General features: G+C 67.2%; 70 protein-coding genes, 5 pseudogenes, 2 riboswitches and 1 other annotated feature (1 of these 78 cut by a window edge). Of the genes and pseudogenes, 27 read left to right on the forward strand and 48 right to left on the reverse strand.

Annotation, left to right across the window (positions count from 1 at the left end; translation table 11 throughout):
• The 7 genes from UCD39_RS27995 to UCD39_RS28025 all read right to left on the reverse strand — a co-directional run.
• Positions 1 to 254 carry the 5' end (the start) of an alpha/beta hydrolase family protein gene (locus UCD39_RS27995; RefSeq protein ID WP_330498882.1) on the reverse strand. It extends 901 nt beyond the left edge of the window, so 254 of the gene's 1,155 nt are visible here — the first part of the coding sequence; its start codon is at positions 252 to 254; the stop codon falls past the left edge of the window.
• A gap of 319 nt (positions 255 to 573) precedes the next feature.
• Positions 574 to 2,754: a methyl-accepting chemotaxis protein gene (locus tag UCD39_RS28000; RefSeq protein ID WP_330498883.1), complete on the reverse strand. Its 2,181-nt coding sequence runs from the start codon at positions 2,752 to 2,754 to the stop codon at positions 574 to 576.
• 234 nt (positions 2,755 to 2,988) lie between these two features.
• The gene (locus UCD39_RS28005; protein WP_330498884.1) at positions 2,989 to 3,942 is read right to left on the reverse strand and encodes an IS481 family transposase; all 954 of its coding nucleotides are present in this window, start codon (positions 3,940 to 3,942) and stop codon (positions 2,989 to 2,991) included.
• A 105-nt stretch (positions 3,943 to 4,047) separates the two neighbouring features.
• Positions 4,048 to 4,983, reverse strand: coding sequence for a DUF6624 domain-containing protein (locus tag UCD39_RS28010; RefSeq protein ID WP_330498885.1), 936 nt, complete (start codon positions 4,981 to 4,983; stop codon positions 4,048 to 4,050).
• A gap of 161 nt (positions 4,984 to 5,144) precedes the next feature.
• Positions 5,145 to 7,616: a TonB-dependent receptor plug domain-containing protein gene (locus UCD39_RS28015; protein WP_330498886.1), complete on the reverse strand. Its 2,472-nt coding sequence runs from the start codon at positions 7,614 to 7,616 to the stop codon at positions 5,145 to 5,147.
• Between the two features lie 176 nt (positions 7,617 to 7,792).
• On the reverse strand, positions 7,793 to 8,194 hold the full coding sequence (locus UCD39_RS28020; protein WP_330498887.1) for a Rieske (2Fe-2S) protein: 402 nt from the start codon (positions 8,192 to 8,194) through the stop codon (positions 7,793 to 7,795).
• A 1-nt stretch (position 8,195) separates the two neighbouring features.
• Positions 8,196 to 9,131: a VOC family protein gene (locus tag UCD39_RS28025; RefSeq protein WP_330498888.1), complete on the reverse strand. Its 936-nt coding sequence runs from the start codon at positions 9,129 to 9,131 to the stop codon at positions 8,196 to 8,198.
• A gap of 256 nt (positions 9,132 to 9,387) precedes the next feature.
• Between UCD39_RS28025 and UCD39_RS28030 the strand changes: the two genes are divergently transcribed.
• Together UCD39_RS28030 and UCD39_RS28035 are read left to right on the forward strand one after the other, a co-directional pair.
• Positions 9,388 to 10,746, forward strand: coding sequence for a metal-dependent hydrolase family protein (locus UCD39_RS28030; RefSeq protein ID WP_330498889.1), 1,359 nt, complete (start codon positions 9,388 to 9,390; stop codon positions 10,744 to 10,746).
• Between the two features lie 21 nt (positions 10,747 to 10,767).
• Entirely contained in the window at positions 10,768 to 11,217 is a 450-nt protein-coding gene (locus UCD39_RS28035; protein WP_330498890.1) for a GlcG/HbpS family heme-binding protein, read from the forward strand.
• A 15-nt stretch (positions 11,218 to 11,232) separates the two neighbouring features.
• On the opposite strand, the gene UCD39_RS28040 is transcribed toward UCD39_RS28035, so the two are convergent.
• The 4 genes from UCD39_RS28040 to UCD39_RS28055 form a co-directional block, all read right to left on the reverse strand.
• Positions 11,233 to 13,146: a CopD family protein gene (locus tag UCD39_RS28040; protein WP_330498891.1), complete on the reverse strand. Its 1,914-nt coding sequence runs from the start codon at positions 13,144 to 13,146 to the stop codon at positions 11,233 to 11,235.
• Positions 13,147 to 13,164: 18 nt separating this feature from the next.
• Entirely contained in the window at positions 13,165 to 13,539 is a 375-nt protein-coding gene (locus tag UCD39_RS28045) for a copper resistance protein CopC (RefSeq protein WP_330498892.1), read from the reverse strand.
• A gap of 47 nt (positions 13,540 to 13,586) precedes the next feature.
• Positions 13,587 to 15,881 (reverse strand): TonB-dependent receptor, encoded by a 2,295-nt coding sequence (locus UCD39_RS28050; protein WP_330498893.1) that lies wholly within the window; start codon positions 15,879 to 15,881, stop codon positions 13,587 to 13,589.
• A gap of 183 nt (positions 15,882 to 16,064) precedes the next feature.
• The gene (locus tag UCD39_RS28055; RefSeq protein ID WP_330498894.1) at positions 16,065 to 16,610 is read right to left on the reverse strand and encodes a hypothetical protein; all 546 of its coding nucleotides are present in this window, start codon (positions 16,608 to 16,610) and stop codon (positions 16,065 to 16,067) included.
• Between the two features lie 444 nt (positions 16,611 to 17,054).
• On the opposite strand from UCD39_RS28055, the gene UCD39_RS28060 reads away from it, so the two are divergent.
• From UCD39_RS28060 to UCD39_RS28070, 3 genes are all read left to right on the forward strand, one after another.
• Entirely contained in the window at positions 17,055 to 19,127 is a 2,073-nt protein-coding gene (locus UCD39_RS28060; RefSeq protein ID WP_330498895.1) for a TonB-dependent receptor, read from the forward strand.
• Between the two features lie 172 nt (positions 19,128 to 19,299).
• Complete coding sequence (locus UCD39_RS28065) at positions 19,300 to 20,655, forward strand: IS5 family transposase (protein WP_330497857.1); 1,356 nt, start codon at positions 19,300 to 19,302, stop codon at positions 20,653 to 20,655.
• A gap of 64 nt (positions 20,656 to 20,719) precedes the next feature.
• Positions 20,720 to 20,857 carry a hypothetical protein gene (locus UCD39_RS28070; protein ID WP_330498896.1) on the forward strand — a complete coding sequence of 46 codons (138 nt, stop codon included), beginning with the start codon at positions 20,720 to 20,722 and terminating at the stop codon, positions 20,855 to 20,857.
• A gap of 92 nt (positions 20,858 to 20,949) precedes the next feature.
• On the opposite strand, the gene UCD39_RS28075 is transcribed toward UCD39_RS28070, so the two are convergent.
• The 4 genes from UCD39_RS28075 to UCD39_RS28090 form a co-directional block, all read right to left on the reverse strand.
• A complete protein-coding gene (locus UCD39_RS28075; RefSeq protein ID WP_330498897.1) occupies positions 20,950 to 24,009 on the reverse strand; it encodes a TonB-dependent receptor domain-containing protein in 3,060 nt (1,019 codons plus the stop codon).
• 349 nt (positions 24,010 to 24,358) lie between these two features.
• Positions 24,359 to 25,291: an ROK family protein gene (locus UCD39_RS28080; protein ID WP_330498898.1), complete on the reverse strand. Its 933-nt coding sequence runs from the start codon at positions 25,289 to 25,291 to the stop codon at positions 24,359 to 24,361.
• Positions 25,288 to 27,063 carry an alpha-amylase family glycosyl hydrolase gene (locus tag UCD39_RS28085; protein ID WP_330498899.1) on the reverse strand — a complete coding sequence of 592 codons (1,776 nt, stop codon included), beginning with the start codon at positions 27,061 to 27,063 and terminating at the stop codon, positions 25,288 to 25,290. The genes UCD39_RS28080 and UCD39_RS28085 overlap by 4 nt, the downstream gene beginning before the upstream one ends.
• 258 nt (positions 27,064 to 27,321) lie before the next feature.
• On the reverse strand, positions 27,322 to 29,814 hold the full coding sequence (locus UCD39_RS28090) for a TonB-dependent receptor (protein ID WP_330498900.1): 2,493 nt from the start codon (positions 29,812 to 29,814) through the stop codon (positions 27,322 to 27,324).
• 355 nt (positions 29,815 to 30,169) lie between these two features.
• Here UCD39_RS28090 and UCD39_RS28095 point away from each other — a divergent pair.
• Positions 30,170 to 31,770, forward strand: a pseudogene (locus UCD39_RS28095) (sodium:solute symporter).
• Here UCD39_RS28095 and UCD39_RS28100 read toward each other — a convergent pair.
• The 3 genes from UCD39_RS28100 to UCD39_RS28110 all read right to left on the reverse strand — a co-directional run bounded on the left by UCD39_RS28100 (position 31,739) and on the right by UCD39_RS28110 (position 34,329).
• A complete protein-coding gene (locus UCD39_RS28100; protein WP_330498901.1) occupies positions 31,739 to 32,866 on the reverse strand; it encodes a LacI family DNA-binding transcriptional regulator in 1,128 nt (375 codons plus the stop codon). The pseudogene UCD39_RS28095 and the gene UCD39_RS28100 sit on opposite strands and share 32 nt — an antisense overlap.
• Positions 32,867 to 32,942: 76 nt before the next feature.
• The gene (locus tag UCD39_RS28105; protein WP_330498902.1) at positions 32,943 to 33,863 is read right to left on the reverse strand and encodes an ROK family protein; all 921 of its coding nucleotides are present in this window, start codon (positions 33,861 to 33,863) and stop codon (positions 32,943 to 32,945) included.
• 115 nt (positions 33,864 to 33,978) lie between these two features.
• Positions 33,979 to 34,329: a YciI family protein gene (locus UCD39_RS28110; protein ID WP_330498903.1), complete on the reverse strand. Its 351-nt coding sequence runs from the start codon at positions 34,327 to 34,329 to the stop codon at positions 33,979 to 33,981.
• A gap of 322 nt (positions 34,330 to 34,651) precedes the next feature.
• Here UCD39_RS28110 and UCD39_RS28115 point away from each other — a divergent pair, with 322 nt between their 5' ends.
• Together UCD39_RS28115 and UCD39_RS28120 are read left to right on the forward strand one after the other, a co-directional pair.
• Complete coding sequence (locus UCD39_RS28115) at positions 34,652 to 35,230, forward strand: chorismate mutase (protein WP_330498904.1); 579 nt, start codon at positions 34,652 to 34,654, stop codon at positions 35,228 to 35,230.
• Between the two features lie 39 nt (positions 35,231 to 35,269).
• Complete coding sequence (locus UCD39_RS28120; protein ID WP_330498905.1) at positions 35,270 to 35,848, forward strand: NUDIX domain-containing protein; 579 nt, start codon at positions 35,270 to 35,272, stop codon at positions 35,846 to 35,848.
• Between the two features lie 24 nt (positions 35,849 to 35,872).
• Here UCD39_RS28120 and UCD39_RS28125 read toward each other — a convergent pair whose 3' ends face one another.
• The 4 genes from UCD39_RS28125 to UCD39_RS28140 all read right to left on the reverse strand — a co-directional run bounded on the left by UCD39_RS28125 (position 35,873) and on the right by UCD39_RS28140 (position 39,683).
• The gene (locus UCD39_RS28125; RefSeq protein ID WP_330498906.1) at positions 35,873 to 36,259 is read right to left on the reverse strand and encodes a type II toxin-antitoxin system VapC family toxin; all 387 of its coding nucleotides are present in this window, start codon (positions 36,257 to 36,259) and stop codon (positions 35,873 to 35,875) included.
• Positions 36,256 to 36,495 (reverse strand): type II toxin-antitoxin system Phd/YefM family antitoxin, encoded by a 240-nt coding sequence (locus tag UCD39_RS28130; RefSeq protein ID WP_420872619.1) that lies wholly within the window; start codon positions 36,493 to 36,495, stop codon positions 36,256 to 36,258. The genes UCD39_RS28125 and UCD39_RS28130 overlap by 4 nt, the downstream gene beginning before the upstream one ends.
• Before the next feature lie 132 nt (positions 36,496 to 36,627).
• The gene (locus UCD39_RS28135) at positions 36,628 to 38,019 is read right to left on the reverse strand and encodes a serine hydrolase domain-containing protein (RefSeq protein ID WP_330498907.1); all 1,392 of its coding nucleotides are present in this window, start codon (positions 38,017 to 38,019) and stop codon (positions 36,628 to 36,630) included.
• A 197-nt stretch (positions 38,020 to 38,216) separates the two neighbouring features.
• Positions 38,217 to 39,683 (reverse strand): catalase, encoded by a 1,467-nt coding sequence (locus UCD39_RS28140; RefSeq protein WP_330498908.1) that lies wholly within the window; start codon positions 39,681 to 39,683, stop codon positions 38,217 to 38,219.
• Between the two features lie 388 nt (positions 39,684 to 40,071).
• Here UCD39_RS28140 and UCD39_RS28145 point away from each other — a divergent pair, with 388 nt between their 5' ends.
• Positions 40,072 to 41,040, forward strand: coding sequence for a LysR family transcriptional regulator (locus UCD39_RS28145; RefSeq protein ID WP_330498909.1), 969 nt, complete (start codon positions 40,072 to 40,074; stop codon positions 41,038 to 41,040).
• A gap of 30 nt (positions 41,041 to 41,070) precedes the next feature.
• Here UCD39_RS28145 and folB read toward each other — a convergent pair whose 3' ends face one another.
• Positions 41,071 to 41,442, reverse strand: a complete 372-nt coding sequence (gene folB, locus UCD39_RS28150) for a dihydroneopterin aldolase (RefSeq protein WP_145735385.1) — start codon at positions 41,440 to 41,442, stop codon at positions 41,071 to 41,073.
• Between the two features lie 192 nt (positions 41,443 to 41,634).
• Here folB and UCD39_RS28155 point away from each other — a divergent pair, with 192 nt between their 5' ends.
• Positions 41,635 to 42,741 carry a threonine aldolase family protein gene (locus UCD39_RS28155; RefSeq protein WP_330498910.1) on the forward strand — a complete coding sequence of 369 codons (1,107 nt, stop codon included), beginning with the start codon at positions 41,635 to 41,637 and terminating at the stop codon, positions 42,739 to 42,741.
• Here UCD39_RS28155 and UCD39_RS28160 read toward each other — a convergent pair.
• Positions 42,714 to 43,346: a histidine phosphatase family protein gene (locus tag UCD39_RS28160; protein WP_330498911.1), complete on the reverse strand. Its 633-nt coding sequence runs from the start codon at positions 43,344 to 43,346 to the stop codon at positions 42,714 to 42,716. The two genes, UCD39_RS28155 and UCD39_RS28160, sit on opposite strands and share 28 nt — an antisense overlap.
• Positions 43,347 to 43,351: 5 nt before the next feature.
• Positions 43,352 to 43,508, forward strand: a riboswitch (cobalamin riboswitch).
• 34 nt (positions 43,509 to 43,542) lie between these two features.
• On the opposite strand from UCD39_RS28160, the gene UCD39_RS28165 reads away from it, so the two are divergent.
• Together UCD39_RS28165 and UCD39_RS28170 are read left to right on the forward strand one after the other, a co-directional pair.
• Positions 43,543 to 43,761, forward strand: coding sequence for a CbtB domain-containing protein (locus UCD39_RS28165; protein WP_145735382.1), 219 nt, complete (start codon positions 43,543 to 43,545; stop codon positions 43,759 to 43,761).
• Positions 43,762 to 43,793: 32 nt separating this feature from the next.
• Entirely contained in the window at positions 43,794 to 44,606 is an 813-nt protein-coding gene (locus UCD39_RS28170) for a CbtA family protein (RefSeq protein ID WP_442943722.1), read from the forward strand.
• Here UCD39_RS28170 and UCD39_RS28175 read toward each other — a convergent pair whose 3' ends face one another.
• The gene (locus UCD39_RS28175; protein WP_330498913.1) at positions 44,607 to 45,611 is read right to left on the reverse strand and encodes an RDD family protein; all 1,005 of its coding nucleotides are present in this window, start codon (positions 45,609 to 45,611) and stop codon (positions 44,607 to 44,609) included.
• Positions 45,612 to 45,804: 193 nt separating this feature from the next.
• Between UCD39_RS28175 and UCD39_RS28180 the strand changes: the two genes are divergently transcribed.
• A complete protein-coding gene (locus UCD39_RS28180) occupies positions 45,805 to 46,659 on the forward strand; it encodes an EamA family transporter (protein ID WP_330498914.1) in 855 nt (284 codons plus the stop codon).
• A gap of 21 nt (positions 46,660 to 46,680) precedes the next feature.
• Here the strand turns inward: UCD39_RS28180 and UCD39_RS28185 are convergent, their stop codons facing one another.
• Both UCD39_RS28185 and UCD39_RS28190 read right to left on the reverse strand, forming a co-directional pair.
• Positions 46,681 to 49,059, reverse strand: coding sequence for a YbcC family protein (locus UCD39_RS28185; RefSeq protein ID WP_330498915.1), 2,379 nt, complete (start codon positions 49,057 to 49,059; stop codon positions 46,681 to 46,683).
• A 26-nt stretch (positions 49,060 to 49,085) separates the two neighbouring features.
• Positions 49,086 to 50,615, reverse strand: coding sequence for a proton-conducting transporter transmembrane domain-containing protein (locus tag UCD39_RS28190; RefSeq protein ID WP_330498916.1), 1,530 nt, complete (start codon positions 50,613 to 50,615; stop codon positions 49,086 to 49,088).
• 122 nt (positions 50,616 to 50,737) lie between these two features.
• Between UCD39_RS28190 and UCD39_RS28195 the strand changes: the two genes are divergently transcribed.
• Positions 50,738 to 51,679, forward strand: coding sequence for a LysR family transcriptional regulator (locus UCD39_RS28195; RefSeq protein WP_330498917.1), 942 nt, complete (start codon positions 50,738 to 50,740; stop codon positions 51,677 to 51,679).
• Positions 51,680 to 51,742: 63 nt separating this feature from the next.
• Here the strand turns inward: UCD39_RS28195 and UCD39_RS28200 are convergent, their stop codons facing one another.
• Both UCD39_RS28200 and UCD39_RS28205 read right to left on the reverse strand, forming a co-directional pair.
• A complete protein-coding gene (locus UCD39_RS28200; protein ID WP_330498918.1) occupies positions 51,743 to 52,765 on the reverse strand; it encodes a plasmid recombination protein in 1,023 nt (340 codons plus the stop codon).
• Between the two features lie 201 nt (positions 52,766 to 52,966).
• Positions 52,967 to 53,617 (reverse strand): annotated as a pseudogene (locus UCD39_RS28205) (IS5 family transposase); the annotation flags it as partial.
• 53 nt (positions 53,618 to 53,670) lie between these two features.
• On the opposite strand from UCD39_RS28205, the gene UCD39_RS28210 reads away from it, so the two are divergent.
• The 5 genes from UCD39_RS28210 to UCD39_RS28230 all read left to right on the forward strand — a co-directional run bounded on the left by UCD39_RS28210 (position 53,671) and on the right by UCD39_RS28230 (position 57,732).
• Positions 53,671 to 54,905, forward strand: a protein-coding gene (locus UCD39_RS28210) for an IS3 family transposase (protein ID WP_330498919.1) whose coding sequence is annotated in 2 segments (ribosomal slippage) — positions 53,671 to 53,965 and positions 53,965 to 54,905 — 1,236 coding nt in all. Because the reading frame shifts where the segments join, the coding sequence is not laid out codon by codon here.
• Positions 53,958 to 54,074, forward strand: a sequence feature (AL1L pseudoknot). (Overlaps the previous gene by 117 nt.)
• A 151-nt stretch (positions 54,906 to 55,056) precedes the next feature.
• Positions 55,057 to 55,425 (forward strand): IS66-like element accessory protein TnpA, encoded by a 369-nt coding sequence (gene tnpA, locus UCD39_RS28215; protein WP_330498920.1) that lies wholly within the window; start codon positions 55,057 to 55,059, stop codon positions 55,423 to 55,425.
• Positions 55,422 to 55,769: an IS66 family insertion sequence element accessory protein TnpB gene (gene tnpB, locus UCD39_RS28220; protein WP_330498921.1), complete on the forward strand. Its 348-nt coding sequence runs from the start codon at positions 55,422 to 55,424 to the stop codon at positions 55,767 to 55,769. The genes tnpA (UCD39_RS28215) and tnpB (UCD39_RS28220) overlap by 4 nt, the downstream gene beginning before the upstream one ends.
• Before the next feature lie 59 nt (positions 55,770 to 55,828).
• Positions 55,829 to 57,481, forward strand: a complete 1,653-nt coding sequence (tnpC, locus tag UCD39_RS28225; protein WP_330498922.1) for an IS66 family transposase — start codon at positions 55,829 to 55,831, stop codon at positions 57,479 to 57,481.
• A complete protein-coding gene (locus tag UCD39_RS28230; RefSeq protein ID WP_330498923.1) occupies positions 57,433 to 57,732 on the forward strand; it encodes a hypothetical protein in 300 nt (99 codons plus the stop codon). Before tnpC ends, UCD39_RS28230 begins: the two co-directional genes overlap by 49 nt.
• 292 nt (positions 57,733 to 58,024) lie before the next feature.
• On the opposite strand, the gene UCD39_RS28235 is transcribed toward UCD39_RS28230, so the two are convergent.
• Together UCD39_RS28235 and UCD39_RS28240 are read right to left on the reverse strand one after the other, a co-directional pair.
• Complete coding sequence (locus tag UCD39_RS28235) at positions 58,025 to 58,279, reverse strand: acyl carrier protein (RefSeq protein ID WP_330498924.1); 255 nt, start codon at positions 58,277 to 58,279, stop codon at positions 58,025 to 58,027.
• Positions 58,272 to 60,242, reverse strand: a complete 1,971-nt coding sequence (locus UCD39_RS28240) for an HAD-IIIC family phosphatase (protein WP_330498925.1) — start codon at positions 60,240 to 60,242, stop codon at positions 58,272 to 58,274. Before UCD39_RS28240 ends, UCD39_RS28235 begins: the two co-directional genes overlap by 8 nt.
• A 629-nt stretch (positions 60,243 to 60,871) precedes the next feature.
• Between UCD39_RS28240 and tnpA (UCD39_RS28245) the strand changes: the two genes are divergently transcribed.
• The 3 genes from tnpA (UCD39_RS28245) to UCD39_RS28700 all read left to right on the forward strand — a co-directional run bounded on the left by tnpA (UCD39_RS28245) (position 60,872) and on the right by UCD39_RS28700 (position 62,211).
• Positions 60,872 to 61,285 (forward strand): IS66-like element accessory protein TnpA, encoded by a 414-nt coding sequence (gene tnpA / locus UCD39_RS28245; protein WP_330498926.1) that lies wholly within the window; start codon positions 60,872 to 60,874, stop codon positions 61,283 to 61,285.
• Entirely contained in the window at positions 61,282 to 61,608 is a 327-nt protein-coding gene (gene tnpB, locus UCD39_RS28250; RefSeq protein WP_330498927.1) for an IS66 family insertion sequence element accessory protein TnpB, read from the forward strand. The genes tnpA (UCD39_RS28245) and tnpB (UCD39_RS28250) overlap by 4 nt, the downstream gene beginning before the upstream one ends.
• Positions 61,609 to 61,716: 108 nt before the next feature.
• Complete coding sequence (locus tag UCD39_RS28700; protein WP_442943723.1) at positions 61,717 to 62,211, forward strand: IS66 family transposase; 495 nt, start codon at positions 61,717 to 61,719, stop codon at positions 62,209 to 62,211.
• 232 nt (positions 62,212 to 62,443) lie between these two features.
• Here the strand turns inward: UCD39_RS28700 and UCD39_RS28260 are convergent, their stop codons facing one another.
• From UCD39_RS28260 to UCD39_RS28275, 4 genes are all read right to left on the reverse strand, one after another.
• On the reverse strand, positions 62,444 to 63,973 hold the full coding sequence (locus tag UCD39_RS28260) for an AAA family ATPase (protein ID WP_330498928.1): 1,530 nt from the start codon (positions 63,971 to 63,973) through the stop codon (positions 62,444 to 62,446).
• A gap of 3 nt (positions 63,974 to 63,976) precedes the next feature.
• Positions 63,977 to 64,783, reverse strand: a complete 807-nt coding sequence (locus UCD39_RS28265) for a metallophosphoesterase (protein WP_330498929.1) — start codon at positions 64,781 to 64,783, stop codon at positions 63,977 to 63,979.
• Positions 64,784 to 64,917: 134 nt separating this feature from the next.
• Positions 64,918 to 65,316 (reverse strand): hypothetical protein, encoded by a 399-nt coding sequence (locus UCD39_RS28270; RefSeq protein WP_330498930.1) that lies wholly within the window; start codon positions 65,314 to 65,316, stop codon positions 64,918 to 64,920.
• Between the two features lie 131 nt (positions 65,317 to 65,447).
• Positions 65,448 to 65,801 carry a hypothetical protein gene (locus UCD39_RS28275; protein ID WP_330498931.1) on the reverse strand — a complete coding sequence of 118 codons (354 nt, stop codon included), beginning with the start codon at positions 65,799 to 65,801 and terminating at the stop codon, positions 65,448 to 65,450.
• 126 nt (positions 65,802 to 65,927) lie between these two features.
• Here UCD39_RS28275 and UCD39_RS28280 point away from each other — a divergent pair, with 126 nt between their 5' ends.
• Positions 65,928 to 66,173, forward strand: coding sequence for a helix-turn-helix domain-containing protein (locus UCD39_RS28280; protein ID WP_330498932.1), 246 nt, complete (start codon positions 65,928 to 65,930; stop codon positions 66,171 to 66,173).
• Between the two features lie 175 nt (positions 66,174 to 66,348).
• Positions 66,349 to 66,603 (forward strand): helix-turn-helix domain-containing protein, encoded by a 255-nt coding sequence (locus UCD39_RS28285; protein WP_330498933.1) that lies wholly within the window; start codon positions 66,349 to 66,351, stop codon positions 66,601 to 66,603.
• Positions 66,604 to 66,771: 168 nt separating this feature from the next.
• Here UCD39_RS28285 and UCD39_RS28705 read toward each other — a convergent pair whose 3' ends face one another.
• The 3 genes and pseudogenes from UCD39_RS28705 to cobA all read right to left on the reverse strand — a co-directional run bounded on the left by UCD39_RS28705 (position 66,772) and on the right by cobA (position 68,883).
• Positions 66,772 to 67,218, reverse strand: coding sequence for a hypothetical protein (locus tag UCD39_RS28705; protein WP_442943724.1), 447 nt, complete (start codon positions 67,216 to 67,218; stop codon positions 66,772 to 66,774).
• Between the two features lie 86 nt (positions 67,219 to 67,304).
• A pseudogene (locus UCD39_RS28710) lies at positions 67,305 to 68,102 on the reverse strand (cobyrinic acid a,c-diamide synthase CobB); the annotation flags it as partial.
• A complete protein-coding gene (cobA, locus tag UCD39_RS28295) occupies positions 68,095 to 68,883 on the reverse strand; it encodes a uroporphyrinogen-III C-methyltransferase (protein ID WP_330498934.1) in 789 nt (262 codons plus the stop codon). The pseudogene UCD39_RS28710 and the gene cobA, both read right to left, overlap by 8 nt.
• Here cobA and UCD39_RS28300 point away from each other — a divergent pair.
• On the forward strand, positions 68,882 to 70,039 hold the full coding sequence (locus UCD39_RS28300) for a cobalt-precorrin-5B (C(1))-methyltransferase (protein WP_330498935.1): 1,158 nt from the start codon (positions 68,882 to 68,884) through the stop codon (positions 70,037 to 70,039). The two genes, cobA and UCD39_RS28300, sit on opposite strands and share 2 nt — an antisense overlap.
• Here the strand turns inward: UCD39_RS28300 and cobM are convergent.
• From cobM to cbiE, 3 genes and pseudogenes are all read right to left on the reverse strand, one after another.
• Positions 70,018 to 70,779 (reverse strand): precorrin-4 C(11)-methyltransferase, encoded by a 762-nt coding sequence (cobM, locus tag UCD39_RS28305; protein ID WP_330498936.1) that lies wholly within the window; start codon positions 70,777 to 70,779, stop codon positions 70,018 to 70,020. The two genes, UCD39_RS28300 and cobM, sit on opposite strands and share 22 nt — an antisense overlap.
• The gene (locus UCD39_RS28310) at positions 70,776 to 71,201 is read right to left on the reverse strand and encodes a cobalamin biosynthesis protein (RefSeq protein ID WP_330498937.1); all 426 of its coding nucleotides are present in this window, start codon (positions 71,199 to 71,201) and stop codon (positions 70,776 to 70,778) included. The genes cobM and UCD39_RS28310 overlap by 4 nt, the downstream gene beginning before the upstream one ends.
• A pseudogene (gene cbiE / locus UCD39_RS28315) lies at positions 71,198 to 72,420 on the reverse strand (precorrin-6y C5,15-methyltransferase (decarboxylating) subunit CbiE). The gene UCD39_RS28310 and the pseudogene cbiE overlap by 4 nt, the downstream one beginning before the upstream one ends.
• A gap of 29 nt (positions 72,421 to 72,449) precedes the next feature.
• Here cbiE and UCD39_RS28320 point away from each other — a divergent pair.
• Positions 72,450 to 73,193 (forward strand): cobalt-precorrin-6A reductase, encoded by a 744-nt coding sequence (locus UCD39_RS28320; protein ID WP_330498938.1) that lies wholly within the window; start codon positions 72,450 to 72,452, stop codon positions 73,191 to 73,193.
• Here the strand turns inward: UCD39_RS28320 and cobJ are convergent.
• The 6 genes from cobJ to cobW form a co-directional block, all read right to left on the reverse strand.
• On the reverse strand, positions 73,169 to 73,954 hold the full coding sequence (gene cobJ, locus UCD39_RS28325) for a precorrin-3B C(17)-methyltransferase (RefSeq protein ID WP_330498939.1): 786 nt from the start codon (positions 73,952 to 73,954) through the stop codon (positions 73,169 to 73,171). The genes UCD39_RS28320 and cobJ overlap by 25 nt on opposite strands.
• Complete coding sequence (locus tag UCD39_RS28330) at positions 73,951 to 74,757, reverse strand: precorrin-2 C(20)-methyltransferase (protein ID WP_330498940.1); 807 nt, start codon at positions 74,755 to 74,757, stop codon at positions 73,951 to 73,953. The genes cobJ and UCD39_RS28330 overlap by 4 nt, the downstream gene beginning before the upstream one ends.
• A gap of 6 nt (positions 74,758 to 74,763) precedes the next feature.
• On the reverse strand, positions 74,764 to 75,444 hold the full coding sequence (locus UCD39_RS28335; protein ID WP_330498941.1) for a precorrin-8X methylmutase: 681 nt from the start codon (positions 75,442 to 75,444) through the stop codon (positions 74,764 to 74,766).
• Positions 75,445 to 75,458: 14 nt separating this feature from the next.
• Positions 75,459 to 76,829, reverse strand: a complete 1,371-nt coding sequence (gene cobG / locus UCD39_RS28340; RefSeq protein ID WP_330498942.1) for a precorrin-3B synthase — start codon at positions 76,827 to 76,829, stop codon at positions 75,459 to 75,461.
• Positions 76,826 to 80,527, reverse strand: coding sequence for a cobaltochelatase subunit CobN (cobN, locus tag UCD39_RS28345; protein WP_330498943.1), 3,702 nt, complete (start codon positions 80,525 to 80,527; stop codon positions 76,826 to 76,828). Before cobN ends, cobG begins: the two co-directional genes overlap by 4 nt.
• Positions 80,528 to 80,692: 165 nt before the next feature.
• A complete protein-coding gene (cobW, locus tag UCD39_RS28350; protein ID WP_330498944.1) occupies positions 80,693 to 81,742 on the reverse strand; it encodes a cobalamin biosynthesis protein CobW in 1,050 nt (349 codons plus the stop codon).
• A gap of 133 nt (positions 81,743 to 81,875) precedes the next feature.
• A riboswitch (cobalamin riboswitch) is annotated at positions 81,876 to 82,094 on the reverse strand.
• Between the two features lies 1 nt (position 82,095).
• Between cobW and UCD39_RS28355 the strand changes: the two genes are divergently transcribed.
• Positions 82,096 to 82,287, forward strand: a complete 192-nt coding sequence (locus UCD39_RS28355; protein WP_330498955.1) for a hypothetical protein — start codon at positions 82,096 to 82,098, stop codon at positions 82,285 to 82,287.
• Here UCD39_RS28355 and UCD39_RS28360 read toward each other — a convergent pair.
• Positions 82,248 to 82,675, reverse strand: a pseudogene (locus tag UCD39_RS28360) (IS3 family transposase); the annotation flags it as partial. The gene UCD39_RS28355 and the pseudogene UCD39_RS28360 overlap by 40 nt on opposite strands.
• Positions 82,676 to 82,693: the final 18 nt, after the last annotated feature.

An 82,693-nucleotide genomic window follows, 5' to 3' on the forward strand; every position in this document is an offset into this window, starting at 1 on the left:
GAGGCGCGCTGCAGCTTGGTCCCGGCGGAGAAGTTGCGGCCCCGGGCCTCATCCTCGGCGGCCAGATCCACCAGCTTGTCGGCCATGGCCACCCAGTGCTTCAGGAACTCGCCCGTGCCCGCGTCCTCGCCCCGCGCGGCGGCGTCGCGCAGCGGCCGGCACATCTCGTCGATCTCGCCGATCTGGGCGCCGGACTCGATGGCGATGTCCACCGACAGGTTCCAGACGTAATTCTTGGGGAAGTATTCGAACATGGGTTCCGGCCTCTGGTCGCGAAAGGGACGCTGGGCCTGGGGTGTCCGGCTGGACCACGGGGGACGGTATGGGTGCCGTGGCACCCGGTCAGGGGACCATTCGGCCCCTATTCTCGATTTTCCTCCCGCCGTCCACCGCCGCCGCAGGCGTCAGCGATACGCACGGCAAGCACCCTGACGCGGGGGAAGCTATTTGGGAAATCGAACGATGCGATGGAACGCTAACGGTTTGGGTGATGATGCGGTGTCGTCCGCAAGAGGTGGCGCGTCCGGTCCAGGGGCTGCTCGCTGGCGGGCCGGGACCGGACGCGCGGCCCTGTTATGCGGCGCGGACCTTGGCTAAAAAGCCATCGACGGCCTGACCCAAGCGCCCGGTTTCGTGAGAGATTTCGCCAGAGACTTTCATGACCTGGCTTGCCGCCTCCCGCGTGTCGGCGGCGGCCTGGGTGACGCCCTGGATGGTGACGGTGACCTCCTGCGTCCCGCTGGCCGCTTGCTGGACGTTGCGGGCGATCTCGGCGGTGGCGGCGTTCTGTTCCTCCACCGCCGAGGCGATGCCCGTGGTGATGCTGCGCATTTCCTCGATCACGCGGCCCACGCCCTGGATGGTGGTCGCGGATTCCCGCGCCACCTGCTGCATGTTGGCGATTTGCTGGGCGATCTCATCGGTCGCCTTGGCCGTCTGGTTGGCCAGGCTTTTGACCTCCGACGCCACGACGGCGAAGCCCTTACCGGCGTCGCCGGCCCGCGCCGCCTCGATGGTGGCGTTCAGCGCCAGCAGGTTGGTCTGCCCGGCGATGGAGGAGATCAGCTCCACCACGTTGCCGATCTTCTCGGCCGCCGTGGTCAGGCCCATGATCTGGACGTTGGCCGCGTCCGCCGTGCGCACCGCGTCCGTGGCGATGGTCGTGGACTTGGCCACCTGGCTGGCGATCTCCTTGATCGAGACCGACAGTTCCTCCGTGGCGGCGGCGACCGTCTGCACGTTGGTGCTGGCCTCCTGCGAGCCTTCGGCCACCAGATTGGCCTGGCTGTTGGTCTGGTCCGCGGTGGCCGTCATGCTGGTGGCGGCACCGCCCATCTGATCGGCAGCGCCACTCAGGGTGGCCACCACCGCTTTCACGCTGGCCTCCAGCTCATTCGCCATGCGGCCCAGGGTCTCCCGCCGTTCCGCCTCGGCGGCGGCCTGCATGGCCCCGCGTTCCGCCTCGGCACGCTTCAGGTCGGCCGCCATCTTGTTCAGGGCCTGCGCCAGGGTTCCGGTCTCGTCCAATTGATCGACCACCAGGTCCTTGTCGGCCCGGCCGGCGGCCACATCCTCGGCGAAGTGGGCGCTGGCACGGATGGGGCGGGCGATGCCGCGGGCCACGAACCACATGCCGCCGACCGCGCCCGCCGCGATGGCCAGGGCCACGACCAGTTGCAGCGCTGTGTCGCGGTTGCCGCGCTGCTGCAGCGCGCCGTCCAGGGCTGTCGCCTCCGCCATCGCCACGGACCGGGGCACGTCCACCAGCACGGACCAGGGCGTCTTGGTCCGCCCCAGGGTGATGGGGGCGAACGCCTTGATGGAATCGGACGCCGTGTCCACCGTCACCTGCTGCTTGCCGGCCTGGATCACCGCCAAGTCGGCCTGCCAGTTGTGGTCGAAGCGCTCGAAAGAGCTGCCGATGGCGTCGGGATGTTCGCTGGACGCGACGATCAGGCCCTTGTGGCTGATGATGGTGATCGATGCCTTGCCGCCGAAGACCGACGCCTTCACCTGCTCGGCCAATTGCTGCACGAACGCCAGGTCGAAGTCGGCACCGGCGACGCCGCGGAACTTGCCGTCGATCGTGATCGGCACGGACATGGTGGCCAGATAGACGTTCTTGCCCTGCACGATGTAGGGCAGGGGGTCCAGGATGCTTTCACCGCCGCCGCCCTGCGGCCCGATATACCATCCGCCCTTCATGACGCCGTTGGGGTGCAGCGCATGGCTGTCATATTCCACCAATGGCTGGATGGCGATGTGGCCCGAGGCGTCGCGCGTCCAATAGGGCAGGAAGCGGCCGGTGGCATCGGAGCCCACTTCATGCTTGTCCTTGAAAGCGGCGTCCTGGCCATCCAGGGCGTCGGGCTCCCAGGCGCTGTAGGTTCCGTTGAACCGGGGGTTGGCCTTCAGCACGTTCAGCAGCACGGCGTTGAACTGCGCGCGGCGCAGTGCCGGCGCGGTGCTCACCTTGTCCTGGGCGTCGGCCAGCACCTCGAACGTGCGCGCCATATCGCGGGCGCTGTCGAACGCCCCATCCAGGGTGGACCGGACGATACCGGCCTGGGTGGAGGCCAGGGTCTGCAGGCTTTCCCGCGTCTTGTTGTCGGTCAGTTGCCCGACCTGATCGCCCACGAAGGTCTTGGTGTTGCTGGACGCGATCAGTCCATAGCCAACCAGGGCGCCCGTCGCCCCCAAGACGCACAGCGCGGAAAGCAAACTAATCTTGGTCTGTAAGGATTTAAAGCGCACGGCAGTCTCCCGGATAGTGTTGGACTTAGAGTCGCGTGTTATCCAGGGCAGCATACATAGGTAGCTCTGCAGCCAGGTGATCCACATCAATTGGGAATGGTTAATTGCTCTAATCACATACCAATGGATATGTTCTCGTCCTGCTCGTGTTTTATATTCAAATTCTATCTCAATGATGTTGTCTTGGTCTTATTTGGTTTCTACTTTATTAATATGGCCGTCGATCTTGATGGTCTAGCTGTGGAGTGTCATCAGGTTGTCCCGATCGAGGCCGATGCGGCTGATGGGCGGCAATGATTTTAGGCTGCTGTGTGGTCGATGCCAGTTGTATCGGTGCAGCCAGGCGGGCAATTCGGCGGCGCGCCCGTCTGAGGAGGGATACGCCTTTGCGTAGGCCCACTCCCGCAGGGCGGTTTGAATGAAGCGCTCGGCCTTGCCGTTGGTTTTCGGGGTGTAGGGTTTTGTCCTGATGTGTTTCAGGCCCAACTCGGCACAGGCGTCGCGGAAGGCGAAGGCCCTGTAGCAGGAACCGTTATCGGTCATGACGCGGGTGACCTTTATGCCCAGGCTGGCGTAGTAGGCGACCGCGGCCTTGAGGAACGGGACGGAGCTTTGGGTTGTCTCGTCTTTCATGATCTGGCTGAACGCCAAGCGTGAGGCGTCATCGATGCAGACGTGGACGAACTCCCAGCCGACGCCTCGGCTGTTGCTCTGGCCAGTACGGTCGCCGGTGATGCGATGGCCGACTTTCTCGAAGCGGCCCAGCTTCTTGATGTCCAGATGGATCAGTTCGCCTGGTGCCTTGCGCTCATAGCGGATGACCGGTTCCTGCGGTTGAAGGTCTTTGGCGCGGCTGAGTTTCGCAGCCCGGAGGACACGGCTGACCGTTGAGCAGGAGACCCCAGCTTCCTGGGCGATTTGCTTCCCGACCAAGCGCTGCCGGCGCGAAGCGATGATCTGTTCCACCACGGCCGGCGGTGTGGGCTTGCGCAGTCGGTGCGGCCTGGAGGACCGGTCCTCCAGGCCGGGCAGGCCCATGGCCTGGTACCGTTCAACCCATTTCCTGACGGTCTTCGCCGTCGTGCCGAAGGCTGTCGCCACGGCCTGAACGCCGTCGCCGGCGAGCACTCGCCGAACCAACTCGGCTCGACCCCTTGGCGTCAATCGGGCATTCTTGTGCACGTTCACTCGATCCTCCCGAGGATTGCTGAAGCTTCGCAACCTCAGCTTCCTCCGGCAGGATCGAGTGGACAACCTATTGGCAACTCACATCTAGCCCGCCGTCTGTCCGCATCACTGGCACAATACGGCCGTTTCTTTCTGATAGGCGGCCATCGGCTTCAGTCCAGCCGCGTGCCGACGGTCGTCCAGATGGCTGGGGTCCCGGGTCGGCAGCAGGACCCATCGCCTTTCGTCGCACCGGCCCTGGGTGCCGTAGACCTGTTCCCGCTGGAACGCGGTGGCCAGCCGGTCGATGAGGTAGGCGGCGTGGCGGCGCTCGTCGGGCGGCAGGGTCGCCTGGCTCAGCAATATCCCCAATTCCCGCTGTTGGTAGGCGGGGTCGGCGTCCGCATGTTGCACCAGCAGCCAGGCGCCATTGCTGGCGGCGGGGCCCCAGGTCGTGCTCAGGGGCCAAGGCATCAGGGTCAGGATGCGCCGTTTCGGTGCGTCCAGCCGCTGGTCGGTTTGGCGCATGAGGGTGAGGCGGGCCGCCTGGCAGTCAGCGCCTTCCTTGCAGGGTGGGCCGCTGCGGGCCGCTTGATCCGCTTGGGTCAGAAGCCAGAGTTGTCCCAGGACGCAAAGCCGCCGCCCCAGGCCGCAGTCGCCCTGGCCGGCGGAGATCCAGCTGTCCAGGGTGGCGCTGAAGCCGGCGGCATCCGTACCGCTGTCCGCCAGGGCATCGGCGGTGAGCGGCATCCGCGCGTCACGCGACCGGGCCTTCACGGCCGTATAAACAGCCGTGGCCTGGTCGCGCAGGCCGATTTCCGCAGGGCCGCAACTTCCCGCGTCGGTGCAGGGCAGGCCCATGAACACAGCCATGGCGGAATTGAGCAGGGAGAACCGGGCGCCCAGGCAAACGGGTCCGTCGCCGCAGTCCGTCGACGCCTCCTCCACCCAGGCGCTTGCCGCCGCGATGGTGGGGCCTGGACCGGCTGGTGGCATGGTTTGCGCGATGGCGGCCCAGGGTGTCAGAAGGCAGACGGCGGTCAGCCACGGGGCAAGGCGCATGATTTCTCCGGGAAGCGGGCTCCACTCTCCTCGATGATGCCGCCTCCATTTCAGGCCAAGCACTAAAAAAGGGCCGCCGGCGGGAAGTCCGGCGGCCCTCAGGAACCTTCCAGGGGGCCAACCCGAGGAAGGAGGCCTGTGGCGCCAGCGGCGCCGCAGGCTTAGAAGTCGTACTTCAGGCGCACATAATAATAGCCGCCGTCGTAGCCGTAGGGGCTGCTGAAGGAATATTGCTGGCCCACGCCATAGGTGCCGAACTCCGGCCGGATTTTGGCGGGGTACTTGTCGCCCACGTTCTGGCCGCCGATGCTGGCGGTCAGGTCTTCCAGCACCTTGTAGGAGACCTCGGCGTCGAAGATCCAGGCGGGATCGAAGTTCTGGCCCAGGCAGGTGGTGCCGCAGATGCTGACGTTGTCCTCCCAGGCGCCGAAATAGCTGGCACGGCCCAGGATGCTGAACTTGCCGATGTCCCACACGCCCGTCAGCGTGGCGCGGTAGTGGGGGCTTTCGTTCTGCAGATCCTGCACCTGGCCCAGGCCAATGACCGTGGGGTTGTACTTGGTGACGACCGTGTGGTTGATGTTCATGGCCGCCGTGGCGTGCAGTTCGCCCGCCGTGTCCAGGTCGAAGGTCTTGTTGGCGACGATGTCGACGCCCTGGGTACGGGTGTCGAAGCCGTTGGCGAAATAGTTCACCTGGCCGCCGACGCCCACCGCCGCCAAGGCCGGCTGGGCCAGGATGTCGGCCGCCGTCACCGAATAGGTGCTGGTGATGCCGATGCGGTCCTCGACCTTGATGTTGTAGTAGTCGACGGTCAGGTTGACCTTGTAGGGCAGGTCGAAGACCAGGCCGCCGGCGATGTTGAACGATGTCTCGGGCTTGAGCGGCTGTGAGCCGTAATAGCGGGCGATGGCGCTCCCCACCGGATAGGTGCCCTGCTCCACTGGGTTGCCATTCTGGAAGATGGTGGTGACCTTCGAGACGTTCTCCTGGCCTGGTGTGGGCGCGCGGAAGCCGGTGTTGACGGAAGAGCGCACGGCGACCCAGTCGGTCAGCTGGTAACGGCCGGTGACCTTCCAGTTGGTGGTGCTGCCGAAGTCGCTGAAATCCTCATAGCGCAGGGCGAAGCCCAGGCTCAGATCCTTGATCACGTCCGCTTCGGCGTCGGCGTAGAAGGCGTAGTTGCTGCGCGGGAACTGGCCGGCATCGGTGGGCGTGAAGCCCGGCATGCCGTTGGACCCCACTGGCACATAGGCGGCATAGGCGCCGGAGGTGTAGGAGGCGGCGTCGCCCGGGGTGATGGTGTAGGTCTCGCGCCTGTATTCGGCGCCGCCGGCCAGGGTCAGCGGGCTGGCCAGCCAATCGATATGGACCGGGTAGGTCAGGTCCAGATTGAGGTCCGTTTCCTCCTGCGTCTGAGTGCCCACGTAGAACTGCGTGGGGCTGCTTGGGCCCAGCGAGGGGTTGACGGTGTTGGTCATGTTGTACCGCACCTCATCCCGGCCATAGCTGGCGCTGGCGTCGATGATCAGGCCGGATTTGAGGGTGGTCTTGTAGCCGCCGGTGATGCTGCTATCCAGGATATCGCCGTAGAACCAGGGATGGTAGCCGCCGGGATAGACCTGGTTCCAGGCGAAGCTGGACCCATTGGCCAGGGTGAAGCTGGTGCTCAGCCAACTGCTCAGCGGATCGCGGTAATAGAAGCTTTCCTTCTCGTTGCTGTGGCCGAAGTTGCCGAACAGATAGATCTTGGAATTGTCGGTCAGGTCGATGCCGCTGTTGATGAACAGGCGTTCGGCCTCCACCGCGTTGTCGCCCCAGCGCTGGTTGGGCGTGGGGTAGCCATTGGGGCCCGGGTTGTAACCCGACGCCTTCAGGGCGGTGACGTCCGAGCGCTCCACCCCGCGGTCGGTGGGGTCGTTCTTCTGGTATTCGGCGCTGATGTTGACGAAGCCCTTGTCGCCCAGGGGCAGGCCGGAATTCACCTGGATATGGCCGGTGGCGCCATCGCCGGCATAATCCTGGCCCCATTGCACGATGACGCTGCCGCCGTGATCGGCATCCTTCAGGGTGAAGTTCATGACGCCGGCGATGGCGTCGGACCCGTATTGGGCGGAGGCGCCGTCGCGCAGCACCTCCAGCTGTTTGATGGCGATGGCGGGGATCTGGTTCAGGTCGGCGCCCTGCGAGCCCGAGGTCTGGGCGTCGCCGGCGATCTGCACCAGGGCCGAGCGGTGGAAGCGCTTGCCGTTGATCAGCACCAGGGTCTCGTCGGGCGGAAGACCGCGCAGCGTCGGCGGCCGCACGATGCCCGAGCCATCGTCACTCGAGAAATGGCCAACGTTGAAGGATGGGACCAGGGTGCGGATCAGGTCCTGGGTGTCGCTGCCCGCCTGCCGTTCAAGGTCTTCCGGCGTGAAGACGTCGACGGGCGAGGGGCTATCGGCGACCGACCGGTCGATGCGGCGGGTGCCCGTGACGACGATGTCGGTGATGTCCGTATTGTCCGCGGGCGCCGTCGCCGCCCAGGCGGTGGATACCAAGGAGGTCGAGGCCAGAAGCGTCAGGGCGGTAAAGGCGCGCAGACGACGCCGTTCATGCGCGGTGGCCCGCGCATTGCCGCAAAATCCCATATGAAGTCTCCCAGATTATCGTTGCGATACGTTTCTGGGTCGCTTCGTGGTGATTTTCCCCATGCCCGTCTTTTCTTTCCAGAAAGCCTACGGGACGCGACTTAGGGTTGGGGATGCGACATTTCGCCTTCGGCTGAATGTTCTATGACAGGGACGTGACGACGCCCGTGCCGAGGTCAGCGCAGCAGTGGACTGTCCGGCGGTACCGCCAATGTCAGCCAGCCGTCGTCCACGAACGCCGGCAGCGCCAGCAGGGACTCGCCCCGGCAGGGGCCCTCGATGCACAGGCCGGTGTCGGCGTCGAAATGGGCGCCATGGGCGTAGCACAGGATGCGCTGGCCGTCGCCGGACAGGAAGCGGTCCTTGCGGTATTCCAGGGGCACGCCCTGGTGGGGGCAGTGGTTGCGGTAGACCAGCACCTGGTCGCCCCGGCGCAAGGCGAAGACGGTGTCGCGGCCGGCCCCGGCGGGGTCGAAACCCCGCGCCTGCCCGGCGGGCGGCAGCGCGTCCACCGGGCACAGCACAACCTTGCCCCGGGGGGCGGAGGCGCCCCCGGGGTTTTCGGTGGCGGCGGTCACCTCAGTGCGCGCCGCCCTTGGGCGGCGGGCCGCTGGGGTACCACTTTTCCCGCGCCGTGAACAGGAACAGCTGCGAGGTGTCCGCGCCCGCGGGACGGTGACGCGCTTCCCAGTTATCGTCGTGCAGGTCCATGTCGGCGTCGTACTCCACGTGACAGCCTAAGGGGCTGTTGAAGTACCAGAACCAGTTCGATCCAAAGAAATGGCGGCCCGGACCCCAGAAGGTGGTGTAGCCCTTGGCCTCGAACCGGGTGCCGGCCAGCAGCACCTCCGTCCCGCTGCCCATATGGAAGGTGAAGTGCTCCACCCCCTTCATGAAGGGCGGCGTCTGGATCAGGAACAGGGTGTGATGATCGTCCGTCCCCGCCGGGCGCAGGAAGGGGCCCACGCCGGTGAACTTGTCCGTCACGCGGAAGCCCAGGCGGTTGACGTAGAAGGCCTCCGCCTGCTCCATGTTGGGCACGAACAGCACCACGTGCGACAGGGTGCGCGGCTCCGCCTTCATGTCGATGTCGATGCCCACCAGGTTGGGCCCGCGCTGCGGCGGGTGGCCGGGGGCGTTGGTCAAGTCGGCCGGCGCGGTGAACGGCCGGCGGATGGTCAGGGCGAAACTGAGGTGGAACCCGGAATCGTCGTCGGCATGCACGCTGCCGCCCTCGCCCCGGCGCACTTCACGGTCCTTGGATAGTTCGGCGGCGATGGCCTCCAGCGTCTCCGCGTCGCCCACACCGTAGACGATCTCGCGGATGGACGGGGCGGGACCGATGGCGGGTGGCAGGCGGGGATCGTCGGCGGCCCGAACGATGACGCAGGTGCCGTCCAGCGCCTCGAACCGGCCGTCGCCGGCGGGCGTCAGGCCATAGTCCGTCAGGTATTGGCTGCAGGCGTCGACATCGTCGACACCGAACACCAGGGCGTCCGGTCCGATGATATTCATGAGGCGTTCGTCTCCCGAGTTGGGGCCGCCCTCTCCTCCGGGGCGATCCAGGCTGAACCTTACGGGGGCAGTCGCCTTTGATAAAAACCGTTCCTTTCCATGCTCATGTATGGACGAAACCGATGGGTCGGGAACGCCCCGGCCCTCGCGCCTATGCGCCGCGGCGATAAATTCTCAACGGAAATATCCATTTCTCAACGGCTCGCCCGGCCGCCTAGCGTTCCGTCAACAAGAACCGAGGGGTGGAGTCCAAGCCATGCCGCGCACCTTTGTCCGCTGCCGCCGCCTGTTCACCGGGCTGGAGGATGGCACCCGCGCCGATCAGACCCTGGTGATCGAGGATGGCCTGTTCATTCATGTCGGCCCCACCGCAGACGCCCCCGCGTCGGCCACCACCGACACCGTGATCGACGCCGGCGACCGCTTCGTCATGCCTGGCCTGGTCGATGCCCACACGCACATCGTCTTCGGCAACGCCCGGGGCGAGGAGGACATTGATTTCTGGGGCACGCCGGAGTTCCGGGCCCTGCGCGGCCTGTTCTTCGCGCAGCGCGTGCTGGCGGCGGGCTACACCTCCATCGTCGTGCCGGGCGACGCCGGCAATTGCAGCATCTCCGTCCGTGACGCCATCAATGCCGGCCTGTTCACCGGCCCCCGCATCGCCGCCAGCAGCTGCGTCATCGCCAATCGCCACAGCCTGAACGACTGGTTTCCCGAGCATGTCGGAACCCCCGACTATGTGACGGGCCGCCTGTGCACCACACGCGACGCCCAGATCGAGGAGGTGCGGCGTCAGGCCAAGGCGGGGGTGGACGTCATCAAGATCGCCATGGATGGCACCCATTTCCGCGAGGATGGCACTCACATCGCCGCCTTCACGCAGGAGGAGATCGGCGCCATGGTGGCGGAGGCCCACCGCCTGGGCAAAAAGGTGGTGACGCATGCCTATGGTAAAGAGGCGGTGCTGTATGCCGCGCGGGCCGGGGTTGATGTCATCAACCATGCCTTCTTCGCCGATGATGAATGCATCGAGGCCATGCTGAAATCCGGCAGCCATGTCAGCCCCACCCTGACCTTCCTGCGCAACAACGTGGAATTCGGGCAACCGCATGAGCCCACCGCCGGCTCCGGCTACCAGGGGGCGCAGCGCCGCATCATCGAGGTGGCGAAGCGCACCTTGACCCGCATGCGCCAGGCCGGCGTGCCCTTCATGACCGGCAGCGACAGCGGCTTCGCCGTCACCCCCTATGGTGAATGGCACGCGCGCGAGATCGAGATCCTGGTGGACTGGCTGGGCTTCTCGCCCGCCCAGGCCCTGCGCGCCGCCACCAGCGTCTCTTCCCGGGCCATGCCGCGCGGGCACACCCTGGGCGCCATCGATCCCGGCCGGCGGGCGGACTTCATCTTCGTGGACGGTGATCCGCTGGCCGATGTCGCCGTGCTGCAGCGACCGGGCGTCGTCACGGCCGTCCATATCGGTGGCGTGCCGGTTGCCGTGGAGGCGCGGCGCTATGACCCGTACAAGGTCACCCATCTCAGCAGCCTGAAATGGACGGACGTCTACACCCGCGACCGTGCGGTGGAGCTGGGCCTGTGGCACAGTGCGGCCCAATAAGTCGCTCGAAGGGAGAACGCGATGACCGTCCTGACCTGCGCCGTGGCGCTGAAACTGGTGGAGGCCATCCTGGCCGAGGGCAAGGTGCGCGGTTTCGCGCCGCTGACCGCCGCCGTGCTGGACGCCGGCGGCCATGTGGTGGCGCTGGCCCGCGACGACGGCTCCAGCCTGCTGCGGCCGCAGATCGCCACCGGCAAGGCCTGGGGCGTGCTGGGCATGGGGTTCGGCGGGCGCGAGTTGGCGCAGCGCGCCGCCAAGATGCCGGCCTTCTTCACCGCCGCCATCGAACTGGCCGATGGCAAGATGGTGCCGGTGCCGGGCGGTGTGCTGATCCGCGATGCCGGGGGCCGCATCGTGGGATCGGTCGGCGTGTCCGGCGACACCTCCGACAATGACGAGATCTGCGCCGTGGCGGCGCTGCAGGCTGTGGGTGGCCCGCTGGGGCTCAAGGCCGACACCGGCGCCGCCTGACGTCCCTCTGCCCGCTCAGTGATGGTGGTGCCCGCCGCCGCCGGTGGCGAAGGGATGACGCTCGGCTTCTTCCGCCTTGGCGGTCAGCATGGCGACGGCGGCCGGCGTGGCCGGGAAGGGACCTTGCCAGACCGTTCGCAGGGCGCCCCGGCTGTCCACCAGCACCAGCAGCGGCCCCTCCGGCGCGCCGCCGATGGTGCGATAGGCCACGGCCGCCTCCGGGCTGGTGCTGCCACAGGCGGTTTCGGGTGGCGGCCGGTCGGGATCGGTGCTGACGATGACGGGCACCACCGGTGTCGCCTGCACCGCCGTCACCGCTTGCGGGGATACCTCGGCATAGCCGATGGCCAGCAGCAGGGGATGGCCGGCCAGGTCGGCCAAGCTGCCGGCCCTGGCCAGGGCGCCACCGGCCGGACAGCTCAGGTCCAGTTCCGGCGCCGGCATGCCCCAGGTCCACACGCCCTTGGCCTCCGCCACCGTCGTGCCGCTGTTCAGGGTGTGGATGTAATCGATCAGGGCCCAGCGCTCATCCTCCGACAATTGGTCGGCGAAGGCCGGCATGACCAGCTTGCCATCGGGGTCGGGCATGCCGTGGGTCAGCCACCAGAAGATGTCGCCCTCGCTATGGTCCAGCAGGTGGTGGGCGGTCAGGTCGGCCGGCGGGATGCTCAGCTTGGCCGCGTCCGGCCCATCGCCGGCGCCCCCGGTGCCATGGCAGCGGGCGCAGTGGCCGGGGAACAGGGCGGCACCCTGCGCCACCGAGGCGGCGGTGAACCCGGTGGGGGAGGACCAATAGCTGGTGGGGAAGGCCTCCACCGTCAGCAGGTCCAGGTCGGGGACGCCGAACCATAGAAAGCCGGCGGCGAGCACCGCCTCAACGGCCCTGCGCTTTAACGATGGCCGCCGCCAAGCTCCTTTGCCTGGCGGGAAGGCGACACCGATGAGGGAAATGACCCCTAGGGCTGTGAGGCCCAAGGCCTTCCAGGCCATGCCGCCGTAATCAGGATCGGACAGGATTTCGCCGCTCAGCTTGCGGGCGAAGGGCCACAGCGGCTGGTCATGCACACCCGGGACGACACTAGCCAGCCAGGCGGCCAGCGCCACCACGGCAGTGCCCAGGCCCAATTCCACCAGCACGCAGGCCCGCAGCGCCCCCAGGGAGACCGTGCCCCGCGCCAAGCCTGGGGCGATGCGCCAGCGGTTCAGCGCCGCGCAACCCAGCATCAGGGCGAACAGGCCGGCCTTGGCGATGGCGATGTGGCCGTAGGTGGTGCCGATCAGGCCGGCCAGAGTGCCGATCAGCGCCACGCCATTCAGCAGGGCGGTGGCCGCCAGCAGGGTGACGCAGGTGACGCCCAACGGCGAGAAGCGCACGGCCAGGTCGGCCGCCAATCTCCGGTTCGATAGGGCCATCAACAGGCCCGCCATGCCGCCCAGCCAGGCGCCGGCCGCCAGCAGGTGCAGCACCTCCGCCACCAGGCCGGGCAGGCTGGCGGCATCCAGGGTGACGGCGACATGGCCGACACCGGCATGCAGGGCCAACGACAGGCCCAGCAGGGTCGCCAGCGTCCGGGTGGACGCCTGGCGGCCCACGGCCAGCGCCGCGACCAGCAGCGCCAGCCGCAGCAACATGACATGGCCATAGCGGGTGCCCGCCGTGGGGGCGAGGGCGCCCATCACGGCGGCGGGGTCGGCGTTCCCCACGAACACGGCGGCCTGCGCCGCGAACCAGACCAGACCGGCCGCCAAGGCCGCCGCCGCCGCTCGCCCAGCCCAGCGGCGCAAGGTGGCGGTCAGCCCGTCGCGGGCAGGGCCGGGCGGGGCTTTGCCCACCACCAGTAGGGCGAAGGCGGGCAGGCCCCAGGCGGCCAGGGCCAGGGCGATGTGTAGCGCCCGGGCGATGGCCAGGCCGGTTTCCAACGTGCTCATGGGAACTGTTTAGGCGCCTTACTTCTGAACCTCAAACGTGAAGGTGCCCTGGGACTTGTGCGTGTCGACCGAAGTGACGGCCCAGTTCACGGTGTAGGTGCCGGGGGCGGCGCCGTCGATGCTGACGATCAGGTGCTTGGCGTCGGCCGGGTCGGTGTGGGTGTCGCCCTTGTCCACCTTGGCCCCGTTGGGGCCGGGGCCCGTAACGGTGATGGTGCTGAACTTCGGTTCCAGATCCTCGGTGAACCAGGCTTCCACCTGCGTCGGCGCGGCGGTGGTGCCGCTGGCGGTGGGGACGGAGCGCTTCAGGTGGGCATGGGCGGCGGCGGTGCCGGCCAGGCCCAGGGCGATGACGAAGGCGGCGGCGGAGGCCGCGACGGTGCGGTAGGTCATGGGCGTATCCTTGAGATGAAAGGGGAAACGGGTGACGTGACCGGGCGTCAGAGCGACACTTTCAGGCCGCCGAAGAAAGTCCGCCCCGGGAAGGGGTGGTACAGGAAGTACTTCTCATCATTGAGATTGTCGACGCCCAGGTCCAGCGTCAAATTGTCCAGCATCTTGTAGTTGATGTGGACATCGGCGACCAGGAAGCTGTCGAAGGCGCCGAATACCTTGGCGACGCTGTCGGTGTTGTCCAGCGTCGAATACTGCTTTCCACTATAGCGGCCGGCGATGGTGAAGGCCCATTGCTCATCCGGCCGGTATGTCGCCGCCAGCGTGACGCGCCAGTCGGGAACATAGGGCACATGCTTGCCCGTGGCCGTGGTGCCGGCGCTGCTGGCGAAGTTGGGATCGGACAGGATGGTGCTGTCGACATAGGTGACGCTGCCCGACAGCTCCAGCCCCTTGACCAGAACGTCGCGCTGGTTGGCCGCCAGTTCCACACCGCGGTTGCGCACCTCATCCACGTTCACGGTGTAGCTGACCGGCGTGGCGCCCGTCAGGAAGGTCGTTTGCGCGATCAGGGCGTCGTGCGTGTTCTCCTGGAACAGCGACAGCCGCACGCGCCCATCCGTGAACGTGCGTTCCACCGCCAGCTCGCCGCTCAACACCCGCTCCGGCCTCAGGTTCGCGTTGGGTGCCGTGTAGGTCGTGCCCGTCTGAACCAGCTGGTACAGTTCGCTGACCGTGGGGAAGCGGTAGGCTTCGCCGAATGAGGCGGTGACGTGCCAGTCGGCGGCGGGTGTCCAGGTCAGGGTGGCCTTGGGCGAGAAGGCGCCCGTCTCCGTGTCCGGCTGCTCCACCCCCTTGCCGCCGCTGTAGTTATAGCCGTCGAAGGCCTGCCAGCGCTCCAGCCGGCCCCCCAGCGTCGCGGTCCAATCGGGCAGGAAGGTCCATTCGTCCTGCGCCCACAGGGCCAGGGTCTGGGTCTTGCCCCGGCCGCTGCTGTACAGGCCCTGCCCCTGATCGCTGCCGCCCTGCCAGGTGGCGGTGCTGTAGGTGGGGTTGACCAGCTCGTACTGATCCGCGTGCAGACCGACGCTGACGGTGTTGGACGGCGTGGTGCGCCACAGGGCCTTGGCGTCCACGTTGGTCCAGTTGGTGCCGTCCATGCGGGCGATGCGGCCGGCGGTGCTGAAGCCGGTGCCGCTGGCGGTCACGCCGGTGGGGGTGCGCTGGATGTCGTCCAGCATCTCGTAATGGCTGGCCGTCACCTCCGCGTCCCAGGGGCCCTTGCTGTCGCTGCGCAGGGTGACGCTCTGCGCCAGATGGCTCTGCCACAGGCTGTACTTGCCGCTGGCGAAGCCGGACAGGCCGGCGAAGGTGGCGGCGCCCGTGCTGTCGCGCAGATAGGTCTGCACGTCGGACGTCGCGTCGTTCTGCCAGTATCCCAGCGTGTAGTTCAGGCGCCAGACCGGCGTCAGGTCATACCCCAGCTTCAGCTTGGCGTTGGTCATCTGTGTGTGCAGCAGGCCGCTGGCGCCCACGACGTCGGCCACGGCCCCGGTCTTGTTCTGCGCCAGGAAGGTGCCGCTGGTGCCCGTCGGCACCTTGCCGTTGGTGACGAAGCTCAGCGGCTGGCTGTCGCTGTCCTGGTAGTTGGCGCTCAGCGACCAGGTGAAGCGTCCCATCCGGTCGCCGACATGGGCGCTGGTCTGCGAGGTCACCAGGTCCTTGTGCGTGCCGTACAGGCCAAAGCTCTGCACCGCTTCCGACTGGCGGGCGTCGGCCTCCAGCCTCTCCGGCGTGCGGGTGGTGATCTGCACCACGCCGCCCATGGAGTTGCCGGCATAGGCGGCGGAATAGGGGCCGTACAGCACGTCTACCCGCTCGATCTCTTCCGGCGCTACCAAGCCCCACCGCGGGGCGCCGATGGTGTTGTTGTTGGCGATCAGGGCCGAGATCAGCACGTCATCGGCATAGACCAGGGTGCGCGCGCTGGAGTTCACACCCCACGTCCGGGTGGCCAGCACCGCCTGGGTGTCGCCGTTGTTGCGTTTGCGCAGGAACAGACTGGGCAGGTATTTCAGCGCGTCCTCGCTGTCCAGGACGTTCTGCGTTTCCATCACCGCGACGCCGGTGACACCCACCACCGTCTGCGGCGCCGCGTACCGCTCCATGGAGGGGCGGTCGGCGGTGATGATGATGGGGTTGGCGGCCAAGTCCAGGTCGATATCGGCCTCAGGCGCGGCGAGGGACGGACCCGCGGCCAGGCCGGCGCCCAGGGCGACGGCGGCGGTGAACAGGCGGCGCGACAGGCGCCGGGATGGGCGAACCCAGGATGGGCGAACCATGAAAGGCGATCCTTCGGGGAACGGCCGGCGGCGGCCCGGATGATCCGGGCGGCATGACCGTTCTGGACAGGGGGCCGTCGCCCATCCCGTGGAGGGGACGGAACGGCGGGCTATGGCTGGGATGCCCGGAGGCCGCGACGGGTCGCGGTATCGCACTGTGGATGGGTGAAGGACCCCGGGCGTTCAGGCGGCCAGGGGTGGGGCGCGGGCGCCCGGTGTGCCCGGCAGGCGTGACCGGGGGCGGCGTGACCGCGTGACGGGGCGCCAGCTTTGGCCAACGCGCCGGGTGGGTAGGGCCAGGACCAGCAACAGCAGCGGGATGGCCAGCGCCGCCAGGGTGGCGAAGGCGCAGGGGCCCATATGGTCCTGGTCGCTGCCCGTCCGATGATCGTGGGGAACGGCCTGGCCCGGTATCGGTAAACCGCCGGCTTCCGCATCGGGGTGATGGTGGTGGGCGTGCGCGGACGGGGTGACGGCCAAGCCGTTATCCGCGGGGGCAGCCCCCATCACACTGTCCATCAGGTCGTGCACACCGGGGCACAACATGAAGGGGGCCGGTCCGCCAGCGGTGTTGACCATGTAGCCGACAGGAATCAATCCGCGCAGCAGCACCGCCGCCAGAACCACCCAGGCCCATGCCCTCGGCGCCCGCCGGACGCGCCCGAGGTCCAGGGACCTCAGCACGGCGGCCAGCGCAGCCGACAGGGGAAGCAGGAGGAAAGGCGTCATGGTGCTACTTATATGGGTTATTCGACTGTTGGTTGGCAACCGAAACGATGTGCTGGCCAGCATCCTATTCCGACCGCCATTTGTCCACCCTGAGATGGATCAAGCCGGCCATCTCCCCCCGATGGTGTCTGCCGAGGGGTGAAGGGGTGCCGCGTGCCTCAAACGGCCGCACATATTAGAATAATAATTCTGCGGAACCTATCCCTGGCCCATTTGCTCGACAGGCCCCCCGCACGGGATTTCGGCTTGCGCCGCTAAAAGCGAGAATCCAGAAAAATGGCGGGCCGACGACGGCCTTCGGTGAGAGGAGGACAGTTAATCTCCGGCTGGGATGACGTTCAGTTCACTGATAGGTGGGTATCGGTGAAGCCGCATTGACAGTTCGGCAAGGGAGTGGTTATCCAAGAACTCGAACAATAATTCTAGTTCCGGGAGGGAACGCGCATGCGGAAGATGTGGGGGCCGTGCGCCCTGATGCTGGGCACGGCGATGGTGGCGTTGACGGCGTCATCGTCGAACGCGCAGGAGGCGGGCGCGGCAGAGGAAACCACCTTGCAGGATATCGTCGTGACCGCGACCAAGCGCGCGACCGACGTGCAGAAGACCCCCATCGCCATGGACGTGGTCACCGGGGACGCCCTGGCCAATCTGGGTGTGAACAGCGTGGACGCGCTCAGCAACGCGGCGCCTGATGTCAACTTCGCCGGGGGCGGGCTCAACAGCACGGTCATCACCATCCGGGGCATCTCCAGCCAGGACGTGACGGAACTGGGCGATCCGGCTGTGTCCCTGAACTTCGACGGTGAATACCTGACGCGGCCCCTGGGGCTGAACGGCGCCATGTTCGATATCGCCCGGGTCGAGGTGCTGCGCGGGCCGCAGGGGACGCTGTATGGCCGCAACGCCACCGCCGGCGCCATCAACATCATCACCAACCGCCCGTCCGATAAATATGAGGCTTCGGGTTCCCTGGACGTCGGCAACTACGGTTCCATCATCACCCAGGGCATGGTGAACGTCCCGGTCAGTGAGACGCTGGCGCTGCGCGCGTCCTTCATGACCAATGACCGTGACGGCTATCGCGACCATGGGGATAACGGCAAGTCGGACGACGCCCAGATGCGCGCCGTTCGCCTCCGGGCCCTATACACGCCTACGGACCGGTTCTCCGCCCTGATCACCGGGGAATACATGCGGGCCGGCGGCGTTGGCAGCCAGCCCAGCGGCTTCCTGCTGCCCAGCACCCCGGCGACGTTGGGCAAGGTACCCTCCACCTATGTGCCGGATCTGGGCAACACCTCCAACTGGCCGCTGGACATGAAGGGCTTCTTTCACCTGGCTCAGTCCGATCTGCGGTGGGAGCTGAACTATGACTTCGACTGGGCCCGGCTGACCTATGTCGGCGGTTATCGCCGCGTCACCAGCCATCAGTTGAACGACATCAGTGGCACGGCCACCCAGGTGGTCGACTATGACAGCCGTAGCGACTACACGACCCAGGGCCATGAATTCCGCCTGTCCAGCGTGGCGGGCAGCCCCTTCAATTGGCAGACCGGCGTCTATTACTCCAATGAGGACCAGCTGACCGACAGCGGCCTGTTCACGCCGGCGACCGTGTTCAACGGCGCGCGCGACGTCTACACGGTCAAGTTCAACTATCCCAACGTGAACGCCACCTCCACCGCCCTGTTCGCCCAGGTGTCGGAGCCGCTGACCGACAGCTTGACCTTCACCCAGGGCGTGCGGTGGACGCATGACGAAAAGTCCCGCGTCGGCACCCAGAACACGCTGAATTTCGGCCAGTACTTCGGTAGCGGCGGCCACACCATCGCCTACACGCCGCTGGACGTGGGCGGCCAGGGCTCCTGGTATCGCACCAACTGGCATGTGGGGCTGGATTGGCAGGTGGCGCCGGACAGCATGGTCTATGTGAAGGCCAGCAGCGGCTACAAGTCCGGCGGCTTCACCACGGTGAACACCTACGGGCCGGAAGATTTGCGGGCCTATGAGATCGGCACCAAGAACCGATTCTGGAACAACCGGCTGGAGGTGAACGGCGACCTGTTCCACTACGATTACACCGGCCAGCAGGTGGCCACCTTCGTCCCCACGAACGACGGCACGGGCCTCAGCGTCCTATCCACACAGAACGCCGGCGCCTCCACCATGGATGGGGTCGAGGCCGAGGTGACGGTGATGCCCACCAAGGCCGACAAGGTGCATTTCTCCGCAAACTATCTCTTCGCCGAGTTCACCAAGTTCACGGGCGCCCAGGCGGTCATCGTCAGCAGCGTCTCGGACCCCGGCAGCGTGTCGGTGAACCTGAAGGGCAACACCCCGCCGCAGTCGCCCAAGTGGACCCTGGGGATGAGCTGGGAGCACACCTTTAATTTCAGTTGGGGCGATCTGGTCGCCACGGCGCAGGGGCGCTATCTGTCCGCCTACTACCTGACGCCCTACAATTTGCTGGCGGACCGGCAGCCGGGCTATCACCAGACCGACCTCAGCCTGGCCTAGTCGTCCGTGCATGATCGCTAACGCTTTGGCACAGTGAGTGTTTCAGCGCCCGATCAGTAATCGGATTTGCAGGAAAGCGGGGGCTCGACCTCCGCTTTCTTGCGATTTGGGGATCCCCTTTTGGGCCGTTTCGTGATTCGATTCCCCCTGTGAACAGCGGTGGGAACAGGCCATGTCACGACCACGGGATACCCGACAGAAAGACCTTCTGCGTCCAGCCCTGGACCAGATCATCGACCTGAAGCATCCACTGGTGGTGCTGGCGGGGAAGATCGACTGGGGCTTCCTGGAACAGCGTCTGGGCGGTGTCTACAAGGGCGGCCCTGGCCAGCCGCCGCTGCCGGTCCGGCTGATGGCGGGCCTGCTGATCCTGAAGCACATGCACAATCTGTCCGACGAGGTGCTGACCGCCCGCTGGGCGGAGAACCCCTATTTCCAGTTCTTCTGCGGCGAGGAGGTCTTCCGCCACGACCTGCCTTTCGACCGGTCGTCGATGTCCCGCTGGCGCCAGCGTCTGGGCGAGGAACGGCTGGCGGCACTGATCCAGGAGAGCCTGCGGGTGGCCCAGGCCACCGGCGCCCTCAGCACCAAGGACTTGGCGCGGGTGGCGGTGGACACCACCGTCCAGCCCAAGGCCATCGCCCACCCCACCGACGCCCGCCTGACCCACAAGGCCATCGAGAAGTTGGTCGCCTTCGCCAAGGACAACGGCATCACGCTGCGCCAGAGCTATCTGCGCGTGGCCAAGAAGGCCGCCATCATGGTCGGCCGCTACACCCACGCCCACCAGCACAAGCGGGCCAATCGCCAACTGAAGTTCCTGCGTACCCGCCTGGGCCGCCTCATCCGCGACATCAACCGCAAGATCGCCGCCAAGGGGGACGCCGAGGCCCCGGAACTCCTGGCCCACTATGGCCCCTTACGTGACCTGGCCATCAAGATCAGCATGCAGACCCAGCGCCAGCGCGGGCAGAAGGTCTATTCCCTCCACGCCCCCGAGGTCGAATGCATCGGCAAGGGCAAGGCCCGCGCCCCCTACGAGTTCGGTTGCAAGGTCAGCGTCGCCGTCCCCATCACCAAGCCCAAGGGAGGGCTTTTTGTCCTCCATGCCCAGGCCATCCACGGCAACCCCTTCGACGGACACACCCTCGCCAAGGCCGTCGCCGACATCAAGGCCAACACCGGGCGCGATCCAGACCGGGTCCACGTCGACAGGGGCTATCGCGGGCACGACCATCCCAACAAGTTCAAGGTCTGGATCACTGGCCAGGTCCGCAGAACCACCGCCGCCATCAAGCGGGAGATGAAACGCAGGGCCGCCATCGAACCCATCATCGGACACCTCAAGGCCGAGCACCGCATGGGACGAAACTACCTCAAGGGACGCAGCGGCGACCGCATCAACGCCGTCCTCGCCGCCGCCGGCTTCAACTTCCACCTCCTCGTCAGGTGGCTCAAATACCTTTGGCGTGCCCTCTTCCTGGCTCTCCAAGTCCAAAGCAAAATGGCCCTGATCAGCTCCAATTGAGCCAATCAGCACCATTCTTCACAGGCGACTGGCCTATTACGCGCCCAGCGGGCACTGGGACCTCATGGCCTATGTCCGCAACCTGGAGGACAATCGGGTGCTTACCTATTCGTCCTTCACCTCTCAGGGCGGCAGCAACGTCTATTCCTTCACCTTCGCCCCGCCCTTGACTTACGGTGCGCGGCTGGCCGTGCACTGGTAGGCCTCTTCCTCCCTACCTGTGACGGATATTGGCCCGCCCCCGGGATGAACCGGAGGCGGGCCATTTTTTTATCCGCTCGACCTAACAGCAGATCAGAACTTGTAACCGGCCGTCAGGCGATAGTAGCGGCCCAGGATGGAACTGAAGTACCGGCTGGTGCTGTATCCCGCCTGCGGGAAGGGGACATGGGAGTTCAGCACGTTGTCCACGATGAAGCGGAGGCGATAGCCGCCCTCGAATTCATACCCCGCCGAGGCGTTGTACATCACATACGGGTCCATGACCGGGTACTGGTAGTTGGACAGCGGCGTATTCACGCTGATGCGGGTTTCGCTGTAATACTGGGTCTGCCACAGGAAATCGAAGCCGCCATTTTTGTAGTTGATATTGGCGGTGAAGTTGTTGCGAGGCTCCTGCACCCCACCCACAGTGTACTGCTTGTCGCCTGTGCCCACCTTGTAATAATGGCTGAAGGTGTGCAGGTAATTGACGCTGAAGTCGATGGCGCCATAAGTGTCCGGCAGACCGACGTCGCTGAGGTTGAAGGCGTAGTCCAACTCCGCCTGCAGGGCCTTGAAGCTTTCGATGGCCGCGTTGTAGTAGCCCTCCGACACCGACGTCACCTGGCCCGTGCTGTCGCGGGTGAAGGTGTTGCAGAAGGAATTGCCGGGGGCGCCGTCATAGCAGGCGTCCAGCAGGTCCGTTGCACCCAGCTGCGAGATCTCGTTGCTGATATCGATGCTGATGTAGTCGGCGGACAGCGTCAGGCCGGGAGCGTAGCGTGGACGCAGCACGGTGCCCACCGTCCAGCTGTCGGCGATCTCGTTCTGCAGATGCGGGTTGCCGGAGCTGGTGCCCGGGATGGTGAAATCGACGATGTTGGAGGTGAAGGGCTGGGTGATGCCGGCGGCGGCGCAGTTGGCTGCGCGATTGGCCGGGTTGGGGCCGCCGTTGATGTAGCGGGCGTCGCAGGGATCGTTGGCGGTGTCGAAAATCTGGCCCGTGGGGCTGAAGGCTTCCGTCACGGCCGGGGCGCGGAACGACCGGGTATAGTTGCCGCGCAGAGTTATGTCGCGGATGGGCTGATAGGTGCCGCCGCCGGTGTAGGACCAGAAGGTGCCTGTCAGGTTGTTGTCGACCAAGCGGGCGGAACCGTTCAGCTCCAGGCTGTGGATCAGCGGCACGCTCATGTCCGGCGACACCACGGGGATGTTCACTTCGGCGAAGCCCTCGTTGGTGTGGTACTCGCCGGCCACCGGGTCGATGGGAATGCTGTTGCCGAACTGGGTGCGGGTACCGTCGCCGTTGGGCTGACCATAGTAGAAGGCGCCGGGGTCGAAGGCTGTCGTTTCGCGGCGGTACTCATAGCCGGCGGAGAACTTGGCATCGCCGGCCGGCAGGTTGATGATGGTACCGCCAATGTCGGCCAGCACGTCGTACTGGGCATTGCTCTGCTTGGGATGGGCGATGGCGGTGATGTAGTCCGTCGCCGCCTTGCTGGCATGGTTGATGCCGAAGATGTTCAGCGGCGCGCAGGTGCTGCTCAGCGTGGCGATGGCCGCGTTGGTATAGCCGGGGGCGCAGACGATGTTGCCGCTGCTGTCCCGCACTGCGTCTATGGCGTTGAAGAAGTTCTGGGTGACCAGCTGACGGTCGTCATTCGACGTGTCCGACTTGCCGTAGGTGCCCGTCACTTCCCAGTTGAAGGTGCGGTTGAGGGCGGAGAAGTCGCCCTCCAAGCCCGATACCACGCGGTAGATGTCGGTCGTGGTGCGGAAGGCGCCGGTGGCCAGGTCCGTGTTGGCCCGCGCCATGTAGAAGGTGCTGGGATCGCGGTTCTTGGCGGTCAGGTTGTTGATGATGGTCTGCTGGTCGGCAGCGCTTAGATAGGGGTTATCCGTGCTGAGGATAAGGTTGCCGTTGACGTCGCCCGCACCGCCGAACAGGGCGGTGTTGTAATAGGGCTGGGCCCGGAGGTTGGCGGCGCGCAGGTGGCCGTACCACAGTTCGGTGTTGAAGCGGATATGGTCAGTCAGGTCGTAATGGCTGAGCAACGTAGCCTGGGTCCGGTTGCTCTCCGTCAGCAAGTTTCCAAAGTCCGCGATGGGGAAACCACTGCCACCGGCCTGATACAGGGAGCTGCCGGTCGACTGACCATTGATGAATGGGGTCAACTGGCCATCAGGACCGAAGTACAGGGCCTGGCCCGCCGCATTGGTGATGGCGGAGGAGACCTTTCCGCGGGATATGGGCGTCCCATCCTTCACCATGGGCATACCGGTGTTGGTGAAGACATTATAGTGCAGGCCGCCGGTGTACAGCTGCTGGGTATAGGTGTGGCCCGAGGTGGCGCTGCCAAAGAACGTGTCCACGCCGCCGGTGGTGCCCCGGCGGTCTTCCGTCGTCAGGCCGTTCTGCTTGTCGTACTGGACAGCGACGGTGATGTTCCCGCGGCCATTGTTGAAGTTCTGGCCCAGCACGGCTGACGCGTTGTAATCAGCGGCGTCACCATATTCCGACAGGCCGCTGGAGACGCTGACGTCGGCGCCCTGGAAATCCTTTTTCAGGATGATGTTGACGGTACCGGCGATGGCATCGGAGCCATACGTGGGGGCGCCACCCACCGCAACCACCTCGGTGCGATCAACCAGAGCCGTGGGAATGGCGGACAAATCCACCGGGCTGCCGGCGACGGCACCGAAGATGGACGAACTGGCGGAGGAGACGAAACGGCGACCGTTGACCAGAGTCAGGGTGCGCTGGGAGCCCAGATTATACAGGTTGACGAAGGTCTGGCCGGCGCCAAAGGAACCTTGGCTGCCCACCGGGCTGTTGCCTGGCACACTGAAGGCCGGCAGCTCTTGCAGCGCCTGACCCAGGTTGGTGAAGCCACGCTTGGCGATCTCGTCCGAGCCCATCACCTCGGCGGGCTGCATGGTGTCGAAGTTGGCGCGCTTGATGCGCGACCCGGTCACGACGATTTCGTTGAGCGAGCTGGACTGCTGCGACCCGCTGGTCGTGCTCGTATCGGCCGACGAGGCGGCCTGGGCCACTTGCGTCTGCGGCGCTGGCGTCGGGGTTGCCTCCCCACCCTGCTGCTGCGCCCAGGCGCCCGATGCGGCACCCACCGTGCCGATGGCCGCACCCACCATCAAAGAAAGGCGCAGGCGGTTAAGCTTCTGGAAAAAAAGCGAAGATTGGGTAGACCGACCCATCATTTGCCCCCGTTGTTCTTTAGACCCGTTTGTAGGTCCATCAAAATTTAAGCGGCGGGCCAGGGTCAATGCGGTTTTGTTGCTCATTGGTTAACGTTTTTGGTTTGCGTCGCAAGAATGCAACACAACCGGGGCATTTATATAACTTTTTGGTGCGACAATTTTTCATACCCCCGCCGATTTGGGTAGTGCATGCGTCGCGTCCCGGCAGGCCATGCCCGTTACCTGGCACAGCCATTGGTCGCCGCCGCCTTTGAGCCGTAACTAGCGATAGAAACGGGGCGACTCAGGCGCTTCGGCCTGCAGCCGCGTCCCACCCCAGGGCCAGGGCGCCAGCCAGACCCGACTCGCCGTCCAGGCCCGGTGGGACGATGAAGGCGGTAAGGTCGCCGGTGACGGCGGGGTGGTCGATATAGCCGCCGACGTGACGGCGGGCATGGTGGCGGACGCGCTCCAGCAGGCCGGGCCGGGCGCCGACCCCGCCACCGATGACGATGCGCTGGGGCGACAGGGTGAACAGCAGGTTGGCGGCCATCTGTCCCAGGTAATCGCCGACCAGGTCCCAGACGGGGTGATCGTCGGCCAACTCGGTGGCCGGTCGGCCGACGCGCGCCTCGATGGCGGGGCCGCAGGCCAGGCCCTCCAGGCAGTCGCCGTGGTAGGGGCAGTGGCCGGTATAGGGGTCGCGGGCGGGGTCGCGGCGTACCAGCAAATGGCCGCCCTCGGGATGGACCAGGCCGTGCTGCGGCCGTCCGCCGACCACCACGCCCACGCCGATGCCGGTGCCGACGGTGACGTAGACATGGCTGTCCAAACCTTGGGCCGCGCCCCAGCGGCCTTCGCCCATGGCGGCGCCGTTGACGTCGGTGTCGATGGCGACAGGCACGCCAGGCCCTAGGTCATTTAGGGCGGTGGCCAGGGCATCGCGCACGGCGGCACCGGCCCAGCCGGGCTTGGGCGTGCGGGTGATGGCGCCATAGCCGGGGCGCTTGGGATCGAGCTGCAGGGGCCCGAAGCTGGCGATGCCGACGGCGTCCAGCCCGCCCATGTGGTCGGCCAGGTTGCGCAGGGTGTCGGCGCAGCGCGCCAGCGTTTCCTCCGGGCTGGTGGTGGGGATGCGGATGGTCTCAATGGTCTGCGGCCGCGTGGTGCCGTCCATGACGGCCGCCCCCACGATAGCCTTGGTCCCGCCCAGCTCGATGGCGCCGATACGCTTCATGGTGCAACCTCGGACGTTGGCCCCGCCGCCACGATCCATCGCGTCTGCCACGGCCCCAGCGGCAGCGCCGTCAGGTCGATGGCCGTCTCCGCCACCGCGTCCCGCCAGGCATCGGTAGTGGCAGGCAGCGACACGGTCACGGCTTGGCCGGTCAGGTTGGCCAGGCATAGGACCGCCCGCGCCCCCACCCGCTCAAATCCCAGGATGCCGGGCGCAAGGCCGGCGAGGGGGCGGGCGGGCTCAATGCCATTTAGGGCGTCCAGCGTCGCCCGCACCCGGATCAGGCGGCGCAAAGCTGTGCGAAAGGTCCCCGCGGCGGTGGCGCTGTCATCGCGTTCGGCGGCACGGTCCCAATCCATGTCCGGCCGGTGCAGCCAGCGGCCTTCGCCCGCTGGCAGGCCGGCAAGCGGGGCGTTGGTCAAGGCGATCTCATCCCCCATGTACAGCACCGGCAGGCCATCCAGGGCCAGGGTCACCTGGTACAGTTGCAGCAGGCGCGCCAATGCCGCGTCCGTGTCGGCCTCGCCGGGGCGTCCCTCGGGCCGCAGCCCCACCAGCGACGCCGCCATACCGTTGGTGCTGGGCGCGCCATCGCCGTCCGCCTGGAAGGCGGCACCCAGGGCGTAGCTGCCAGGCGTGGCGCCAGCGTAGAAGGCGGACACCCGGTGCAGCGTCTCCTGCGGGATCAGGGCCGCCAGGGCATCCCAGATGATGTCGTCATGACAGCGCACATAGGTGATCCAGGCCGCCTGACGGGGGCGGACCGCCAGGCGGTCCAGCAGGGCGTGGGCGGGGGCCGCGTCCCCGGTCGCCTGGGCCAACCACAGGGCGGTCATCATGCCGTTGTTGTAGGCCAGGTGGCATTCATTGGCGGCCGGCAGGCCGGTGGCGTCGTCCCGCCCGAAAAAGGACACGACGTCATCGGGATCGACGATGGCCTCGCCCTTCAGCAGCACGGCGGGGGCCGCGATGGTCAGCAGCGCCCGCCAGGCCCGCACCACCCAATGGGTTTGCGGCAGCCCGCGACAGGCCGTACCCGGAGCCTTCCACAGGAAGGGGGTGCTGTCCAGGCGGAAGACGTCCACCCCCTGGTTGGCCAGGTGCAGCAAAACCTCCAGCATCTCCTGGAAAACCGCCGGGTTGGCGTAGTTCAGGTCCCATTGATAGGGATAGAAGGTGGTCCATACCCAGGCCTGGCCGCCATCGCGGGCCAGCGCCGGCTCCGGTGTGAAATTGCCCGGCGCCGTCTTGGGGAAGACCTGGCCCAGCGTGGCCTCATACGCGGCCACGGACTCCGCACTCTCCAGCACGTGGTAGTAGGCGCGATAGCGCGGGTCGCCCGCCCGTGCCGCCTGCGCCCAGGCATGGTCGCGGGCGGTATGGTTGCATACCACGTCCAGGCACAGCACCATCCCGGCGCCATGCGCGGCCTGGGCCAGCGCTGCCAGATCCTCCGTCCGGCCCAGCCGGGGCTCGACGGCGCGGTAATCGGCCACGGCGAAGCCGCCGTCGTTGTCGCCCGCCTGCATGGCCAGCAGGGGCAGGGCGTGCAAGTAGGTGACGCCCAGATCCGCCAGATAGCCCAGCCGCGCCTGGACGCCGGCCAGCGTGCCGGCGAAACGATCCACGTAGAAGCAATAGCCCAGCTGGTTGGAACGCTGGAACCAGTCGGATTCCGCCAGCCGGCGGGCGTCCCGCTCCGCCAAAGGGGCCGGTCGGTTCAGCGCGGCGGTGGAAACGACGTTGCGCACCCGGCCCAGCCAATCCTCCACATCCGGAACCCCGGCATAAAGGCGGCGCAGCAGCGCCTCGGCCGTCGGCCAGTGGCGGTCCAGGCGCTGGCGCAGGGACTCGGCCCGGCTTGGGGCTCGGCTGGGGGGGAAGAGGTCATGCCGTTAAATCCCAGGATGATCGATAAAAAGACCGGCTGGCGGGCGTGTTTCCACGAGAGAGAGCCCAAGGGCGGGCGCCCACCTGGGGAGAGACCCACCTGGGGAGAGAAAGGTGGGACCCGCCAGCCGGTGCCAAGATCAGAAGCTGTACTTGACTCCGGTTTTGAAGGTGCGGCCGTTGATGGACCGCGCCAGCAGGATGCCGTTGCTGGGCACGGCATCGGTGGTGCCGTCCACCTCCGTCAGGCCCAGCGTGTTGAACAGGTTGTTGGCGGAGAAGGACCAGACGATGTCGTTGGTCAGGTTGTAGGTCGCGAACAGGTTGACTTGGGCATAACCGGGCATCACCAGCTTGTTGGTGGTGTCGGCGTAGCTGTCGGTAGTGCCGATGATGTTCACGCCCACGCTGTAGTCGTTACCCACATAGGACGGGGTGATCTGGTAGACGAAATCGGCCTGGCGCTGGGGCACGTTGCCCACGTCGCTGGGGGTGATCTCATCCTTGGTGATGCGGGAATGGGTGTAGGTGACGCCCGCATCCAGCTGGAAGGCGCCATAGCGGTAGCTGGCCTCCAGCTCCGCACCCTCCGCGTCATAGACGCGGGAGATGAAGCGCTGGGTCAGCGAGGTCACGTCCTGGTTGGCTTCCTCGGTATTGGCGTAGAAGCCGGTCAGGAAGACGCTGAGGCCGATGTCCGACCGCCATTTCACGCCACCCTCGGCCTGCTTCACCTTGTTCACCGCGTTCTGGTAGGCGGTGGAGCCGTCGGCGTTGATGGAGCCGAAGGCCAGGCGGTCGGCGTTGGCGCGTCCACCCTCGCTATAGCGCACGAACAGCGCCAGGTCGCGGTCGATGGCGTAGTTGGCACCGATGGAATAGGAGATGTAGTGCCAGTCGTAGTTGACCGGGTTGGCCACCGACTGGTTGACCACCGGCACCGTCAGTTCCGGTACCTGCAGCACGCCGTCCTGGTTCACGTCCAAAGCGGTGGTACCGGTGGGCCCGGCGTAGCTGCCCGAGGCATGGCCGTAATCGTAACGCAGGCTGGCGTCCACCGTCAGCTTGTCCCAGGCCCAGTTCACCGCGGCATAGGGCGCGTCGATGTCATAGTGCATGTCATAGCTGCGCACGCAGCAATTGCCCCAATAGGGCTCGCCATAAGCGACCAGGCCGTTGGAGGTGACGGTCTTGCCGCTGGCATTCAGCACGTTGAGCAGCACGGCGTCCTTGCCGTTGACCGTTTCCAGATAGGTGTTCCAGTGCCAGTCCATGTCGATGTTCTGGCGGGCCTTATAATAGCCGAAGGAGACGGCGCCCTTGCCCAGGGGCAGGGTGTCCAGCGTCTTGGTGACCTTCAGGTCGTTGGTGTAGGTGCCCAGGTCGTTGAGCTTGACGTTGAACAGGGCGATGCGGGAGGCCAGCCCGTTGCCGCCCACGCTGGCGGCGCTGACCGTCTGGCCGGCGTTGGGGCCGCTGGCGTATTGCAAGGTGGCGCCGGTGCCACCGATCTCCGTCGCCAGGACGGAGGCGCGGTCGACCTCCTGCGGGTAGGGGCCGACGAAGTCGCCGGTGTTGTCGGCCACGCGGAACTTGTCGTCCAGCGTCCAGCCGGGCGCCACCTCGAATGAGGCCTCGCCGCCGAACGCGGTGCTGACGGGGTGATAGCCGTCGCCGATATTGGTGGTCAGGCGGTTACCGTTGGCGTCTATCGCCAGGTCCTTGCGGAAGTAGGGTGACTGGAAGGCGCCACTCAGCGCATCGAACCCGGCCAAGGAGGAGATGTGCGGGTTGCTGCCGCTGCCGGAAATGGCCAACGGGACGGGCAGGTAAACGGGTGACCGGTCGTTCAGGTACTTGAAGTCCAGGCGGATGAAGCCCTTTTCCATGTCGTGGGTGACATTGGCCTTCACCTGGCCGCCGTTCATGGCGTCGTCATAGCCGACGGACCGCGGGCCCTCGCCAGTGTGGTAATAACCGCCGACATGGAAGCGCCAGCCGGGGGCGATGGGGCCGCCATAGGCGAAGTCGGCCCGCGTCTCGTTGTAATCGAGGCCGCGGGTCAGGCCAATGGCGCCGCCCTCCTTCTCGCCCGTGTCGCTGACGAAATTGATTACGCCGCCCGGCGCGTTGCTGGCGAAGGTGGAGGCGGAGCCGCCGCGGATGGCCTCCACCCGCGCGACATTGTAGTCGGCGCGCAGATAGGTGTCGGCGGTGCCGAAGGCGATGTCCCCGAACTGCATGATGGGCAGGCCGTCTTCCTGCAATTGCAGGAACTTGGCGCCACCGGAGGCGACCGGCAGGCCGCGCACGGCGATGTTGGCGTTGCCTTCGCCGCCCGACGCCTCGGCCCGGAAGCCCGGAATGTTGCGCAGGATGTCGGCGGCGCTGCTGGGGGACGACTGGGCGATCTGGTCGGGGTTCAGGGTGCTGACCGAGACGCTGGTGTTGAACTTGCTCTGCGGCAGGGCCGTGGCGGTGATGACGATCTCATCCAGGTCCAGGCCCTGCTGGGCTTGGTTCTTGGCGGCGTCCTGGGCGGGATCCTCGTCGGCCAGGGCGGGGGTGAACAGGGCAGGCGTGACGGTGACGGCGGCGCCCAACAGCAGGGCGCGGGCCAAACGGCGCTTCATGGCGATCTCCCTAGTTTGTCTTTTTTTGATTGTCGATTGCGGGCGGCCTCCCCGGCCGCCTCTGGACACCTTTACCCAAACATACGTTACAACCGATTGCAATAGTCTTTTGGAGTTTTGCTGAACGCCTCCGGCAGGTGGGTGGTGGAGTGCAGAGAACACTTATTAATCTTTGTTAACCAATGAGTTGCCGGCATGGCCCTGCCCGATGCGATGTGGGGCATTGGGCGCCCAGGCATTTATTTTTATACAACCGATTGCAATTTTCTGCCGGGACGATCAAGGTGCGTTCGCCGGGGCCTGCTTCTGTGCCGCCCTGGCGCCAAGGATAAGCAAAAGTTTAAGGGAGGACGGGATGAACGGCGGCAGTCCGCTGGGGTCCTGGGATGTGGCGATCATCCTGGTGTATGTCGTGGTCATCATCGCCATCGGCCTGGCCGTCAGCCGGCGGCAAAGCACGGCGTCGGATTATTTCCTGGCCCACAAATCCAAGACCTGGCCCGTCATCGGGCTGGCCCTCCTGGCCTCCAACATCTCCAGCACCACGCTGATCGGGTTGGCGGGGGCGGCCTATGACCATGGCATTGCCGTTTTCGACTATGAATGGATGGCGGGCGTCGTCCTGGTCTTCTTCTGCATCTTCCTGCTGCCCTTCCTGCTGAAAACCGGGGTCTACACCACGCCGGAATTCCTGGAACGGCGCTATGACCGGCGGTCACGCCTGCTGTTTTCCGGCCTGACGCTGTTCCTGAACATCGCGGTGGACACGGCTGGTACGTTGTATGGCGGGGCGTTGATGTTCCAACTGGCCTTTCCGGCCGTGCCCATGGGCGTCATCGTCCTACTGCTGGCGCTGGGCGCCGGCATCTACACCACGGCTGGCGGCCTGGCCGCGGTCATGGTGACGGAAACCATCCAGGCGGTGCTGCTACTGACCGCCGCCGCCGTCATCGCCGTCATGGCTTTCAACCAGGCGGGTGGCTGGGACGTGGTCATGGCCGCGACCAAGCCGGAGATGCTGAGCCTGATCCGCCCGGCCAGCGACCCGGTGCTGCCCTGGACGGGACTGATCACCGGGGTGCCGCTCATCGGCTTCTATTTCTGGTGCACCAACCAGTTCATGGTGCAGCGCGTGCTGTCGGCCAAGAGCATCGACCATGGCCGCTGGGGCTGCCTGTTCGCCGGCCTGCTGAAGCTGCCGGTGCTGTTCCTGATGGTGCTGCCCGGCACCGCCGCCCTGCTGCTGTTCCCCGGCCTGCCGCGGGGGACCTGGTCTATCCCTCGCTGGTGTTCAAGCTGCTGCCCACCGGTGTGGTTGGCCTGGTGGTGGCCGGCTTCCTCGCGGCCATCATGTCGGCCACGGCCTCCACCTTCAATTCCGCCTCGACCCTGGTGACCATGGACTTCGTGCGCCTGCGCTGGCCCCACCTGGGGGAAAAGCGCCTGGTCGCCACGGGGCGGCTGGCCACCCTGGCCTTCATGGGCTTGGCCGTGCTGTGGGCTCCGCAGATCGCCCGCTTCGGCTCGCTATGGCAGTACTTGCAGGCCATCCTGGCCTATGCCGTGCCGCCGGTGGTGGCCTTGTTCCTGGTGGGCCTGTTCTGGGCCCGGGCCAACGCCACTGGTGCCTTCGCCGCCTTCGCCGGCGGGTTGGCCCTGGGCCTGGGGCTGTTCGTCTACTGCGTGGTGCTGGGCCATGGCGGGCCGCATTTCCTGCTGATGGCGCCCCTGCTGGTCCTGGCCTCCGCCGTCATCCTGGTCGTGGTCAGCCTGCTCACCGGCGATGGCACGCCGAAAGCGGCTGGGGCGACAGACGGGGCGGCGCTGGTGTGGACTCCCGCCGTCTTCCGGGCCGAGACCGCGACCCTCGCGGGACAGCCGTTGTGGATGAACTACCGCGTCCTGTCCCTGGGCCTGCTGGTCCTCACCGCGCTCCTGGTGTGGTGGTTCCGCTGACCACGCCGCTGCTGGCCCGCACCACCAGCTCGGTCGGCAGCATGACCGAGCGGGTGGGGCGGCCGGCGATCTGGGCGAACAGCAGGTCCACCAGCAGGCGGCCGCCGGTGGCGGTGTCCTGGCGCACGGTGGTCAGTGCCGGATTGTAGAACGCCGCCATCTGGACGTCGTCATAGCCCACCACGGCCACATCCTCCGGCACCTTCAGGCCCTGGTCCTGAAGCGCCCGGATGGCGCTGATGGCGATGACGTCGGAACAGGCGAACACCGCGTCGAAGGTGGCGCCGCCGCAGATCAGGCTGCGCATGGCGGTCAGCGCGGCGGCGCTGGCGAAGCGCGTCGGCACATCCAGGGCCGGGTCAGGCTCGATGCCCGCCGCCGCCAGCGCTGCGACGTAGCCGTCGTGGCGCAGGCGCATTTCCGGCACCGTCCGCTGTCCCAGGAAGACGATGCGCCGCCGTCCCTGGGCGATCAGGTGGGCCACCGCCCGCTCCGCCCCCGCCTTGTTGTCGGAGCCGACGGTGACGTAATGCTGTTCCGGTAGCTGGGCGCCCCACACCACCAGGGGCAGGTTGCGATCCGCCAGCCGCTCCAGGCCCAGATGGGCGGTGCTTTGGCCGATGGCGATCAGTCCGTCCACCCGTCCCGTATCCACCAGGTCGGCCATGCCCGACGCCCGGCCGGGGCCGATCTTGGACAGCAACAGGTCATAGCCGTGGTCGGCCACAGCATCGGCGATATGGCCCAGCAGCTCCAGGAAAAACGGGTCGGAAATCGGCTGGTCATGCTCGTGCAGCAGGGGGATGACCACGGCGATGGTGTGGGTGTGCCCCTTGCGCAGGCCCTGCGCCCGGGTGTCGACGCGGTAGGAATGGGAATTGACCAGGGCCTGGATGCGGGCCCGCGTTTCCTCATTCACCAGGGGGCTGCCCGACAGGGCGCGCGACACCGTGGATTTGGAAACCCCCGCCATGCGGGCGATGTCGTCCATCTTGACGGCACCCATCTTGGCCCTGGACTGCCCCCCCTCCGGGATGGTCCCGGCCGGGGTGACACCGGAGTGCGACGTGGCCGCGGCGGCCGGCTTGTCAGCCATGTCCCGATCCTGACAGTTCAATGAAGCGACCATACACCGGTACGGCCATACACAGGTATGGAACGCATGCCGATGGTCACGCCGCGTCCCACCCCAGGGCCAGGGCGCCAGCCAGACCCGACTCGCCGTCCAGGCCCGGTGGGACGATGAAGGCGGTGAGATCGCCGGTGACGGCGGGGTGGTCGATATAGCCGCCGACGTGACGGCGGGCATGGTGGCGGACGCGGTCCAGCAGGCCGGGCCGGGCGCCGACCCCGCCGCCGATGACGATGCGTTGGGGCGACAGGGTGAACAGCAGGTTGGCGGCCATCTGTCCCAGATAATCGCCGACCAGGTCCCAGACGGGGTGGTCGTCGGCCAGCTCGGTGGCGGGGCGGCCGACGCGGGCCTCGATGGCGGGACCGCAGGCCAGGCCCTCCAGGCAGTCGCCGTGATAGGGGCAATGGCCGGTGTAGGGGTCGCGCTCCGGGTCGCGGCGTACCAGCAAATGGCCGCCCTCGGGATGGACCAGGCCGTGCTGCGGCCGTCCGCCGACCACCACCCCCACGCCGATGCCGGTGCCGACGGTGACGTAGACATGGCTGTCCAGGCCCTGGGCCGCGCCCCAGCGGCCTTCGCCCAGGGCGGCGCCGTTGACGTCGGTGTCGATGGCGATGGGCACGCCGCCGGGCCTCAAGTCATGTACGGCGGCCGCAAGGGCATCGCGCACGGCGGCACCGGCCCAGCCGGGCTTGGGCGTGCGGGTGATGGCGCCAAAGCCGGGGCGCTTGGGATCGAGCTGCAGGGGCCCGAAGCTGGCGATGCCCACGGCGTCCAGTCCACCCATGCGGCCGGCCAGGTCGCGCAGGGTGTCGGCGCAGCGCGCCAGCGTTTCCTCCGGGCTGGTGGTGGGGATGCGGATGGTGTCGATGGATGTCGGGCGTGCGGTGCCGTTCATGACGGCCGCCCCGACGATGGCCTTGGTCCCGCCCAGCTCGATGGCGCCGATACGCTTCATGCCGACCCTTTCCCGTTAAGGGGGGCATCCTGCCAAGGACGGCGCCGCCTGACAACGCCGACGCCGTGTCCCGGAACCGTATTGGGGCCCTGAATTTTCGTCGGGGTGCCGGGCATCAACCTGGCATTTCAATGAGGGGGCGCACCTCCACCGCGCCGTTGGCCGCCAGGGGCACTTGGCGGGCGATGGCCAGGGCCGCCTCCAGATCCGGCGCCTCGATTAGGTAAAAGCCCCCCAGCTGCTCCTTCGTTTCGGCGAATGGGCCGTCATGCACCGTCTTAATGCCCCCAGTGGTGCGGACGGTGGTGGCGCTGGCAACCCCGGTCAGGCCGGCGCCCCCAACCCGCGCGGCACCCAAATCCCGGGCGAAGGCCTCGTGCCGGGCGATCATGGCCTGCAGCAGCGGGCTGTCCCGCTCCTCCCCATAAGCCGCCTCATCCTCATAAATCAGCAGCGCGTAGTACATGGGAGAAGCCCTTTCCGTGAGAGGCTGAACGGCGCGTTCCGCGTCCGCCGCTCAAGAGACGGGTGGACGCCACCGGATCCGACAACGGCGATCGCAGCGTGGAAAATTTTTTCGTCGGACTCAAGGAATGGGGATTCCGCTTGTCTAGCGGACCATCCCCGCGCCAGTCTGGCGGGGCAGTCTGGAGCAGGCCTCAGGAAACCATGACCCCCGTGTCGAATGTCCGCCGCCTTTCCTTCCCGGGACCGGGAAGCCTTACGGGCCGCCGCCATTGTTTTAGGGTCTGCAAGGATCATTTCTTCACCGTAATGGATGGTCGCTCATGAGTTGCTGGCGCCTGTTGGCTTGTGTGGCGGTCCTGGCCGCCGCCTGTGTCCCTCACGCCTGGGCCGCGCCGCCGACGGACGCCGCCGACAGCCTGAAGACGCTGGTGGAGGTGTCGGCCGACCGGCTGGCGATGGCCCACCAGGTCGCCTTGTCCAAATGGGACAGCGGTGCCGCCGTCGAGGACGGGGGGCGCGAGGCGGTGGTGATCATGAGCGCCGTGTCGCAGGGCGAGGGCCTGGGCCTGGAGCGCATCTGGGTGGCCGGCGTCTTCCGCGCTCAGATCGAGGCCAACAAGCTGGTGCAATACAGCCTGATGGCGGATTGGGCGCGCGCTGGCGCCGCGCCCGACCATGCGCCGGTTGATCTGGTGCGGGACGTGCGGCCACAGTTGGACATCGCCCAGAAAACGATGATGGCCGCCTTGCCGGGCGTCGCCCCCATGCGCGCCCGCAAGACTTGCCGGGCAGAGGTGGCGGCGGCGGTCAATGACTATCTCTACCGGCGGCAACTGCCGGCCGGCACGCTGGACGCCATCGCGCTTGACCGCGCCATGGCCGGCGTGTGCGGCGGTTAGCCCGCCTCCATGTCCTCAGATCCGATAAAGGCGCCTTTCATGAAAGACCGCATCCGCGTGCGCGAGGACCGTGTCCTGTCCAAGGGCTGGGCCGTGCTTCGCAGCGTGACCTTCGATTATCGCCGCCGCGACGGCGATTGGCAGACCATGACGCGCGAGGTTTATGATCGCGGGCACGGTGCCGTCATCCTGCCCTATGACCCGGTGCGCGGCACCGTGCTGCTGGTCAGCCAATTCCGCTATCCCGCCTATGCCACCGGCCATGCCGCCCCGCTGATCGAGGCCATCGCCGGCCTGCTGGACGACACCTCGCCGGAGGACACCATCCGCCGCGAGGCGGAGGAGGAGGCGGGTTGCCGCATCGGCGAGGCGCGCAAGGTGTTCGAGGCTTTCATGAGCCCCGGTTCCGTCACCGAAAAACTGACTTTCTTCGTCGCCCCCTACAGCGCCGCCGACCGCGTGGGCGCCGGCGGCGGCCTTGCGGCGGAAGGCGAGGATATCGAGGTGCTGGAACCCACCTTGGAGGAGGCCCTGGCCATGGTGGCCGACGGCCGCATCGTGGACGCCAAGACCATCATGCTGCTGCAATACGTCAGGCTGAACAGCCTGGCGGGCTGAAGATCTGCGCCGGGGCCGGCCTGGTCAGACGCCCCTGACCAGGCCGCCGTAGCCTGCCACGATGGGGTCCGCCGTCAGCAGGGGAATACCTTCGGCATGGGATTGGGCGATTAATATCCGATCAAACGGATCGCGGTGCAGGGGCGGCAGATCCTGCACCGCCAGCGCATGTGCCCCCGTGATCGGCAGTTCCTCATAACCGTTGTCCAGAAGCCCCCGCCGTAGCAGCTTGGGATCCACCTGGAAGTCAGCGCGTCCCAGCCCGCGCTTGATCACGACCTCCCAAAGACTTGCGACACTGAATAGGCAGTCATTGCTCAAGTCGCCCAACAGGACTTGGACATCGCCCGACAGGCGGTCCGGTGCGCTGGCGGCCCAAAGAAGAATATGGGTGTCGAGCAAAAACTTCACGGCGTGCCGCCAGAAAACAGCTCGGCGATGGTATCGCCAGCCATTCGGTCGAAGTCGTCTGGAACATGAAGCTGTCCCGCCAGAAAACCTAGGCGCTGGGGCGCGTCCGAATCCTTCTCCGCTAGCGCGATGACTTTCACCATTGGTTTGCCGGCCTTGGCGATGATGAAGGACTCACCCTGAGCGGCCTTGTCAACCAGACGCGACAGATGCGTCTTGGCTTCATGAATGTTCACCGTCCGCAAGAGCGGCCTCCATCTATAAACTAAGTTCTATTAGTTTAGTCCGCTTTTTCCTCGGCCGCCATTCTCCTCTCCATCACCTTCCGCGCCGCGACCCCTTTGTTAACCGGGCAGTGCTTGCGGGCCTCAATCCACGTAGATCATGAATTGCTCATACCGCCCGGCGGCCGCCCGGGCGACGATGCGCACGCTGCGGCTGGCGAAGGCGGCCTGGTAAATCTCTTCGGTGAAGCCGCCGCGCAGGCGGCGGGCTATCGGCTTAACATCCTTCAGCGCGCCCAGCGGGCCCAGGGTGGCGGCGTAATCGGCCAGGGCGGCCGGGCTGAAATAGGCGGCGCCATTGGCGGTCAGGTGCGCTGTGTCGGCGCGGCCCTGGGCCAGGCCTTCCAGGAAGGCGCGGGCGGTAGCCGTCTCCACGGCGCTGGGCTGGGTCGACAGCGGCAGCGCGGCGCTGATCTTCTGGGCGATGGCGGCGGGGTCGCCATAGTCGCTGTTGACCAGCACCACGATGGTCATGCCCAGGTCCGGCCACACCCGGTTCTCCGCCAGGAAGCCCGAAACCTCGCCACCATGGCGCAGCAGGCGGGCGGCGCCGTCGCTGGTGACGGTCAGCCCCAGCCCATAGCGTGTGTCCTGCCCGTTCTTCAGGCGGACGCTGGTTTCCATGGCCGCCCAGCTTTCCGGCTTCAGCAGCTTCCGCTGCATCAGGGCGATGTCCCAGCGCGCCAGATCCTGGGGCGTCAATGCCAGTTGCGCCGCCCCGACCAGCCAGCCCGCCGCCTCCTTGGGCGCGGGGCGCGGCTGGCCCAGGGCGAAGCGGGTGTAGCCGGCGGCGTCCTTGGGGCCCAGCGGGCCTTGGTCGATATCGGCAGCATCCAGCCCCAGGGGCTTCAGCACCCGCTCATTCAGGAAGGTAAAGAAGGGCTTGCCCGATGCCTTCTCCACGATGCGGGCGGCGATGGTGAAGCCGGTGTTGGAGTATTGCCAGGACTCGCCCGGTTGAAAGTCCAGCGGCACGCGGGCCCAGCGGTCGAAGATGCCGTCGGAGGTGATGGGCTTTTCCATCATGGCCGGCACATAGTCTTGCGGCCAGAAATCCCGGTAACCCGCCGTGTGGCTCAGCACCTGGCGGATGGTGATGCGGTCGCCATCGGTAAGGTTGGGGATGAACTTGCCCACCGTGTCGTCCAGCGACAGGGTGCCATCCTCCACCAGCAGCATCAGGGCGGCGGCCGTGAACTGCTTGGAGACGGAGCCGATGGCGAAGCGCTGGGCCGGCGTCGCCGCCACCGCCGGGTCGCGCCGGGCCTGGCCATAGGCATGGACATAGGCGATGGCGCCATCGCGCACCACGGCGATGGAGGCCGCCGGCGTCCCCGTGTCGGCCAACGCCTGCGTCACCGCCGCGTCGATCTTGGCCGTCACGTCGGGGGCGAGGTCGGCGCCCAGGGCGGCGCCGGACAGAAGGACGCTGCCCATGAACAGGGTGGTGAGCAGGGGGGCGAACGGGAACCGCATGGATTTTCCGGACCGTGGTGGGGGGGATGGCGTGCATCTTCCCACTGCGGCGCGGTTTAGGAAACGGGCCTTATGGCCGCTGCCGCTTCAATAGAAAAGGGGCGGCCCTCCCGCTTGGTGGAAGACCGCCCCCCGTATGGGCGATGGCGTCGCCGATGGGGATGGGGCCCGTCGGCGATGCCTTCGTCCCGGTGCCGTCAGCGCGCCGTCGCCACCGCCAGGGCGCGCAGCGCCAGGGCCACACCCTCGCCATAGGCCGGGTCGGCCTTGGTGCAATTGGCGATGTGGCGCTCCTGAATCGCCGCCTCCGCCCCGCTCAGGGACCGGGCCGTGTTCTCGAACAGCAGCTTCTGCTGCGCCGGGTTCATCTTGCGGAACAGGATGCCCGGCTGCTCCCAGTGGTCATCGTCCACGCGGTGGTCCCAATGGGTGGCCGTCCCTTCCAGCGGCAGGGGCGGCTCGGCGAAGTCGGGATGGTCCGGCCATTCGCCATAGCTGTTGGGGTAGTAGTGCAGTGTGCCGCCCAGGTTGCCGTCGGTGCGCATGGCGCCGTCGCGGTGGTAGCTGTGGAACGGGCACTTGGGCGCGTTCACCGGGATGTGGTTGAAGTTCACCCCCAGGCGATAGCGCTGCGCGTCACCGTAGGAGAACAGGCGGGCCTGCAGCATCTTGTCGGGCGAGAAGCCGATGCCCGGCACTATGTTGGCGGGGGAGAAGGCCGCCTGCTCCACCTCGGCGAAGACGTTGTCGGGGTTGCGGTTCAGTTCCATCACCCCGACCTCGATCAGGGGGAAGTCCGCCTTGGGCCAGGTCTTGGTCAGGTCGAAGGGGTTGTGCTTGTGCGCCTTGGCCTGGGCCTCGGTCATGACCTGGATGGACAGGGTCCAGCGGGGGAAGTCGCCGGCCTCGATGGCGCCGAACAGGTCGCGCTGATGGCTCTCCCGGTCCTTGCCGATGACGGCCTCGGACTCGGCGTCCGTCAGGTTCTCGATACCCTGCTGGCAGGTGAAGTGGAACTTCACCCAATGCCGCTCATTGGCGGCGTTGATGAGGCTGAAGGTATGGCTGCCGAAGCCGTGCATGTGGCGATAGCTGCGGGGGATGCCGCGCTCGCTCATGACGATGGTCACCTGGTGCAGCGCCTCGGGCAGCAGGGTCCAGAAGTCCCAGTTGTTGTTGGCGCTGCGCATGCCGGTGCGCGGGTCGCGCTTCACGGCGTGGTTCAGGTCGGGGAAGCGCAGGGGATCGCGGAAGAAGAACACGGGCGTGTTGTTGCCCACGATGTCCCAGTTGCCTTCCTCGGTATAGAATTTCACGGCGAAGCCGCGGATGTCGCGTTCCGCGTCCGCCGCGCCGCGCTCACCGGCCACGGTGGAGAAGCGCACGAACAGGGGCGTCTGCTTGCCCACTTCAGAGAAGATCTTGGCCTTGGTGTAGCGGCTGATGTCCTGGGTGACAGTGAAGGTGCCGTGGGCGCCGCTGCCCTTGGCGTGCATGCGCCGCTCGGGAATGACCTCCCGGTCGAAATGGGCCAGCTTCTCGATCAGCCAGATGTCCTGCAGCAGGGCGGGGCCGTGCGGGCCGGCCGTCTGAATGTTCAGGTTGTCCACCACCGGCGCGCCGGTGGCATGCGTCAGGGCGGACTTGGGCGGCGTGTCGGACATGGGATGGGGCTCCGTGGCGTCATAGGGGAAGCCCTCGGGGGCTCCCGGGGCTCACGCCGCGGATTTGGCCGCCAAGCGCCCGCTGGTTTCATTCACAACCCGGCCCCACCGTTGTTGCACCTGGCGCATCGCCGCACCGCCGGGCGGAAAAGTGCGCACCCGCAACATTTAACAGGGCTTAACGTCAAATCGGTGCAGGTCCGGACAAGAGTGATGCGCCGGGCGCACCTACAGTGGACGGCGGTAGGGGGTTGAACCGCCGCCTTGTTGGGCCCTTGGGGCAGCCCTTGGGGGCGCGTCGCCCAGGTCCCATGGCGCCCCCCGTGATCATGAGGCCAGGGCCCGCGATTCCCGGATCGCCCGCCCGAACAGAGATGAGGGACGCGAGATGTCAGACGTTGCGATGAAATACTTCTACGCCACCGCCATCCATGGCTCGATGCGGGCGGCCAGCCAGAAGATGAACGTGGCGGTGTCCTCCGTCAGCCGCCAGATCGCCCAGCTGGAAGCGGCGATGGGCATGCCCCTGCTGGAAACGGGCCGCCGCTCGGTCAAGCTGACCACCGCCGGTCAGATGGTGTTCGACTATTACCAGGCGCAGATGGCCGACCGCGAGGCCTTCGCCGCCCGGCTCGAGGCCCTGCGCGGCATGCGCATGGGCACTGTGGAGATGGCGGTGGGCGAGGGATGCACCGTACAGGCGGTGCAGGGGGTGCTGGACACCTTCCAGAGCCGCTATCCCGGTGTCGAACTGGCCTTGCACAGCGTCTCCACCGCGGAGCTGTTGCGCATGGTGGTGGATGATGAGGTGCACATCGCCCTCGGCGCCCTCATCCCCTGTGATCCCAAGGTGCGTGTCCGCACCACAGCCCGCCAGCCCCTCGTGGTGGTCAGCCGGCCGGACCATCCCGTGGCCAAGCGCGGGGCGGTGACCCTGCAGGATCTGTCAGCCCACGATCTGTGCCTGTCCCCCCGCGACACCCGCATCCGCCAACTGCTGTCGGCGGCGGAGATGCGCCATCAGGTCTGGCTGCGCGCCACCATCACCACCAACTCCGTCCACACCATGCGGGAACTGGCGCTCAGCGGCCGCGCCGCCGCCATCCTGCCGCGCGCGGCCGTGCTGGCCGATCTGGAGGACGGTTGCCTGGTGGCCACGCCCCTGTGCGATGTCGAGGCGGACAGCACCACTGTCGACCTGGTGACGCGCCTGGGCCGGCAGCTGCCGCACGCCGCCACCCTGGCCCTGTCGCTGCTGGAACAGCAGGTGCACCGCTGGGGGCAGGGCGGTGGCCAAGCCGGCGTCCGGCCCGAGCGTCGGGTTGGCCCCAGCCTGGTGGTCGAGGCCGTGGCCTGACCCTTCCGGGGCTGTCTGGGCGGGATGCAATCAGAAGCCGGGGCGGACCCGGTGGATGCGCACCGACACGCCATCGATGATGGCGGGGACGGGTGCCGAAGGCTTGTCCACCTGCACCGTGATGGTGTCGATGCGGGGAAACTCCTCCAGCAGGGTGCCGGCCACGGCCTCCGCCACCGCCTCTATGGTCATGAAACGCCGGGCGGTGGCCACCCGCGTCGTGGCGGCGGTCAGCTTGGCGTAGCAGACGCTGAGGTCCCAGTCGTCGGCCTTGCCCGCGACCGACAGGTCCAGCGTGCAGTCCAGCGAGATGAAGAAGCGTTGGCCCAGCTTGGCCTCCTCCACCGTCAGGCCGTGATGGGCGTAGATCGCGATGCGGTGGACCAGGATGTGATCGGTCATGGGACGCTTTCCTGTCAGGCCGACGATGGCGCGGGGCACAGGCTGCCTGTTCCCGGTGCGCCTGTCACGTCGTTGCTGGGCCTGGTCCGGGGCGCCGCTGTGGCATAAATGTGGGCCGATGATTTGACCGTTGCGCCGGCGGTGGCGCCGTCGCAGGGTGGCCGGCACTTGCTGAAGACCGGACCATCGCCCATGCCTGCTGCCCCTGCCGGGACCCTCGCCGCCCATCGCCTGCGCCTGCGCCAGAGTTGTGACATCGTGTTCCCCGGCTTTCGAACCCTGAGCCCGGCGGAAGAGTTCCGGGCCGTGGCCGACTGGTGCGAGGCCAACGGCGTCACCCATGACCAGTATGGCCAGGGTGACCTGCTGGCGGCGTTCGAAGGCACGGTGGCGGGGCTGTTGGGCAAGCAGGCGGCCGCCTTCATGCCCAGCGGCGTGATGGCCCAACTGATCGCCCTGCGTCTGTGGACGGAGGTCAGCGGCGTTCCCCGCTTCGGCATGCCCCACACCTCGCACTTGGCCCTGCATGAGGAAGAGGCCTACCAGGCGCTGTTCAACTTCCATGGTGTGCCGGTGGGGGAGCGCCGCCGTCCCCTCCTGGCCCGTGACCTGGCGACGGTGGCCCAGCCGCTGGCCTGCCTGCTGGTGGAACTGCCCTTGCGGGAAATCGGGGGGCAGTTGCCGGAATGGGATGAACTGCAGGCATTGAAGGAGATGGCGCGGGCGCGCCAGTTGCCGCTGCACATGGATGGCGCCCGCCTGTGGGAAAGCCGCGCCTATTACGGCCGCAGCTATACCGAGATCGCCGCCGGCTTCGCCTCCGTCTATGTTTCGGTCTACAAGGGCATCGGCGGGATCGCCGGCGCCGTGCTGGCGGGCGACGCCGACTTCATCGACAACGCCCGGCTGTGGCAGCGGCGCCTGGGCGGCACCCTGGTGCGGCAGAGCCCCATGGTGGCCACCGCCGCCATGCGGTTTGAGGCGCGGCTGGGCCAGATGGATGCGTGCTACCGCCGGACACTGGACCTGGCGGCGGGCCTGTCCGCCCTTCCGGGCATCCGCCTGAACCCGGCCATACCGCAGACCAATATGCTGCACCTCTATTTCGACCGCCCCGCCGACCAGGTGGCCGAGACGCGGGACGCCATCGCCAGCAGCGACGGCCGCTGGGTGGCTGGGGAGATCCGCCCGACCGATGTCCCGGGCTGGAGCGTGACGGAGCTATATGTGGGCGACACCCTGCTGGGCCTGGACAACGCCCAGGTGCTGCCCTACTTCGCCCGGCTGGTGGGCGCCTGATCGAACTCCCGCGCGTCCACGCCGGTGGCGCGGACCGTCCAGCGCCGGTTCCACCGCAGGTCGGTCAGTGACAAGGGCGCGATGTCCAGGCGCCAGAAGGCCTGAAGGGGGGCATCCAGCACGACGGCTGCCGCCATGCGGATCACGGCCGGGTGGGTGACCGCCAGGGTGTGCCCCTCCGCCGTCCAATTCTCCAACCACCGCGCCACTCGCGCCCGCAATTGGGCCAGCGATTCGCCGCCATGGGGCCGGGCCTCCGGATCGCCCAGCCAGGCGGCCACGGCATCCGCCTCGTGGACCGAGAGTTCGGCCAGGCTGCGGCCCTGCCAGCTACCCGCGTCCAGGTCGGCCAGGGCCGCGTCCTCCGTCACCTCCATGCCCAGGGTGGCGGCCAGCACCGCCGCTGTCTGGCGGGCGCGGTCCTCGGGCGCCGTCAACAACTGTCCGATCTTGCGCAGGGCCCGCGCCTCCGCCCAGTGGCCGGCCTGCGCCAGGCCCGCCTCTTCCGCCGGCTCCGTCGCGGACGCGAAGATCGCGTCGCGCTGGGCGCGGGTGGGGGCGTGGGCCAACAGGATCAGGCGCCGGGTGGAGTCTGGGGCGGTCATGGGAGATAGTCCTTGAATGCGCGGGGCCCCCTCCCTACCATTCCCGTCTCACTCGCGCATGGGGGAAGCCGGTGCAAATCCGGCACGGTCGCGCCACTGTAACCGAACCTCCCGCCTCGCGGGTGGGGCGGAAGCCAGACCCCCCGTCGCATCCGACACACCGCACACGGGACGCGCAATCCCAGGGAGCGTTTTCATGGCCCACGCCACCCCCCATTCCGGCACCCCCGCCGTCGCCTTGCCCGTGATCTCGGCCGCCGAGCTGCTGCCCTGGGCCGTGTTCGGCGGGCTGCTGCTGGTGCTGATGGTTTATTTCGTGGGGGCGGAGCAGGGCGCCACCTCCCTGATCCAGGGCCGCGCGGTGCATGAATTCGTGCATGACGCCCGCCACCTGCTGGGCTTCCCCTGCCATTAAGGCGGGGCGACCCGTCCATCATGGTTGGAATCTTGCTCGCCCGCGGGATGCTCATCGGCATCCTGGCGGCTTTGCTCGCCTTCGGCGTGGCCACGCTGATTGGTGAGCCGCCGGTGGAACGCGCCATCGCTTTCGAGGCCGCGCAGGGCGCGTCCCATGCTCATGACCACCACGACCAGGCCGCACCCAGCGCGCCGGAGGGCGGTGGCCACGACCATCACCACCATCACGCCGATGCGGATGATGATGGCGAGGTGTTCAGCCGCGGCACCCAGGCGGGCTGGGGCCTGCTGACCGGCCTGTTGGTCTATGGCGCCGCCGTGGGCGGCTTGTTCGCCCTGACCTATGCCTACGCCCAGGGCCGCATGGGCGCGCTGGGGCCACGGGGCCTTGCCGGCGTGCTGGCCTTGTTGGGCTTTCTGGCCCTGGTGTTGGTGCCGGGCCTCAAGTATCCGGCCAATCCGCCGGCCGTGGGCGACCCCGACACCATCCAGCAGCGGACGGCCCTGTACTTCATACTGCTGATCCTGTCGGTCGCCGCCATGGTGGGGGCCGTGGTCACCGCCCGGCGGCTGGCTGCCCTCTGGGGTGCCTGGAACGCGGCCATTGCCGGCGGCGCGCTGTTCCTCGCGGTCATGGTCGCGGCCGGTGTCGCCCTGCCCGAGGTGAACGAGGTGCCGGACGCTTTCCCCGCCCAGGTGCTGTGGCGTTTCCGTCTGGCGTCCTGGGGCATCCACGCCATCCTGTGGGCGGCGCTGGGCCTGGGCTATGGCTGGCTGTGCCAGGCGGCGCAGTCCCGCGACCTTCAGGCCCAGCGCCGGGGCGACCGTCCGGCGCTGTTCTGATCAGTCAACCGGCGCCATCTTGTTGATGAAGTCTTGCCAGGCCGCTGGTGTGCCGTTCTCGCTGAAGCCCCGGAAGGAACTGGCGAAGCCGAAATCAAAGCCATAGTTCAGGGATACCACCATGCGGGTGGTCGGCGCGACCGACGCCGCCTTCAGCACGGCAGCGGCGACGCGGGCCAGTTCCCGCTGACGGTCCTGCAAGGATCCCAGGGACCTCAGGCGGGCGTTGATCGTCAGGACCTCGGAAGCCTCGGCGCTGCTTTTGGTGGCCGAGGTGCTGGCGATGATCATCTTCTGCTGCGCCACACCGACGCTGAGAACCTCTGGCAGGGCATCGGCGGCGGCATAGGCCGCCATCAGGGTGGGGCTGAAGAACCGGTAAAACGCCAGGGGGGCCAGCAGCAGCAATGCTGCGGGAATCGCCAAGCCTGCCCACACGCGTCGGCTGGGTGTGGTGGCACCGGATGGCAGGGTGGCGGTGGTGGCGCTGACGACGCAGGACCGGCACAGCAGGTCATGCAGGCTGCGGCGGCTGGGCCGGTTGAAGAGGAAAAGGTAGATCAGCGCGATGTTGCCACCCAGCACGGCCAATCCCAAGGCCCACCCCACGATTTTGCTGGTCAAGTCGCCGGACAGGCCCGCCAGGACGTAGCCGTTCAGGAACCAAGGGCCCGTCAGCAGGGCCGCTCGCACCAGGGCGGTGCCCAGGTCCAGGGGGGCGCCGTCCATGCCCAGCACCCGCAGTTTCAGCAGGCGCTTGCCCACGGTTTGCCCGTTGCCGACCTGGCTGTTGAGCAATCCCAAATAGAGGATGGCGACGCCCCAGCCGATCAAGCGGCCATTGGCCCCTAGGGCGGCGGCTTGGTCGAAGAACAGGGTGCCCAGGGCGAACCCCGGAATACCCAGGACGAGACCGTCCACCGCGAAAGCGCCCACGCGCCGCCAAAAGCCGGCGAAGGCTGGCGCCGACATGTTCCCCTCGATCGTTGCCGCATCACCGCTCATGCTGTCCCCATCGGGCGTTCGCCCACTTAAACGGTTAAATCCCCACCCCACCTATGCCATGGCGCGCAGCTATCCGCCACCGGGCACTGGGGGCTCCGGGGAGGGGGAAGCAGCCATACCCGCCCGATCGGTGACAGCGGCCGGGACTCCCCCCTAAGAATGGGCGATCCATCAGCAGGATCGCCCCGCGCCCATGTCCATCACCGTCTTCGCCATCGTGCTGTTCGCGGCGCTGTTGCATGCCACCTGGAACGCCTTGGTGAAGGGGGCGGGGGACAAGCTGATGGCGGCCATCCTGGTGGCCGGCGGGGCGGCACTCATCGCCATCGTGACCCTGCCCTTCCTGCCCCTGCCAGCGGCGGCCAGCTGGCCCTACCTGGCGGTATCCAGCCTTCTGCAGGTGCTGTACCTGACCCTGGTCGCCCGCGCCTACCACGTCGCGGACATGAGCCAGACCTATCCCCTGATGCGGGGAACGGCGCCGCTGCTGGTGGCGGTGGCCAGCGGCTTCTGGCTGGGGGAGGCGCTGTCCGTCCACGCCCTGCTGGGCGTGGGGATCATCTGTGCCGGCATCCTCAGCATGGCGTGGATGGGCCGGCGCGGCGGGCCGGACCTCACGGGCGGCGGCGCCAGCGGCACCCGGCTGGCCCTGCTGACCGCCGTGGTCATCGCGGGTTATACCCTGGTCGACGGGCACGGGGTGCGTCTGTCGGGCGCGCCCGTGTCCTACGTGCTGTGGGGGGTGCTGCTCAACGGCTTGCCATTGGTGGCTTGGGCCCTGCTGGCCCGGCGGCCCCTGTTCCTGCGGCAGGTGGCCCAGCAGTGGCCGCGCGGCTTGGTGGGCGGGGCCGGCACGCTGGTGTCCTACGGCCTGGCGCTCTGGGCCATGACCGTGGCGCCCGTGGCCGTCATCGCCGCCCTGCGCGAAAGCTCCATCCTGTTCGGCACCGCCATCGCCGGCCTGGTACTGAAGGAACGGGTGGGCCCCCACCGCCTGGCCGCCGCCTGCCTCATCGCCGCCGGCGCCATGGTGCTGCGGCTGGCGTGAGGCAGGCGGCTCCAAGCCACCTCAGGCGGCGCGGGCCAGTCCGGCCTCATCCCAGCCGGTGTCGCGGTGCCAACGCGCGGTGATGCGCCCGTGCTCCAGGGTGAACAGGGTCAGCCAGCCATTGTCGAACAGCGCCCGCACCTGCGCGTGGCGGTCCAACACCTCGGCGATGGCATGCCGTGGCGCCTCCACCAGCACTGACAGGCGCAGGGGCGCGTGGGCCAGCCGCTCCCCGTCATGGACGGCCTGCCAAGGCAGGCCGGTGCGCAGCATGCCGCCGTTGCCCTCCACCACGCCGATGCCGGCGGTGACATTGTGGATCAGCTTGTCCCCGCCGCCGAACAGCGCGGGCGCCACGGCCGATCCGTAATATTGCAGGCTGATCCAGCTGGCCACCACCACCGGCGCCGTCAGGATCAATTCCAGCGTGGCGAAGTCGCGGTCCTCTCGCCAGTCGTAGGAGTGCAGGAAGGCCCGGCCCTTCAGGTCGCCCGAGGCGGTGACGGCCCGGGGCGCGGCGACGAAGGCGGCACACCCGGCCAGCCCCCATTCCGGCCGGATCTCCGCCCAGTTGTGGGCGCGAGCCGACAGCGACGCCGCGCTGGCGCCGGGAAGACGTGCCGCCCGTTCCAGGCGCACCTGGCGCCCCGCCCGGTCCAGCCAATCGCGGGCGCGGCGGATGTCCGTCTCATGATCCCGGCCGGCACCCTCAGTATACAGGGTGACGCGGTCGGTCACCGTGTCATGCAGGCCGGCTAGGAACAGGGTGTCGGCCGGCAGGTCGATACCCTGGGCCGGCAAGCCCGCCCGCGTCTCCGGATCGTTCAGCAAGCCCGCCAGCAGGCGGGCGGAGACATCGCCCTGATGGCCGCCGCAGGCGCCGCAGTGATAGGCGCTGTGGTGCGGGTTGTTGTGCAGCGTCGCCCCGTGGCCGATCAGCAGCACCAGGCGCGCGTGCCCCTGGGTCAGCGACATGGCCTTCAGCACCTGCGCCGCGGTCGCCGCTTTCGCATCCGCCGACAGGGCGGGCGTGAAGGCCGGCGCCGGGTCGGCTCCCCGCGCACGGCCCAGGCCCAGGGCGTCGCGCAGCAGTTTCACGGCGTACAGGGGCCCCGCCGATTCCACGAAGGCGAAGGAGGATACCGCCGCCTGGCGGAACCGCCCCAGGGCGCGGGCGGAGCGGGCGGCGATGCGCCGCTGCCGATCCTGGGCGGGTGGCAGAGGGGTACAGGACTGCAGGCGGGGCGGCAACAGGACGGGCAGCCGCGCCTCCTTCAGGTCGGACGCCGCCGGGTGGTGGTCCACGGGCAGGCCGAAGAAGCCGGCGAAGCCCAGCGTGGCGATGCCGGTGTCCAGGCTTTCCAGGGCCCGGCGGAAGGGTTCGGAGCGCACGTCGATGCAGAACGCGGTCTGCATCAAGGGGCGATCCTCCGACGCCGTCGTGCCGGTTCCCCGCAGAAGGGTGTCCAGCCCCCGCTGATAGGCCATTTCCGCCGCCTGCTGCAGGATGGTGTCGATCACCAGGTCGGCGTCCGGCGTCACGGGCCGCGCGTGGGCGGCCAGCACCTCCGCCCAGGCCGGGGCCACCGCCGGCACATGGGCCAGCAGGGCCTCCTCCCACACCAAGCGGATCGCCAGCAGATCGGCCAGCGTGCCGTCGCTCTCGCCCGCCAGTTCGGCCTGCCATTGCAGCCAACGCGCATGCTGGGCCCAGCCCCCCAGGTCGGTCAGCAGCCGGTGGAAGGTGGTCTCCGCCGCGTCAGCCGTCAGGTCCAGCGCGGCGGCGGCGCGCAGCAGGGCGCGGCCGGGGGTGTCGGGGCAATTGGCGACGTGGCGGCAGAAGCCCGTCAGGCCGGCCAGTTCGGGCGTCAGGTCATGGGTCGCCCATTCCCGCCAGGCGGCGAAGGCCGAAGACCCGGGGGCCGGCGTCCACAGGGCTTGTCCCCGGTCGAAGTGGCCCGCCGCCCACAGCCCCAGGCAGCGGCGGATGATCGCGGGCCAGTCGGTGCCGGTGGCGCGCGCCGCCAGTTCCGCGATGGTGGGTAGCGCCTGCGGGGCGGGTTGAGCCTGATGGGCCAGCGCCGTCAGGGCGGTCCCATCGGCCGGCTTGCCCGGATGGGGGCAGGCGGCCAGCGCCGCCGCCAGGTCGCCGGCGGTGATCTCCCCGGCGGCGATCATGGCGGCGTAATCCTCGCGGCTGCGGGTCAGGCGGACCCCGGCGACCCGGGCCAGCCGGGCGGCGGCGTGCGCCAAATCTTCCCCGGTCTGGCCCAGGAAGGGATTGACGGCCACGGTGGCGTCCAGGGGAAAGGCCGGCGGGATGGCGCACATCGCCGCCTCGGCCGCCGCGAACAGGGCCTTGGCCGGTGCCGGCGCGATGTCGGGCTGATCGTGGAACATGGTGTCGTCTCCAGGGATGACTGTGGTCAGGACCGGACGGCGCGGAAGCCGCCGATCAGCCGGTCAAAGGCGGCGTTGAGGTAGAAGCCGTTGGCGATGTGGACCCTGAGGCCCGCCGCCGCCGGATGGTGGGCCCAGTGCGGGAACAGCGCCTGCGCCACCGCCACGACGCAGAAGGAGGTGACGGTCAGCCCGATCAGCGCCCATTCCAGCGCGCCCGCCACCGGTGGGGCGGGCAGGGTGCCGCCCGCCGCATGCACCGCCAGGGCCTGCAGCCCGAAGTAGGAGAGGGTGACGGCGGTGGAGGCAATCAGTGTGCGCTGGGTCAGGGCCCGGGGTGCGGCATCCGCCAGCCCCTGCGCCACCAGGTAGGCGACGCCGGACACCAGGATCAGGCCCAGGGCCAGCGCTTGGGGTGACTTCGGCCCAGCCAGCAGGGTGAAGCCGACGGCGGCAAGGCCGTAGAGGGCCAGCGCCAACCCGAAGGCCCGGACCACCGCGCCCACGCCGGGCGCCGCCACGGGGCCGGGGCGCCGCGTGGCCTGTACCGCCCGGATGGCCCCGCCGGAGGACAGGAAGGTGTGCGCCTTATAGAGCGAGTGCGCCAGGATGTGCAGCATCGCCAGCGGCCACAGACCCAGCCCGCATTGCAGCAGCATGAAGCCCATCTGCGCCACCGTGGACCAGGCCAGCGCCGTCTTGACAGCGCTTTGGGTCAGCATGACCAGGGCGCCGAACAGGGCGGTGAACCCGCCCAGCAGCACCAGCGCCGCCATGGCCGCCGGGCTGGCCTGGACCAGCCAGGCCAGGCGGATCAGCAGCAGCCCGCCGCTGTTGATGATACCGGCGTGCAGCAGGGCCGACACCGGCGTCGGCGCCTCCATCACCTCGGTCAGCCAGCCATGCAGGGGGAAGGCGGCCGTCTTCAGCAAGGCGGCCAGGACCAGCAGGCCGACGGCCCCCTCGGCGGCCGGGGGAAGCGGCGCCAACCGGGCGGCGGCCTCGATGGTCGCGATGTCCATGGTGCCATAGGCCAGCCACAGCAGGCCGGTGGCCAGGATCAGGGCGGCGTCGCCGGCCCCCCAGACCAGGGTGAATTTCGCGGCCGCGCGCCGCGCCGGCGCCCGGTCGGGGAAGAACAGCAACAACTGGCGCAGCACCAGGCCGATGGCGGCGAACGCCGGCACCAGCAGCGCCAGACTGCCCGCCTGCACCTGCAGCAGCACCAGGCCCAGGACCGTCAGCATCAGGGCATGGAAACGCCCTTCCCGCGCGGCGCCGTCCAGGTAGGTGCGGCTGTAGCGGGTGACCACCCAGCCGATGAAGGCGACGGCCGGCGCCACCAGGGCGTTGACGACATCCAGGCGCACCAGCGGCCCGTCATCCCTCACACCCTTGAAGGCGAACTGCACCGCCCCCGCCAGGCACAGCGCGAAGGCGGCCAGCGCCGCGCCCTCGGCGATCACGGGGATGGGCTTGGGACGACGGCCGGGGCACAGCAGGGCGATGGTTGCGGCGGCTAACAATACGGCCGGAGCAAGGCTCGACAACGGCATCGAACTCTCCAGGGAAACGCGGGCCCAGGATGGGGAACGCAGGCAGGAGATAGCGCTTGCTTAATTTCCAGAAAATTACATCTTTTGACGGAATCCATTCGATTTTTTGGAATGATGACGGCATGGCTTCGCTCAACCTGCATCACCTGCGCCTTTTCCGGGCCGTCGCGTGCGAGGGCACGGTGACCGGCGCCGCCCGGCAGTTGAACCTGTCCCCCTCCGCCCTCTCGACACAGTTGCGCACGCTGGAGGACAGCCTGGGCCACGACCTGTTCGAGCGGCGGGGGCGGGGCCTTATCCTGACGGAGGCGGGGCGAATCGCCCTGGACCATGCGGAGGCCATCTTCCGTTCAGCGGAGGATCTGGCCGCGACCTTGCGCAACGCCCGGGGCGGTCAGCGCGCCTTGCGCGTCGGTGCGCTCGCCACCCTGTCGCGGAACTTCCAGATCGGCTTCCTGCGCCCACTTCTGGGTAGGCCGGATGTGGAGATCGTCTTGCGCTCCGGCTCCCAGGGTGAACTGCTGCGCGGCTTGGACAGCCTGGCCCTGGACGTGGTGCTGACCAACCTGGCCCCGCCGCGCGACGCCGCCAGCCCTTATCTGATCCATCGCCTGGATGAGCAGGCGGTCAGCCTGATCGGCACGCCGGCCCGGCTGGGTTCCCTGCTGGCGGCTGAGTCTCGGGAGGGCGTCCCGCTGGCGGCCCTGCTGACCCGCCACCCCCTGATCCTGCCCACGCCGGAGACGGCGCTGCGCGCGACGTTCGATGCCCTGGTGGCGCAATTGGGCGTCACCGTCCGCATCGCGGCGGAGGTGGACGACATGGCCATGATCCGTCTCATGGTGCGCGAGGATGCCGGCCTGGCCGTCATTCCCCCCATCGTCGTGCAGGATGAGTTGGGCACCGGCCAGCTGGTGGAGGCCGGACGCGTGCCCACCATGGTGGAAAGCTTCCTGGCGGTGACCCTGGACCGCCGCTTCCCCAACCCCCTGTTGGGGGAGTTGTTGACCAGAGGAGGTATCGATGTGAACGGGTACCGAAGCGGGCCTCTTGGGAAAAGCTAGCAACGTATTGAAATAGCTGAAAAGGCGATAAAAAAGCAGGGGCCTGACCGGCGCCAGCGCCTGCTACATCACGTGGGGGGACGTGACCTCAAGGTCGACGGCAAGTTCCGCCAAATTCCTTTTGGGATCTATGAATTGTCGCAGTCGCTCGACATAATCCGCGTCCAGATGGTCGGCCATGGCAGCAAGGGCCAACTTGATTGCTTGGCACGCAGTTTCATATTGCTGTCGCGCCTCTCCTAGACGCAAAACTTGGCCAGCTACGGTCGCGGCCTCAAGCTTTAGCGCCGCCTCCCTGGAATCAAGCTCCGCCGCCTTGTCCCTGTTATCTGCTTCCCGGTCGAGCAAGTTCTGGGCGCTCCTCAACACCTCAGCTAGCCGCTCTGCACGAGCTTTCGTGGCAGCCCAGTCTGAGCGGCTCAGCCGGTTGCGCCGTGGACCGAGCCTGGTCATGCCCATCGGCAAGCTTACGTCTTTGTAGTAGGAGTCCTGGAACGCCCGCATTGCTATGGTATAGGCCCGATTCGCGCGCCGGGTGGCCGCCTTCCAGTCGTTCCCCTCCGCCCGCGCCTGGGCCAAGACCAAAGTCTTCGCTGCCTTCCCGGGGTGGCACTTATCTGCCTCCATGCCGTCGTCGGCGCGAGGGAGTAAATACATGTGAAGATGAGGTTGTTTTTCATCTCCATGAATCACAACCGTATACAAGTCCAAATTATTGTTCTCCCCCCAGTGCTTGGCCCAATCGATAGAACTCTTAATCCATTCGCATAATATATTTTCGTCAATTACAGACATTGGCGTTGGGTGGCTGCAAATCACTGAAACCATAATTCGACTATCCCGCCGAATCTTGCGTCCTCTAATGAGTTCTGCATCATCGACTCTCTTGGTTAACTCACCTCTGAGTTCATCGAGTGTATGGAATAAAACTTCCGGTGAGATGGGGTTGACCACATGGCTGCTGTGACTTGGCTCCCGCGCGGCCTCGCGTATTATCTCATCAATCGGTCGAGTGGCATCCTTCCCCGCCAATTTGGATCGAACCCGTGCGTGGGTTTCAAGATGGATGAATTGGGGGCCCGACATCTTCACCTCCTCTAGTCATGCTGGGACCAGAGTAGGGGCAAAGTGAGGGAACGGCCGCAAACAAACCGCATCGAGCGATCGCCGCTAGGGATAAAGCGAGATGTCGCTGGCTGCGGAGCGAGAGGTCGGGAGTGAATTTATAGTCGGTCAATATGGATTCACTTCAAGGAGCGGAAAGTGCTGAGAGTTTGTTTGACAACTCTATGGGTGTGCGAGGCGTCTGAAGATCAGGCTGGACATGGCAATCAGGATCATGCCCTTGGAGACGTGGATGCGGCGTTCGTAATCACGAACGAGGCGGCGCCATCTGGTCATCCACCCGAAGGTTCGCTCGACAACCCACCGACGGGGAAGAACCTTGAAGCCCGGCTCTTTATCGATGCGCCGCACGACTTCCACCGTGAAATCCAGCCAAGCGGCTTTGTCCATCAACTGGGTCCGGTCATAGGCGCCATCGGCGAACAGATGCTTCATCCAAGGCCAGCGTTTTCTGATGCCGTCGAGGATCAATTGCGCGCCGGCTGAATCCGAAAGATCGGCGGGCGTCAGATTGATCGCCAGCAAGCGGCCGTCGGTGTCCACCGCTATGTGGCGCTTGCGGCCCTTTGTCTTCTTGCCGGCGTCATACCCTTGCTCGGTGGCCGTCGGCGCCTTGACGGTCTGACTGTCGACAACCCCGGCGCTCGGGCTGGCTTCCCGGCCAACACGCTCTCGGTCTAACATCACCGCGATATCGTGGATCGTCTGAAACAAAAACCGTCGTGCGAACTGACGGAACCACCAATAAACGGTCTGCCAAGGCGGAGAGCTCGACGGCAGAAGACGCCAGCCGCAGCCTGAACGTACCAAATAACTGAACCGCCCCGAGTTTGCCGGAGGCTCTACCCATATGAGAGGATGGAGCTATGGACGAGCATCGCAAACAGAAGTCGTTTTCGCCTGAGCTGCGGGAACGTGCGGTCCGTATGGTACAGGACCATCGGGGCGACTACGCATCGGAATGGGCAGCGATCGTGTCGATCGCCGGCAAGATCGGCTGCACGCCGGAGACGCTTCGTCGATGGCTGCGGCAGTCTGCCGGAGCTGTCACGGCACCAGACGGCATGAGCGCCGAGATGCGCGAGCGGCTGAAGGCCCTGGAGCGGGAGAACCGGGAGCTGCGGCAGGCCAATGAGATTCTACGCAAGGCATCGGCGTATTTTGCCCAGGCGGAGCTCGACCGCCGGTTCAAGCCATGATCCGGTTCATCGCTGATCACCGGGACGTTTATGGCGTCGAGCCGATCTGCAAGGTGCTGCCGATCGCGCCATCCACGTGGTACGCGCACGAGGCTGTCCGCCGGGACCCGACCCGCGCATCGGCGCGGGTGCGGCGGGATCGTGTGCTGAGCGGCCAGATCCGCCAAGTCTTCGACGACAACTTCCAGGTCTATGGCGCCCGCAAAGTGTGGCGCCAGCTCAAGCGCGACGGCGTGTCCGTGGCGCGCTGCACGGTCGAACGGCTGATGCGGATCAATGGCTTGGCGGGAGCGGTCCGCGGCAAGCCGGTGAAGACCACGATTAGCGACAAAGCCACGCCCTGCCCACAGGACCGGGTGAACCGCCAGTTCCAGGCCTCCAAGCCGAATGCCTTGTGGGTGTCGGACTTCACCTACGTGGCGACCTGGGGTGGCTTCGTCTATGTCGCCTTCGTCATCGACACTTTCGCCCGACGCATCGTCGGCTGGCGAGTGTCGCGCACGGCGACGGCCGGCTTCGTCATCGACGCGCTGGAGCAAGCACTCCACGACCGCCGCCCGATCCCCGGCAGCGGCCTGGTCCACCACAGCGACCGTGGGGTCCAATATGTGTCTATTCGCTACAGCGAGCGCCTGGTCCAGGCCGGGCTCGAATCGTCGGTCGGCAGTGTCGGTGATAGTTACGACAATGCCTTGGCCGAAACCATCAATGGCCTCTACAAGACCGAAGTGATCCATCGCCGAGGGCCTTGGCAAACCTTGGAAGCCGTCGAGTTCGCCACCCTGGAATGGGTCGACTGGTTCAACCACCGCCGTTTGCTGGCCCCCATCGGGAATATCCCGCCAGCCGAGGCCGAGGCGCGCTACTATGCCACCGCCGACAACCAAACCTTGGCGGCATGACTCACAACAGTCAGCCTCCGGCAAACTCGGGGCGGTTCAGTCCCTCTCTCCGTACCCCTCCGCGGAGGGCCGCCTTCCATCCGTGATGCCACTGGCTGATGCTGGCAGGAGATCAGGCGTGTGAGGGTGGGAAGTGTCCACGACCGGGATAATGGACACGATGGGCGGCAAGCGCCGGCGTCGGACGTGGAGTGAAGCGCTGAAGCGTGAGATCGTGGCGGCGTCGTTCGAGCCTGGCGCATCGGCTTCGGTTGTCGCGCGTCGTTACGACGTGAACACCAACCAGCTGTTCATCTGGCGGCGGCAGTATGGCGACGGTCTGCTGGTCCCGACGTGTGAGGACGGCCCCGCGTTGCTGCCGGTGACGATCACGGACGTGCGAAGCGCGGAGAAGAGGTCGGCACCGGCGGATGCTGGGCGGATCGAGATCGAGTTGCCGAACGGCTACCGCCTTCGGGTTGAGGCCACGGTTGATGGCAAGGCGCTCCGCTGTGTGCTTGATGTTCTGGAGCGGCGATGATCCCGGTGCCGTCGGGGGTGCGGGTCTGGCTGGCGGTGGGCCGGACGGACATGCGGCGCGGGATGACCGGCCTGGCCCTGCAGGTGCAGGAGGCGCTGGGCCGTGATCCGCACGCGGGTGACCTTTACGTCTTCCGGGGCGGCCGGGGCGACCTGATCAAGATCCTGTGGCATGACGGCCTGGGCATGTCGCTTTACGCGAAGCGGCTGGAGAATGGGCGCTTCCTGTGGCCGTCACCGGCCGACGGCGTGGTGGGGATATCGGCGGCGCAGCTGGCCTATCTGCTCGACGGCATCGACTGGCGCAACCCCCGGCACACCTGGCGGCCGACCAGTGCCGGATAGGGTCGACCGGCGCCACTTTCCAGGAGCGGCGGGGGCGGATTCATGATTCACTCGGGGTCATGGACACGGATCATGCTCCCTTGCCGGACGACATCGAGGCGCTGAAAGCAGCACTGGTGCTGGCGCGCGCGAGGGCGCTGGAGGCGGCGGCGGAACTGGCGGTGGCGCGGGCGCGGGCGTCGGAAGACCTGGCCCTGATCGCGCACCAGAAGCTGCGGATCGCCCAGCTGGAACGTCAGGTTTATGGCCAGCGCTCCGAACGGTCGGCGCGGCTGGTCGATCAGCTGGCCCTGCAGTTCGAGGAACTGGAGGCCAGCGCCACCGAGGACGAGCTGGCGGCGGAGACCGCCGTCGCCAAGACCACAAGCGTGGCGGGCTTTACCCGCAAGCATGCCGAACGCGCCACCTTCCCCGACCACCTGCCGCGTGAGCGGGTGGTGATCGATCCGCCGACAGCCTGTGGCTGTTGCGGCGGCACGCGGCTGCGCAAGCTGGGCGAGGACGTGACCCGGACGCTGGAAGTGATCCCGCGCCAGTGGAAGGTGGTCGAGACGGTGCGGGAGAAGTTCAGCTGCCGGGACTGCGAGAAGGTGAGCCAGGCCCCCGCCCCCTTCCATGCCATTCCCCGGGGATGGGCGGGCCCCGGCCTGCTGGCGATGATCCTGTTCGAGAAGTTCGGCCAGCACCAGCCGCTGAACCGGCAGGCCGAGCGCTATGCGCTGGAAGGCGCGCCGGTCAGCCTGTCGACCATGGCCGACGCCGTGGGAGCGAGCTGTGCCGCGCTGGAGCCGCTGCTGCGGCGGGTCGAGGCCCATGTGATGGCGGCGGAGCGCCTGCATGGCGACGATACGACCGTGCCGGTCCTGGCCAAGGGCAAGACCGACACCGGGCGCTGCTGGGTCTATGTCCGTGACGACCGGCCATTCGGCGGGACGGCGCCGCCGGCGGCGCTGTTCCATTACTCGCGCGACCGCAAGGGCGAGCATCCGCAGGGCCACCTGGCCGGATATGCCGGGCTGTTCCAGGCCGACGCCTTCGACGGCTATCGCGCGCTATACGTGGCCGAGCGAAGTCCCGGTCCGGTCCGGGAGGCGGGATGCTGGGTGCATGCCCGGCGGCCGTTCTTCGCCATGGCCGATCTTGAGGAGAACGCCCGGCGCCAGGCCGCGGGCAAGAAGACGATCGCGCTCTCCCCCATCGCCATCGAGGTGGTGCGCCGCATCGACGCCCTGTTCGACATCGAGCGGCCGATCAATGGCAAGAGTGCGGAGGAACGCCGGGCGGTCCGCCAGGAATTGAGCAAACCGCTGGTCGAGAACCTGCGGGCCTACCCGCATGAGCAGCGCGCCAAGCTGTCCCGTGGCCACGACCTTGCCAAGGCCATCGACTATGTCCTGAAGCGGTGGGCTGCCTTCACCCTGTTCCTGGACGACGGCCGCGTCTGCCTGTCGAACAATGCCGCCGAACGCGCCTTGCGCGGCATTGCTCTGGGGCGGAAGTCATGGATGTTCTGTGGCTCCGACCGTGGCGGCCAGCGCGCCGCCGCCCTGTACAGCCTGATCGTCACCGCCAAGATGAACGGCGTCGATCCACAGGCCTGGCTGGCCGACGTCTTCGCCCGGATCGCCGCACACCCAGCTCACAGGCTCGACGACCTGCTGCCGTGGCGCTGGACACCCAAGGCGGCGGCGACGCCCGCAGTGGCGGCCTGACGGTGCAGGTCAACAAGGTCCATCACGTCCAGACCATCACCCGCGTTGCCCAGTTGCTCGGCGAGGACGAGGACTGGCTATGGGACGTCGCTTCCGAAATGGACCAGGAAGACGGATTGATCTGGGTCTACGGCCCGGGTGAAGAGACCATCATGGCCTTCACCGACTTCGGCATCAAGACGCTTACCGACCTGGTCCAGATCCACAAGGACAATCCCGGACTGCTCAAGCGATGGATCGCGCCCGAATAGCCAGCCTGCGGCCTACGCCGCATGCTTACCTCTCTCCATTGGCAGAGAGCAAAACCCGAGCTTAACGTTATGTCCACTTTCCTGGGACCAGCTCATACTCTTCCTGGTCCTCCAACCCAAAGCAAAATGGCCCTGATCGGCTCCAATTGAGCCGATCAGGGCCATTCTTCACAGACGGCCATATGATTCCGCCGATACTGACGACGGATGGTATTAGTCCACATAACTATGAGGTTGATCCAGGTCTTCGCAAACCGAATGATTCACAAGTGACTGATATCACTCAATTTACTTATAGGCCGGACTTTAAGAGCTTTCCCCTGATGACGCGAACCAAGTCACCTACACATTGCAATCCGTCGATCTCGCGACTGCTCAGCGTGATGCCAAACTTTTCCTCAATGCAGAGGATGATTTCGACCTGCTTGTAACTGTCCCAACCATCGACGTCTTTGGCCGACAGAGTCGGCGATAGGATGATATCGTCCCGGAAGAATACGTCGGAAAATACCGATGAAAGTAAAATATAGACCTTGTTCTCATCCATAACTCACCTGCCTAGCTTCAATGAACGTCTCGACGGGAACGAAGGAATCTAGTTCGAGCACTGCAAGGCTTACGCCGTTTGGCTCCTCAACTGTGACCTCAAAGCCGAGATTACGGTAATGATCGGCGACCATGCTATTCTTCACTGTCGGTATATATTCACCAATGAGCCGTTTAGCGCCAAGTCCAATGGCGAGATCGGCAACAACATTGAGAGTCGCTCTTTCCACGCCCCGACCCAATACACGGCAACTCATCAGCCAGGTATCGATCCTGACATCCAGGTCGTTCTTGCAGCCAATGATCACCGAAATGATGCCGTTGTCGCCAAAGCTATCAATCAGCCGGAGCTGGATGCCAAAGTATCGCGGATCGTTCAGCATACGCTGAACCTCATCCTCGCTATATCGGCGCGTCGTCAAATTGAACTGGTTCGTCTTGTTGATCAACTGCACCGAACGCTGAAGGTTGACAATGTCGATCTGACCCCAGAGCAGCTTCATATTTAGGCTGCGCAGATAGGCTCCCACATCAGTAGTGCTGGCCTTAATCGCCTCGCGCTCGGTATTGGCCCGATAGAGCTGGCTGCGCGCCCGGTCTTCTTCCGTGATAGTTACGGCTTCGAAATACCCGGCGTCGGCGAGCAACTGCGGCATGTCAGCAGGATCATTAGCGAACTCTGGAACCGCTACCATCGGCAGCTCCCGGCGAACCAGTTCCCGCTCGAATGGATTGTCGTCAACGAAGACAATTGAGTCGATACCGATGTTCAAAATAGTGGCTATGTCGCGAATGTTGTGGGCCTTGTCATTCCAATTAGCCCGGAACACGACAATATGTTCCGATTTGAGCACCATCTCAGGATGGCGCTCGAACGGCTCGCGGGCATTCTTTTCATCATTCTTAGAGCACACTGCCAGGATAATCCCACGCCGGCTCAATTCGAGAAGGTATTGCTGAAAGGCGACAAAGCCCTCACCGGAGCCGCTTCCCTGACCAAGGACAATACCACCGATTCCATCGTCGCCGATGACTCCACCCCACAGCGTGTTGTCGAGGTCCAATACCGCGCATTTGCTCGATAGGCCACGCCGAGCCGTTACGAGCCGGCAGACCAGATCGCCATATTTCGGCGCCGCCGTCGGCACAACATCCTGTTTGGTTCTGTGCCAATTCGCCCGGTTATGCCAAGCAGCCAAGCCATCCAATTCGACATATCGGTCAACCGCTACCAGATCGATGCCTTCTTCGCGCGCGGCAGCGTACAGCAAGCCGTTCAGCTCCGTGATCATGCGGCGCCGTGATCCAGGTAAGCATTGTTCGTTTTGGCCCAGTACCTCAGTTAACGAATTGATGACCCCCTGCTGGAACACGACACAGCCGAACCGGGCCCGTGCCACAGTCCATAATTCCCGTAGTTGCTCGACGGTCTCCCGCAGGACCCGATTGGCTTCCTCGCCATTGAGCGCCGCGGATATGCCGCGGGTCAGATGGACGGCATCGAAGGCAAACAGAACATGGGTGGGGCGAAATGCCGCTAGGTCGGAATTTGGGTCCATTAGCGCCTGAACATAGAGACCATAATCTGTCTCATAGGTCTCGATCCACAGCTTGCGCCGCAATCCCGCCACCCGAATCGCCGCGTGGAGATGGCCAGTGGTGCAGGACGCTAAGATAGCCAGGCGAATAGGCTGCCCTAAAGCGTTCTTCGGATGGTTCCCCCCGACAGCCATGCGCACGCGCTGGTCAAGCGCATTGGTCATAGTGAAGTTCAGGCGGCCATTGGCCAGTCGAACCCCAGCATCAAAGGCGTCCGTAGGGTCGGTAGGCAATTCCATAACCTGCCTACGCCAGTCGGCAATCTCGGGAAGCCAATATAGGTCGGTCTGCGGAGGCATGGCCTGGATGTCCATTGGTTTTAGTTTGAAAAATTCACTGGACTGATGAGCATGACCATTACTCATTAATAACATGTAGATTTCTGGCGACGATACCAAATCCCTCTGCTCAGGGGAACCACAGTCACCATGAGCGAGTCTACGCTGACCCTGCTGGGTCTGTCACCCGTTTCCAGCATGTTCAAGGGCGTTCAAGCCATCCTGGTCGCCAGCGTATAGACACCTCGCAGAGCCCTGCTTGAGGGCGAGTTTCTGATAAAATCGGTTCGTCCTGTGTCGCTGATGTCAGGAGACCGCGCGGAACGGCACCCAGAGCAAGTCCAATCCGGGGCTAAACAGCCGACGGTGGATACCAATCCCAGTGTGACAATTTGTCCAAAGTAGACGCGCCCAGCTCGACGTAATCCGAATCCGTTAGATCGAATTCACAGCTAGCGAGTCGCCTGTGAAGAATGGCCCTGATTGGCTCAATTGGACCTGATCAGGGCCATTTTGCTTTGAGTTTGGAGGAGCAGGAAGAGGGCCAGCCAAAGGTCTTTGAACCACCTGATGAGGAGGTGGAAGTTGAAGCCAGCGGGTAAGCGTCGTCCGAGGGCTGCCTTGTAGGAAGGTGGGCTGCGTGTTGAAAGCTATGTGTCGGCGGCGCCCCCCGGTGTGGCCGGTGTAGCATTGTGGCAAGCAGTGTGGTTTGCACCGTGGCAGTCCAACGTATCGAAGTCATCACCGATGCCGGCGGGCGGCGCGCCTATTCAGCCGAAGAGAAGATCCGTCTGGTCGGCGAGGCCCGTGGCGGTCGTGGTGCCGTCGCGGCGGTGGCGCGCCGCAATGGGGTGTGCAGCAGCCTGATCTACCGTTGGCGCCGGCAGATCAAGAACGGCGAACTCTCCTTGGTGGCGTCACCCTTCGTGCCGGTACACTTGGTTGAAGCATCGCCATCAGCCGGTATCGTGTCGCCCACCGTGGTGTCTTCCTTGCCGCCGGCGCCTTTGGCCGAAGGCCGATCCGCCCTGGTCGAGGTGGTGCTGAGCAACGGCCGCGTGCTGCGTGTCGGCGAGGATATCGCCCCCGCCACGCTGCGGCGGCTGGTCGATGCGCTGGACGGCGCGTGATCACGGTTCCCGCCGGTGTGCGGATTTACCTGGCGATGGGCGCCACCGACATGCGCAAGGGCATGGACGGTCTAGCCATGCTGGCCCAGGAGGTCCTGAAGCAGGACCCGTTCGCCGGTCACCTGTTCGTCTTCCGTGGCCGGCAAGGTCACCTGGTGAAGGTCCTATACTGGGACGGCCAGGGTTATTGCCTGTTCGCGAAACGCCTGGAGAAGGGCCGCTTTGTGTGGCCGATCAGCCGTGAGGGGGTGGCGGCTCTCACTCCGGCCCAACTGGGGATGCTGCTTGAGGGCATGGACTGGCGTGCCCCGCAGCGAACCTAGCGGCCGGAGACGGCGGGGTGAGTCTGGGCTGCCACGCTGGTTGAGGATCAGCGCCGTGACGATGATCGGTCCTCCTCCAGAGGCTGCGGGTCCGGTAGAATCGGCCCCATGTCCACGATGGCCGATCCACTGCCCAATGACGTCGAAGCGCTGCGCGCGGTCATCGCCGCGCAGGCGGCGGAGTTGGCGGCCGAGCGCCGGTGCCGCGAGGCCAGCGAGGCTGAACTGGCGGCCGCCAAGGCGGGCCTGGTGGCCAAGGCGCTGGAGGTGGAGAAGCTCAAGGTCCAACTCGCCCGCCTGCGGCGGATGCAGTTCGGCTCCTCCTCGGAGAAGATCGCCCGCGAGATCGAGCAGCTTGAACTGTCGCTGGAGGACCTGGAGTCGACGGCCGCCGCCGAAGGGGCGTTGGCCGGCCCCGATGCGTTGCCGACGGCATCGTCGGAGGGCCTACCTGAGGGCCGCGCCAAGGCCGCCGCCATCACGTCACCCTGGTCCAATGGCCAAACCGAAGGCCAGATCACCAAGCTCAAACTCGTCAAACGCCAAATGTATGGCCGCGGGAAGCTTGACCTACTCCAGGCCCGCGTCATCGGTGCCGAATGATCTGCCCATCATCAAGTTTGCGTCAGAGCCCTTATTCCATGCCGATTCACAAACGACTATCCCGGTGTCATCCATTCCCGCAGCAGCCCACTGTCGCCGCTACACGTTGTGCTAGCTTCACAGTAAAGCTGGGACTGTCAGGTCATTACTCTCTCAGCACAAACCGCGTCATGCGTCATACGTTGGAAGCGCCTGCGGAGCCCTTTCGGGCATCCGCAGGGATCGTGCAGGCTCACTGCAATCCGCCGATGGGGACGAGGACCGCGATGGCGGTTCCATCAGCCGCCGCATCCAGCGACGCCAACTGCTGCATCAGGTCACCCAAGCGCATGGACCGCCGCGCCTTCCTGGCGGCCCGCTTCGCCCCCCTCACCCACTGCGTCACATGAGCTCCCGTGGCGCCGGCGGCGGCGGCGATGGCCGCCACCTGGAACAGGTCGGCACCGGGCAGGTCCGTCGCCAGGTGGTGCCGGAAGATGCCGATCAGCGCCGCCGTGTCCGGTACCGGGATGGCAATCAACCGTTCCAGGCGGCCGGGCCGCAGCAGGGCCGGTTCCACCACCTCGGGCATGTTGGTGGCCCCGACGACGATCACTCCCGGCCGACCGGCCACGCCGTCCAAGTGCTCCAGCAAGGCGTTGACGATCTGGCGCTGATAAATGCTGTTGTACCCGTTGGCGTTGGCCGTGCGGCTGGTGAAGCCGTCGATCTCATCAATGAACAGAATACAGGGGCTGGCCTCGGTGGCCTCGGCGAAGGTGGCGTTCATGGCCTTCAGCATCTCACCCTGGTGCCCTGCCGCCTGCCAACTGGCGTGGGAGCCGAGGATCAAGGGCACGCCGCAGCTGCGCGCCAGGGCCGCCGCGAACGTGGTCTTGCCCGTACCCGGCGGGCCGGCCAGCACGACTCCGTGCTCCACCGCATCCCACCCGATCCGGCCCGCGCGGTAGTCGGCCAGGTCCTCGGCCAACTGACGCCCCCAGGTCACCGCCTCATCCATTCCCGCCAGTTGGTCCAGCGTCGGCCCCGCTGGAAGTCCTTGAACCTCAAGTGCCGGCGGCGCTTCGGTGGCCGCCTGCATCCGCCGTTGAAAATTCGTCCGCGTGGCAAGGGACTTACGGACCGCGGCCAGCCAATCGTCGGCTGTGATCCCGTCGTACCACCCCAGTGCCAAGTCGCCGGGGACCACTTGGTCAGCGACCGGGTCCGGTAGCAGTTCCCAGGAAAAACTGGGCCACTGTCCCGTCCGGTCGTCGACGAATTGCATGACCTGCAGGTTCGTCGGCCCCGGCAGCCGGGCCTGCCCGCGCCTCGGCAAGCACCAGAACTCGAGGGGTAGGTCGTCGGCTGAGAAAGCCACCCCGACCACGCTTCGTCCCCGCTGCCAGGCGTCCGTCACCACAGCACCTGCGGTATCCCACGAAAGGGGGCCGGGGCTTTCCGGCACCATCCACGGGTCGTCGGTGTGGTCGACAGTGTCGTCGGCCGTCCGATTGTTCAGCAGGTGGCGGAGGGCCGCCCGCACCGGCTGAAGCCAATCAGCACTCGGTACCAGCAGCAACGCGGCGGTCTGGGCATCGGGGATGACCTGGTGGTCGCCGCTCTGGGTGCCGCCCAGTTGCAGGTCCATGTCCGTGCCTAGGATCGTGTCCAGGATCATCTGACGGGCGAACTCTACGTCGACGGGCAGGACGGGGTAGGTGGGGGCCGCATCGAGCAAACGCTCCACATCGGCGAGGGTGAGGCAGTCAAGATTGTCCATGTTTCAGAACTCCTGTTGCAAGCCATAGAGGTCGAAAGAGGGGTTGTGGTCGTGAATGTCGCTGCAATGGCCGCGGGGATTGGCCCACAGGGGCGTCCGGCCGATGGCCAGGTTGGGCGGCGGGTCGTGGATGTGGCCATAGCACCAGGCGTCCGGCTGGTACCGCTCCACCAGCCAGTCCAAGTGACTGGCGTAGGCGCAGGACCATCGGTCCCGCTGCGCCCACGCCGGCAGGCACCGGGCGGATGGAGCGTGGTGAGTGACCACGATGGTGGGGCCGTTGTGAGGGGCGGCCAGCCGGCCTTCCAACCAATCCACCGACTGGTGGTGGAGGGTGGCCGTGTCCAGGGGACGCAGGCGGCGGTAGCCGCCCCCGGCCACCCGGATCTGCCGATAGTCCCGCATGTGGGGGCTGTAGGCGTCGCCGACCAACATCGCGGCATCGGCCCTGACCAGGCGGTCGTCGGCACCGGCGAACAGTCGGACGTCGGTCCAGAGGGTACAACCCAGGAACCGGACGCCGTGGACGATGGCCTCGTCCCGTTCCAGCAAGGTTACGCCCTGCCCGGCCAGCCTGGTCCGCAGCCTATCCATGCCGTCATCAATGCTGGTGCCGAAGACGTCATGGTTCCCGGCGACGGCTAGCACATGGTCGCAGCCGAACACAGCCCTGGCGTCGTGCCAGGGCAGGCCACGGGCCTTGACGTTCAAATCACCGGCCAGGACGACGATGTCGGCCTGCAGGTCGGTGGGTGGTGTCCAGGGGGCGGAATCGAGGTGGAGGTCAGAAAAAAGGGCAACACGGACCATGATGGGGCTCCGGAACTGGCCTGGGACAGTGCCCAGGCCAGCGAAGCCCAGGCGCGCTTAAGCCGTGGCTATGGCCACCGGCGGACGTTTGGTTTTGGCGCGCATGGTCATGATGATTTTCCTTTATCCGGCGGTCAGAGTGGGATCGGGATACCGCCCTGAGCCTTGAACTCGGTAGCGGCCAGGCAATAGTTGAAGTCGGCGAGGAGGGCCGGCAGTAGCAGGAGGCCAAACCCCAGGATGGGGATAGTCAGGACGCCGAAAACAACGAAGAACGTGACGAAGAGAATGGACCTCTTGAGGTAGTACAGGTCGCCGGAGGGTGTCCTGATCGCTCGGATCTGTCGGCCACTCAGCCAGTTTCCGTTCCAATAAATGGTCGTATCGCCTTGGGCGTGGACGTTGAGGAAGCTATCCAGCGATTCCGCGATATGAATGTTGTTCAGGACGGTGTCGCCGATCTTCACCACGGAATACTTGCTGAACTTTCCTGCAACGATGCCATTGCCAAGAAGGCTGAGTCTTCCAGTCACTGATCTCATGATGCACCTACGTCTGTTGGGGCGCGCGGCGGCCGAACCGGACGGGCTTTCAAGCCACAAATCCAGGTGGGCCGCCGGCTGGGGCCGGGGGCTGGGAATACGGCAGCCGCCTTGGCGACTGCCTAGCCTTTGGCTTTGACGTAGGGGATGGAACCGAGCATCGGGACCTCGAGAGTCAGGTCGTTCTTGGTGCGGTGGGCGGTGATGCTGTGACCATCGGCTGTGACGATGAACCAGGTGTCGCCATCGTGCTTGTAGCTCACCGGGACGGCAGGAAAGCCGTTGCTGGGGACCATGGCACCCGCGGTGAACTCGACTGTTTCACCGAAGATGGCCGCCTCCTGCTGCTCTTTCGTAGCCGCCTTGGACATCTCCCATTTGCCCAGCACCGGGTTGTTGTCGCCGCAGGCGGTCAGCAGCAGGCCGACGCTGGCGATCACGGTGAGACGGGCGGTGGTGCGGAGGAAGGCGGCCATGATGGGTGATTCCGCGTGAGGGGAGAGGGAGGCTAGGGGTGCTACCGATACGCGAAGCAAAATAGGGCAATTCGTCCTTTTATGCCAGAACGCCCTATCCGCTGTCTATAGGCAGTGGAGTGGAAAATGGGGAACAAGGACCGATTTTCGGAATCCTACCGGCGGATCGTGGAGGGGCTGATCGCGGCCAGGAAATCCAAGAAACTGACGCAAGGGGACGTGGCCGCCCGCATGGGAACAGACCAGTCGCAGGTGTCGAAGCTGGAGCGGGGGGAGAGGCGGGTCGACGTCATCGACTACGTCCGCTATTGCCGCGCCGTGGGACTGGCCCCAGGCGTGTTGCTGGACGCGATGGACAGCGAGGGCGATTAGCGCCTCATGACGACCGGGGTTTTATGCCGATGGCGGCCGGGAGGGTAATAAGGGCGGTCATGATAGGGCCTGTTCTCTGGGCTCTGTCGGGCTTACAAAACCACATTATCCTATAATGGGATAATCCGCAAGTGGGATTATCGAAAAAATCGGCCTCCGCAATCCGCCGGTTTTCATGCCCAAGTCCCTTCGTTCGCCCCAGCAACAGCAACTGCAAAGGCTGCTCATCGAATTGCGCAAGGCTAAGGGCCTGACGCAGACCGAGGTGGCGACCCGACTGCGCCGCCCTCAGTCTTTCGTTGCGAAATACGAGGGAGGCGAGCGGAGGCTGGACGTTGTGGAATTCATTGAAGTGGCTCAGGCGCTGGATGCGGATGCCTGCTGGGTGCTGGGTGAATTGATCCAGCGGTCGCCAGTCACGACGGACTGAACCGGTTGGGAAACCGGACAATCAGGCCGCTACGAAGGTAGTCCGTGGTTAAGCATGGCTCTGACCAGCTCAATTGGAGCTGATCAGGGCCATTTTGCTTTGGAATTTGAGGACAAATGTATTCGTTCGCGCCGAAGGGGAAGCAAGCTCAAGTCGACGTGCAACACGTCATCCTTCCCGCGCGATCAAGTGCAGAAATGACCCCGCCACGTTGCCCCGTCGGCTGCCCAAGGGGCCCAAGTCGGTGCTGTCGGCGGCCTCTGCGGTCAGCAGGGGCGCATCGGCGCCGGGGTTCAGGACGCTGGCGTAATGGAACTCATGGCCGCGAAAGCGACTGCTGGCGGGGCCCAGGGCCATGTCGGCCAAGGTGGTGATGCGGCGATAGCCCAGGTGCAGCTTGCGCTTGGCGAAGCTGGTCTGGACGGACAGCAGGCCCAGCATCTCATGCGCTTGGCCATCCGCATCCACCAGCACCTCGCCCAAAGTCATATAGCCGCCGCACTCCCCGAAGATGGCCGCTCCTCGGGCCCCCAGCGTGCGCATGCCGGCCTTGAAGGTTTGCGCCGCCGCCAGCCGGCCGGCGTGCAGCTCGGGGTAGCCGCCGGGCAGCACCACGGCATCGACCTCGGCATCGGGCGCCTGGTCGGCCAGGGGGAGAACGGCACAATTTCCGCCCCCGCCGCGCGCCAGCCAGCCAAGACATGGGGATAGGCGAAGCTGAAGGCAGCGTCGCGGGCCAGGGCGATGCGCTGGCCTGGCGGCGGCAAGGCGGCCACGGCCGTGGTGATGCTCGGCGCGTAGGACACGGCCAGGGCCGCTAGGCGATCCAGGTCCACATGCTCCGCCACCCAGGCGCCCAGGGCGGCCAGCCGTTCGGTCAGTGCCTCGGTCTCGGAGGCCTGCACCAGGCCCAGGTGGCGCTCCGGCAAGGCATGGCCGGGGGTGCGTGGCAGGGCGCCCAGCACGGGTATGCCCAGCGCCAGGATGGCGCCCTCGATCAGGTTGCGGTGGCGGGGGCTGGCAATGTTGTTCAGCACCACGCCGGCCACGCGCACGTCGTCACGGTAGGTGGCGAAGCCCTTCACCACCGCCGCCACCGACTGCGACGCCCCGCGCCCGTCCACCACCAGCACCACGGGCCAGCCGGTGCGGGCGGCAATGTCGGCGGTGGCGCCGTTGCCCCAGGCGCCCACCCGCGCCACGCCATCGAACAGGCCCATCAGGGCCTCGCAGATCAACAGCTCCCCGCTGCTCGACGCCTGGGCCGCCAGGCTGTCGACCAAGGCTGGCGGCATAGCCCAGCTGTCCAGGTTCAGGCTGGGGTGGCCGCACGCGGCGGCGTGGAAGGCCGGGTCGATGTAATCGGGGCCGGACTTGGCGGCGCGCACGTCGATCCCGCGCGCGCGGAAGGCCGCCAGCAGGCCCAGGGTCAGGGTGGTTTTGCCCGAGCCCGAGGCGGGGGAGGCGATGATCAGCCCCGGCGCTACGCGATCAATCATCAGATGGGCCCCCCAGCCAGTCCAGGGTGCCGCGCAGGGCCGCGATGGCGCCGATGACGATGATGGCCGGCGGCGCCAGGCCGCTGTCCGCCAGGTCACGGGCGCAGTTGGCCAGCGTGCTGGTCAGCACCTTCTGCCGGGGGGTGGTGGCGTCGCAGATCACGGCCACAGCGGTTTCCGGTTCCAGGCCGCCCGCCATCAGGGCCAGGGCGATGTCCCCCAGACCGCGCCAGGCCATGTACAGGATCAGCGGCGCCTTGGTCGCGGCCAGGGCCGCCCAGTCCGCCCCGTCGCTGGCCGAATGGCCGGTGGCCAGGATCACCGCCTGGTTGGCGGTGCGATGGGTGGCGGGAATGCCGGCATAGGCGGGCCCCGCCAGGCCGGCGGTGACGCCCGGCACCACGCGGAAGGGCACACCGGCGGTCACGAGGGCCAGCGCCTCCTCACCCCCCCGGCCGAAGACGAAGGGGTCCCCCGCCTTCAGGCGCAGCACGCGCAGGCCCTGGCGCCCCAGTTCCACCAGGCGCAGGCTGATATCCTCTTGCGCCGGGGAGGGCCGTCCGCCGCGCTTGCCGGCGAACTCCCTCACCGCGCCGGGGTTGGCGAAATCCAGGATGCGCTCATCCACCAGCGCGTCGTAGACGATATGGTCGGCCTGGCGTAGAGCATGCAGGGCCAGCAGCGTCAGCAGGCCGGGGTCGCCCGGTCCGGCACCCACCAGCCAGACGCTGCCGGGCTGGAACACGGGAAGGGCAAGGGGCGGCAGGGTCGGGTCAGTCATGGATGGAAACGGCGATAGCGATGCGGAAGGAACGGTGGGGCGCGACCTGCGCCCCGGCTGGACCACCGGCGCCTGCGCCACGGCGGCGGCGGCGGCGGCCACGGCCGCCCTGTTCGGCTGCGACTTCCCGGATCCGGTGACCATCACCCTGCCCGGCGGGCAACAGCCAGCCTTCGCCCTGGCCGTGACGGCCAGGGGGGACGGCTGGGCCGAGGCGGGCGTGATCAAGGACGCGGGCGATGATCCGGACGTGACCCATGGCGCTCTGGTGCGGGCCCGGGTCCGGGTGGGGGTGGACGGGGGTGGGGTCGTCTTTCGCGCGGGTCCCGGCGTCGGCACCGTGACCCTGCCGGGCCTGCCCCTGCCGGTCGGCGAACCCGCCATCAACCCCGTGCCCCGCGCCATGATCCGCGCGGCGGTGACGGCGGCGGCCCAGGCCGCTGGCCGGGCCGTTGGGGACCTGGGCCCCGACCTGGTGGTGGAAATCGGCATCGACAATGGGGAGGCGCTGGCGCGGCGCACCCTGAACGGCCGCCTGGGCATCGTCGGCGGCCTGTCGGTGCTGGGCACCACCGGCATCGTCGTGCCCTATTCCTGCGGTGCCTGGATCGCCAGCATCCACCGGGGCGTGGACGTGGCCCGAGCGGCCGGCCTGCCCCACGTTGCCGCCTGCACCGGCCGCACGTCGGAGGCGACGGTGGCCCGGCATTATGGCTTGTCCGGACAGGCCCTGCTGGACATGGGCGATTTCGCCGGCGGCACGCTCAAGTACCTGCGCCGTCATCCCGTGCCGCGCCTGACCATCGCCGGCGGCTTCGCCAAGCTGGGCAAGCTGGCCCGGGGCCTGATGGACCTTCATTCCAAGCGCCACGCGGTTGATTTGGGCTGGCTGGCCGGCGTGCTGGCCGATCTCGGCGCCGATGCCGACCTGCTGGCCCAGGCGCGGGGCGCCAATACCGCTCTGCAGGTGCTGCACTTGGCCGATGCCGCCGGCTTGGCCGTGGCAGACCGGGTGGCGACGATGGCGCGGGACGTGGCGGTGGGGGTGTTGGGGGATGCGCCCATCTCCGTCGACGTCCTGGTCATTGACCGCCAGGGCGGCATCATCGGTCAGGCTGGCGGCTTGGCGGGCACTCACTCCCCCCTCCCGCGATAGCGCCGCTGATACCCGGCATCATACAGGGCGCTGGCGCGGAAATCCTCCGTCCCCAGTGTCCGGCCCACCAGGATCAAGGCGGTACGGTCGATGGGATTGGCGGCCACCTGGACGCCGATGTCGGCCAGGGTGCCGCGCAGCACACGTTCCTCGGGCCAGGAGGCGCGGTAGACCACCGCCGCCGGGCACTTGGCGCCGTACAGCGGGGCCAGACGCGCCACGACCTGGTCGATGACATGGATGGACAGGTGGATGGCCAGCGTGGCGCCGGACTGGCCCAGTACCTCCAACGTCTCATTGGCCGGCATGGCCGATGCCCGGCCGCTGGTGCGGGTGATGACCAGGGTCTGGCTGACCTCCGGCAGGGTCAATTCCCGGCCCAGGGCGGCGGCGGCGGCGGCGAAGGCCGGCACACCGGGCGTGATGGTGTAGGGGATGCCCAGGTCCTTCAGGGCGCGCGCCTGTTCGCCCAGAGCGCTGTAGACCGACAGGTCGCCGGAATGCAGGCGGGCCACGTCCTGGCCGGCGGCGTGGGCCGCCTGGAACTCTGCCACGATTTCCTCCAGCGACAGTGGGGCCGTGTCGACGATGCGGGCGTCCGCCGGGGCATGGGCCAGCACGGCGGCCGGCACCAGCGACCCGGCGTAGAGGCAGACGGGGCAGCGGGCGATTAGGTCGCGGCCGCGCAGGGTCAGCAGGTCGGGCGCGCCGGGGCCGGCGCCGATGAAATGCACGGTCATGGGAGAATGCCTTCGGAACAGGCTACGGCGCAGGTGCTGGCCGGCCCCTGGATGCGGGGCAGGACCAAGCGGGCCCGTGGGTTGCCGGGGGCGCCGCAGGCGACCAGGGCTGCCGCCTCCGCCACCGGGGGTAGGCCGTGGCCGGGTGCCGCGCTGGGGGTGAGGGTGGTCACGGTTTGCAGGGCGATGGGGTCCAGGCCCGCCAGGGGCACCTTCAGCAGGGCCGCCGCCTGGACCAACGCCGGCTCCGTCGCCTTGCCGGCCAGGGTGCAGAGCACCAGGCCTTCCGGCGGTGCGCTCCAGTCCAGGTGCCTGAACGCCTGGGCCAAGAGATCCTGGATCTCCGCGGCGTCGACATCCTGGCGACAGCCCATGCCGATGGCCCAGGGGGCGGGAAGACGGGGGGTGGGTAGGGCGGTCATGATGGCTTGTCCGCGCGCCACAGGGTGACGGGCATCAGGGGCCGCCAGCCGCGGAAATTCCCCAGGGGCACCGCGCGCTCCACCGACAGCCGCGTCAGCGACCCGCCCAGCGTGGTGTGCCATTGGGAAAGTGCAGCCTCCGTCTCCAGGGTCACCGCCGTGGCCACCAGCCGGCCGCCGGGGCGCAGCGCCTGCCAGCACGCCTCCACCACGCCGGCACCGGTCAGGCCGCCGCCGATGAAAATGGCATCCGGCCGGGGCAGGTCCGCCAGCGCGTCCGGCGCTGCGCCCTCGCGCACGGACAGGCCGGGCACGCCAAAGCTCAGGGCGTTGGCGCGGATGGAATCCGTGCGGTCAGTCCGGCTTTCCACCGCCACGGCGCGGTTGGCGGGATCGGCCAGCAACCATTCGATGGCGATGGAGCCTGACCCGGCGCCCACGTCCCACAGAATCTCCCCCGGCCCGGCGCCAGGTGGGACAGGACCACGGCCCGCACCTCGCGCTTGGTGATCTTGCCGTCGTGCTGGAACCAGTCGTCGTGCAGGCCGGGGCCGCGCGGCAGCACCCGGGCGCCGGGGGTGATGGCGCAGGTCAGCGCGATGGTGTTCAGGTCCTGGACGTCGCCGTCCTGCCATTCCTCGGCGGCGGCGGCGCTGATCCGCTCGCGCGGGCCGCCCATGGCCTCAAGCACTGTCAGGGTGCTGGGCCCAAAGCCGCGCTGGCGTAGCAGGGCCGCCAGCTTGGCCGGCGTGGTGCCGTCCCAGCTCAGCAGCAGCAACCGCGACCCGGGGAATAGGTGGGGGATGACGGTTTCCAACGGACGGCCGTGCAGTGACAGGCAGGCCACCTCCTGCAATGCCCAGCCCAGTCGGGATGCCGCCAGGGTGAAGGCGCCAGACGCCGGGAACGCCCGCGTCTCCTTGGCCGGCACCAGGCGGGCCAGCGTGGCGCCGATGCCGAACCAGTGCGGGTCGCCGCTGGCCAGCACCGTCACCTTTTGCCCGCGCCGGGCCAGCAGGGCGGGGAAGGCGTCGCTGAGCGGGCTGGGCCAGGCCAGACGCTCCTGCCCCGTCGCCTCCGGCACCAGGGCCAGGTGGCGAACGCCGCCAACCACCAGCGCGGCCTCGGTCACGGCGGCACGGGCGGGGGGCGCCAGGCCCTCCCAGCCATCCTCGCCAATGCCCACGATGGTCAGCCAGGGGGCGGGGGTGCTAGTCATGGCGGGCACACGGTGGGGAAGGTGGGCTGATGCGGGTACTGGTCCTGGGCGGCACGACGGAGGCGCGGCAGCTGGCGGGGCTGCTGGCGGGCGACGCCCGTTTCCAGGCCACCCTGTCGCTGGCCGGCCGCACACAGGTGCCGGCGCCGCAGCCGCTGCCCACCCGCGTCGGCGGCTTCGGCGGTGCGCAGGGCTTGGTGGATTATCTGAGGGCAGAAAGCGTCCAAGCGGTGATCGATGCGACCCATCCTTTCGCCGACCGGATCAGCGCCAATGCCGAAGCGGCCTGCGCCACCGCCGGTGTGCCCTTGGCCGTGCTGACCCGCCGGTCGTGGACGGCCAGGGAGGGCGATGACTGGCGCCTGGTAAGGACAATGGATGCGGCGGCCGGGGCGCTGACCGATCTGCCCGATACCGTCTTCCTGACCGTTGGCCGGCAGGAATTGGAGCCCTTCCTGGACCTGGACCGGCGATTCCTGGTGCGCGTGGTGGACTCGCCGGACATCCTGCCGGCTGGCGCCGTCGTGGTCCTGGACCGTGGGCCTTACACGCTGGACAGTGAAATAGCCCTCATGCGCGCCCACGGCGTCGGTACCCTGGTGACGAAGAACAGTGGCGGCGATGCCACGGCGGCCAAGCTGGACGCCGCACGGGCCTTGGGCCTGCCCGTGGTCATGGTCGACCGGCCGCCGGCGGGAACGGCACCCCGCTTTTACGCCGCGTCCGACGCTATGGCCTGGCTGGCGGCTCACCTGTCCCCCACCGCCGCATAGCTGCGCGGCGTGTAGACCCAGACATCGCCGTCCCCGCCCTTGGGCAGCAGCCGGGTCTGGCTGGACCCGATCAGCACCAGGGTGCGCATGTCGGCCGTGGCGGGGTCGCAGTCGGCCAGGGTGGTGATGGTCACGTCTTCGTCGTGCCGGCCCACGGCGCGGGCCAACACCACCGGCGTGGCCGGGTCCTTGAGCGTGCGCAGGGTGTCCAGGGCGGCCCCCAACTGCCAGGGCCGCGCCTTGGAGATGGGGTTGTAAAGGGCGATGACTAAATCGCCCTCCGCCGCCAGGCGCAGGCGCTTCAGCACCAGATCCCACGGTTTCAGGTTGTCCGACAGGGACAGCACGCAAAAATCATGGCCCAGGGGGGCACCCACGCGCGCGGCGGCGGCCAGCATGGCGGAAACGCCGGGGCAGACCCGCACCGGCACCTCGGCCCAGGCGGGGTCGCCACCGGACTCCAGCGCCTCGAACAGGGCGGACGCCATGGCGAAGACGCCGGGATCGCCGCCCGATACCAGGGCCACCCGGCGGCCCGACACCGCCAGGTCCAGCGCAAGGCGCGCCCGCGACAGCTCCACTCGGTTGTCGGAGCCGTGGCGGCGGTGAAAGGCGCTGTGGGGGATACGGTCGAGATAGGGGCCATACCCCACCAGGTCGGTGGCATGCGCCAGCACGTCCGCCACCTCCGGCGTCAGCCACCGGTCGGGGCCGGGGCCCAGGCCGATGACGGTCAGGCTGCCCATGGGGGTGCCGGTCATTCCGCCACTCCCTGGGCCGCGACCTCCGGCGTCGCTGCCTGGATCGCCGCCTGGCGTGCTGTCAGCACGTCGCCGCGCTTGCCCTGGCCGGGGATCAGGATCATGGCGAAGTAGGGGGCGACGTCCGGCGCCTGGGCCAGGGGGTGAACCCGCTGGGTCTCGGTCGTGCCGCGCTCCACGTACCAGGCGCGGGCGGTCAGGCCCAGGCTCTCGATCACGCGGCGTACCTTGGGCAGGTTGCTGCCCAGCTTCATCACCGCCGCCGCGTCTGCCCGCGACAGGGCCTCGGCCAGCGCCGCCTCCCCAAGGGTGCCGGGGATGACGGACAGCACGTCGTCGCGGATGGTCAGCGGGATGGGCAATTGCGCGGCGCAGCCCAGCAGCGAAGGCACACCCGGCACCACCTCCACAGTGAAGCGGGGGGCCAGGCGTAGATGCAGATGCATATAGGACCCGTAGAAGAACGGGTCCCCCTCGTTCAGCACCGCCACCGACTGGCCCGCCGCCAGCAGGGAGGCCAGACGCTCGGCGGACTCGTCGAAAAAGCCTTCGATGGCGGCGGCATAGGCCGGGCTGTCGGGCGGCAGTTCGGTGGTGACGGGATAGACCATAGGCACCTCGTGCTGGGTGCCGTCCAGGTGGCTGGCCACGATACGCCGCGCCTGGCCAGGCCCGCCGCGTTTGGCGAAATACGCGACCACCGGGCAGGAGCGCAGCAGGCGTACCGCCTTCAGGGTCATCAGTTCCGGGTCACCGGGGCCGGTGCCAATGCCGTAAAGCGTGCCAGGGGTGATGGGGGACATGGGCTCTCACTCCCGGTCAGAGGCCAGGGCGTTGACCGCCGCTGCCGCCATGGCGCTGCCGCCCCGCCGCCCGGCCACGGCCAGATAGGGGAGGCCCCAGGGGTTGGCGGCCAGGGCGTCCTTGCTCTCGGCCGCGCCGACGAAGCCCACGGGGAAGCCCAGGATGGCGGCAGGACGGGGCGCACCGGCCGCGATCATCTCCAGCAGATAGAACAGGGCCGTGGGCGCGTTGCCGATGGCTACCACCGATCCCGCCAGATGAGGGCGCCACAGTTCCAGCGCGGCCGCCGAGCGGGTGGTGCCCAGGTCCTGCGCCAGGGCGGGCACGGTGGGGTCGGTCAGGGTACAGATCACGGCGTTATCGGCCGGCAGGCGGGCGCGGGTGACGCCGTGCGCCACCATCTGGGCGTCGCACAGGATGGGCGCGCCGGCGCGCAAGGCGCCCCGGGCGGCAGTGCCGACGTCTGGCGAGAACAACAGGTGATCGGCCGTCTCGACCAAGCCCGCCGCATGGATGATGCGCACGGCCACGGCGCGCAAATCCTCCGGCAGGTGATCCAGCCTGGCCTCTTCCCGAATGATGGCGAAGGATCGGGCATAGATGGCGGCCCCGTCGCGGATGTAGTCATACCGTACCGGAACCGGGGAAAGGGGCGCGCCGGGGCTAGGCGACTCAGGGCTGGACAACGGCGGGCATTCCTTTACACGGCACGGGCCTCGATCAGGGTGGCCAGTTCGGCTGGTCCGCCCAGGCGGGTGATGAAGGCGGTGGGATCCTCATCCTGCCGCCTGCGGTCGGTATAGACAGCTTCGAGCGCCGCCACCAGCGATGTCGCGCGCGCCGGCGTCTCGCCGCGCCATTGCGCCGTCCCGTCGGCGGCGGCCAGCAGGCCGATATCATAAACCGGGTTGCCCGCCTGACTGTCCCGCGCCGTCAGGGTGACCAGCGTCGGTGCCGGGTGGGCGCAGCCTTTGGCGCAGGCTGAAACATGGATATGCCCGTGCGCTAGCAGCCGGGGCGCCACCTGGGCCAGGGCCAGCGCGTCCCGCCGCGCATCCGTCAGTCCCGAATCACAGGCGCCGCGACCGCTGCAGGCCGACAGGGCCAGGCGGGGATCATCGGGCGCCAGGATGAAGCCCAGCGGCTGGAAGATATCCGCCGGGTCGCCGCTGAAATTCCCTTCCAGCAGCAGGGCGCGCCAGGGTGTCAGGCGCAGGGCCGGCGCCATATGGGCGATCAGCGCCAGCCGTTGAACGCTCAGCCCGCCGAAGGGGAAGGCGAGCCCCACCCAACCCGTCTGCGCGCCCAGCACCTGGTTCAGGTGCAGACTTGGCAGAGAGGCGGTGACCGGCGGCGGCGCCAGGGACAGGTGCGCGGCCAGGCCGGTCGTACCCTCCGCCGCCACCAGGGCGGCCAGGCGCCGGTAGCGGCCAGCGGAGAGGTGAAGGTAGGCGCGGGCCAGGGTGAGGGCCGTGCCCACCACCGCGTCGGCGGCGCAGACGCCCAGGGGCGTGGCGCTCGCCTGGTGACCCCCCACCGCCACCCGGAACAGGGCAGTGCCGGGCAGGGCGTCGAAACGGACGTCGCCCACGGCATGGGCCAGGGGTGCTTGACCGCCACCGTTCAGGACAAAGCTGAACTTGGCGGGAAGGGCGCTCCACAGATCGGGGCTGTCACTCAGGGCGGTGTCCAGGGCCAGGGCCAGAGGGCGCACCGGCGCGCAGGCCGGGTCCAGGCCACAGGTGGGACTGCACAGCACATTGCGCACCCGCTCCGCCGCCGGATCGCCGTCGACCATGCCCAACTCGCGCAGGGCGTCGGTCAGGGGGGACAGCGTTTCGGGGCGGACGCCGCGCAGTTGCAGGTTGGCGCGCTGGCTCAAGTCCACCAGGCCGTTGCCGTAGCGCTTGGCCAAATCACCTATCGCTGCCGTCATAGGTCCGGTCAGCCTGCCGCCGGGGATGCGCAGGCGTACCAGCAGGCCGTCGGCAACCTCCATAGGCGCCAGGGCCCCTGGGCAGGCGCCCCGCACCCGCGGCGGGTTGATGGGGTTTAGGGTGGCGGCCGTCATGTCAGTTCCTTGCGCAGCCGGGCCAGATCCTCAGGTGTCGAGTTGCGCCGGGGATGCCATAGATTCCGGCGCAAGGCTTCTTCGAAGCGGTCCAGGATTTGAAGGGCGGCATCCGGGTTGCTGTCGGTTAGAAAGGCCCAGGTTTCCTCATCCGCCACATAGGCGTCAAACAGGCTGTCGACCTGATGCGACTGCACGGCGCCCGCCAGGGCAGCCAGGGCGACGGCGCCATCCACCGTGCGCGCCAGGTTGGCGGCACCGCTGTGGCCGTGGCGGCGTTGACCGTCGATCCAGCGCGGGTTGGCGGCGCGGCCGCGCACCACCCGGGCCGCCTCCTCCACCAGGGTGCGGGGCACGATGCGGTCCGGCTCGGCGCTGTCGACATGATAAAGGATGGGGTCGTTGCCCAGCAGGCCGGCGGCGGCGGCGAACCCACCTTCGAACTGGGTCATGCCGTCATTGTCCAGCACGTCGGTTTCACGCTGATCCTGGATATGGACCAGGGCGTCGGCCAAGCCCACGCGGCGGCGGAATAGCGCGGGCAGGGGCACGCCATCGAGGTTCATGCCATAGGCGTGACAGCCGGAGTCGAGATAGGCGGTGCCTAGCTCATCGCGCGCCCGCCAGCCGCCGGCGGCCAGCGGTTGCACCAGGCCGGTGCCATAGCCACCGGGGGCGGCGCCATAGATGCGGGCGGTGGCATGGCGTGCGGCCGTGGGGGCGTCCAGGCCGCTGGCCATCAGGGCGTCGCGGTCCGCCCGCACCGCCGCAGCCAGGGGGTTCACCGCGTCCGGCTCGTCCAGTCCCGCCACCTTGCGCGCCGCCTGATCGAATAGCGCCAGCTGCGCCGGGAACATGTCGCGGAACAGGCCGGAAATGCGCAAGGTCACGTCCACGCGTGGCCGGCCCAGGACCGTGGCCGGCAACACCTCGATTCCCGTCACCCGGCCGCTACCGGCCTCCCACAGGGGGCGCACGCCCATCAGGGCCAGGGCCTGGGCCAGCTCCTCGCCGCCGGTCCGCAAGGTGGGGCTGCCCCAGCAATCCACCACCAATTGGCGGGGCCAATCGCCCTGATCCTGCAGGTGGCGGGTCAGTACGGAGTCGGCGCCTTTCCAGCCCAGGGCCCAGGCGGTGGGCGTGGGCACGGCGCGGGGGTCGATGGCGTAAAGGTTGCGGCCGGTGGGCAGCACATCGGCCCGCCCCCGCGCCGGTGATCCGCCGGGACCTGGGGCAATAAAGCGCCCATCCAACCCGGCCAGCAGGGCCGTCATTTCCGCAGGGCCGCTGGCAGCCAAGGTGGGTGCCACCTCGGCATGCAGAGCGGACAGGCCCAAGCGAATCTTTTGCCATTCCGTATCTGGAATGATCTTGCCCGCCACCAGATCCCGCACCATTCCATCCAGCGCGGCCCGCACCCGGCCCGCGTTGGGAACCGCCCCGGCCAGCGCTGCCAACACGGGGGGCAGGGGGTGGGGCCAGGGGGCGGAGGCTTCCCCTCCGAACAGGTCCTCCAACGTGCCGGCCAGGCCCAGGTCGCGGGCCAGCGCCTCGGTCAGCGCCGGCTGGCCCCGGCGGGGGAAGCGGGCCATGGCGGCCAGGAAGCTGGCTTGGGCATCGTCGTCCGGTGCGGTCCCGAAGATATGCAGGCCATCACGGATCTGCATTTCCTTGATGTCGCAGAGATGGGCGTCCAGCCGGGCCAAGGCGTCGTCGGGCAGGTCGCCCGTGGTGGGGTCCTGGGCCAAGTTCAGATCACGGGCGACGCCGGCTTGCCATGCCAGGTCGCGGATGCGGGCACGCAAGCCGGGCAGGCGGCGCGGATCCAGGCTTTGCGCCTGGGCGTATTCGTCCAGCGCCTGCTCCAACTCCGCCAGGTCGCCATAGAGGCCGGCTGGTACCGGCGGCGGCGGCAGGTGGCCTACCAGCACGGCGCCCAGGCGGCGGCGGGCCTGCACGCCCTCCCCCGGATTGGTGGCGATGTAGGGATAGAGGACGGGCAGGGAGCCGGCCAGTCGCTCTGGCCAGCAATCGGCGGACAAGACCACGGCCTTACCCGGCAGCCATTCCAGCGTGCCATGGGCCCCCACCTGGACCAGGGCATGGATGTCCGCGACATGACGCAACCACAGATGAAAGGCGGCGTAGCCATGGCTGGGCGGGGTGTCGGGGTCGTGATGGGCGGCGCTGTCGATAGCACCATGGCCCCGGCTGGGCTGCACCGCCACCAGCAGGTTGCCACACCGCAGGACGCGGAAGCGTAAGGCGCCATCGTGCGCCAGCGGGTCGGCTGCGGGCGGGCCCCAGCGGTCAGTGATAGCGGCCAGCGCCGATGCATCCATAAGACGGGCATAGTCCGCCAAACTCAAGCCCGACGCCTGGGTGTCCACTGGCCGCCGCAGGCTCGCCATCAGGGTGGTGCCGTCAGCCGGCACATCGCTCACCCCATAACCGGCATCGGCCAGGGCCGCCAGCATGGCCAGGGTGCTGGCCGGCGTGTCCAGCCCCAGGGCGAGGCCGATGCCGCCGCGTGCGGGATAGTCGGACAGCACCAGGGCCATGCGGCGCCCAGCCGGCGGTGTGGTCGCCAGGCGGGCCCAGGCGGCCGCCTGGCCGGCCAGCGCCTCCACACGGTCGGCGCGGGGGCGGCTGACCATGGGGGCGTATTCCAGCGCGGGGTCCCAGTCCGCCGCCGCCTTGAAGGCGATGGCCGGGCCGGCCAGGCGCCCATCCATCTCCGGCAGTACCACGTTCATGGCCAGGTCGGCGGGGCCCAGTCCGGCATGGGCCTTTTCCCACAGCGTCTCCGATCCCGTCGACAGGGTGACCTGCACCACCGGCACGCCGGCCGCATCCAGGGGGGAGGCGTCGTCGGGGCCTTGCCGGGCGGAAAAGACGGTGGCGTTCAGCACCACGGCGGGCCGTAGAGTCGCGAGTTCGGCCGTCAGCCAGCGAGCGGCGTCGGCTTCCTTCAGGCTGGCCGCATAATAGAGGTGGGGCGCCAGGCCGCGCCGAACCAGCGCGTCGGCCACGGCATGCAGGGGGGCGAGATTGCCGGCTTGCAGGTAGGACCGATAAAAGACCAGGGCGATGCTCGGGCGGGTGGAGAGGCCTTCGCCTAGCGCCTTGGGAGTCCAACCTTGATAGCGGCCGAAGCGGGGCAGGGGCTCGGGCTCCCCCGCCACCAGGTCGGCCGGCGCCGCCTGACCCACCAGATGGGCGGTCAGGGCCAGCAGGCGGGCCATGTTCCGTGGCCCTCCTTCGACGAAGCAGCGCCACAGCCGGCGCGCGGTATCCATATCCACGGTGCAGGCAGCGTCCAGGCCGGGATCGGCCTTGGCCTCGCCGGGAAGGGCGGCCAGGGGAATGCCTTGGGCGCGGCATGTCTCCGCCACCTGCTCCAGACCATAGCGCCAGTAGGCGGCACCACCGTTCAAGCGCAGGATGACCAAGCGCGCCCGCGCCACCACGCTCTCAACATACAGGTCGACGGACAGTGGATGACCCAGGCGCGACAGGTTAGCCAGGCGCAGCGTGGGCCGCCAAGGGACAGCACCCAAGCCATGGTAGGCGGCCGCCACCGCCGACAGGTCACTGTCGGAAAAGGACAGCAGCACGCAGTCCGCCGGCGTCTGCCCCAAATCTTCCGCCTGGGGGGATGCCAGCAGATCCTCGGCCTGGGTGGGCAGCAGGTGCATGGGAAGGGCGGGACCCTGTGTGACTACTCTATAGAGACGAAAAGCGAGCGTTATGCCGCTCTAACCTCTATACGCCATCCATTCAACAGGCGGATTGGGTCAAGAGGTGGGTTGGACCAGGGCATAGCTTTGCGTCCATGCCCAACCGCGTCGCCCATCTGCCCGTCAGTTGGCCAGTGTTGCCTCGATGGCCGTCCTGTCCAGGCCGGTTTCGCCGATCACCACCAACCGGCTGCGCCGTGCCTCGTCTGGCGCCCACAGCCGGTCATAGCTGGTCTGGATGCGGGCGCCCACACCCTGGACCAGCAGGCGCATGGGCTTGCTCGGCACGTCGACAAAGCCCTTGAGGCGCAGGATGCCGAAACGCTGGGCGACCTCGGCCAGGCGGCGAGCTAGGGCTTCGGGATCGGCCTGCGGAGGGAGGTCGACGACGAAGCTGGTGAAGTCGTCGTGGTCGTGCTCTTCCTCATTATCATGATGGCTGATTCGGGCGTCCAGGTCAGCCTCGGCAGCGGCTGACAGGCCCAGCAACACATCGGGATCGACATCGCCATGGGCCACGCGCACCAGGGGTGGGGCATTGGGACGCAGGGCGCGCACGGTGTCGGCCACGGCGGTGAGGCCGACCTCGTCCACCAGGTCGATCTTGCTGACCAGGATTAGGTCGGCGCACAGCACCTGGTCCTCGAACACCTCCTGCACCGGGGTCTCGTGTTCCACCGTGGCGTCGCCGGCCTCCATGGCCGCCTTCTGCCGCGCCAGGGCCTCCGCATTGGGGGCGAAGCGGCCCTCGGCCACAGCGTCGGCCGCCACCACCGCCACCACGCCGTCCACAGTGGCACGCGAACGCACGGCCGGCCACGTAAAGGCGCGTACCAGTGGCTTGGGCAGGGCCAGGCCGCTGGTCTCGATGATAATGTGATCTGGTGGGTCGGCACGCTTCAGCAGCGTTTGCAGCGCCGGCACGAAATCATCCGCCACGGTGCAGCACAGGCAGCCGTTGGCCAATTCGATCACCCGATCCTCCGGGCAGGCCGCCTCGCCACAGCCCTTCAGCACCGCGCCGTCCACACCGACATCGCCGAACTCGTTGATGATCAGGGCCAGCTTGCGGCCGCCCGGGTTTTGCAGCAGGCTGCGGATCAGCGTGGTCTTGCCGGCGCCGAGGAAGCCGGTGATGACGGTGGCGGATATCTTGGCTGTGGGGGTGGGCATAACGCGCCTTTCGATCAATGGAAAAACGGGTGTGGATCGGCGCTGCCGGGGCGGCTCCTCAGGATGGGCTGACCAGACCCGTACAGCTGGACCGTGTAACCGTTCCCTCTATCCGCCATCCCCGGCGGATCGGATGTGGATCTTCGCGAGGGCTGGTCTCCTGACTTGCGGTCCCTGGTGCGGCCTTTCCCGGCCAGGATCCGAATCCGTTGGACAGTGGATTTCAACCACCGGCCCATCGTGGCGGTAGTAGTGGGACTCTCTCCGTGCACAGTTGCGGTGAAAACTCCGCCTTCGGACCGGATTCCCTAATTCTCCCCGTCCATTGGCAAGCGGCCGGAGGATCAGCTTTGATGTCGATAGTGCCCCGGATGGGGCTGCTGATCAATGGTTTCAACGCCGTGTCATGTGGACTGCAACTCGCGCATACGAATTTCACAGCTGTTCTGGTGATGGCAAGCATGGCGCGCGATCATGAGCGTCCCCCGCTTAAATGGACACCTGGTTATGCGGCCTTTCGCTCGGCCTGTTCCGGGGTGATGTAGCCGAGAGTGGGTGGATGCGATGCCGATTATAGTATCCTTCGATGTAGGCGAATAGGTCACGTTTGGCGGCATCGCGGGTTGTGTAGTGGGTCTGGTGGACGAGTTCGTCCTTGAGGGTGCCGAAGAAGCTTTCCATTGGGGCGTTGTCCCAGCAGTTGGCCTTGCGGCTCATGGATTGGGTGATCCCATGTTTTTCCAAGGCCTTGCGATAGACACCGGAGGCTTATTGGCTGCCGCGATCGGAATGATGCAAGAGACCTTGGGCCGGTCGTTGCCGCTGGATGGCCATGGTGAGGGCGGCCAGAGGTAATTCTGTGCGCATATGATCGCGCATGGCCCATCCGATGGCCTTGCGGGTGAACAGATCGAGGACGACGGCGAGGTAGAGTCAGCCCTCGTCGGTCGG

Source organism: Nitrospirillum karajorum, assembly GCF_036348415.1.
In the GTDB taxonomy this organism is placed as follows: Bacteria; Pseudomonadota; Alphaproteobacteria; order Azospirillales; family Azospirillaceae; genus Nitrospirillum; species Nitrospirillum amazonense_B.

What these genes read in the sequence shown, in the direction of transcription:
- UCD39_RS28010 (WP_330498885.1), bottom strand. Translation starts at nt 4,983, where the DNA reads ATGCGCCTTGCCCCGTGGCTGACCGCCGTCTGCCTTCTGACACCCTGG.
- UCD39_RS28015 (WP_330498886.1), bottom strand. Translation starts at nt 7,616, where the DNA reads ATGGGATTTTGCGGCAATGCGCGGGCCACCGCGCATGAACGGCGTCGT.
- UCD39_RS28025 (WP_330498888.1), bottom strand. Translation starts at nt 9,131, where the DNA reads ATGAATATCATCGGACCGGACGCCCTGGTGTTCGGTGTCGACGATGTC.
- UCD39_RS28030 (WP_330498889.1), top strand. Translation starts at nt 9,388, where the DNA reads ATGCCGCGCACCTTTGTCCGCTGCCGCCGCCTGTTCACCGGGCTGGAG.
- UCD39_RS28035 (WP_330498890.1), top strand. Translation starts at nt 10,768, where the DNA reads ATGACCGTCCTGACCTGCGCCGTGGCGCTGAAACTGGTGGAGGCCATC.
- UCD39_RS28040 (WP_330498891.1), bottom strand. Translation starts at nt 13,146, where the DNA reads ATGAGCACGTTGGAAACCGGCCTGGCCATCGCCCGGGCGCTACACATC.
- UCD39_RS28045 (WP_330498892.1), bottom strand. Translation starts at nt 13,539, where the DNA reads ATGACCTACCGCACCGTCGCGGCCTCCGCCGCCGCCTTCGTCATCGCC.
- UCD39_RS28050 (WP_330498893.1), bottom strand. Translation starts at nt 15,881, where the DNA reads ATGGTTCGCCCATCCTGGGTTCGCCCATCCCGGCGCCTGTCGCGCCGC.
- UCD39_RS28055 (WP_330498894.1), bottom strand. Translation starts at nt 16,610, where the DNA reads ATGACGCCTTTCCTCCTGCTTCCCCTGTCGGCTGCGCTGGCCGCCGTG.
- UCD39_RS28060 (WP_330498895.1), top strand. Translation starts at nt 17,055, where the DNA reads ATGCGGAAGATGTGGGGGCCGTGCGCCCTGATGCTGGGCACGGCGATG.
- UCD39_RS28065 (WP_330497857.1), top strand. Translation starts at nt 19,300, where the DNA reads ATGTCACGACCACGGGATACCCGACAGAAAGACCTTCTGCGTCCAGCC.
- UCD39_RS28070 (WP_330498896.1), top strand. Translation starts at nt 20,720, where the DNA reads ATGGCCTATGTCCGCAACCTGGAGGACAATCGGGTGCTTACCTATTCG.
- UCD39_RS28075 (WP_330498897.1), bottom strand. Translation starts at nt 24,009, where the DNA reads ATGGTGGGTGCGGCCATCGGCACGGTGGGTGCCGCATCGGGCGCCTGG.
- UCD39_RS28080 (WP_330498898.1), bottom strand. Translation starts at nt 25,291, where the DNA reads ATGAAGCGTATCGGCGCCATCGAGCTGGGCGGGACCAAGGCTATCGTG.
- UCD39_RS28090 (WP_330498900.1), bottom strand. Translation starts at nt 29,814, where the DNA reads ATGAAGCGCCGTTTGGCCCGCGCCCTGCTGTTGGGCGCCGCCGTCACC.
- UCD39_RS28100 (WP_330498901.1), bottom strand. Translation starts at nt 32,866, where the DNA reads ATGGCTGACAAGCCGGCCGCCGCGGCCACGTCGCACTCCGGTGTCACC.
- UCD39_RS28105 (WP_330498902.1), bottom strand. Translation starts at nt 33,863, where the DNA reads ATGAAGCGTATCGGCGCCATCGAGCTGGGCGGGACCAAGGCCATCGTC.
- UCD39_RS28110 (WP_330498903.1), bottom strand. Translation starts at nt 34,329, where the DNA reads ATGTACTACGCGCTGCTGATTTATGAGGATGAGGCGGCTTATGGGGAG.
- UCD39_RS28115 (WP_330498904.1), top strand. Translation starts at nt 34,652, where the DNA reads ATGAGTTGCTGGCGCCTGTTGGCTTGTGTGGCGGTCCTGGCCGCCGCC.
- UCD39_RS28120 (WP_330498905.1), top strand. Translation starts at nt 35,270, where the DNA reads ATGAAAGACCGCATCCGCGTGCGCGAGGACCGTGTCCTGTCCAAGGGC.
- UCD39_RS28135 (WP_330498907.1), bottom strand. Translation starts at nt 38,019, where the DNA reads ATGCGGTTCCCGTTCGCCCCCCTGCTCACCACCCTGTTCATGGGCAGC.
- UCD39_RS28140 (WP_330498908.1), bottom strand. Translation starts at nt 39,683, where the DNA reads ATGTCCGACACGCCGCCCAAGTCCGCCCTGACGCATGCCACCGGCGCG.
- UCD39_RS28145 (WP_330498909.1), top strand. Translation starts at nt 40,072, where the DNA reads ATGTCAGACGTTGCGATGAAATACTTCTACGCCACCGCCATCCATGGC.
- folB (WP_145735385.1), bottom strand. Translation starts at nt 41,442, where the DNA reads ATGACCGATCACATCCTGGTCCACCGCATCGCGATCTACGCCCATCAC.
- UCD39_RS28155 (WP_330498910.1), top strand. Translation starts at nt 41,635, where the DNA reads ATGCCTGCTGCCCCTGCCGGGACCCTCGCCGCCCATCGCCTGCGCCTG.
- UCD39_RS28160 (WP_330498911.1), bottom strand. Translation starts at nt 43,346, where the DNA reads ATGACCGCCCCAGACTCCACCCGGCGCCTGATCCTGTTGGCCCACGCC.
- UCD39_RS28165 (WP_145735382.1), top strand. Translation starts at nt 43,543, where the DNA reads ATGGCCCACGCCACCCCCCATTCCGGCACCCCCGCCGTCGCCTTGCCC.
- UCD39_RS28175 (WP_330498913.1), bottom strand. Translation starts at nt 45,611, where the DNA reads ATGAGCGGTGATGCGGCAACGATCGAGGGGAACATGTCGGCGCCAGCC.
- UCD39_RS28180 (WP_330498914.1), top strand. Translation starts at nt 45,805, where the DNA reads ATGTCCATCACCGTCTTCGCCATCGTGCTGTTCGCGGCGCTGTTGCAT.
- UCD39_RS28185 (WP_330498915.1), bottom strand. Translation starts at nt 49,059, where the DNA reads ATGTTCCACGATCAGCCCGACATCGCGCCGGCACCGGCCAAGGCCCTG.
- UCD39_RS28190 (WP_330498916.1), bottom strand. Translation starts at nt 50,615, where the DNA reads ATGCCGTTGTCGAGCCTTGCTCCGGCCGTATTGTTAGCCGCCGCAACC.
- UCD39_RS28195 (WP_330498917.1), top strand. Translation starts at nt 50,738, where the DNA reads ATGGCTTCGCTCAACCTGCATCACCTGCGCCTTTTCCGGGCCGTCGCG.
- UCD39_RS28200 (WP_330498918.1), bottom strand. Translation starts at nt 52,765, where the DNA reads ATGTCGGGCCCCCAATTCATCCATCTTGAAACCCACGCACGGGTTCGA.
- tnpA (WP_330498920.1), top strand. Translation starts at nt 55,057, where the DNA reads ATGGACACGATGGGCGGCAAGCGCCGGCGTCGGACGTGGAGTGAAGCG.
- tnpB (WP_330498921.1), top strand. Translation starts at nt 55,422, where the DNA reads ATGATCCCGGTGCCGTCGGGGGTGCGGGTCTGGCTGGCGGTGGGCCGG.
- tnpC (WP_330498922.1), top strand. Translation starts at nt 55,829, where the DNA reads ATGGACACGGATCATGCTCCCTTGCCGGACGACATCGAGGCGCTGAAA.
- UCD39_RS28235 (WP_330498924.1), bottom strand. Translation starts at nt 58,279, where the DNA reads ATGGATGAGAACAAGGTCTATATTTTACTTTCATCGGTATTTTCCGAC.
- UCD39_RS28240 (WP_330498925.1), bottom strand. Translation starts at nt 60,242, where the DNA reads ATGAGTAATGGTCATGCTCATCAGTCCAGTGAATTTTTCAAACTAAAA.
- UCD39_RS28700 (WP_442943723.1), top strand. Translation starts at nt 61,717, where the DNA reads ATGTCCACGATGGCCGATCCACTGCCCAATGACGTCGAAGCGCTGCGC.
- UCD39_RS28260 (WP_330498928.1), bottom strand. Translation starts at nt 63,973, where the DNA reads ATGGACAATCTTGACTGCCTCACCCTCGCCGATGTGGAGCGTTTGCTC.
- UCD39_RS28265 (WP_330498929.1), bottom strand. Translation starts at nt 64,783, where the DNA reads ATGGTCCGTGTTGCCCTTTTTTCTGACCTCCACCTCGATTCCGCCCCC.
- UCD39_RS28275 (WP_330498931.1), bottom strand. Translation starts at nt 65,801, where the DNA reads ATGGCCGCCTTCCTCCGCACCACCGCCCGTCTCACCGTGATCGCCAGC.
- UCD39_RS28280 (WP_330498932.1), top strand. Translation starts at nt 65,928, where the DNA reads ATGGGGAACAAGGACCGATTTTCGGAATCCTACCGGCGGATCGTGGAG.
- UCD39_RS28285 (WP_330498933.1), top strand. Translation starts at nt 66,349, where the DNA reads ATGCCCAAGTCCCTTCGTTCGCCCCAGCAACAGCAACTGCAAAGGCTG.
- UCD39_RS28300 (WP_330498935.1), top strand. Translation starts at nt 68,882, where the DNA reads ATGGATGGAAACGGCGATAGCGATGCGGAAGGAACGGTGGGGCGCGAC.
- cobA (WP_330498934.1), bottom strand. Translation starts at nt 68,883, where the DNA reads ATGACTGACCCGACCCTGCCGCCCCTTGCCCTTCCCGTGTTCCAGCCC.
- cobM (WP_330498936.1), bottom strand. Translation starts at nt 70,779, where the DNA reads ATGACCGTGCATTTCATCGGCGCCGGCCCCGGCGCGCCCGACCTGCTG.
- UCD39_RS28310 (WP_330498937.1), bottom strand. Translation starts at nt 71,201, where the DNA reads ATGACCGCCCTACCCACCCCCCGTCTTCCCGCCCCCTGGGCCATCGGC.
- UCD39_RS28320 (WP_330498938.1), top strand. Translation starts at nt 72,450, where the DNA reads ATGCGGGTACTGGTCCTGGGCGGCACGACGGAGGCGCGGCAGCTGGCG.
- cobJ (WP_330498939.1), bottom strand. Translation starts at nt 73,954, where the DNA reads ATGACCGGCACCCCCATGGGCAGCCTGACCGTCATCGGCCTGGGCCCC.
- UCD39_RS28330 (WP_330498940.1), bottom strand. Translation starts at nt 74,757, where the DNA reads ATGTCCCCCATCACCCCTGGCACGCTTTACGGCATTGGCACCGGCCCC.
- cobG (WP_330498942.1), bottom strand. Translation starts at nt 76,829, where the DNA reads ATGACGGCCGCCACCCTAAACCCCATCAACCCGCCGCGGGTGCGGGGC.
- cobN (WP_330498943.1), bottom strand. Translation starts at nt 80,527, where the DNA reads ATGCACCTGCTGCCCACCCAGGCCGAGGATCTGCTGGCATCCCCCCAG.
- cobW (WP_330498944.1), bottom strand. Translation starts at nt 81,742, where the DNA reads ATGCCCACCCCCACAGCCAAGATATCCGCCACCGTCATCACCGGCTTC.
- UCD39_RS28355 (WP_330498955.1), top strand. Translation starts at nt 82,096, where the DNA reads ATGTCGATAGTGCCCCGGATGGGGCTGCTGATCAATGGTTTCAACGCC.